At 45.0% G+C, this 115343-nt stretch carries 91 protein-coding genes, 2 tRNA genes and 1 pseudogene (1 of these 94 running past the window's edge); 42 read left to right on the top strand and 52 right to left on the bottom strand.

Going from position 1 to position 115343, the window contains the following annotated elements; genetic code table 11:
- The 3 genes and pseudogenes from DWX84_RS08215 to DWX84_RS08225 form a co-directional block, all read right to left on the bottom strand.
- Nucleotides 1-134, bottom strand: a pseudogene (locus DWX84_RS08215) (DNA-binding protein); the annotation flags it as partial.
- 124 nt (nucleotides 135-258) lie between these two features.
- Nucleotides 259-1167, bottom strand: a complete 909-nt coding sequence (locus DWX84_RS08220) for a hypothetical protein (protein ID WP_007479974.1) — start codon at nucleotides 1165-1167, stop codon at nucleotides 259-261.
- A 236-nt stretch (nucleotides 1168-1403) separates the two neighbouring features.
- Nucleotides 1404-1487: transfer RNA gene (locus DWX84_RS08225), tRNA-Leu, on the bottom strand.
- Nucleotides 1488-1683: 196 nt separating this feature from the next.
- On the opposite strand from DWX84_RS08225, the gene DWX84_RS08230 reads away from it, so the two are divergent.
- The gene (locus DWX84_RS08230; RefSeq protein ID WP_009016577.1) at nucleotides 1684-2766 is read left to right on the top strand and encodes a mannose-1-phosphate guanylyltransferase; all 1083 of its coding nucleotides are present in this window, start codon (nucleotides 1684-1686) and stop codon (nucleotides 2764-2766) included.
- Between the two features lie 44 nt (nucleotides 2767-2810).
- On the opposite strand, the gene DWX84_RS08235 is transcribed toward DWX84_RS08230, so the two are convergent.
- Genes DWX84_RS08235 through aroQ form a run of 5 tightly spaced genes read right to left on the bottom strand, consistent with a single transcriptional unit; the run spans nucleotide 2811 to nucleotide 6975 of the window.
- The gene (locus DWX84_RS08235; RefSeq protein ID WP_008778805.1) at nucleotides 2811-4040 is read right to left on the bottom strand and encodes an FtsX-like permease family protein; all 1230 of its coding nucleotides are present in this window, start codon (nucleotides 4038-4040) and stop codon (nucleotides 2811-2813) included.
- An 11-nt stretch (nucleotides 4041-4051) separates the two neighbouring features.
- Complete coding sequence (gene rbfA / locus DWX84_RS08240) at nucleotides 4052-4387, bottom strand: 30S ribosome-binding factor RbfA (RefSeq protein ID WP_048927049.1); 336 nt, start codon at nucleotides 4385-4387, stop codon at nucleotides 4052-4054.
- Nucleotides 4388-4399: 12 nt separating this feature from the next.
- Nucleotides 4400-5035, bottom strand: a complete 636-nt coding sequence (locus tag DWX84_RS08245; protein WP_005859885.1) for an O-methyltransferase — start codon at nucleotides 5033-5035, stop codon at nucleotides 4400-4402.
- 5 nt (nucleotides 5036-5040) lie between these two features.
- Nucleotides 5041-6498: a pyruvate kinase gene (gene pyk / locus DWX84_RS08250; RefSeq protein WP_005859887.1), complete on the bottom strand. Its 1458-nt coding sequence runs from the start codon at nucleotides 6496-6498 to the stop codon at nucleotides 5041-5043.
- A gap of 60 nt (nucleotides 6499-6558) precedes the next feature.
- The gene (gene aroQ / locus DWX84_RS08255) at nucleotides 6559-6975 is read right to left on the bottom strand and encodes a type II 3-dehydroquinate dehydratase (protein ID WP_048927048.1); all 417 of its coding nucleotides are present in this window, start codon (nucleotides 6973-6975) and stop codon (nucleotides 6559-6561) included.
- 101 nt (nucleotides 6976-7076) lie between these two features.
- Here aroQ and xerD point away from each other — a divergent pair, with 101 nt between their 5' ends.
- Nucleotides 7077-7982, top strand: coding sequence for a site-specific tyrosine recombinase XerD (gene xerD / locus DWX84_RS08260; RefSeq protein WP_005859891.1), 906 nt, complete (start codon nucleotides 7077-7079; stop codon nucleotides 7980-7982).
- Between the two features lie 39 nt (nucleotides 7983-8021).
- On the opposite strand, the gene DWX84_RS08265 is transcribed toward xerD, so the two are convergent.
- The 12 genes from DWX84_RS08265 to hflX form a co-directional block, all read right to left on the bottom strand.
- Complete coding sequence (locus DWX84_RS08265; RefSeq protein WP_048927047.1) at nucleotides 8022-8978, bottom strand: Rpn family recombination-promoting nuclease/putative transposase; 957 nt, start codon at nucleotides 8976-8978, stop codon at nucleotides 8022-8024.
- A gap of 332 nt (nucleotides 8979-9310) precedes the next feature.
- Nucleotides 9311-10816: a RagB/SusD family nutrient uptake outer membrane protein gene (locus tag DWX84_RS08270; protein ID WP_048927046.1), complete on the bottom strand. Its 1506-nt coding sequence runs from the start codon at nucleotides 10814-10816 to the stop codon at nucleotides 9311-9313.
- Between the two features lie 17 nt (nucleotides 10817-10833).
- Nucleotides 10834-14031, bottom strand: coding sequence for a TonB-dependent receptor (locus DWX84_RS08275; RefSeq protein ID WP_048927045.1), 3198 nt, complete (start codon nucleotides 14029-14031; stop codon nucleotides 10834-10836).
- Nucleotides 14032-14183: 152 nt separating this feature from the next.
- Nucleotides 14184-16424, bottom strand: a complete 2241-nt coding sequence (locus tag DWX84_RS08280; protein ID WP_048927044.1) for a glycoside hydrolase family 2 protein — start codon at nucleotides 16422-16424, stop codon at nucleotides 14184-14186.
- Nucleotides 16425-16558: 134 nt separating this feature from the next.
- Complete coding sequence (locus tag DWX84_RS08285) at nucleotides 16559-17818, bottom strand: cellulase-like family protein (protein WP_048927043.1); 1260 nt, start codon at nucleotides 17816-17818, stop codon at nucleotides 16559-16561.
- Between the two features lies 1 nt (nucleotide 17819).
- On the bottom strand, nucleotides 17820-19256 hold the full coding sequence (locus DWX84_RS08290) for a sugar porter family MFS transporter (protein ID WP_009016583.1): 1437 nt from the start codon (nucleotides 19254-19256) through the stop codon (nucleotides 17820-17822).
- A 32-nt stretch (nucleotides 19257-19288) separates the two neighbouring features.
- A complete protein-coding gene (locus tag DWX84_RS08295; protein WP_009016584.1) occupies nucleotides 19289-20077 on the bottom strand; it encodes a glucose-6-phosphate isomerase family protein in 789 nt (262 codons plus the stop codon).
- Complete coding sequence (locus DWX84_RS08300) at nucleotides 20058-21017, bottom strand: ROK family protein (RefSeq protein ID WP_048927042.1); 960 nt, start codon at nucleotides 21015-21017, stop codon at nucleotides 20058-20060. The genes DWX84_RS08295 and DWX84_RS08300 overlap by 20 nt, the downstream gene beginning before the upstream one ends.
- Before the next feature lie 3 nt (nucleotides 21018-21020).
- Complete coding sequence (locus tag DWX84_RS08305; RefSeq protein WP_048927041.1) at nucleotides 21021-21578, bottom strand: glucose-6-phosphate isomerase; 558 nt, start codon at nucleotides 21576-21578, stop codon at nucleotides 21021-21023.
- Nucleotides 21579-21675: 97 nt separating this feature from the next.
- On the bottom strand, nucleotides 21676-22557 hold the full coding sequence (locus DWX84_RS08310; protein WP_005863332.1) for an AraC family transcriptional regulator: 882 nt from the start codon (nucleotides 22555-22557) through the stop codon (nucleotides 21676-21678).
- Nucleotides 22558-22562: 5 nt separating this feature from the next.
- The gene (locus tag DWX84_RS08315) at nucleotides 22563-24551 is read right to left on the bottom strand and encodes a DUF4954 family protein (RefSeq protein ID WP_048927040.1); all 1989 of its coding nucleotides are present in this window, start codon (nucleotides 24549-24551) and stop codon (nucleotides 22563-22565) included.
- 21 nt (nucleotides 24552-24572) lie between these two features.
- Nucleotides 24573-25784 carry a GTPase HflX gene (gene hflX / locus DWX84_RS08320; RefSeq protein WP_005859898.1) on the bottom strand — a complete coding sequence of 404 codons (1212 nt, stop codon included), beginning with the start codon at nucleotides 25782-25784 and terminating at the stop codon, nucleotides 24573-24575.
- Nucleotides 25785-25857: 73 nt separating this feature from the next.
- Here hflX and DWX84_RS08325 point away from each other — a divergent pair, with 73 nt between their 5' ends.
- From DWX84_RS08325 to DWX84_RS08340, 4 genes are all read left to right on the top strand, one after another.
- The gene (locus DWX84_RS08325; RefSeq protein WP_005863337.1) at nucleotides 25858-27660 is read left to right on the top strand and encodes a T9SS type A sorting domain-containing protein; all 1803 of its coding nucleotides are present in this window, start codon (nucleotides 25858-25860) and stop codon (nucleotides 27658-27660) included.
- 49 nt (nucleotides 27661-27709) lie between these two features.
- The gene (locus DWX84_RS08330) at nucleotides 27710-27928 is read left to right on the top strand and encodes a hypothetical protein (protein ID WP_005863339.1); all 219 of its coding nucleotides are present in this window, start codon (nucleotides 27710-27712) and stop codon (nucleotides 27926-27928) included.
- 436 nt (nucleotides 27929-28364) lie between these two features.
- Nucleotides 28365-31553 (top strand): TonB-dependent receptor, encoded by a 3189-nt coding sequence (locus DWX84_RS08335; RefSeq protein WP_048927039.1) that lies wholly within the window; start codon nucleotides 28365-28367, stop codon nucleotides 31551-31553.
- Nucleotides 31554-31578: 25 nt separating this feature from the next.
- The gene (locus DWX84_RS08340) at nucleotides 31579-33210 is read left to right on the top strand and encodes a RagB/SusD family nutrient uptake outer membrane protein (protein ID WP_048927038.1); all 1632 of its coding nucleotides are present in this window, start codon (nucleotides 31579-31581) and stop codon (nucleotides 33208-33210) included.
- 90 nt (nucleotides 33211-33300) lie between these two features.
- Here the strand turns inward: DWX84_RS08340 and uvrA are convergent, their stop codons facing one another.
- Nucleotides 33301-36084 (bottom strand): excinuclease ABC subunit UvrA, encoded by a 2784-nt coding sequence (gene uvrA / locus DWX84_RS08345; RefSeq protein WP_122377483.1) that lies wholly within the window; start codon nucleotides 36082-36084, stop codon nucleotides 33301-33303.
- A 206-nt stretch (nucleotides 36085-36290) separates the two neighbouring features.
- Between uvrA and DWX84_RS08350 the strand changes: the two genes are divergently transcribed.
- The 7 genes from DWX84_RS08350 (at nucleotide 36291) to DWX84_RS08380 (ending at nucleotide 44096) form a co-directional block, all read left to right on the top strand.
- Entirely contained in the window at nucleotides 36291-37820 is a 1530-nt protein-coding gene (locus DWX84_RS08350) for a glycoside hydrolase family 10 protein (RefSeq protein ID WP_121961172.1), read from the top strand.
- Between the two features lie 12 nt (nucleotides 37821-37832).
- Nucleotides 37833-38687, top strand: a complete 855-nt coding sequence (locus tag DWX84_RS08355; protein WP_121961173.1) for a helix-turn-helix transcriptional regulator — start codon at nucleotides 37833-37835, stop codon at nucleotides 38685-38687.
- Between the two features lie 132 nt (nucleotides 38688-38819).
- Entirely contained in the window at nucleotides 38820-39731 is a 912-nt protein-coding gene (locus DWX84_RS08360) for a DUF5119 domain-containing protein (RefSeq protein ID WP_121961174.1), read from the top strand.
- Between the two features lie 44 nt (nucleotides 39732-39775).
- Nucleotides 39776-40756, top strand: a complete 981-nt coding sequence (locus tag DWX84_RS08365) for a fimbrillin family protein (protein ID WP_008779079.1) — start codon at nucleotides 39776-39778, stop codon at nucleotides 40754-40756.
- 129 nt (nucleotides 40757-40885) lie between these two features.
- Nucleotides 40886-41842: a fimbrillin family protein gene (locus tag DWX84_RS08370; RefSeq protein ID WP_229055257.1), complete on the top strand. Its 957-nt coding sequence runs from the start codon at nucleotides 40886-40888 to the stop codon at nucleotides 41840-41842.
- A gap of 27 nt (nucleotides 41843-41869) precedes the next feature.
- Nucleotides 41870-42802, top strand: a complete 933-nt coding sequence (locus tag DWX84_RS08375; RefSeq protein WP_008779077.1) for a fimbrillin family protein — start codon at nucleotides 41870-41872, stop codon at nucleotides 42800-42802.
- A gap of 883 nt (nucleotides 42803-43685) precedes the next feature.
- Nucleotides 43686-44096: a hypothetical protein gene (locus DWX84_RS08380; RefSeq protein WP_008779076.1), complete on the top strand. Its 411-nt coding sequence runs from the start codon at nucleotides 43686-43688 to the stop codon at nucleotides 44094-44096.
- 94 nt (nucleotides 44097-44190) lie between these two features.
- Here DWX84_RS08380 and DWX84_RS08385 read toward each other — a convergent pair whose 3' ends face one another.
- Nucleotides 44191-44919 carry a nitroreductase family protein gene (locus DWX84_RS08385; protein WP_121961176.1) on the bottom strand — a complete coding sequence of 243 codons (729 nt, stop codon included), beginning with the start codon at nucleotides 44917-44919 and terminating at the stop codon, nucleotides 44191-44193.
- A gap of 55 nt (nucleotides 44920-44974) precedes the next feature.
- The gene (locus DWX84_RS08390; protein ID WP_121961177.1) at nucleotides 44975-45664 is read right to left on the bottom strand and encodes a type 1 glutamine amidotransferase domain-containing protein; all 690 of its coding nucleotides are present in this window, start codon (nucleotides 45662-45664) and stop codon (nucleotides 44975-44977) included.
- 162 nt (nucleotides 45665-45826) lie between these two features.
- On the opposite strand from DWX84_RS08390, the gene DWX84_RS08395 reads away from it, so the two are divergent.
- On the top strand, nucleotides 45827-46354 hold the full coding sequence (locus DWX84_RS08395) for an AAA family ATPase (RefSeq protein WP_333559155.1): 528 nt from the start codon (nucleotides 45827-45829) through the stop codon (nucleotides 46352-46354).
- A 103-nt stretch (nucleotides 46355-46457) separates the two neighbouring features.
- Here the strand turns inward: DWX84_RS08395 and DWX84_RS08400 are convergent, their stop codons facing one another.
- Together DWX84_RS08400 and DWX84_RS08405 are read right to left on the bottom strand one after the other, a co-directional pair.
- Nucleotides 46458-46964, bottom strand: coding sequence for a DUF3868 domain-containing protein (locus tag DWX84_RS08400; RefSeq protein WP_121961179.1), 507 nt, complete (start codon nucleotides 46962-46964; stop codon nucleotides 46458-46460).
- Nucleotides 46965-46976: 12 nt separating this feature from the next.
- A complete protein-coding gene (locus DWX84_RS08405) occupies nucleotides 46977-47537 on the bottom strand; it encodes a DUF3575 domain-containing protein (RefSeq protein ID WP_005863367.1) in 561 nt (186 codons plus the stop codon).
- A gap of 268 nt (nucleotides 47538-47805) precedes the next feature.
- Between DWX84_RS08405 and DWX84_RS08410 the strand changes: the two genes are divergently transcribed.
- Nucleotides 47806-48855 (top strand): YhcG family protein, encoded by a 1050-nt coding sequence (locus DWX84_RS08410; RefSeq protein ID WP_197735325.1) that lies wholly within the window; start codon nucleotides 47806-47808, stop codon nucleotides 48853-48855.
- Nucleotides 48856-49084: 229 nt separating this feature from the next.
- Nucleotides 49085-50227 carry a clostripain-related cysteine peptidase gene (locus DWX84_RS08415; protein WP_122377484.1) on the top strand — a complete coding sequence of 381 codons (1143 nt, stop codon included), beginning with the start codon at nucleotides 49085-49087 and terminating at the stop codon, nucleotides 50225-50227.
- A 195-nt stretch (nucleotides 50228-50422) separates the two neighbouring features.
- On the opposite strand, the gene DWX84_RS08420 is transcribed toward DWX84_RS08415, so the two are convergent.
- Nucleotides 50423-50605 carry a hypothetical protein gene (locus tag DWX84_RS08420; protein ID WP_036616268.1) on the bottom strand — a complete coding sequence of 61 codons (183 nt, stop codon included), beginning with the start codon at nucleotides 50603-50605 and terminating at the stop codon, nucleotides 50423-50425.
- 33 nt (nucleotides 50606-50638) lie between these two features.
- Complete coding sequence (locus DWX84_RS08425) at nucleotides 50639-53011, bottom strand: lamin tail domain-containing protein (protein WP_122377485.1); 2373 nt, start codon at nucleotides 53009-53011, stop codon at nucleotides 50639-50641.
- Between the two features lie 154 nt (nucleotides 53012-53165).
- On the opposite strand from DWX84_RS08425, the gene DWX84_RS08430 reads away from it, so the two are divergent.
- On the top strand, nucleotides 53166-54176 hold the full coding sequence (locus DWX84_RS08430; RefSeq protein WP_005859941.1) for an aspartate-semialdehyde dehydrogenase: 1011 nt from the start codon (nucleotides 53166-53168) through the stop codon (nucleotides 54174-54176).
- A 95-nt stretch (nucleotides 54177-54271) separates the two neighbouring features.
- On the opposite strand, the gene DWX84_RS08435 is transcribed toward DWX84_RS08430, so the two are convergent.
- Together DWX84_RS08435 and DWX84_RS08440 are read right to left on the bottom strand one after the other, a co-directional pair.
- On the bottom strand, nucleotides 54272-55492 hold the full coding sequence (locus DWX84_RS08435; RefSeq protein ID WP_034530824.1) for a DcaP family trimeric outer membrane transporter: 1221 nt from the start codon (nucleotides 55490-55492) through the stop codon (nucleotides 54272-54274).
- Nucleotides 55493-55514: 22 nt separating this feature from the next.
- Nucleotides 55515-56744 carry a DcaP family trimeric outer membrane transporter gene (locus tag DWX84_RS08440; RefSeq protein ID WP_057326104.1) on the bottom strand — a complete coding sequence of 410 codons (1230 nt, stop codon included), beginning with the start codon at nucleotides 56742-56744 and terminating at the stop codon, nucleotides 55515-55517.
- Between the two features lie 159 nt (nucleotides 56745-56903).
- Here DWX84_RS08440 and DWX84_RS08445 point away from each other — a divergent pair, with 159 nt between their 5' ends.
- A complete protein-coding gene (locus DWX84_RS08445; RefSeq protein ID WP_005859947.1) occupies nucleotides 56904-58265 on the top strand; it encodes a TrpB-like pyridoxal phosphate-dependent enzyme in 1362 nt (453 codons plus the stop codon).
- A gap of 77 nt (nucleotides 58266-58342) precedes the next feature.
- Here the strand turns inward: DWX84_RS08445 and DWX84_RS08450 are convergent, their stop codons facing one another.
- Nucleotides 58343-58753, bottom strand: coding sequence for a DUF3836 domain-containing protein (locus tag DWX84_RS08450; protein WP_005863376.1), 411 nt, complete (start codon nucleotides 58751-58753; stop codon nucleotides 58343-58345).
- Between the two features lie 344 nt (nucleotides 58754-59097).
- Here DWX84_RS08450 and DWX84_RS08455 point away from each other — a divergent pair, with 344 nt between their 5' ends.
- Nucleotides 59098-60285, top strand: a complete 1188-nt coding sequence (locus DWX84_RS08455) for an LruC domain-containing protein (RefSeq protein ID WP_227154240.1) — start codon at nucleotides 59098-59100, stop codon at nucleotides 60283-60285.
- 21 nt (nucleotides 60286-60306) lie between these two features.
- Entirely contained in the window at nucleotides 60307-61455 is a 1149-nt protein-coding gene (locus DWX84_RS08460) for a BPL-N domain-containing protein (protein WP_122297310.1), read from the top strand.
- An 11-nt stretch (nucleotides 61456-61466) separates the two neighbouring features.
- Here DWX84_RS08460 and DWX84_RS08465 read toward each other — a convergent pair whose 3' ends face one another.
- From DWX84_RS08465 to DWX84_RS08505, 9 genes are all read right to left on the bottom strand, one after another.
- Nucleotides 61467-62138, bottom strand: coding sequence for a DUF2461 domain-containing protein (locus DWX84_RS08465; RefSeq protein WP_057326102.1), 672 nt, complete (start codon nucleotides 62136-62138; stop codon nucleotides 61467-61469).
- A 37-nt stretch (nucleotides 62139-62175) separates the two neighbouring features.
- Nucleotides 62176-64380 (bottom strand): patatin-like phospholipase family protein, encoded by a 2205-nt coding sequence (locus tag DWX84_RS08470; protein ID WP_122297309.1) that lies wholly within the window; start codon nucleotides 64378-64380, stop codon nucleotides 62176-62178.
- 445 nt (nucleotides 64381-64825) lie between these two features.
- Complete coding sequence (locus DWX84_RS08475; RefSeq protein WP_122297308.1) at nucleotides 64826-65983, bottom strand: 6-bladed beta-propeller; 1158 nt, start codon at nucleotides 65981-65983, stop codon at nucleotides 64826-64828.
- Nucleotides 65984-66015: 32 nt separating this feature from the next.
- Nucleotides 66016-67878 (bottom strand): tetratricopeptide repeat protein, encoded by a 1863-nt coding sequence (locus tag DWX84_RS08480; RefSeq protein ID WP_122297307.1) that lies wholly within the window; start codon nucleotides 67876-67878, stop codon nucleotides 66016-66018.
- A gap of 56 nt (nucleotides 67879-67934) precedes the next feature.
- Nucleotides 67935-69758, bottom strand: a complete 1824-nt coding sequence (locus DWX84_RS08485) for a TonB family protein (RefSeq protein ID WP_005863389.1) — start codon at nucleotides 69756-69758, stop codon at nucleotides 67935-67937.
- 17 nt (nucleotides 69759-69775) lie between these two features.
- Nucleotides 69776-70138, bottom strand: coding sequence for a BlaI/MecI/CopY family transcriptional regulator (locus DWX84_RS08490; protein ID WP_122297306.1), 363 nt, complete (start codon nucleotides 70136-70138; stop codon nucleotides 69776-69778).
- Nucleotides 70139-70253: 115 nt separating this feature from the next.
- Nucleotides 70254-70745 (bottom strand): energy transducer TonB, encoded by a 492-nt coding sequence (locus DWX84_RS08495; protein ID WP_005863391.1) that lies wholly within the window; start codon nucleotides 70743-70745, stop codon nucleotides 70254-70256.
- 410 nt (nucleotides 70746-71155) lie between these two features.
- Nucleotides 71156-72379, bottom strand: a complete 1224-nt coding sequence (locus DWX84_RS08500; protein WP_122297324.1) for a 6-bladed beta-propeller — start codon at nucleotides 72377-72379, stop codon at nucleotides 71156-71158.
- Nucleotides 72380-72488: 109 nt separating this feature from the next.
- Nucleotides 72489-73904 (bottom strand): tetratricopeptide repeat protein, encoded by a 1416-nt coding sequence (locus DWX84_RS08505; protein WP_172986705.1) that lies wholly within the window; start codon nucleotides 73902-73904, stop codon nucleotides 72489-72491.
- Between the two features lie 185 nt (nucleotides 73905-74089).
- Between DWX84_RS08505 and DWX84_RS08510 the strand changes: the two genes are divergently transcribed.
- From DWX84_RS08510 to DWX84_RS08530, 5 genes are all read left to right on the top strand, one after another.
- On the top strand, nucleotides 74090-74782 hold the full coding sequence (locus tag DWX84_RS08510) for a succinate dehydrogenase cytochrome b subunit (protein ID WP_009016611.1): 693 nt from the start codon (nucleotides 74090-74092) through the stop codon (nucleotides 74780-74782).
- A gap of 48 nt (nucleotides 74783-74830) precedes the next feature.
- Nucleotides 74831-76774, top strand: coding sequence for a fumarate reductase/succinate dehydrogenase flavoprotein subunit (locus DWX84_RS08515; RefSeq protein ID WP_005859978.1), 1944 nt, complete (start codon nucleotides 74831-74833; stop codon nucleotides 76772-76774).
- Between the two features lie 30 nt (nucleotides 76775-76804).
- Nucleotides 76805-77560: a succinate dehydrogenase/fumarate reductase iron-sulfur subunit gene (locus DWX84_RS08520; protein ID WP_005859980.1), complete on the top strand. Its 756-nt coding sequence runs from the start codon at nucleotides 76805-76807 to the stop codon at nucleotides 77558-77560.
- A 422-nt stretch (nucleotides 77561-77982) separates the two neighbouring features.
- Complete coding sequence (locus tag DWX84_RS08525; protein ID WP_121961183.1) at nucleotides 77983-79194, top strand: radical SAM protein; 1212 nt, start codon at nucleotides 77983-77985, stop codon at nucleotides 79192-79194.
- A gap of 33 nt (nucleotides 79195-79227) precedes the next feature.
- Entirely contained in the window at nucleotides 79228-80460 is a 1233-nt protein-coding gene (locus tag DWX84_RS08530; protein ID WP_036616340.1) for a glycosyltransferase, read from the top strand.
- 205 nt (nucleotides 80461-80665) lie between these two features.
- Here DWX84_RS08530 and DWX84_RS08535 read toward each other — a convergent pair whose 3' ends face one another.
- The gene (locus DWX84_RS08535; protein ID WP_122377486.1) at nucleotides 80666-83803 is read right to left on the bottom strand and encodes an ATP-binding protein; all 3138 of its coding nucleotides are present in this window, start codon (nucleotides 83801-83803) and stop codon (nucleotides 80666-80668) included.
- Nucleotides 83804-84042: 239 nt separating this feature from the next.
- Between DWX84_RS08535 and DWX84_RS08540 the strand changes: the two genes are divergently transcribed.
- Both DWX84_RS08540 and DWX84_RS08545 read left to right on the top strand, forming a co-directional pair.
- Nucleotides 84043-84810 (top strand): LiaI-LiaF-like domain-containing protein, encoded by a 768-nt coding sequence (locus DWX84_RS08540; RefSeq protein ID WP_048927215.1) that lies wholly within the window; start codon nucleotides 84043-84045, stop codon nucleotides 84808-84810.
- A gap of 7 nt (nucleotides 84811-84817) precedes the next feature.
- Nucleotides 84818-85612: a LytTR family DNA-binding domain-containing protein gene (locus tag DWX84_RS08545; protein WP_005863405.1), complete on the top strand. Its 795-nt coding sequence runs from the start codon at nucleotides 84818-84820 to the stop codon at nucleotides 85610-85612.
- A 337-nt stretch (nucleotides 85613-85949) separates the two neighbouring features.
- Here the strand turns inward: DWX84_RS08545 and DWX84_RS08550 are convergent, their stop codons facing one another.
- Both DWX84_RS08550 and DWX84_RS08555 read right to left on the bottom strand, forming a co-directional pair.
- A complete protein-coding gene (locus DWX84_RS08550) occupies nucleotides 85950-86468 on the bottom strand; it encodes an FKBP-type peptidyl-prolyl cis-trans isomerase (RefSeq protein ID WP_005863407.1) in 519 nt (172 codons plus the stop codon).
- 4 nt (nucleotides 86469-86472) lie between these two features.
- Nucleotides 86473-88017, bottom strand: coding sequence for a glycine--tRNA ligase (locus tag DWX84_RS08555; protein ID WP_005863410.1), 1545 nt, complete (start codon nucleotides 88015-88017; stop codon nucleotides 86473-86475).
- A 207-nt stretch (nucleotides 88018-88224) separates the two neighbouring features.
- Here DWX84_RS08555 and DWX84_RS08560 point away from each other — a divergent pair, with 207 nt between their 5' ends.
- Complete coding sequence (locus tag DWX84_RS08560) at nucleotides 88225-89661, top strand: Gfo/Idh/MocA family oxidoreductase (RefSeq protein ID WP_005863413.1); 1437 nt, start codon at nucleotides 88225-88227, stop codon at nucleotides 89659-89661.
- A gap of 707 nt (nucleotides 89662-90368) precedes the next feature.
- Here DWX84_RS08560 and DWX84_RS21830 read toward each other — a convergent pair.
- On the bottom strand, nucleotides 90369-91169 hold the full coding sequence (locus DWX84_RS21830; protein ID WP_227154496.1) for a hypothetical protein: 801 nt from the start codon (nucleotides 91167-91169) through the stop codon (nucleotides 90369-90371).
- Nucleotides 91170-91290: 121 nt separating this feature from the next.
- A complete protein-coding gene (locus DWX84_RS08570; protein ID WP_048927021.1) occupies nucleotides 91291-92058 on the bottom strand; it encodes a porin family protein in 768 nt (255 codons plus the stop codon).
- Nucleotides 92059-92215: 157 nt separating this feature from the next.
- Between DWX84_RS08570 and DWX84_RS08575 the strand changes: the two genes are divergently transcribed.
- The 6 genes from DWX84_RS08575 (at nucleotide 92216) to DWX84_RS08600 (ending at nucleotide 97728) form a co-directional block, all read left to right on the top strand.
- The gene (locus DWX84_RS08575) at nucleotides 92216-92509 is read left to right on the top strand and encodes a nucleotidyltransferase family protein (RefSeq protein WP_048927214.1); all 294 of its coding nucleotides are present in this window, start codon (nucleotides 92216-92218) and stop codon (nucleotides 92507-92509) included.
- Nucleotides 92493-92870, top strand: a complete 378-nt coding sequence (locus tag DWX84_RS08580; protein ID WP_048927020.1) for a DUF86 domain-containing protein — start codon at nucleotides 92493-92495, stop codon at nucleotides 92868-92870. The genes DWX84_RS08575 and DWX84_RS08580 overlap by 17 nt, the downstream gene beginning before the upstream one ends.
- A gap of 67 nt (nucleotides 92871-92937) precedes the next feature.
- Nucleotides 92938-95673 (top strand): DNA gyrase/topoisomerase IV subunit A, encoded by a 2736-nt coding sequence (locus DWX84_RS08585; RefSeq protein ID WP_048927019.1) that lies wholly within the window; start codon nucleotides 92938-92940, stop codon nucleotides 95671-95673.
- A gap of 3 nt (nucleotides 95674-95676) precedes the next feature.
- Entirely contained in the window at nucleotides 95677-96546 is an 870-nt protein-coding gene (locus tag DWX84_RS08590) for a DUF3316 domain-containing protein (protein WP_022192372.1), read from the top strand.
- Between the two features lie 11 nt (nucleotides 96547-96557).
- On the top strand, nucleotides 96558-97574 hold the full coding sequence (locus DWX84_RS08595; RefSeq protein ID WP_048927018.1) for a S41 family peptidase: 1017 nt from the start codon (nucleotides 96558-96560) through the stop codon (nucleotides 97572-97574).
- Nucleotides 97575-97646: 72 nt separating this feature from the next.
- Nucleotides 97647-97728 (top strand) — tRNA-Leu (locus tag DWX84_RS08600).
- A 328-nt stretch (nucleotides 97729-98056) separates the two neighbouring features.
- Here the strand turns inward: DWX84_RS08600 and dprA are convergent.
- Genes dprA through DWX84_RS08615 form a run of 3 tightly spaced genes read right to left on the bottom strand, consistent with a single transcriptional unit; the run spans nucleotide 98057 to nucleotide 100848 of the window.
- Nucleotides 98057-99175, bottom strand: coding sequence for a DNA-processing protein DprA (dprA, locus tag DWX84_RS08605; protein ID WP_048927017.1), 1119 nt, complete (start codon nucleotides 99173-99175; stop codon nucleotides 98057-98059).
- Complete coding sequence (locus DWX84_RS08610; protein WP_048927016.1) at nucleotides 99176-99589, bottom strand: thioesterase family protein; 414 nt, start codon at nucleotides 99587-99589, stop codon at nucleotides 99176-99178.
- On the bottom strand, nucleotides 99589-100848 hold the full coding sequence (locus tag DWX84_RS08615) for a peptidase U32 family protein (protein ID WP_172618166.1): 1260 nt from the start codon (nucleotides 100846-100848) through the stop codon (nucleotides 99589-99591). Before DWX84_RS08615 ends, DWX84_RS08610 begins: the two co-directional genes overlap by 1 nt.
- Nucleotides 100849-101203: 355 nt before the next feature.
- Here DWX84_RS08615 and DWX84_RS08620 point away from each other — a divergent pair, with 355 nt between their 5' ends.
- The gene (locus DWX84_RS08620; RefSeq protein WP_002561011.1) at nucleotides 101204-102439 is read left to right on the top strand and encodes a site-specific integrase; all 1236 of its coding nucleotides are present in this window, start codon (nucleotides 101204-101206) and stop codon (nucleotides 102437-102439) included.
- Between the two features lie 12 nt (nucleotides 102440-102451).
- On the top strand, nucleotides 102452-102814 hold the full coding sequence (locus tag DWX84_RS08625; RefSeq protein ID WP_002561010.1) for a hypothetical protein: 363 nt from the start codon (nucleotides 102452-102454) through the stop codon (nucleotides 102812-102814).
- A 102-nt stretch (nucleotides 102815-102916) separates the two neighbouring features.
- Here DWX84_RS08625 and DWX84_RS08630 read toward each other — a convergent pair whose 3' ends face one another.
- The 5 genes from DWX84_RS08630 to DWX84_RS08650 form a co-directional block, all read right to left on the bottom strand.
- On the bottom strand, nucleotides 102917-105040 hold the full coding sequence (locus tag DWX84_RS08630) for a DEAD/DEAH box helicase (protein ID WP_004355287.1): 2124 nt from the start codon (nucleotides 105038-105040) through the stop codon (nucleotides 102917-102919).
- Nucleotides 105024-105965 (bottom strand): DUF1837 domain-containing protein, encoded by a 942-nt coding sequence (locus DWX84_RS08635; protein WP_002561007.1) that lies wholly within the window; start codon nucleotides 105963-105965, stop codon nucleotides 105024-105026. Before DWX84_RS08635 ends, DWX84_RS08630 begins: the two co-directional genes overlap by 17 nt.
- A gap of 52 nt (nucleotides 105966-106017) precedes the next feature.
- On the bottom strand, nucleotides 106018-106221 hold the full coding sequence (locus DWX84_RS08640) for a helix-turn-helix transcriptional regulator (protein WP_002561006.1): 204 nt from the start codon (nucleotides 106219-106221) through the stop codon (nucleotides 106018-106020).
- A gap of 190 nt (nucleotides 106222-106411) precedes the next feature.
- Nucleotides 106412-106717, bottom strand: a complete 306-nt coding sequence (locus DWX84_RS08645; RefSeq protein WP_002561005.1) for a helix-turn-helix domain-containing protein — start codon at nucleotides 106715-106717, stop codon at nucleotides 106412-106414.
- A gap of 31 nt (nucleotides 106718-106748) precedes the next feature.
- A complete protein-coding gene (locus tag DWX84_RS08650; RefSeq protein ID WP_019131010.1) occupies nucleotides 106749-107048 on the bottom strand; it encodes a helix-turn-helix domain-containing protein in 300 nt (99 codons plus the stop codon).
- A 280-nt stretch (nucleotides 107049-107328) separates the two neighbouring features.
- Here DWX84_RS08650 and DWX84_RS08660 point away from each other — a divergent pair, with 280 nt between their 5' ends.
- The 6 genes from DWX84_RS08660 to DWX84_RS08685 form a co-directional block, all read left to right on the top strand.
- Complete coding sequence (locus DWX84_RS08660; RefSeq protein ID WP_002561004.1) at nucleotides 107329-107685, top strand: helix-turn-helix domain-containing protein; 357 nt, start codon at nucleotides 107329-107331, stop codon at nucleotides 107683-107685.
- 3 nt (nucleotides 107686-107688) lie between these two features.
- The gene (locus DWX84_RS08665) at nucleotides 107689-108039 is read left to right on the top strand and encodes a helix-turn-helix domain-containing protein (protein ID WP_004291454.1); all 351 of its coding nucleotides are present in this window, start codon (nucleotides 107689-107691) and stop codon (nucleotides 108037-108039) included.
- Nucleotides 108040-108059: 20 nt separating this feature from the next.
- Nucleotides 108060-109628 (top strand): DUF3945 domain-containing protein, encoded by a 1569-nt coding sequence (locus tag DWX84_RS08670; RefSeq protein ID WP_002561002.1) that lies wholly within the window; start codon nucleotides 108060-108062, stop codon nucleotides 109626-109628.
- Nucleotides 109629-109689: 61 nt separating this feature from the next.
- Complete coding sequence (gene topB / locus DWX84_RS08675) at nucleotides 109690-111777, top strand: type IA DNA topoisomerase (protein ID WP_002561001.1); 2088 nt, start codon at nucleotides 109690-109692, stop codon at nucleotides 111775-111777.
- A 239-nt stretch (nucleotides 111778-112016) separates the two neighbouring features.
- A complete protein-coding gene (locus tag DWX84_RS08680) occupies nucleotides 112017-112469 on the top strand; it encodes a DUF1896 domain-containing protein (protein ID WP_002561000.1) in 453 nt (150 codons plus the stop codon).
- Nucleotides 112459-115343, top strand: the beginning of a protein-coding gene (locus tag DWX84_RS08685) for an N-6 DNA methylase (protein WP_122377487.1). Its footprint extends 2956 nt past the window's final position; 2885 of the gene's 5841 nt are visible here — the first part of the coding sequence; its start codon is at nucleotides 112459-112461; the stop codon falls past the right edge of the window. Before DWX84_RS08680 ends, DWX84_RS08685 begins: the two co-directional genes overlap by 11 nt.

Here is a 115343-nt window from a genome sequence, read left to right on the forward strand (position 1 = left end):
CCCGAAGTCAGCTTGTACAGGTAACTTTTAGAAAGGTTCAAGAACTTGCTCGCTTCATCGAAGCTAAGCACGTTCTTTGAAAGGAACAACATCTTTTCGAGTTCGGAAACTCTTAACTCTAAATTTTTTTCCATATTGTTTAGGAATTTAGGTGAAACAATATGAAGGTGCGCACCCTCGTTTTTTTGTTAACGGGGGCAAAGTTAAGAGCTTGAAAATGAAGTCTAATTGACCTTTGTTTGAGCGTTCAATCTATGCTCAACCTTTTTGCAGTTGTTTGATGTATTTGTCTATGATTTCATATCCTTTCGGATAGATGTTTTTCGCTTGGTCTGTCGCACTCGACAGGTCAGTACGTGTAAGCGGTTCACCTTTTATCTTCTTCAATATCAGTTTATTGTTTGCTATGACAGACTGCCATTCATAAACGATGTAATTATAACAGCTAAGTTGCATCATAAGATAGGCTAACAGACGGGTATTATTAACTTTCAATACCCCATTCAGTTTGCAGTTGAAAAAATCGGTAAGTATTTTGGCACTGACGGTAGTAGTAAACATATTCGCTTCATTCACACAGTCGGTCAGAAGTTTGATTTCATTAGCTTTCAACGTGGACTTGAAAGGATTGCTTTTGCCCACAATCTTGGTTGGATTAGTATCTGCACTTTCCTCTTTCTCTTTTGGCAAGGCTTGCTCTTGGATGGCAACCGCATCTGTATGGTAATTGCTTTCCTGTTCTTGCAGATAGCGCAAATATTTGGAAAGCACGACAAGATTAACGATAATGGACAAATAAGGAAGCCGCCCATCATAACAGGACGGTTCATGCAAATATGCATCCATATCAAAATCAGAGCAGCGGAAACCGATATACTTTTTTCTTTCATCAGAATTCAAGTCCTCAAAATAACCACTTTCCCACAAAAAATCGGGAATATCCATGTCCAATACAATGTTACGCACGACACGGTATTTTTGTTGGATGGCTACAATATTTTCAGTCACACGGAAAATTTCTTGTCGCAAATAATCCTTTAGCTGGGCTTGCGTCAAATATTCACGTTTTAAAAATAGTGCATCTACTTTAGTTTTATAGTCATGAGCTATACAACTATCTAATATCTTCTGTATTTCTCTGAAATTGGTTTCTATATGATTTTCCATAATCGTGTGCCTTTAAACGTTCTTACTACAAATATAAGGTAAGAATCTCACTTTTCCCGAAAACATCGGCAATAATAAGGAAGAAAAGATAGGATAAGCGTTAAGAAATTATAAAGATATGGGGAAGAAAACTATTAAAGTACACCTTTTCTTTGTATTCGTCATTCAGTACACATTTAGTACGCCCTATAAAAGCAGAAAACCCTGATAATCAGGTGATTATCAGGGTTTATTCGTACCCAGAGCCGGGATCGAACCGGCATGGAAGTGAATCCACTGGTGTTTGAGACCAGCGCGTCTACCAATTCCGCCATCTGGGCATTTTTAATTAACCTTTAGCAGTAGGTTTGTTTCTCAAATGCGTTGCAAAGGTACAGCTTTTTTTTAAACCCGCAAGCGTTTGGGTGAAAATTTTCAAATATTTTTTTCACAGTGGGAATATGTACGGGATTGTTTCGCATAGAAAGATTATTTCGTTACATTTGTAAACGTATAATCATAATAACAGCCAATATCATGAAAGATAATTATTGCGTCATCATGGGAGGCGGAATCGGTAGCCGTTTCTGGCCTTTCAGTAGAGAAAGTTACCCAAAGCAATTCCTTGATTTTTTTGGGAGCGGACGGTCTTTACTGCAAATGACATTTGATCGCTTCGCAAAAATCATCCCTACTGAAAATATATACATCGTTACCAACGAATCTTATGCGGACTTAATCAAGGAGCAGTTGCCGGAATTAGCGGAAGAACAAATCCTTTTGGAACCGGCTCGTCGCAATACAGCTCCTTGTATCGCTTATGCGGCTTATCATATTAAGGCATGCAATCCGGAAGCCAATATTGTCGTAGCCCCTTCCGACCATCTGATCTTAAAAGAGGATGTTTTCTTGAGGGACGTTCAAAAGGCGTTGGATTTCGTGAAGAGAAACCGTGCGTTGGTCACCTTGGGCATCAAGCCTAGCCGCCCGGAAACAGGATACGGATATATCCAAAGCAGTGATACGGTAGTAGATGATTTCACCAAGGTGAAGACCTTTACTGAAAAACCGAACCTCGAGTTGGCAAAGGTATTTATGGAAAGTGGAGAATTCTTCTGGAATTCTGGCTTGTTCGTCTGGAACGTGAATACGATCTTGGAAGCGTTCTCTAAATATCTCCCGGATATCAGCAGCCGTTTCGATCTAGGTAAGGATAAATTTAATACCCCGGAAGAAAAAGCGTTCATCCAAGAGAATTTCCCTTATTGCCTAAATATATCCATCGACTACGGTATCATGGAGAAAGCGCACAACGTATATATGCTATGTGTAGATTTCGGTTGGGCCGACCTCGGTAGCTGGGGATCTTTGTTCGACCTAGCGAATAAAGACGAAAATGAGAACGCAGTATTGAAAAATAACGAGGCAATGCTATACGAATGCTCCGGCAATGTGATCGCATTAAATAACCCGAAACGTCTAGCCGTTATCCAAGGGCTAAAAGATTGCATCGTGGCTGAGTCCGGAAACGTATTATTGATTTGTAAGAAGGATGACGAACAACGTATCAAACAATTCGTAGCCGACGCTAAAATCAAATACGGAAAAGAATACAACTAATTAAGAATTGAGAATTGAGAATTATCGGCAAGCGGTATTCATTCTCAATTCTCAATTTTCAACTTCTTAGCAAGATATCGTACAGGATACCACGCAGCCAAAAAGCCTATCGTTAATACCGTTACAAAGACTGTTATTATATCCACCGTGACTACACGTACTGGATAAGCCTCTATAATAAACGCTCCGGCAGCTTCCCCTAGTTTTATAAAGCCAAACTCTTGTTGTAGCAAGCAAAGTACAACCCCGATCAAGACTCCGATCAAAGCTCCAAAACCGGAGATCATCCAGCCTTCAAACAAGAAAATCCGACGGATCAGACTGTCATCAGCCCCCATATTACGCAGTGTACTCACATCCTCCTGTTTCTCGATCATCAACATGGATAAAGAACCCACCACGTTGAATAAGGCGATCGCCAATATAAAAGTAAGGATCAAGAAGGTCATCCATTTCTCGACTTGCATCATCTTGAAAGAAGCCTCTTGTTGCTCAAAACGGTCTTGCACGATATATTGATCACCTAGGATACGTTGAATCTCTTTCTTTACCGGAGCGATATCTCCGCTATCTTTCACCTTCAATTCCACCGCTGTCACTTCTTTATCATAATTAAATAAAGAACGGGCCAATGACAAAGGCACGATCATATATGAATCATCGTAAACCTGTTGGTCCGTACGAAAGACAGCACCGATATAAGCATATTCCAAATTGAAAGAAGAAGCCGGATTCGCCATGTTCACCTTCTCCTCCCGCTTCGGAGCGTAGATCTCCAGCGGAGAGACAAAGCCTGCGTTTATTCCTAGCGAGAAAGCCAATCCGATCCCCATATTCGCGTAATTCGCTACCTCGTCATTCAGAAGGAACTTTCCATCGATCAAGATACTATCGATCTGCGCCAGTTTCTCATATTGCTCGTCTACACCTTTCAAGGTAGCTACACCCTGACGATCTCGATAACGGACCAAGGCATTGTCCTGCAATACCTCACTAAAACAAACAATGCCGGGCAATTCCCTCACCTTACGTATCTCTTCCGAGGTCGGGTCGAAAACCTTCCCTTTCCGGGGCATGATCTTCAACTCCGGATCAAAATTGCTGAAGAGAGAAGATACCAAATCGTTGAAACCATTATAGACCGACAAGGCGCATACTAAGGCGATCGTGGCGACAACAACCCCGCATACCGATACCATCGATATGATATTTATGGCATTGTGCGACTTCTTCGAAAAGAGATATCGCCGGGCTATATAGAACGGAAGATTCAAGGCTCCTCTGATTACTTATGCAAAAGATTGTCGATATTCTCGATATAATCCAATGAATCGTCTATAAAGAAGCTCAATTCAGGAATCTTACGAACCTGCAAACGAATACGTTGCCCCAAATCAAAACGGATCGCTTTCGTATTGCTCCGTATAGCCTCCAATAGCTTTTGCGATTTATCCGACGGGAAAATGCTTAAATAAGCTCTCGCCACACTTAAATCCGGACTTACACGAACTACGCTGACAGAGACCAATACGCCATGCATTCCTTGCGTCTGCTTCTGAAATATATCACTCAACTCCTTCTGAAGAAGGCGTTCGATCTTTTGTAATCTAGTACTTTCCATACGCTTTATTATTTACTTTTTCCAGATCATCGTCAAGCCGTCACGTAAAGGGAGGATCACCTTCTCTACCCGATCGTCTTGCTTAACCTTTTCATTAAAAACCAGTATTCCCTTCGTTTGTTTATCGGAAGGATGCACTTCTTCTACCACTTTACCGTCCCAAAGCGTATTATCCGCGAGAATCAAGCCGCCCGGACGGACCATCGGGAATACCAAATCATAATACTCGGAATACAGGCGTTTGTCGGCATCGATAAAAACCATATCGAACGTCTCATCCAAACGGGGGATAATCTCCATCGCATCCCCAAAATGGACTTTTATCTTGTCCTTATGTAGCGAGCGGGAAAGATATTTCATGATAAAATCCTCCATCTCGTCATTGATCTCAATCGTATGGATCAACGCCCCCTCTTCCATGCCTTCCGCCATACACAAAGTGGCATAAGACGTATAAGTCCCGATCTCCAAGACTCTTCTCGGACGAATCATCCGGCAAAACATCTTCAATATCCTACCCTGCAAATGCCCGGATAGCATACGCGGACGGAGAAGGTTCACATTGGCGTCGCGATTCAACGCCGACAGCAAATCCCCTTCTTCATCTATATGAGAAAGAATATACGCATCAATCTCGCCCGTAAACATTCCTCTTACTCTTTAAAAGTAGGCAACTGATATTGCGTGCCGGCATCCAGCACCTTTCCTACGTTGTTAATCTCCAAAAAGCTGGTACCGCCACCTTCGCCGAAGCTACCGCTCAAATACGCTACCATATCGTTGCGAGTGATACGTCCGCTATGGATCAGCTGGTTCAACGCATCATAGAAATATCCCCTACGACTGTCGTTGTACGGCTGATGAACCGCCCATACCCCATAAGAAAGACCCAACATACGCATCACACGAGGATTATAGCATATAGCGAACACAGTAGAGGTTCCGCGGAAAGCGGCCAGATAACGTGCCGTACGACCCGTGTAACTATCCGTGATAATCGCCTTTACATGTAATTTAGAAGAAGACTTAACGGCTTGTTTCGCCAAGAAAGAAGTCACGTCTAAATCATTCCCCTCGATCGGCACACGGATATCATTCGCGGAAAGCTTGGTCTTCTCGGCTTCACGAGCCACTTTCGTCATGGTCTGTACCGCCTCGATCGGATATTTTCCATAAGCCGTCTCACCGCTTAACATCAAAGCATCCGTACGATAATAAATAGCGTTGGCGATATCCGTAACCTCGGCACGAGTAGGACGAGGATTATTAATCATGGAATGAAGCATTTGCGTAGCCACGATAACCGGCTTCTTCACCTCCACGCATTTACGGATCAGCATACGCTGGATACCCGGGATCTTCTCGGCCGGAACCTCGATACCCAAGTCACCACGAGCGATCATGACGCCATAAGCCACTTCCAAAATCTCCTCGATATTGTCTACACCCTCTTGATTCTCGATCTTAGCGATAATCTTGATAGGGCTGTTACGCTCGTCCAAGATACGTTGGATATCCAATACGTCCTGTTTGTTGCGAACAAATGAGTGAGCGATAAAATCGAGATCATGATCGATCGCCCAAAGGATATTATTACGGTCTTTCTCAGTCAACGAAGGCAAATTGATACGTACGCCCGGCACATTCACGCTCTTGCGGCTACCTAGCGTAGCGTCATTCTGGATCTCGCAAAGCAAACAATCGCCGGATTTCCCGGTAACCTTCATTTCCAGATCACCATCATCGATAAGGATGTCGCTGCCAATCGCCAAGTCGTTCACGAAATTCTTATATGACACACAAATACAATCATGCGAAGTTTCCTGATCGGGATTACCGATTACCTTCACGATCTCTCCAGTCTTGAAAGGGATCGGTTCCTTGTTTACCGTCGTCGTGGTACGTACTTCCGGCCCCTTCGTATCCATCAAGATACCGATACGGTCGGATACGGTACGGACGTTATTTACCACACGGGTCAACCCCTCTTCCATCATGTGAGCCGTATTCAGGCGCACCACATTCATTCCCGCTTTATATAACGCCTCAACGAACGCAACGTCGCAGCGCTGGTCGGAAACTGTAGCAACAATCTTCGTATGCTTTAACATATACCTTAAATTATTATAACCTAATTATTAATTCTATTTGATAACCTTCTAAACCTTCTATCACATAAACGATTCGATCGCCAACCGATACGAATCCAGCCCAAACCCAAGAATCACTCCCCTGCATGCCGCCGATATCATCGACACATGACGAAACGATTCACGGGCATGCACATTCGAGATATGCACCTCCACGACTGGCGTAGTAACCGCCTTGATAGCATCGTACAACGCAATGGAAGTATGCGTATAAGCGCCGGCGTTCAACACGATACCGTCATATTCAAAACCCACCTCATGGATCTTGTTAATTATCTCTCCTTCCACATTACTTTGATAATAAGATATCTCACACTGAGGAAAGTGGGCACGTAACTCGCTCAAATAGTCCTCGAACGAGGCATTTCCGTATACTGTCGGTTCTCGCTTGCCCAACAGATTCAAATTAGGGCCATTGATGATCTGAATCTTCTTCATTCTTAATTGTAAGTTTATTACCTTTGTACCGCCCGTTGAGGCCGGAATTATCCGGCAAAGGTAAGGATTTTATTTGACACATTCATAACGACATACCGACAATGCGACAAGGAAAAGATATAATAAACCGATATAACACCTATTTACGATTAGAAAAATCGCTCTCAGCCAACTCCATCGACGCCTATTTGACAGATCTTGACAAATTGCTACGTTTCGCAGAGGATGAGAAAAAGGACGTTAAGGAGATCAGCTACGACGACTTGCAACAGTTCATCGCCCAATTACGTGACATCGGTATCCATCCCCGATCGCAAGCACGCATCATCTCGGGTATCAAATCGTTCTATCGTTTCTTATTGCTTGACAATTATATAACAAATGATCCGACCGAATTGTTAGAGTCTCCCAAGATCGGATTGAAGCTGCCGGAAGTATTAACCGTCAACGAGATAAATAGCATTCTCGACACGATAGACCTCACGCTTCCCGAGGGACAGCGGAACCGTGCGATGCTGGAGGTTTTATATAGTTGTGGACTGCGCGTATCGGAGCTTACTGGCCTGCGTTATTCGGATATATATCCCAAGGAAGGTTTCATCCGGGTAGAGGGTAAAGGAAGCAAACAACGGCTTGTTCCTATCTCCGAAGTTGCTTTGCGGGAAATTAAAAACTATCTGTATGACCGGAATTCGGTCGTGGTTAAAAAAGGCTTCGAGGATATTTTATTTCTAAGCCGGCGAGGAACGGCCCTCTCCCGTATCATGGTATTTCATATCATCAAGCAACAGACGGAGGCCGCCGGTATCCATAAAAACGTAAGTCCCCATACCTTCCGTCATTCTTTCGCCACCCACTTGCTGGAAGGAGGCGCCAACTTACGCGCTATCCAAGAGATGCTGGGGCATGAGAAAATCACCACCACCGAGATATATACACATATCGACCGGGAATTCCTTCGCAAAGAGATACTGGAACATCATCCGAGGAGCAGGCCAAGAACTTAAAAGAACCGATCCTACTCCGCTAGCAAAGCCTCAAGGATGTCATAAATTATTTATTTCCTCCTCTGACAAACCAGTATAACGCACGACCATTTCCATCGAAAGCCCATCAGACCGCATACGCCGAGCTGTTTCTAGACGTTCTTCCACACGGCCTTCTTCTCGACCTTCTATTAGTCCTTCTTCTCTGCCTTCTGCTAATCCTTCTGCTAATCCTTCTTCCCGTCCTTCAAACTTAGCAGTGCTCAACACGTCATTCTGGATCATAATCGCATTCAGATGTTCGTCATAAGCATAACGTTCCTCGGGAGACATTGAGTAATAGCGTAATTTCTCTCGTGCCTCTTCCAAGCCAGGGGCTGTCGTTCCGGAAGTTATGATCCCATCTTTCAAGTATCGCACCCATTCCTCCAAGGGGGTCACGGCCACCTTATCAAACTCATTCACCCGGACCAATATATACTCCGGAAAGATCTCCGAGGGAAGACGCTTGACGATCGCACCCCTCTCCTTGGTATTTACCTGTAAATGATCATGGGTATGCACGCCGACAAATTGGTTCTGCCCGTGATACAGATAATCGGTTCCTACGCCTATATCAAAATAAAGGATACTGATAGAATAGACCTTTTTCACCCCGGAATAGTCCTGTCCCAAATGAAGATGTTCGGTGACGGCCTTCGCCACGCCATAAAGCACACGTTCCAAATAATAAAGCTCGCGGGTATTCTGGATCTCGATAAGGATGATATCTCCCTTTGTGTTCTTAGCCTTGATATCCACCCGATTGAATTTTTCATCGGCCATTTGCTGGTATCCCTCACTCTCCAATATCTCCTCAATCTTGATCTGCTCGCCCAAGAACACGGTAAGAAAGCCTTCTAGCACTCCGAAATTCGCTTTTTGCCGGAGTAGGCGTTTGATGGCCCAGTCGAAACGGATATATCGATCTTGTAATTCCTTCATATACTTCTCCTCTTTTTCTGTTTTCTTTTCCATAGTCATATCATGTTTTAGTTACCCCACTATTGGGTGGCTTCAAATGTACATAAAAAGATCTGGAATACAAGCTTATCCCATCTAAAAAGAAATGTCCTTCTTTTTGGATCCGTAAGTGAATAGCCAACGAACGGGATCGTAAGCGGTCGCAAATGGGTATTCGTGTACCGTTATTACTCTATTTTAATCTCATATTTTATCGATTTAAACTATTTACTTAAAGACAAAAAACATGGATGTGGACAAATGATCACACATCCATATCTAATTATCAACAAATTAAAAGCTATCAGGTTCTCCTAAAATGAACAAATGTAAATACAGCTCAATTCTTAGAAATGAGGATTCTGTACCAAATGGCCATCCGACTTATCAATCTCCGACTGAGGAATCGGCAAGTATTTCTTTGTATCATCCCAGCCTTTGATAAAATCTTTTGCTTGGTTCGTACGTACTAAATCCCAATAACGAATACCTTCCATCGCAAACTCATAACGGCGTTCCTTATAGATATTATCCAATGAAACCGCCGGAACCTTATAATCATCCCCCATCGCACGTTTAACGACTCTCGCATAATAATCCTGTGCCTCGCCTACGCTACCTCCACTTCTCAACAAAGCTTCCGATGCCATCAATAATACGTCGGAGAAACGAATTACACGGTAATTGTTCTTATAATTCAGCGCTTCCGTGCCAACCGTAGAAGAATACCCCGCACGAGGATGATATTTGCGTACGCTATATCCTGTATATTGATTCACATCCGAGCTAACCGTCCCGCCTTCCGCTCTAAACTCCTCATGATCTATGATTGTTGTCCACTTTCTAGGATCATTTGGTAAAAACGCATCATTCAATGCTTTTGTTACAGGCGCAAAACCCCAACCTTCCACATATACATTATTAGGATCTTTCAAACCTCTGGCTCCTAGCATTATTATATCGGAGTTACCTTGATTAGCCTTGCCTGCCCAATCATTCGAGTTCCCGATTTCCGTATAATTGACTTCAAAAACAGATTCTTTGCACCATTCATACTCATCATCAAAAAGAACTTTATAATCCGGGATCAAATCATATTGATAGGCAGGATCGGTAATTAGTTCTTTCAATTGGCTGGCGATCTCCTTCATTTTAGTATCATCATTCTGATATAAAACGATACGTGCTTTCATCGCGATAGCGGCACCATTCGTAGCTCGTCCTTTCTCATTAGCCGGGACTATCTTAGGTAACTTCCCAATAACATTATTATCTAAATCCTCGATTAATTTCGCATAGACCTCATCCGGCTGTAACTGAGGGACAGTTGTTATATCATCCAATCCCAAATTCGTCTCGTAATACGGTATGTATCCAAAGAAACGCCACAACTGGAAATAATAAAATACACGCAAGAAATGAGCCTCAGCCACATAACGATCACGAAGCTCCTCCGACATCGTCCCCTCCGGAAGAAGAGGGCATTTCTCTATCACGATATTCGCACGGTTCACACCCTCATACGAACGCCCCCATAAACCCTCGGGTAAGTTTGTCGGTGTCACCCAATTGGTAAAATCATTCACTCGCTGCAACTGCGGTTGATCCGATACCGTCGATCCACCGGTCTCCGCATCATCCGACATGATATTACTTACCAGTTCATAAGAGCTATACGCATTATAAGCGTTCCATTTCAACGGGTCATAGGCAGCGACCAATGCCTCGGTCAAATCCTCCTGTGTCTTGTAATAATCCGTTTCGATAACCTTATTCGTCGGAGACAACTCCAAAAAATCATTGCAGCCACTTAGTCCGAATACAACGGCTAGCAGATAAATATATTTATTCATAACACTAATTTTAATGATTAAAATGTCAAATTCAATCCAAATGTATAAACCCGGGCTTGAGGATATACACCCTTATCTATACCCATTGTCGAACCGATTTCCGGATCCATTCCCTTGTATCCCGTAATAGTCAACAAATTATCGAACGACGCATAAAACCTCAAGCGTTGTATATAAGCTTTTCGGGTCAACTGGGCCGGCAGCGTATAACCTACCTGTAAATTACGTAAGCGCAAGAAAGAAGCATCGTGAACCAACAAAGTAGACGGACGGAAGTTCTTAGGCGTATCACCCAAGACAATCCTTGGCATCGAATTGGAGGTGCCCGGTCCTGTCCATCTTTCCAAAGCATCCGACGTATAATTGACCGCCGCCAACTCATAACGGCGTAACGCATCGAAAACATCCGCCCCGAAAGAACCTTGGAAAAAGGCACTTAAATCAAAGCCATTCCAATCAGCCGCAACAGTAAGTCCAACCATCCAATCCGGATTAGGTTTGCCTATCATCGTACGGTCCTCGTTATCATCGCTGATCACGCCGTCTCCATTCAAATCCTCAAATTTCGTATCACCGGGTACCGCATTCGGTTGTATAGGCTTACCGGTAGCAGGACTGATATAGTTATCGATCTCCTCTTGTGTCTGGAAAACCCCAATCGCCTTATATCCGAAGAAATAACCGATCGGATAACCATTTTGGTTCCTTGATACCGTACCTAAAGTCGGTAAACTCTCCTTATCGATATATCCTGTTTGATTTCCCAGATTCTTGATCTCATTCTTCACATAAGAAGCATTCGCCAAGAAAGATAGATTCACTTTATCTACACTTAATTTATAACCGACTTCAAGCTCGATACCTTGGTTGGTCAATGTCCCGACATTCGACAAAGGCGAGCCACTTCCCACATATAGGGGTATCGGACGCTCCATCAACATGTCTTTTGTATCTTTCTTGAACCAATCAAAACTAAAAGAAAGGGAGTTATTAAAGAAGCGGGAATCAAATCCAAAGTCCAATTGCTCCGAGGTTTCCCAACGCAAATCAGGATTGGCCAAAGAAGTAGGTTTTGTTCCGCTATGGATGACACCGTTCGAGCCAGCCCCGAAACTATAGTTATTTCCTCCGGTCATTGTCGTAGTATATCCAAACGATCCGATTTTTTCATTTCCGTTCTGGCCCCAGCTCCCGCGCACTTTCAGAAAGTCGAGCCATCCCGGTTTATTTTCCATGAAAGGCTCGTTAGTCAACGTCCAGCCTGCGGAGACGGAAGGGAAATAAGCATATTGATTATTCCGGCCGAAGTTAGAGGAACCGTCCCGACGAAGGGTTAACTCTAGCATATACCTTTCGTCATAATTATAGTTTAATCGTCCGAAAACGGACGCCATCCGATGCTCTGTCGCACCACCTTCCGAATGCTGATCGCCGGGAGAGGCACTATTGGTAAAATCGATCCATGCTTTATGATCATCTTCCGCTCGTAAATTCAATGCTGTTCCCTTTACCTTTTTACTATCATACCGTTCCATAGAGGTTCCCAGTAAAACGGCGAAATTATGTTTATCGATCGAACGTTTATAACTCAACGTATTCTCCCAAAGAAGCTTCATGCCACGATTCATCGTTTGCTCCACCCTCGATTTCTCAGTCTTGACCATATAACACAAATAGCTAACTGGGAACCAATTCCTTTCGCCCCAAAAAGCCATATCCGTGGAGAGAGAGGTCTTAAACGTAAGATTCTCGAATACTTCCAATTCACCCCAAACAGAACCTACAAATTTATCCCAGTCCTTGTTATTGTTTAAGGTCTGCATCATAGCGACCGGATTCACGATCTCTTGATTCTCGATCACGTTATAGATGCGGCCTTCATCATCCTTGACATAGCCGGGATAATTTTTCTCGTAATAAGCGAGATCTTCCGCCGAAGGATTCTCCAGATAGACCGATTCGTTCGGTGGAGTCATCACCGCACTTGCTAACGGGCCGGAGAAGTTGTCATTCTCCGAAATACCTTTGGATATGATCCGTGTATATCCTAGGTTCGTACCGACCTTGAAACTACGGAAAAATTTATTCGCCTTATTCTCAAACACATTATAGGTATTGTTGAAACGTAAGCTATATCGTTTATAATCCGACTTATCTTTTCCTCCAACAATTCCTTCTTGATCTAAATAACCAAAAGAGAGGAAATAGCTTCCCTTATCACCACCCCCACTGATGCTCGCTTGATGATTCATGATCGGGGCATTCTCGTTATAAATCTCATTCTGCCAGTTCGTCCCTACACCTGCTTTCGAAGGATCATCGTAAATAGGGTCCATCCCGGCATTCACGTAAGCCTCATTCATTATTGTCTCATATTCGGTGGCATTCAAGACCGACATTTTTCGCCAAGGATTTTGCCAACCGATAGAGAAATCATAATTGACAACCGCTTTTCCTTTTTTCCCGCTCTTTGTCGTAACCAGAATAACACCATTAGCCGCACGCGAACCGTAGATAGCGGCAGAAGCGGCATCTTTTAAGACCTCGATAGATTGTATATCCTGCGGATTCAGATAATCGACACCTCCTTCAAGTGGCATTCCGTCCACAATATACAGAGGGTTACTATCATTGATAGTTCCTGTACCACGGATACGGACTCTCGACTCGGCTCCCGGTTGTCCGGAATTCTGCATAATGCTTACTCCCGAGACTTTTCCTCGTAACACATCCTCTACCCGGGTCGGCGTCAGCTTCTCCAAATCATCGGAGGTGACACGACTGATGGCCGCTGTCATCACGCTCTTCTTCTGAACGCCATAACCAACCACTACCACCTCATCCAAGGCTTGCGTGTCCTCTTTCAAGACAATCTGTAAATCAGTCTGCGTACCGACCTTAACCGTATGGGAGAGATAGCCTATAAACGAGATTTCTAATACATCGCCATTTTTCACATCTAGCGTAAATACGCCATTCATGTCAGAGATCGTACCGGTAGTAGTTCCTTTTACGGAAATACTCGCACCGATAACCGGAGTTCCATTTGTATCCAAGATCGTTCCTCGCAATTTTCTTGTCGCTTGAGAAACTTCCACCGGATTTACATTAGGATGGGAAAGGCCGCTTGCCTCCAGATTGCCATTTAAGGAAGCGAGCAATAATGACCCGACACATATCCAACGCCATCGCTGATCCTTACTTTTCTTTTTCATAAACTATTCGAATTTAAAGGTTTAAACAATATTCCTAACATTACTTTTTGGTTAGTCGGACTCTGAGTATTTTCAAAAAAGGGGTAGCATTCCCCTCGACAGCACTCACGAGGAGTGCCGCCGTAGGAAATTGGATATAAAAGCTAACCTAACTAATTTAATGTATACTCAAAGTAATCCTTGAAAGAGGTTACCGCATCGCCTACTTTTAGATAACGGCGACTAAGTACTGGTTTCGCCCTCCCCTTCTCATGATACTCGGCTATCAGAAGATAGCCTCCTGATTTTGAGGGCAATTTCAGAAGGCAAGGTTGAAGCCGCTTGCCAAAAGGTTCAATCACAATAGACTCTTCTTGTGTCGAAATAATAGTTCCTTTCTCGTCTAGTAGTTTCAAGAGAACTTTTCCAGACGACTCCTTATTCAAGTCGTTCACCCCTACCAAGTTGAATACTAAATCACTACCCGGTTTCAAGGGCTCGAGATGTTTGGTATAACGACGATCCGCTAAATCGATAAAGACTGCCGAGGGGGCGAAACAATGCTTGAACCAGCGGAAAGCCGGTGAAGGTTCCAAATCCTTGATATCATTGATGAACCAATCTCCCGTGAAACCATAATTATTGGTCAAATGACAAAAAGCCAAGATTCCGCCTACCGAACGTTCCGAACGCAGCCATTCCGTCTCAAGTTCCAACCAATATGCCTGCAATTCACGACATTGTTCCGGAGTGGCATTCTCGCCAAGATAGTAATTGTAATTGTTAAGTGTCAATTTCGAGGGCCGTCCATCACGCCATAACCAAATCCATCCGTACTCATTCACCAACTGAGGAACGCCCGCATCTAGTATAGAAGAGAAACCTACCCAATTCTCATGCAATGCACCTAAGTTATAGGGATTGTTTTTGAAATAGTCGTTCAGTTCGCTGGAATGCATCAACGTAAGCGCACGATAAGGGTGTGGCTCATCCATCTCATCGTTCGTCCCCATCTGATCTGATGTCATGTAACCGGCATCCCAGATCCGGGTCGGGTCTAATTCCTTTAGTTTGGGAATCAGCGTATTTCCTATATAACTGTCCCAGTTCTCATTGATCGCATCCCAGATCACGATACTGGGATGATTCCCATCGCTCCATACCCAATTCGTATACTCCTTACGTACCTGTTCATCCCATCCATGATTTTGCCAATATAGCCACTCATTCTGTAATACGATACCATACTCGTCGCAAAGGTCATACCAGAAGTCAGGTACAATTCCTACACATATTCGCATAGCGTTCCAATCGATTGACTTTGGCAGGTCTACCATCAGCTTCTTCACCCATTCCCGGTCCCAAGCCAACGCTTGACAATCCGGGTCCTCAAAGAAACGTTGAAGCGTGATATTGGAGCCTCGTAAGTAGAATTTATCCCCATTAAGCGTAAAGAATTTACCTTTTCTCGAAAAATCACGCATACCGAAGTTCACGGAATAACGATCTACAAGCTCATCTTGGTCATACACCGAGACCTCACCTTCGTACAAGAAAGGGGAATCAGGAGTCCAAGCCTTCGGATTATCCAAAGAGATACTCGTTTCGAAATAAGTCCTATTATCCCGCTTAGCCTCACCTTCAATCATTTTCTTTCCTACTATCCTCCCTGTAGTCTTCTCCTTGACACAGTACTCAATCTTACAAGAATCCTTCATTTTATCCCCATACAACATTTGGGGTGGATACAAACTTCTCACCAAGGTCTTAACTGTCACCAATCCTTTAGCCAGAGAAGGCAGGAATAAAACTTTATCGACCCGCATCTTACCAGTAGCCGTAATGAACACGTCATCCCAGATTCCGGGTAGGTAATGGACTTTCTCCTTATCCGTTCCGCCGGCGGCCTCGCTAGGCAACCACGCCCGGTCGCCCACCTGAATCAATATCTCATTGTCCGAACCATATTTTACGGCACTCGTAATATTAAAATCCATTGGAGTATAGCATTCCATAGAAGCCCCCACTTCATGCCTATTCACGAAGACTCGTGTAACATATTGGCTTTTCTTTATCGTAAGGAATAATTGCTCATCCTTAAATTTCTCATCGATAAATACTTTCCGCTTATACCAATTATACATCGGCGTATAATCTCTCTCTAAGAAATTAAACTGTTCCACCAGCTCCACGCCGTCAGGTTTCTTAAAGAATTTCTCGTATTGAGAGATTTTAGGCCTCGCTAAATGCACCAATCCCGGAACCGGTATCTTACGGGTATATTTCCGTGGAGGAAAAGCCAGTTCCGTTTGATCGAAATCCCATTCCCCATTTAATGAGATCGTTGTCCTCCCATCATCGGCCCAAGCGAATACAGATAGGAAACAACACATAATTAAAATTATTCTTTTCATGACATCCGATTTATTTAACTCTTTCACGAAGGCAAGTTACAATTATTAAAGACATAAACTTTATAGAAATTTACCTCCTGCTTTTAGAATCTTATCAAAATATAAGAATGATCGTAATACATACCATCCCAAGATTAAAGTCGTTTCAACAATTTGGCCGCTACCTCATTATTCTTCATGAGAGACGCATCAATCGGAGAAGAACGGATGATGGAAGTCAAGCGTTTATGCCATTCCACATCCCGCCACATCCCAACAAACTGAGGTCCGCAAAAATTACTGGTCGCTACACCGACCCACATACCCGTACGGGCAGCCGTAATAGCTCCTAACTCGCAAAGATCCTTTATCCAATCCCATTTCAATAAAGGCCAATCCTTATAATCCACCAATCCCCAACATTCTGTCGTAACGAGAGGACGGCGATTCTTCCGGGCCACGGAAGCCATAAGCTCGATCTTATCAGTCAACAATTTCTGCCAATATTCAGGTCTTTCCCGATAAACCCGTTCCGCATTTTTCACCACATTCTTATAATCATCCGGTGAAAAACGATTGTAGCCATATCCCACCAGCTTATAAAATTCTCCACCATTCTGTTGGGCCATCCAAATATGATGCTCATACAAATCAAGAAAAGAGCAATCCACCTCTTCATATTTCTTGACATCCCCATGATCAAAAGAATATAAGAATGGCATATCCGGATATACTTGTCGCATCTTCCCCAACGAGGTTTTCATCCATCGTAAGGATTCCTCCTTATACCAATTCCCCCAACCGACATTCGGATATGTCTTAGCGAAAAAAGGAGCCCATGAATCACCGGGCCATTCATTGCAAAGATCCACATAAAGGATCGTATCCAATAGCCCCTCTTCTTCGATCGAACGAAGGGTTGTCAGCCAGCAATCCGCCAATTTCTCCGGTGTATCCAATTTCAGGCAAACCTCATCCACATCGAGACGATACCAAGAAGAAAGCCCGACCTTAATATCCCGCTCCTTACATTTCGACAAGAACAAGTTCAAATTCGGTTGAACTTGTACCTCATTCATATCCGGACTTCCCCAATCTTGCTGATTCCAAACTTCTTTAAGTAACCATTTCTTCATTGGATTCTCCGCTATTAAATGAGGATAAGCATCAATACGTATCGCATTATACCCCCGTTCCGAGAGCTCGTCCAATACTTGGTCCCAGTCCTCATAACCGGCTCCGGGCCAACGCCTCTCCAACCAAGAAAAATCCCACATGGTGATTGCCCGGGGCGAGATTTCTCCTTTCCCGGCAAAAGCCATTTCACTTTTAGCTGATGCCTTTGATAAATCAAAAGCCACTAAGCCGCCTAATGCCGCAACTGCTGTTTGTCTAATAAATACTCTTCTATCCATATTATATTATTTTATCTTTCGGGTGTCCTCCTTTTCTCCAAAAAGCCTCGATCTTCTCCAATGAAACTCCTTTCGTTTCCGGTACATAGAAATATCCCCAAATAATCGCCACAATTCCAATGAACGCATAAAATAAGAACGCTCCCGCCGGATTCCCTTGGCTTTCGCCATTGATCGTTAATTCGGTTCCCGATATTGAAAACACCTTCAATATCTTGAAGAAAGTAAACGATACGATCGCATTGAAAAACCATACGGACAACGAGCCGAGAGAAGTCCCCAACCCTCTTAGCTTTTGTGGAAACACTTCCGACACAATCAACCAACCTAACGGCCCGATGCTGATAGCGAAAAATCCCACATATAAGAAAATAAGGACGATGGAAAGCCATTTCCCAGAATCCCCTAATTGAGCGGCGAATATAAAAGAGGTAGCGAGTAGCAACAAGGAAATCACGATACCGCTCAACCCCAGAAAATAAAGTTTACGCCTTCCCAGCCGATCTACAAAGTAGACAGACAACAACGTGAATAATAAATTGACAACACCTACCCCGACAGAGGCCCCAATCGCAGAGACCGCACCATCGAAACCGGCCATCAAAAAGATTTTAGGGCTATAATAAATCACGGTATTGATACCTACAAATTGCTGGAAAAACATAATACCGATAGCGATAACTAACGCATTCCGTAACCAAGGCTGGGCCAGATCCTTAAAACATCCTTGTCGCTCATCATTCTTTCGCATCTCATTCCGCATCTGCTCAAACGAGGCATTTACCAAATCCGGATGCTCGACCATCTTTAAGACGGATAGGCTCTCTTCCTCCCGGCCAACAGACATCAACCACCTTGGAGATGGTGGAACCAGCAACATACCCACGAACAAAATAATAGCGGGAATCACCCCCACATAAAACATTGGCCTCCAACATGAAACAGACGTCTCATCCGCAAAATACAAATCCGAAAGATAAGATACCAGAAGCCCGATCGTAATCATCAATTGGAACATGGCGACAAACATCCCCCGTGACTTCGCCGGGGAAACTTCCGCAATATAAAGAGGTACAGCAAAAGAAGAGATCCCGATAGCCACTCCCAAGAATAAACGGGCGGCAATCAAGTGGTAAATGTCCGGAGCCCAACCCGATCCTAACGCACCGAAAGCGAAAATAACAGCCGAAGTCAAAATGACTTTCCTACGTCCTATGCGATCCGTCAATTTACCACAACACAGCGCTCCCAGAATAGCTCCCAGCAAACCGGAGGAAGTAACTACCTCCACCATACTATCGTCTATACCAAAATCTTTCTGGAAAAAAGGAATCGCCCCGGAAATCACGCCGGTATCAAAGCCAAACAATAGTCCTCCCATAGCGGCGACAATCGCTATTACATAAATCATCCAATATCTATAGCTCGTGTTTTTCATGTTTTTCTTGTGTATTTAATCCATCTATAAACTCAAGGCTCGAAATCACGCCATACCTCCGCCTTCAACGCCGGATTAGGCACATATAAGAAAATCTCCGGATTTTCCTCGAATTGTCTGTAAATAGATACCCCTTTCCGAATATCTAAAGAAATATAATCCGAAGGAGATTTACAAATCAAATGAGAGGAATCGTACATCGAATTTGCGATCCATTCTAATTCATCGCTTCCATTAAATACAGGAAACCAAGCGATTCCCCTGTGTTTACGAACCCCCTCATACACAAAACCATAATCTCTATCGCACCACGCTCCGAAAGTCAAAGGCAATCTCGGATTCGCGCTAATCGTCGCATGTACCCAATAGGGAGGAACGATCACTACATCCCCCGGAAAGGCATGTACCGCATAACATCGACCGGGCTGATCCTCCGCATACTCCTGCATATAAATAATCGCCTCTCCCGACCAAATCTCATAGATCTCCGGCGTAGACCAACCGCTATAAGGAGATATCTTATGAATATGCCCTTGACTTCTGACTGGCTCCTGCCCCAATTTACCAGCACTATATGTCACTACCCCGAATAACAAATGTAACTTATTCAGCAACGCACGATGTTCTTCTTTGCCGACATCCATAGCGATCGAGTAAACCTGCTCCGGTCCCTTGCATTGAGGATCACGCAAACTAGCCCGTATATCTTCCAGCCGGCGAATCTCGACCTCCGGACCAAATACACCCGCCCCATAGGTAAACCCCATAGGCGATTGAACCGGTGTTATATCAATTCCTTTATCAAATACAAATCCGTTCATTTTGCTGTTGTTTTACCATGAAATACTCCAAACCGAATAAAGCGGCGTCATCGCCCAAGATTGCCGGCACAATCGGGACTTTCCCGGAAGGACACCAAGCCAACTCATCCACTCGTTTGCTGATATAAGGGATAATCACCTCTTGGCTTTTTAAAATCCCCCCACCTAGAATCACGACTTCCGGATCATAAGCATGTATATAGGTTATTATCGCCGACGCCCAGATATCCATACATTCATTCCTAATTAATAAAGCATCTTCATCCCCCTCCTGCGCTAACCTAAAAATGCGCTTGAAATCATAGACATCCGCATCTCGTTTAAACGATTCCGATAAAAGGGCATGCTCCCTGACAATGGTCGGTAAGAAGAAAGAGGAAGACAGAGCTTCTACACAGCCGTTATTCCCGCATGAACACCGACGGCCCTTATAATCCAGCACAAAATGCCCACCCAAAGAACCCGCTTGAAAATGCTGTCCATACAGGAGCCGTCCATCAATCACGACTCCCGTACCGATACCGGTTCCGATTGTCATCATGACTACATTGTTCTTTCCCCGGGCCGCACCCTGCCACCATTCTCCGGCTACGGCCAAACGAGCGTCATTATCCATGCAGAAAGGAACTTCCCAATTCTCCCATGCCCATTTATCCAGACTGATCGAACAGGCATCATCATACTTCTCATTCGTAGAGATTACCCGGTTATGAATTGGATCTACCAGCCCGGGAAAAGCCAGGCCGATACAACGAAGCGCAGCCACATCAATACGCCAAGCGGCCAACAACCGATCAATCGCCTCCTTTATCTTAGGTAAGTTCGGAGCTAATCCCAGAGCCAGACGGGAAGGTAATCTCACACAGTCTACGATCTCACCATCAGACAATAGTCCGATCTTTACGACCGTCCCCCCTAAATCTATCGCTATCGTATACATAAGCTATCGCAATTTAGGGGTACCGTCCACTTCTACCAATCGGGCCGAGAAGCCCTTATTCGCGATCTCTTCATAATTATGCCCGGCATCCGAAGGCCAGCACGCAGCAAATGACAAGACGCTATTTCCAGTATTAGCTACCCGGTGCGCTACACCGCCCGGTATATAATGCAGGCTACCCGGCATCATCCTTTCCGCCCACGTATTCCGTTCTCGGTCCATCAAGATCAACATACCTTCGCCTTCCAATCCCCAATAATACTCCGAACGATCCTCTTGTTGATGAAAATGGCCTTTCGTCATGAAATACTCATCTCCCACCTTTCCCGGATATAATTGAGTAATACCAAAATAAAGCCCTCCCGGAGTGCCTTCCCGCTCCGGTAAATAACTATATACCTCGTATGCTAATTGATCTAATGGTAATTGGGAATAAGCATCTTGATTCTCAAAAATTCCGGCAAGCTCGCCTAAAGTTCTCCGGCTCTTTACCACACCTTCCCCCTTTAGCTCATCTTGAAAAAATGACAAGGATGGGATTACAATCTTTTTATGTTCCATGATATTCTATTTTACGATACAACTTATATCGCAAAAATAGATCGAATACCTTGGGCTTTATTTTAGTATTTTTCCAAACAACTATGAAATCCTGCCCTTATTCTCCATCCAGGCGCTCCTTATATTTTTTCTGGTACTCGGATGGAAGCATATTCGTGGTTTTCTTAAATTGGCCGATGAAGTTGGATAGATTATTGAATCCGGCCTCGGAGCTAATCGTGGATATCTTCAGATTTCCCTCTATCAATAGTTTTTTCGCGTGTCCTATGCGCATGTCATTCAAGTACTCCACGAAAGTCTTCTTGGTCCGTTTCTTGAAATAACGACAAAAAGCGGTCGGAGTCAAGCCTACCAAAGCGGCGACTTCCTCCAGCTTCACTGGAGACGTGAAGTTCTTCACCAGATATTTATAGACCTTATTGAAACGCTCGAAATCGTCCGAGTTGACCGTTTCCGTAAACCCCGTACTGGCTAATATCTCATATTCTTCGGAAGTCGCCATTAATTCCAGTAAAGCAATCAATTTGATCACCCTACTCGCTCCCGTCTCATTGGCGGATTGGCTGATCAGCTCGGCAATCTTCTTCCGGGACTTACCCACAAACTTAATCCCTCTACGGGAACGCTCTATCAATTCCCGGATATTATTCATCTCCGGAAGACGGATTAAATTAGGTTCAAAAATCTGACGCTTGAAGAACAAGCAAATACAAGTAGCCCGCAAGCCAGAGCTCTTATCGAAATAAACAGGGTCGTTTCTCCACTCATGTGGCAGTTGAGGGCCGATCATACAAACATCGCCCTCGAAATATCCTTCCACATGATCCCCGACAAAGCGAGTACCCGTACCACTTGTGATATACATTATCTCAATAGCCGGATGGTAGTGCCAAGGCACTATAAAATGCGGTAGATCCTCCACATAGAAATGAATGTGACTATCTATCGGGAATGGCAGTTCTTGAAATAATGGTTTCATAAGCTTTATACTAAAGGTTTCAACCTCTCGATCAGTTCATCCCCAAGCGCCCGTTTATTCACGATATGTTCCTGCACGGCGGTAACAAACGGATTATTCACGAAATCTCCTCGAACACCCTCGAAATCCTGTTGTTTTTCCTTGTTGGAACCATCCACTCCGAAACCGATCATAGAAGTCAAAGAGAATTCCTTACGGGCATCCTCATAAAGCATCTCATCCAAGCGGATCACACATTCTTGCCAACGACGAACCAGATCAATAATCTCCGCGGCGGAAATCGAACGGAGATCCACCCCATAATAACGTTCGATCATCTCGTAGGCCCATGTCCATTCCAAGGAATAATAACGTCCGTGAACCAAACGGAAAAAGCATTCCACATCCTCTAAGGAAGCGATTTCCCCCTGTTCGATATCTTGCAACAAGGCATCTAGCGGTTCCCTCGGGAGGATCAAGCCCGCCAAGTCCAGCCATTCTCCGGAGCCTTTGGATTCCGTAGGACGCAATTGCTCCCAGACCTCTTCCATAGAATAATAGGTCGTACCTTCCAAACGCTTGATTAACGAGTTACCAAAGAACTTATTAATTGCCATGCCATAAAAGTTCAACGCATTCCGGAGTGAGGAACCTTTTATACGAGTATTCTGATAATAATAAATCTCGGAAGTCTCTCCAACCAATGCCTGCAGGTTTTTCAAGATATCCACCGCTTTCAGCATCTTCTGGATCGTATAGGGACTCAATAGATTATAGTTAATCATATCCAAGCGATCCGGGTCCGTACGTTTATCACGCTTCGGCCATTTCTGGGCATCACGGATCGTACCTACGCTGCGAAGATTAATTCCCGGGACTAAGTAAGTCTCATCATCCTTCTCTATTAAATAGGAGAAGGGAATATCGGAAGTATCGCTATGGTGATGATGGCGACCCATTACCAAAGAGAAAGCGCCAATACGGGCCGGCCAAAGGATATACGAGTCGCTGGTCGTCTTGGAACCACGTTCCACGATCCCTTGATGAATCGGTCCCAGCTTATACATATGATTACTCTGGTTGGAGCCACTTCCCGCGTTCAAGAACGAATACATTCCCGCTATCAGCAAACTGCTCTTATGCATAGACACCGTAAACGGACCGGCGAAAATAGCGCAAGCCTCCCCATTCTCGAAAGCGCAGTTGCTGAACAACAAGGAATCATGGGCCGAGAAGTTATGCGTCACTTGGCAAGCCTGTCCGATAAAGCAACGGATAATCTTAGCGGCATCCGCGATCTTGGCTCCCGAAGAGACAATGAAATCTTGCGCGATCACACTATCCCCGATAAATACCGGGGCCTCTCTCTTACTATTTACGGAACCATTTTCCAGACGTGCGCTATTCTCTATGGTCGCGTAATCACCAATCTTCACGTTACGGATCGTACCGGTATTGACAATCTTGACCTTATCGCCAACCGTTCCCTCCGTAGAGGCGATACCCTCCGTATAAGCGGTAATCATATCCCGCAAGCGTTCGATCAAGGCCGGACGATGGCGGTACAAAGCGATAATATAAGCCAATGAAGCCGACAGGCCATCGTAAATCGGAACCTCACGCCCGCCGGTCTCATTCAAGACCGACACCTCGACATTATTCCCGAACGTAGCCTTGCCTTCCACCAACATAACATTTATATTCTGGATAAAGCAGTCATCACCGATCCGGTAATTAGCGATATAATTCTGTACGTTCTCGATCAGCACATTATCCCCCAACGTACAATTATGCAGGGTAACATGACGAAGCCCGCTATGCTTTACCAATCCTCCCGGCAGGGTAAACACCTTACGAAAGGCTCCTAACTTAACCACTCCTGAAAAACGTACATGGTTCACATATTCAATATCAAACACCTCTGGAACCCAAACTTGATTCCAATCATCGGCCCGGCAAGCCTGAGATCGCAAGGTGGCGATCTCATCCGGCCGCAAATTTCTCAAATGATTCATTGGTACTAATTTTGTAAGACTCTACTCTTCATCGTATTGCTGAAAGAGGAAGTCATTGTAAGGGAAACGGGTGATATGGATTTGTTTGACCCGTTCATACAACATCTCTTTCAACGCCTCTATATTCGTACGTTCCTTGGCGGAGATAAAGATGCAATTATCTTGCAATTTTCCCATCCACGTACGTTTCAGTTCATCCAGATCGATATTCTCACGACCACGAGGGGTCAAATCATCTTCCTCTTTCGGGACAAAGGTAAATGCGTCCACCTTATTGAAAACCATGATCATCGGTTTCTCGGTCTTATCGATCTCCGCCAACGTACGGTTCACGACCTCTATTTGCTCCTCAAAAGTCGGGTGTGAGATATCCACGATATGTACCAGCAAATCCGCCTCCCGTACCTCATCCAAGGTAGATTTAAAAGATTCCACCAACTCGGTCGGTAACTTACGGATAAATCCGACCGTATCAGACAGCAAGAACGGCAAGTTCTCGATAATTACCTTGCGTACGGTCGTATCTAGCGTAGCGAACAACTTATTCTCGGCAAAGACCTCACTCTTGCTCAATAAGTTCATCAAGGTAGATTTACCTACGTTCGTATATCCGACCAACGCTACACGTACCATCTTACCCCGGTTTTTCCGTTGTACGCTTTTTTGCTTGTCAATATCCACCAGCTCTTTCTTCAATCGTGCGATCTTATCCAAGATAATACGTTTATCAGTCTCCAACTGTGTCTCACCCGGACCACGCATACCTACGCCGCCTCGCTGACGCTCCAAGTGTGTCCACAGACGAGTCAAGCGGGGTAACATATATTTATATTGTGCAAGCTCCACCTGTGTCTTCGCATGGGCGGTCTGTGCACGGCTAGCGAAGATATCCAAGATCAAGCTCGTACGATCCAAGATTTTCACCTGCAATTCTTTCTCTATATTACGGAGTTGCTTCGGACTCAGCTCATCATCAAAGATCACCAAACCGATCTCATTCTCTACCACATACTCCTTAATTTCCTGCAATTTACCGGTCCCGACAAAAGTGACGGAATTCGGGTAATCCATTTTCTGGGTAAAACGCTTTACCGCATCCACCCCTGCCGTATCGGCCAAGAAAGCCAATTCGTCCAGATATTCCTTAACTTTTTGCTCATTTTGCTCAGGGGTAACCAAACCCACCAAAACGGCCTTCTCGGTCTGTGCCTCAGATATGATAAATTCTTTCATGCCACAAAGATATATTATTTCAATTATTTACGTATATTCGCGAACATATTTACAAATATAAATCAACTTAGCTATGAAAAAGAGAATTTGGCATCTATCCAGACGCGTTGTCGTTTGTACGGTATTCCTATTCGTACAACAATTTATCCAGTCACAAGTTTCAAATCCGTCTACATGGGAAAGCTTTGTGCAAAGTAACGCAAATATATCTATTCGAGATACGTTTCGGATGCAGACATTTGAGGGACTTGCTTCTGATAATTGGGATTATGCCATTACAGGTGAAGCCCTTATTGAAGATATCTCCGGCGTGAAAGATATTCCTAACAGCCACGGAAACTACGGGTTACGAATGCCAATGAATACGCAAGCGGCTTTCGAGCATTTCACGTTAACAGATCATCAAGATATAAAAATCAGTATACGGAAAGGGGGCATCCATTTAATGCTCGGAGAAAAGATGCAAGTTAAGACTTACCGCCCTAACAAACCAGAATATGTGTCGATCATAACTTTAAATAAAGACGATGCTACTGCTTCATTCGAAAAGACGGATATAGGCAGCAATCCCCCGGGATTGGATATTATCGTCCCCACACAGGCCGCCAATACCAAAAACGGCTATTATTATGTAGACAGCGTTTACGCACACGGCATGATTCCTACCTATTCCCTATTTACCGGAAACAGCGATTGGAACCATGAGGATCGCTGGAGCCACCTACCCGCCTACCGTCACCGCAACGCCTTGATTAACGGCAATATCTCCATAAATACAAATATCAGCTGTAAAGATATCTTTATTGGCAATGGAAATATCCATATTTTACCAACCGGAAATCTATCCGCAAATAACCTTACCATCTATCCTAATGATGGTATCTTGGCGTCTTCCTCCACCTTGCGATCGTCTGGAACTATTAACATCTCCGGCAAAATAACAATCGAGAAGACCTTCGCTCAAAAAGGCAAATGGTATTTTATCTCCTTCCCCTTCGATGTATTCGCTTCCGGCATAGACCCGGATTTCCAACTGGGTGATGACAAAAGCGATACAAACGGTAATTACTTTTACGTACAAACCTATAACGGAGAAAAGCGAGCTAATTCACAAAGCCCTTCCAACAACTGGGAAGTCATACCACAAACAATAATCAATACATCCCAGCCCATCTTCAAGAAGAACAAGGGATACCTAATCGCTATTGACGCTTCCGCCGATCGTCAGAACCTTCGTTTCTCCTCGAAAGCAGGAGATATCCCTATAGATTTCGGAAAAAACGGTCAAGCCTCTATTCCGGTAAGCATTAACAACCAAAGCCAGAACCAGAATCATAACGGCTGGTATCTATGCGGTAATCCTCTGCCGGCTCCTTTATCTCTTAGTCAAATAGAATCAAACTCGGCCTTAGACGGATACATTTATATATATGACGGCTCCACCTACCAACCCTACGTGATCGGTAGCGATTTCGCCATCCCTCCATTCTCCGCTTTCTTTGTCAAAGCGAATAAAAGTACCAGCCTATCTGTATATAATACATCCGAACCAGCCAATTATAAATTATTATCAACGAACGCACCCATATCTTTCCCGACATCGGAACCTCAAGCCCGACAAGATTCCCCTGTTTCCAATCAAGTATTTTCATTTCCGGAATTAAGCTATCAGCTAGAGAACAAGACTTTATTCATTACTAATCTTCCATCCCCCGGTAAAGTCGAACTGTTTACTCCGGCAGGCATATTAGTATTCACGCAAGCGGTACAGGCAGGGAACCCTATCCTCCCGATTCCCCTCCCACAAGGTTTATATATCTTAATTATTCAAACAGAACATTATCGGGCACAGTACAAATGCGTTTTAACCTCCTAAAGCCCGAAACAATCTTATATCTTTGCCCTGTTTTTAGAATAAAACGAATATGAAGAAGATCAATATCACAACAATTGCCTTACTTGTTTACTTAATCGTAATGAGTATCATCGGCTGGCCGGGAAACAATCCCGGAAACAATTATACCGAATATTTCTTGATGATCGGCGCTACGCTCGTCATCATCATCCTTCTACGCTATCTGCAAGTCAAACGTCTGAGAATGCGAGATAAGTGGAATAAAGACGATGATCCTGCCAAGCAATAAAAACACAGCCTGTTTTTCTTCACAGAAGAACAGGCTGAATGAACTTTATTTTATTACACTAGTATTAATATTACTGCTTTTTCGCCCTCACAGGCTACTTGAATGTCTCATAAAGACTACGCACAGTATAAATTATTCGATTATAAATAAGTACAATCTTAACAGGACACACACACCACTTGTTTCGCTTACTTTCTTAAAATGAGTTACTTTCATAATTCTTACATTTTATTCACTAGTACTAAAACGTCATTAACCAATACGCAAAAGACAGCCAATATCATTTTTGTAATCGTAGCCTAATCGTCATATCCCTGAAAGGCAATACAATCGTGAACATATTTTTAATAACATAGACATATCATCGTAATATAATCACACGTCCTTTGCGTTCTGAAAAAATAGATTAATTCTAATATATTTTAAGGACAAAAGGATGGACAACAGAAATTACTTTACGATGGCGATTCCCGCTCTTTTGCTAGGCGTAGCATACTTACAGCCAATCAATGCGGCATCGGCGGAGGATCTGCCAAACGTTACTGGACGAATGACGATCACTCAACAGACATTCACGGTAAGTGGCGTAGTCACCGATACGAACGGAGAACCAATTATCGGGGCTAACGTGATTGAGAAAGGGACTACAAATGGAGCCGTAACCGATTTTGACGGCAAATTTTCTCTCTCGCTGCAAAACAAGCAAAGCATATTGGTCGTTACTTATATCGGTTATAACACCAAGGAGATTCCAGCCGGGAATGGTTCTCCCCTCACGATCCAATTGCAGGATGACACCCAGAACCTAGACGAGGTTATCGTGGTAGGTTATAGTGTACAGAAGAAAAAAGACCTTACCGGTGCTGTTTCCGTACTGGAGGTAGGCGATCTGAAAGATACCCCGGTATCCAGTGTAGATCAAATGATGCAAGGTAAATTGTCCGGCGTAAACGTAATCCCGGATAATATGCCCGGCGGAGGCGTAGCGGTACGTGTACGCGGTTTCAGCACGATCCGTAACAATGATCCGCTTTATATCATCGATGGCGTACCAGTAGAGGGCGGCATCAATTTTCTCAACCCGAATGATATCGAAAGTATGCAGGTATTGAAAGATGCTTCTTCCGCTTCCATCTATGGCGCACGTGCGGCAAACGGCGTGGTTATCATCAGTACAAAAAAAGGGAAGGAAGGTACTTTCCGGGTAAACCTAGACGCTTACGTGGGAGTACAAACCTCGGCAAAACAGATGCGTATGCTAAACGCCCAAGAATATGGTGACTTATTATGGCAGGCACAGCGTAACGACGGGAAATCACCAGTAAGCGACGTGTATGGCTCCGGCGAGACCGCCGTAATTCCGGAATTCCTTGACGCAGATCACCGCCTTCCCTCGGGAGACGTGGATTGGGTTGACGAGATCATGCAAAAAGCCATGGTCCAGTCCTATAACCTCTCTCTGGCGAAAGCAGATAAAGTTAGCAGCCACTTGTTCTCCCTAGGCTATTTCAACCAAGACGGTCTTATGAAATATACTGGTTTCGAACGTATATCCGGACGTTTCAACAATGAGTTCAAGCTCTTCAACGATCGTTTGAAAATCGGTGAGAACGCCACATTATCACATGCGTGGGGAACCTCGGTCACCAATAACGCCGCACTGGGAGGTATGTTATACAACGCCTATAAGACCGTATCCATTACCCCTGTTTACGATCTGGACGGGAATTTCGGCAGCAACCCGATCGCCGACATCTCCAACCCGTTAGGCGAATTATACCGTAATAAGGATAATAAAGATCGTACCACCCGTCTATTCGGTAATCTATTCGCCGAACTGAATATCCTAGAGGGACTTTATTTCAAGACCAACTTCGGAGCGGATTACAAAAACCTGTATAAACGAAGCTTCAAGGCCAAATACAACGAATTGAACACCCAGCAACCCTTGAGTACGTTGAGCACGCAAAACCGTTGGAACTTCAATTGGGTATTCACGAACACGTTAAACTATTTACGGACATTCGATAAACATACGATCGGAGCCTTATTAGGTATCGAGACAAACCGTTATCAAGAGGAATACTTCTCCGCCTCCCGTGAAGGCTTTGCCTCGGATGACGATAACTTCCATTTCCTCGATGCGGGCGATAGTGGCTCCCAGAAGAACGCAGGTTCTGCCTTTACTTCCAAGATGATGTCTTATTTCGGTAAAATTGATTATAATTTCGACAACCGCTACTTATTCGCAGCCACGTTCCGACGTGACGGATCTTCTAAACTTGGTAACAATAAATGGGGTAATTTCCCGGCTGTCTCCGCAGGCTGGCGTATCAGTAGCGAACCGTTTTATGATATTCCGGCTATCAGCAACATGAAAGTCCGCATAGGTTGGGGACAAAACGGCAACTCTGATATCCCGGCTTATTCTACGATCGATTCTTACATGAGTAATCCGAACCACTCCAACTATCCGATCGACGGTAGCCAAAGTTCCGTGACAACCGGATACACCCAAACCCGTTACGGTAACGCAAACCTGAAATGGGAGACCACCACGCAAACTAATGTCGGGCTGGATCTAGGCTTCCTAGATAACAGCCTAACCGTTGTGCTGGATTGGTTTAACAAAGATACCAAGGACTTATTATGGGAGCGTCCCTTGATCGGTACCGTGGGGGGTACGAACCAAACGGTATGGGACAATGTCGGGAAAATGCGTAACCGGGGTTTCGAAGCTGAGGTCAGCTACAATAAGAGCATCAATAAAGATTTCGGGTTCAATGTCGCCTTCAATATGTCCGCTATCAAAAACAAGATGACTGAATTAGACGGTGATGTCTCCTATATCGGACTGCCTACCAGCGTGATTCACTCCCTCAACTTCGATCAAGAGGTTTCTCGTTCCGCCATCGGACAACCAATCGGCTCTTTCTACGCTTATAAAGAAGACGGTTTATTCCAGAGCGAGGCGGAGATCAAATCATATACCAATAATAAAGGCGAACTGCTCCAACCTAACGCAAAACCGGGTGATATCAAGTTCGTAGACGTAAACGGAGATGGCGTAATAGACGGTAACGACCGTGACTATATCGGTAACCCGCTCCCCGATGTCACGGCAGGCCTTACATTAGGAGTCAACTTCCATAATTTTGACCTCAGTCTATTCTTTCAGGGAATGTTCGGAAACGATGTATACGACTTGACCCGTTATGTGGGTGATTTCTACAATCAATCGCAATACAACAAAAACAGCCGTGTCGTTAATGCATGGACACCAACCAACACGAATACGGACATACCCCGTGTCACCATGGACGATCCGAACAATAACATCCGGCCCTCGTCTTACTATGTGCAAGACGCTTCTTTCGTTCGCTTAAAGAACATGAAAATCGGTTATTCCGTACCTCAGTCCATCCTATCCAAGATTAAGTTCAATAGCTTGTATATCTATGCGCAAGCAACCAACTTATTCACGATCACCGGATACGACGGTATCGATCCGGAAGTGGGATTGCAAAGTTACTCCAGTGACTACCGTAACCTAGATATGGGTGTGGACCGCGGCATCTATCCGTTATCCCGCACCTTCACCTTTGGAGTAAACGTAAGTTTTTAATCATCAAACAACAACAAACAAGAATATGAAGAAAATGATTATAGCGGCCTGTGCCGTATTCGCATTGACATCATGCAGCGATTTTCTGGAAGAGACACCTGTAGGCGAACTGACTCCCGAACAAGCACAAGATCCCAATAACATTGAGGGATTGATTATCTCCGCCTATTCCATCCTAGACGGCCAGATGGACGATGCCAGCTCCGGCTTGAATTCAGGATGCTCCAACTGGCAATTTGGCGATGTGATCTCAGACGATACCTACAAAGGCGGAGGTGGTACGGGAGACCAGAACCCGGTTCACTTGATGGAAATCTTCCATATCGACCCGACTATCCAAGATTACAATCGGAAATGGCTAGCCTTATACGAGGGCGTGAACCGCTGTAACCAAGCGATCCGTATCCTCAAAGGCAGCGATTATGATAAAAAGGAGACCCGTATCGCCGAGATGCGTTTCCTGCGTGCCCATTTCTATTTCAACTTAAAGATCATCTATAACCAGATCCCATATTTCGACGAGAGTGTCAGCGATCCTTCCGCGTTCGCCTCTATCTCGAATAAGGAGTATACATCCGATCAATTATGGGAGAAGATACTGAATGATTTTAAGGCCGCCTACGAAGGTCTCCCGGATTCCCAGCCGGATGTGGCACGTCCATGCAAGATGACGGCCCGGGCTTATATGGCTAAAGTTTACTTGTTCCAAGGCAAATGGCAGGAATGCGCTACAGCGACGGATGAGGTGATCAATTCCGGCAAATACCAGCTACTCCCCGACTTCCGGAATATCTTCTTGCCGGAAAATGACAACTGCCCTGAAATTTTATTTTCAGTCCAAGCCTCTATCAACGATGGCTCCCCGAACAACTACAACGGAAATCCGGGCGACCGTTTGTTACCTCCGGGAGGCCCTTATCCCAACTATGGTTTCCTTCGTCCTTCCCAAAACCTAGTAAACGCTTATAAGACCGACTCCAACGGCTTGCCTTTGGAAGACGGCATAGACGTTTCGGAAAATGATTATGTAGACACCCGCCTAGACCACACGGTAGCCCGCCCCGGAATCATGTTCCTAGATGTCCAACTCTATGACTGGACTCCTCGTGAGGCTACGGTTTACGGTCCGTATAGCCCGAAAAAACGTATTGTCTCCAAGAACTCAAGTTACTATTTGGCTATCTGGCCATACGTAAACGCATTGAATGTTTATATTATTCGATATGCGGACGTGTTATTGTGGCGTGCCGAAGCTGCTATCGAACTAGGCGATTTGGCTACCGGATTGAAATACATCAACCAAGTTCGCGAGCGTGCCATGAACAGCCAGACCGTAAAAACCGCTGACGGGACAGCGGATGCCGCCAAATACCGGATCGGATTATATCCGTCATTTTCCGACAAAGAGGAGGCGATCCGAGCCTTACGTACCGAACGACGTCTGGAATTCGCCTTAGAAGGTGAACGTTTCTTTGATCTAGTCCGTTGGGGAATCGCCTCAGACGTGATGAACACTTATTTCGAGCATGAGAAGACATTCCGCTCTCATCTCCAAAATGCCCGTTTCATCAAAGGGACTCACGAATACGGCCCGATACCGCAAGCGGTTATAGACCTTGCGAAAAATGGAATCATCGAGCAAAACCCAGGATATTAATGGGAATGCTCCCATTCCTCTTAAAAGAAATAGCTCCTATCCGAATATTCGGGCAGGAGCTATTTACATTTGTCTTTTTATATCGTCTCTTTATAACTTATCCCTTAAAAACCTTCCGGTATAGGATGCCTCGCAAGCCGCGATCTCCTCCGGTGTACCGGCACAAACCAACTGCCCGCCGGCCTTTCCGCCTTCCGGTCCTAAATCGATCACATAATCCGCGCATTTGATCACATCCATATTATGCTCGATAATTACCACGGAGTGACCTTTCTCGATCAAGGCATTGAAAGCTTTCAACAAAGTCTTGATATCATGAAAATGTAAACCGGTCGTAGGCTCGTCGAAAACGAACAAGGTAGGTTGCTGCTTCTCTTGGCCTAAGTAATAAGCCAGTTTCACACGTTGATTCTCACCACCGGATAAAGTGGAGGAAGTCTGTCCCAGCTTGATATAGCCCAAACCTACGTCTTGCAGCGGTTTCAAGCGTTTCACAATCTTCTTCTCTTGGGAGCCGGAACCTTTCTCGAAGAACTCGATCGCTTGATTCACGGTCATTTCCAATACATCGTATATGTTAGCGCCTTGATACTCTACATCCAATACATCCTGCTTGAAGCGTTTACCGTGGCAAGCCTCGCATTCCAAGGTGATATCCGCCATAAACTGCATCTCTACCGTGATCTTGCCCTCGCCCTTACATTCCTCGCAGCGACCTCCTTCTTTATTAAAGGAGAAATAGGCGGCGTTATATCCCATCTGTTTCGCTAGGGGCTGCTCGCCGAATAGTTTACGGATCTCGTCGTAAGCACCGATATACGTCACGGGGTTCGAGCGAGAACTCTTTCCGATCGAGTTCTGGTCTACGAACTCGATCGCCTGAATCATATTCAAATCTCCACTGATACCGGAGCAATCCACGGTCAGGCGGGCGGCATCATCCAAATGACGTTTCACGCCCTCGTAGAAGATATCACGAACCAAGGAGCTTTTACCCGAACCGCTCACACCGGTAACCACCGTCATCACGTTCAAAGGAAACTTCACGTCCACACCCTTTAAGTTATTCTTCCGAGCCCCTGTCACTTCTATATAATTATTCCACGGACGCCGATAAGGCGGGATCTCGATCTGATCCTCTCCCGTCAAATAACGTACCGTGTGGCTATCGGTACATTTCCGGAGGTTATTCACATCGCCTTGATAAACGACCTCGCCCCCCAAACGCCCTGCTTTCGGACCGATATCGATGATATAATCCGCCGCACGGATAATCTCCTCATCATGCTCCACCACGACCACGGTATTCCTCAAGGCTTGCAACTGTCGCAATACCTTGATCAACAAATCCGTATCCCGGGAATGCAGACCGATACTCGGCTCATCCAAAATATACAACGAACCCACCAAGCTACTACCCAACGAGGTAGCCAGATTGATACGTTGGCTCTCTCCTCCGGATAAAGAGGCCGAGAGGCGATCTAAAGCCAGATAACCCAACCCCACATCCAACAGGAATTGCAAGCGATTATTGATTTCCGTGAGCAAACGTTTAGCGATCGCCGCATCCGTCTCGTCCAGTTCCAGTTGATCAAAGAAAGCCTTTGCCTCCGAAACCGGCATCGTCACCAGCTCGGCGATATTCTTACCGCCCACTTGCACATACAGCGCTTCCGGTCTCAAGCGGCTCCCCTTACAAACCGGGCAAGTCGTCTTTCCCCGATAGCGGGCTTGCATCACCCGGTATTGTATCTTATAAAGATTCTCTTCCACGAACTTAAAGAAATCGTCGATACCGTGTAAGCCTCTCGCCCCATGCCACAACAGATCCTTCTCTTTCTGTGTCAGGTCGTAATACGGACGGTGGATCGGGAAGTTATATTTCTCGCTCTTCACGATAAAGTCTTTCAGCCATTCCCCCATCACCTCACCTTTCCAGCAAACCACGGCTCCTTGGTAGACAGACAAGCTTTTATCAGGCACCACCAGATTCTCATCGATACCCAGCACCTTACCGAACCCCTCACAAGTCGGACAAGCGCCCAACGGATTATTAAAGCTAAACATCATATCGGTAGGCTCCTCGAATATCATGCCATCCGCCTCGAACCTCTTCGAGAATTCCTTCACGACTACCCCTTCCTCCGTATAAATACGGATCAAACAGGTACCATGGCCCTCAAAGAAAGCGGTCTCGGCCGAGTCTGCCAAACGGCTTTTCAAGGTCTTATCGTCCGATACCGTCAGGCGGTCCACCAACAACTCGATCGGGTAAGACAGCAACTCCTCGCTCGCCAGTACCTCCGAGATACGATATACCGTATCATTCACCGACAGACGGGCATATCCTTCTTTCCGCAAGATCTCCAGCTGCTCCTTCATATCCCGGCCTTCCGGCAAGACAACCGGGGCGAATACGGCAAAACGAGTCCCCTCTGGGTATCGCATGACCTCCTTGATAATATCGCTCACCTGATGTTTTTTCACCTCGGTGCCGGAAACCGGCGATATCGTCTTCCCGACGCGAGCATATAACAAGCGTAAATACTCATAAATCTCGGTGGATGTACCGACTGTGGAACGCGGATTACGGGTATTCACCTTCTGCTCGATAGCGATAGCGGGCGGTATTCCCTTAATATAGTCGCATTCCGGCTTACTCATCCTTCCCAAGAACTGGCGGGCGTAAGCGGATAAACTCTCTACATACCGGCGCTGTCCCTCCGCATAAAGGGTATCGAACGCCAACGATGATTTTCCACTCCCCGACAGCCCGGTTATCACCACCAGCTTGTCCCTCGGAATCTCTACATCTATATTTTTCAAGTTGTTGACACGTGCCCCCTTGATGAAAATCGAATTGCTCTCAGACATATTACCTTTATCTTTTTCTTTAACGCAAAGATAGCCAAAACTAACCGATTCTGCCCTATCTTCATCGAACTAATTCACACAGTTAGACAGGGTGTGCCTCGTCTCTACTGCCAAGTAAATAAAATAACAAGGGTGAAATATTTCATATTTACAGGGAATCTTCTACATTTGTTGAAAATTTCATAGACAAACACAGCAAGGCACCCATGTACATTAAATATTTTCGCTTCTTAATAGCGATTCTCTTTTGTGCGATAACCTCATGTTCTACGGTTCGCGAGAAGCCTCGTCCGGCTACGAGTACGGGCAAGGAGGCCAAGCGAGAGTTTAGGGGAGCATGGATACAGACCGCTTTTCAAGGCGAATACAAGGATATGACTCCCGCCCGGATGAAAAAAGACTTCATCCGCAAGCTTAATTACCTGCAAGCATGCGGCATCAACGCCATCATCTTTCAGGTGCGCCCCGAGGCGGACGCTTTCTATAAATCCGATATCGAGCCGTGGAGCCGCTTCTTCACCGGAGAGCAGGGCGTAGCCCCAGCAGGTGAGTTCGACCCGATGGCCTTCCTAATCCAAGAATGCCATAAACGGAACATGGAGTTTCACGCTTGGTTGAATCCTTACCGGGCGAGCACGGCGGGAAACACCCGTTTCGCCGATTCCCACATCTATCACAAGCATCCCGAGTGGTTTGTCACTTATAATAAACAAATCCTTTTCGACCCGGGATTGCCGGAAAGCCGTCAGTTTATTTGCCGGGTAGTGCGTGATATCGTCGGCCGTTACGACGTGGACGCTATCCATATGGACGATTATTTCTATCCCTATCCCGTAGCGGGTATGCCTTTCCCAGATGATAACAGCTTCCGCAAATACGGCTTGCGAAAAGGATACAGCGAGGCGCAAAGGAACGATTGGCGCCGGGAGAACGTGAATACCCTGATCCGGGAATTGAAACGTACCATCTTGCTCACCAAGCCTTGGGTACGCTTCGGTATCAGTCCCTTCGGCATCTACCGCAACAAGAAAAGCACCGCAGACGGATCGGGTAGCAATACCAACGGCCTGCAAAACTACGACGACCTCTACGCCGATATCACCTATTGGGTACAGCAAGGTTGGATCGATTATAACATCCCCCAGATCTATTGGGAGATCGGACACCCGGCGGCGGATTACATCACGCTTATCAAATGGTGGGACAAAAACGCCAACGGAGGTCATTTATATATCGGGCAAGACGTGGCCCGCACCATGAAAGCGGACCAATTAACCCGCAAGATGCGTTACGAGCGTGCCTTGCCTCACGTGAGTGGCAATTGTTTCTGGCCCGCCAATGAGATTCTATGGAACAACAAGGGCGTAGCCGACAGCCTGAAACGGAACTACCACCGTTACCCGGCCCTTATCCCGGCCTATACCCATATGCATAACCGTCCGCCAAAAGACGTAAGCAAGCTAAAGACCGAATGGACACCTAAAGGCTTCTTGTTACATTGGCAAGCGGAGCAAAGCCCCACGAATCCGGAGCTAGCCTCCTATTTCGTGGTCTATCGCTTTAACGACAAGGAGCCGATAGACACGAGCGATCCCTCGAAGATCGTGGCTATCACCCGGGAAACCGGCTACTTGATGCCTTACGAGAAAGGTAAGGTAAAATACCGCTATGTAGTGACCGCCGTAGATCGCTTTCACAACGAGAGCGAGGGCAAGACAAAGAAAGTAAAATTATAAAGACAACAATATATGTTAACCGACCATCGCTGCACCAAATATACCGACTGTTCCTCTTGTAGTTTCTACCAGAGGGACATATTCAAGTATCGTCTTTATCCGAAAGGGTACGTGATCCCTCAGACAAGATGCATGCAGAACATGGTCTTTTTCCTAGTCAAGGGAGAGATCTGGCTGAACAGCGAGGAGCACCCGGACACTACGTTCCGGGGCGGACAGTTCGTATTGCAACCGATCGGCTCGAAAGTGGAGTGCAAGGTACTCGACTACACCGAATGTATCATCTATCTCTTCGAGCGTCCGCAAAACATATGCGACAACCGTTTCAATAAAGGCATCTCCATCGTGGAGAACGAACGCCAGCAGCCCATCGTCATGACGATGATCCCGCCGATACAACTCTTCATCGAGGGCATGAAGCTCTACCTCAACGATGATTTAAGATGCTCCGGACTGATGCAAGCCAAACGATCGGAGATGGTCTACTTGCTGAACTGCTACTACCCCATCAAGGAGCTAGCCGCCTTTTACGCCCCGATTTACCGGTATAGCCACAGTTTCCAGTATTTCGTGATGCAGAACTACCAAAAGGCGAAAGACGTGGAGACCTTCGCTCAATTGGGAGGCTACAGTGTACCCACCTTCCGCCGTATCTTCAAGGATACGTTCGGAGAGCCCGCTTATCAATGGATGCTGAAGCGCAAATGCCAAGACATCCACAACGACCTTATCATGACCGAGCTTTCCATATCCGAGATTTGTTACAAGTATGGTTTTGAATCGCTTTCTAACTTCTCGCACTTCTGCAGGGCTAATTTCGGCCAATCTCCCCGCTCTATTCGTTCTCTAAAAGATGAAAATACATAATATTCAATGATTTTTTTAAAACTTCTCAACTTTTGCAACTCTTTGGACAAAAATAACAATTCTCCCCTTTAGCATTACCTATACATTTGCGTCCAGAAGGTCAATCATAATTGATTTTCAAAGAAAAATAAAATGTATAGGTACAATAAGACAAGTATTATCTTAAAGATCACGATCGCCATTCTATTTATTACGAGTTTAGTGATAGAATGCAGTTGCGAGAGATCTGACGAACCGAAAAAAGAGAGTACCGGTTTCATCACCTACACCCTTCGTTGGGATAGCGTGATACCCGGCTTTCCGGCTCCCGAGAAACTTCGATATTGTATTTACCCTTCGGAGGGAGGGCCTATGATACAGACGGATGGGGACGCAAATAGCATGATGTTGTTCTTACCGCCGGCCACCTATAAAATACTGGTTTTTAATTACGACGCGAAGAATATCGACTTTCGTAATATGTCAAGGTTCGACGAAGCGGAGGCTTATATCCTCCAGACGAAGGCCACCGGACAGGCATCGCAAGGCATAACCCCGTTGTATGGGTTTGTCGTCGATTCATTGGAGATCACACCGGGGCAAGACAAGTCGGGCACTTTGGTACTGACTCCGTTGGTCCGCCACGTAACCTTTACGGTACAGGTAGACAAACCGGAGGAGATAAAGACTTGCAAAGGTTCATTATCGGGCGTATCCACCTCATTAAACTTGAGTAAACGCAAGGTAGTGACCGAGGCATCCACAAATGTAGAGTTCGATATGGAAACCTCCGATAAAGGAGTAAACGGCGATCTGATCATATTAGGTACCGCCCTCCCTAAGGAAGAAGAACAAAAACCTGTCACGAATCAAGTGACAATAAATTTTACCCTAAGCGACGGTAGCATGGTTTCCGCTACCGCCGACTTAGAGGACAAATTAAATGAAATAGACACTCCTCATGTCAACGTGACTATAAATGCCACGGTTGAGAAGAGCCCGAAATTCACGATCCGCCTCACGAACTGGGAAGTAGGTCCCGGCGAAGAGACCACAATCGAATAAGATTAAAATGATATACAAATAGTAACAACTTAAATTAGGGTAAAATGAAAAAGTTAATGATTAGTATGTTGGCCATGGCAGCCATGGTTAGCTGTACAAATGAGATTGAGAATCCGGATCAACCACAAGTGAACCAGAATGAACCTACTCCTATTGAATTTGGGAGTTCAATATTGGGGGTACAGACAAAAGCTGCACCAGGAGAAACAGCTGAAGCTTTTGACGTAGGTGAGATAATGGGGATAACAATGTATTTAGGAGAAGTACCGACAGGAGCAAGTTTAGGTACGCCAAGTAAAGATAATGTATCTTTTACTGTTGGCTCAGATAATAAACTTTCCGAAACAGCTACTGAAAATAAAACGATGTTTTGGAAACGTGGTTCAAAACATCAATTTTATGCATATTATCCAAGAATAGCTGACGATACTAATGCAAATTACAAAAGGACAGCTGCTTCTGGTAGTAATGCAGAAAAGATCACCGTTACTGTTCCGACTACTGGAGAAACAACAGACCTATTGATGGGAAAGCTTGAACTAACTAGTGAGTATGAAGGTACTGCACCTTCTCCTGCTAACATTGGTTTTAAACATATGCTTTCAAAAATCAAATTTGTATTCAAAAAAGACGCATCTTACACTGGAGAGGCTAAGTTAACGAATATATCAGTAAGCCTAGATAAAGGCTCAAAAGTTTTTGATATGGTAGCCCAAACAGGAGATGCGACAAGTGCAAGCCCAGTCACAATAACTAAAGCAAGCACATATACAATTATTGAAAATGCAGATGGAGATATTTATACAGATTGGTCTCCTATTGTTATCCCAGAAGCCTCAATAACAAATTTGTCATTGACGATTGACGGTCAAACTCTTTCTACTACTTCTTTTGGTTCACTAAGCTTCAAGGAAAGTAAAATGACTACTTTGACAATTACATTAACAAGTTCTAATATTGAATTAACATCATCAATTACAGCTTGGGCAGATGGCGGTACAAACGGCAATGCTACAGTAAAATAATAAAACTTATAGCGAAAGAGGCTTGAACCTCTTTCGCTAAAAAACATTTATATAATGAGAACTATTTATTCATACATTGTATACATCATTTTATTATTACAACTGAATAGTTGTAATAATGAAGGATTAATGTATGAATATGAACATTCTACACCTATCAAATTCTCATCATCATGTATAAATGTATCCACAAAAAGCCAAGGAATCATAGAGAATAACAAATTACCTAAAGGATCTAATATCAGCATATTCTCAATACAACATCCAGAAAACACGACAATAAATCTATGGGAACCAATTTTATTTGACAATATTAAAGGTATTTCTAATTTCAATGGTGATATTGAATATAATAATACATATTATTTCCCAGATAAAGAACAACTTGACTTTTTTGCAATCTATCCTTTTCTATCATTTCCTACAATAGGTTCTGATTATGGAAATACCCAATATACCACCGTCACCCTCAAAGACAACACCGTCGATCAATACGACCTCATGTACGCCTCTTTACTGAATCAGTCAAAGAAGTCCTCCGTATTAGTATTTGAGTTCCACCACTTACTTACCCAAATAACAATAAACATCATAAAAAATACAGGAGTCACTATAGACCTCCCTCTAACCAAAGTACAAATTGTCGCCCCACAAAGCGCCACCCTAGATATATGGCACGGTCAATTAAGCGACATCGCAGGACAAACAACCTATACTTTAGACACCAACACGACATTAAGCAACGGAGATAATTCAATCCCCGGCCAATTCCTCCTGTTCCCCCAAAAAGCGAACGAAATGATATTAACTTTCGGAAACGATGAAAGCAACGTGTTCCACGTCGCCCTTTCCGATGAACCGCGGACTTGGGAAGCCGGGGTTAATTATCAATACGATATAACGATCAACCGGAATATACCGGAAATAACCTCTCCCGAAGTTCCCGTAGATGATAACGCTACACCGAACGAAGAGGTAAACAACGGAGGCGAGATCCCGGAGACTCCTACGGACTCTACCGCTACCGCCTCCCAAACCAAGGCATCGGGCCCAAACCCGTACCATATCCATCTATCAATCGACTAAATCAAACGAAAAGATATAACACAAAATATGCGATACACAAAACAACTGATCACCGTATCCCTCCTTATGGGACTCTCGCTAAATAGCTGCACTAACGATGATAATTCCGTGCCTTCCCAACAGACACCCACCGTTATCCTTTTCAGCGCCTCCCCCTACAGGTTGGAATCGAAAGCGATACATACCGAGTCTACCATGCCGACCGACCTGCCGATTGGGATATACGGATGGGGCCATAAGCTAGGCCAAACCGCCCCCCTCACCCCACGTCCCGACCTAACCAACCAAGCCTATACCACGACAGACGGTACGGCCTATACCTCCGATATGGACGCTCATTTCCCGGTAGCCTCCGATACGGTCATCGATTTCTACGCTTACTATCCGTATCAAGCCTCGCTGAGTAATTCCGAAGCTAGCTACGACCTAAAAGACCAGATCGATATCATGTATGCTACCCCGATCCTAAACAAGGGAAAGATGGACGTAGAGACCGACACCAACAGCTCAACCGCCACCGCCACCGTCGCCCTCACCTTCAACCACCAATTATCCGCCATCACGATCGTCATAAAGAAAGCCGATGATATCAAGGAACCCCTAATCTTGCAAAAAGTGGAGTTAGTAAATTACCCGTCATCCATCCACATGAATATCCAGACCGGCCGGTTAACCGCCTCGAATACGGTGGCGGACTATCCAATTCCGCTCGCCGCACCGATTACCATCACTCCCGCCGAGGCTACCGTATCGACAAACTACCTGCTCTGGCCCGGCGAGGCTCCCACGTTCCGTTTCTCCATCAGCGACCATACCTACGAGGTTCATCCCTCCCAAGCATTCATCGCCGGCAAGAAGCAGAAATATACCTTCACCATACAAGCCGAAGACATCAACGTAGGTGCCTCCATCAATCCTTGGACAGAAGGCCCGGAAGGTTCTGGTGAGATTGGTATTTAAGAACGTACGTATTTAGCGCCCTATGGCGAAAAATACATTCTGTTAGCGAAACAGGTGTTATTCTGTTTTTTTGAGCAATATAAGCCATATATCGTGACATCCCCTTCTCGCAAGAACCACAAAACAACGAGAAGGAGATAGCCATTAGTGCCCTTTTTCTCCTCGAAAGCCCCCCTTTTCACACACAATAGGTCGCGAAAGCCAACGCGAAAGGCCGCGTTAGGCGACACATATGGTCACGTTGGGCATCGTAAGCAGCTAAGAATAGGGTTATAACCTAATGAGAAAGGCGTTATAACCTTATTATAACCCTATCGTAACCTTATGGAATAGCCCAAACACCCGGCAAACCATGAGTTACGATGAATTAATTTCGCTAGAATAAAAGGCCATTTTCCAACATCTGTCTGTCTACTAAACAATTGCTATTTTTTTCTTGCGTATTTGGAAGCGAGACGTACATCCGCCCGAAATAATCGACTCTCACGGACTTCCGTTTACATTTTGTCAAAATGTCAATCTGCGAGGAAACTTCTCCCCACATAGCATACGGATATCAATTATTCTTCCTATATTTGCGATAATCCCTCATATCTAAGCGTAGGTCACTGAAGGAGGGCATAAGTTAACGAAGAGCGTTTAAAGATATTATCCCGTATTGAAATCTGGACAATTTCATATCCATGGATAATAGACAATAAACGCTCACGTCGGTGGTATATTTACCAGTAATTGCTCTGGACGATATAACAGCATGGCGTGGGCTATTGTTTATTACATGGATAGGGCCGTCCAGAGCCTCAATACGGTAATATCAATAGTTTCCACGCTTCTGTATTTTTAGCCCGGCAACCGATGGAGACAGGTTGCCCTTATCCATTAAATGAAGACGATCCTCCTGTTACCCGTCTTGTCGCTATGGCTCCTGCTTGCCACGCAAGCCCATGCCCAAGTCTATCACCTACATTTATCCGACAACACTTGCCGGATAACAGAATGCGTTGATACTCCACAAGGCATCAAGCCCTTGGGTCAGACATGGAAAGGAAACACCTTCCATGATCGTTTCACGCTAGATTTCGATCGCGCTATCTTCACGTGGGAAAAGGAAGGAAAAGAGACGTATGCCAACAAGATCATCAACCACACTGCCAAATACGCTCACCACTCATTCACCACGGAGCAGATTACCGCCAACCTCACCATCAACAGCCATCGAGCCGTCCTTCAACTTATCCACTTTCAGAATGGCCAATGGATACAAGTCACTTATTTTTGCGAGATAGGGAATTAACGGCTCATGCGAACATCTACAACATCTACCACTTATACTTGATATTTGTACTTTTTATTTGTGAGTGAAAATTCCAGCCTTAAAAAAGGAGGCCTTAAAGTTTACGATAAACATCTTCAAAAGGTACTCTGCAACGTTCTCCCCAAATGCCTTTATTTCCATCCCGTATCCCACAAGGAATAGCCATGTTTATTTCAGCACCATGAGGTAGTTTCAATGTCCTTTTTAGCCGACGGCTGTCCAGCCCTTCTAAGGGGCACGTGTCATAGCCTTCGTTTGCCATCGCAATCATAAACGTTTGTGCGGCAAGCGCACAAGATTTATGGGCTGTCACACGTATGTCATTCTCGGAAACTTCAAGCATCATAGGACGGAAAATACTGATTATATTAGCCAACAATTTCCTGAGCAATCCGAGAATACCGAAGAACCGGGCATAAACAAAGGGCATCAATATACCGTAATATATTTCCCGATCCTTAATACGTTTGGCCTGACGTTCTTTAGGACTGTAATGACGAATGTTCTCCCGTTCAAAATTGAGTACGAATCGCGCATGTTTCTTGTACCAGTCACGCCGAACCACAAAAATGACAATTTGTGAAGCGGTAGAAGCCGCTTTCTGACCAAGGCTGTCCCTTGAAATTTTTGCCAATAATTCAGGTTCTGTAATATGGTAAAATTCCCATAATTGCATATCAGAACTGTTAGGAGCCAATGTAGCCAGTTCCAAACAATGTTTTACCTTTTCCGTATCTATTGGTTTTTCTTTATCATACACCCGTACAGAACGACGATGATGAAGGACTTCATCTAAATTCATAATGATACTGATTTGAATTAAACATTTATTCCCAGCTGATTACTTCAGCCATTTATTATCGTGCTTTATTTAATTGCCGCATAACGACCTTCGCCATTTCTTTAGAACTGAACGGGTCCTGCCCAGTAATCAGATTATTATCTACAACTACTTTTGAAGTCATAGGTATCAATGCTTTTTCATAATCCGCTCCTCTCTCTTTCAACAACGCTTCAAGATCAAAAGGCACGTCTTCTTTTCTTCTGGCAAGACTTTCCTCAAACCAACTGAATCCCGTCAGCTTTTTGCCTTTAATCATATATTCGCCATTGGATAGTTTGACATTCAACAACCCACTGACCCCGTGGCAGATGGCCGACACTATCCTCCCACTTTCATCCTGTTTCCTTACGATAGTCTTTAAAGCTTCATTATCAGGAAAGTCATACATCGCACCGTGTCCGCCGGCTAAATAGACACAATCAAACTGTTGTTCCAACAGGTTATCCAAACTGTTTGCATGATCCAACAGCTTTTTGAATTCTGGCTTTTCCCAATACTTTTCGGACATTTCATCTAAAAAAATTGGTTTTAAACTTTCGGGATCAATGGGAATATAACCTCCTTTCGGATTGGCTACCGTTATGTCATAGCCGCTTTCTTTTGCACTATGATAGATATGAGTAAACTCACTAAGCCATAATCCGGTCGCGAGTTTCCCATTGGCAAAAGTCCCTGTGCTAGTAACTATTATTAAAATCTTCATGATAATCAAATTATTGATTCATATTCTTTAAAAGAAAACATACACATGGATAGATTGTTTTTCAGAATATGGAATCTTTAACATAATCCGAAAATATGAAAACCTGCAAATCCTTTCAAATGCTATCTCTATCCACCAGCATTCGATAAGGAGAAATTACCGATCCCTTTCCTATTACCTCCGGGAGGAAGCAATTTGATGAATATTGTTTCCATGATGCCCAAGTTGAAAGAAGAATTAAGAACTATTTTCAACGACTATGGCTTGAAATATGTCTTCGATACCAATAGCCAGGAGATTAAAGTAATAAAAGAAAAGAAACCGGGAGAGATATTTTTAATTCCATTTCATTCCATAGCCGATACCCTGCAGCGTATGATTTTCTACAAAGCGGCTATTGAAAGTAACAGTGAGTCCGCATTAGTTTTTGAAGAACCGGAAGCCCACTCATACCCTCCTTTCATATCAAAGGTAACGCAGGATATTATCCAATCGGACAGAAACCAGTTTTTTATAACGACACACAGTCCTTATGTGGTTAACGACTTTCTGGAATTACCGAGTGACAAACTTGCCATTTACCTAGTTGACTTCAGGAATGGGGAAACTTTCGTGAAAAGAGCCAGTGACACAGAAGTACAAGAAATGTACGAATATGGCATCGACCTATTTTTCAACACTGAAACATAGCGAAAGATACAGAACACATTGCAGGCACAAGCCCATACCCAAGTCTACCGCCTACGCTTATTCGACAGTACTTGCAAGATAACGGAATGCGTTAAAAACTATTTTACGGAATGTCCAAATGTTCTGTCAATACGTTTACGAATGTTCGTAATGGCGCACCTTCATAATTATCCAACTCCCCAACCAAGATCAGAGCGGCGTTCTTCATCCATGGGTGGTATGGAATGGATAGTTCATAGGGGATTTCCCGGATCAGTTCCGGGGTGTTCTTGATTACCGTATAAGTGTCGCCATCGGCGGCTTTCTTGCCTTCGAAAACTAAGGTACGGTCGTACATTTTTTGCTTGTTTGCCCCGTTTAGTACTACCGGGGCCATGACTACGGAATCTCTGTCGCTACGCAACATCGGCATCAAGGACAGGGTTTGATATCGTCCCACGGAGAGTCCGCAGACACTGATCGTTAGGTCTAGACGCAAGGAGTTGCCCTCCCGCTCGATGCGGTTTTGCTTCAAGGAGACTTGCCCCCGGTAAGATTGTATAGGTACCTGCGCTCCTGCCGGAAGAACAAGGCCGATCACAAGCAAGCATATATAAATGAATGTCTTCATAGATTTATCTCTTTATTTGATGATGTAAACGATACTGATACCCGCCTTTGTTAATCCCCAATACTCGTTGCGGAACTTGCCGATAGGCGCATCTCCTCTAGGAAAAGCGTACTTATCATATTCGAAATGCAAGTATCCGAAACCCGCCGTGAACTCCACGTTCCAACGGGGCGACACGTATAACTGATAACCATAAGAGATACCGCCGCCATAAGCATTACCGTTATAACTATTCTTTTTCTCCATCCCATACAGGAGCTTCAAACCGGCGAAATCGTAATCCATATACTGGGCATGAACCCCGAAGAAATGTCCGTTGAAACGCTCGTGTATCCAGTAACGCGCCTCTGGTTGTATCATCCAATGCTTAAAGGACTTATCGCTCGAAAATGTCCAACCGTTATAATACCCCGATGCCTCAACCGACCAATGCTTGTTGAACGCGACCTCCGCCCCTACGTTCGGCGTAGTGATCGCGTCATAAAGCACATTGGTCTTCACGGCCACGACCTGTCCTTGAATATCCATAAAGGTTGACAAAAGAAATACTAACAGTAAATATAGTTTATTCATATCTCCCGGTTCATTAGGTTTGTTTATTTAAGAGGCAAAACCGTACAAATATAAATATTATTTATCAGTTCATTTGTACGTTAACTTATATAATATCCATGATTTCAAATGAAAAACGTTATCTTTGTCTACAGAAGTCACTAAATGTTCTTGTAGTAATTAAAAGTAAACGAGTTAGCTTCATCGCAGTTGGCTTTGATGATTGGCAACCTCACGGTTAGCGAGTTTGACTTGCAGGCATTAAACGAATTTAAATCGGTTCTTTGCAATGGATGATATGAAGAATGAAATGGTAAATTCCTTAGACGGGTTCGTGGGCGAAATAAAACAGATAATAGATAGCGCACGTGCCAATGCCGTGCGGAGTGTGGACCTCTGTCGGGTGCAAATGTATTGGAACATCGGCAAGCGCATTTTCGAGAAAGAGCAGCAGGGCAAAGAGCGTGCCGACTATGGCTCTTACCTTATCAAGAACCTCTCGAAGCGCATCACGCCCGACTATGGTAGCGGATTTTCGGTGCGTCAGCTCGAAATGTGCCGTCAGTTTTACCGTACTTACCCGATTGCGAATACAGTGTGTTCGCAATTGAACTGGTCGCAATACAAGTTGCTAATAGCCATACCCGACACAGATAAACGCAAATACTACCAATTGGAGGCGGTGAACAACGGCTGGACTAAACGTGAGCTGGAACGGCAAATCAATTCCCTGCTCTACGAGCGTCTGTTGCTTAGTAACGACAAGGAGGCGGTGCTTGCCGTGGCGCAAAACCAACGAATTCCCGAATCGCCCACGGAGATTATCAAAGATCCAATGGTATTGGAGTTCCTCGGATTGGAACGCCGTGCTTCTTATTATGAGCGAGATTTGGAGAGTGCTATTATCTCGCACATTGCAGATTTTCTGCTTGAAATGGGCAAGGGCTTCTCTTTCGTGGCAAGGCAGAAGCGACTACTTGTGGAAGATGACGAATACTTCGCCGACCTTGTGTTCTACAACCGCCTGCTGCGCTCGTTTGTGGTGATTGAACTGAAAACGCAGAAACTCACGCACCAAGACCTTGGACAGTTGCAGATGTATGTCAATTACTACGACCGCTATGTGAAGACGGAGGATGAGAACCCTACTATCGGTATTCTTCTCTGCACCGACAAAAACGATACGGCGGTGAAGTTGGCTTTGCCCGAAAACAATCAGACTATTCTCGCAAGCAAATACCAACTCTACCTGCCTACTACCGAACAGCTCATCAATGAAATCAATGAAGTGAAACGCACTGCGGAGAAATCTCAAAACGATTACAAAATTAATCAATAGAACAGCTCCGATTGATTCCATAGCTCCTATAATAATGATGATAACTGCCGCAAATGGTTTTGTTGAACAAAGCACGAGATATTCAACAGATAATACCGGAAGTAGCTTAGCAAATTACACTCTCATATATAAAATAGTAGAGTGGAAAGTAAGGATAAATCATCTTCCTCATTCTTCCGTATATCAAGAAATTGTAATACCTTTGTAAAATAAATCCAGAATATGACTCATGAAGGCTAAATATATCGTGATTTTTTTCCTGTCACTCCTTTCGTTTGTCGCTTGCGATAAAGAGGAGGTCGTTATCCCTACTACCGCCCCTCGTACGGTTCTTATCTATTTCGCGGGGGATAATAGCTTGAGTGGATACGTGAGCCAAAACCTGAGGGCGATAAAGGAAGGGATTGAGCGAGATGGATTGAACAACGGCAATTTGTTGATCTATACGGATAAGCAGAACGAGGCTCCCCAGCTTTTTCAATTAAAGCTGGAAGCGGATACCATCCGGCAGATCGTGCTCGAGACCTACGACTCGAACCAGAACTCGGCCTCTACCGAGACGCTGACGCAAATAATCGACAAGGTACAAAAGGAATATCCGGCGGATAGTTACGGGTTGGTGCTGTGGAGTCACGGAACGGGATGGCTACCTTCGGATATCTATAGCTATCTGCGTTCTTTCGGGCAGGATGGGAAGAATAATTTCATGGAGATCAATGATTTGGCCTCCGCTTTATCGAAGTATCATTTTGATTTTATTTTGTTCGACGCTTGTTATATGTCGTGTGCCGAGGTAGCTTACGCTTTCCGGGGATGCGCGGATTATATTATCGGCTCGCCAACGGAGATATTGGCGAACGGCTTCCCTTATCAATCGATAATGGGGGATATGTTCAAGAAAGATGCGGACGTGGTGGGGATAGCCACCCAATTTTATGAACATTATAAGAATGGCATATATCCATACGCCACAATCTCCGTCATAAAAAGCTCAGCGTTAGATGAACTTGCCACTATCAGTCGTGCGATATTCAAAGATAAGACGGAAACGGATCTTTTCGCCGTGCCCGTGAAAGACTTGCAGATAATGGAATATTTAACCCATAATTATCATGCCTTATATGATTTTGACGATTATATAAGTCGGCTGGCTACGGCAGAACAATATGCCAAATTCAAGCAAGCCCTAGATAAGGTTATTACGTATAAAGCGGCCACTCCAAAGAGTTTTTACTCCTACCCTTATCCGTCAGGAACTCCTTTATCAATCAACAAATTCAGCGGTTTATCCATTTACGTCCCCCAAGAAGCCTTGCCCAAACTAAATGAGTGGTACAAGGATCTTGAGTGGTATAAAGATGTATATCAATGATTAAAACTCATCTCTTAGCCAGCGTTTACCACGAGGGGTATACAGGAATATCAAGAAACCTGCCGCCATTATAGAAATAACCGTAAAGAATACTGCTAATAACATATTTCTCTATTTTAATAATTTATACCCAATCAAAGCAAATACTGTAGCGATAAACATTCCAGTAAATAAAGAATACCAGAATATAGGAGGTCACAGCATGATATCTCTCGTATCCTCCCAGCGGTTTAATAATGCGCTTCCTACTCCCAATACAAGAGCGGCAAAAGTTAATTTTGACAAATCGAAGAAATACTTTGAAGTATTTTCTCTTCTGTTCTTCATTAAATCCTGAGCCGCTTTTCTTTTTTCAATGTTACCGTTATAGTTACTCATAGCAAAAATACTAATATTATTTCACAAATGAACTTATTTCACTAAAAACACTTCCTTATATCGTTTTATCTGTCCTTGAGGATGAACAAGTTCCGCATAGAAAATATAAACGCCGGTTCTCACCTTGGAACCATTCACCGCAAGGCCGTTCCAAGCCAATTCACCTTCTATCCCTAATAAGTCATGATTTACCACCTCACTGATATGCCTTCCGGAGATATCAAATATCCAGGCTCGACAGGTATAGCCGGATTCATCAAGATGGTAGGAGATCGTATATTCCTTCGTTGCCTCAGAATAAACGGGAGACTCTATGCCCGTGACCTCGCCTTCATCTTGCTTTCCATATTGGGAATTCCGATAGCCGGGCGTACCGTATCCCGCCGTGGCCGAAGCCGAGGTCCAATTCATCTCATCCTGCGTATCGCTATCAGGATTAATCCGCTCCAAGGCAATCCCCTTCTCGTTTTTCACGGATGGGGCATGCCATTTAGAGGAATAACGAATCTCATCGATCATAACCTCATCTTCTGTACGAAACAGGACTAGCGTAGCGGAGGTATTTGCCAAGACCGGAAGTTTTAATTCATGCAAAGCATCCGGCGAAGATATCAGATAAAAATCGCTCACTCCTTCTATACTTTTAGTCAGCAACGCATAATCTTGTGGTTCTACCAGAGAGACTATAGAAGATAAAGGATAATGCGTACTCAATGTACCATCGGATTTGCGGGTAGCAACAGACAGTCCAGCCAAAGACAATGTCCGGTCCGAACGATTATAAAGCTCGATATACTCACTCCCTTCCGGGTAAGGATTCGACAACAACTCATTAAAAACGATCTCATTGGGTAAGACTATAATGTCCGTGGGGATACCCGGTTTATGGGGAGTGTCCGGACGATCTGGATCTTCTGGTTCATCGTCAGGAGAAGAGTTTGCGGAACCCGGCGTGCCTCCTCGCTCATCCGTTGATAAATAAAAACCGATTTCAGAACGTTCCCAAGCGATACCGGCTTTCGCTTTCTCATAGGCAATCCGGTCGATCTCCTTACCGGAAGGATCGAATAACGCAAGCTCCTTCCCCGTGTTCGCCAAGGACGCCGGGAATTTATCCAAGGGCATATCTTGTCCCGAATCGTCAATATGTATATCCCTACCAGACCGATAAAGCACGATATATCCATCCGCATCCAAAAGCAAAGCTGTCAATACCGTTGGCTTACTACCATATAAGAATGACCAACCATTTAACTCTATAGCCTTATCCGTCGTATTATAAAGTTCCACATACTCCGTTTCCGGAAAAGCCTTTTGTCCTTTCGGATCAGCCATCACCTCATTAATACGGATACTACCGGCGGGGAAAGAAGGAGCATCCGGCACTTCTGGTTCCTCCGGAGCGTCGGGCTCTTCTTCATATTCTAACCGAATCTCGGTAGAACTCTCCGGAATCTTATTTCCCTCAAGATCCATTAACCCCGAGCACAACAAATCATAACCCATACCAACCTTCAACTCCTTATCAAAGCTGATATTCACATGGATCCGCATATCATCCGCATAGGTCATACGAGAGGCATTACCGATACCCGATATAGAGAATATCGCCTCACGGATATCCACCGGAAGATTATATTGTAATTGGAAAACAGACTCGGTGATCGGTTGGATAGCAAGAAGCCGCGGAAAAACCAACGGCTCATCGGGCTCATTGGGTTCTTCTGGCTCTTCGGGAGTATCCGGCTTCTCTGGTTCTATCGAGATATTATCGGATATAATGATGTAGTTACACGCAAAATCATTTACTCGAGTTTTAGAATAGCGGCATTCAAAACGTAGTTGTCCCCCTTTACATGAAGAAGAAACTTCAGACTCACAACTACCTATCAAGACAAACCTACCCTTCTCTAGCACATATAAGTTCCATATCTTATGATTTTCTAATGTAAGTTTCACTTTCAAATCCACGGCTCCCAACAAGACATCGAGCGCTTTCTCTATTAAGATCTTTGGATTCTTCTCCGTTGCGGTATGTTTCCGAAAAGTTATCGTTTTCTTATTACTGCCGATTTGGACATAATAATCGTTTTTTAATCCAAGCATCCTCTGATCATCTAAATAAACATGTAGCCGGATATGGTTTTGATCGCTTGGTTTGAAATCCATCCGAATCTCAAATTCCCATTCCATTGTAGCGGAATAAACGAGAGGAGTTTCTATGGAAACACTTTTCCGGGTAGGATCCGCACGTGAGACCAGCCATCCGTTCTCAATCACAAAGCAATCTAAATCACCCGTCCAAGGGTTATCCGATGTAATCTCCGGTCCATTAAACGGTTCTTTTAACTGGGGATAAGCGCAAAGCGGAAGTAAAAACGCAAGAATTAATAATAATTGTTTCATAGCTATATCGTTTTAGTTATAAATTTCTCTATCTTTGCACCCTAATAAGTTACAACTGTAAATAATAGGGCGCAAAAGGCAAAAATATGAAAGCCCTTTACAGACAGCAAAGTTATAACTATTTTACATTATTCAAATTAAATCAGTGCTCAAAATGAAAGTAGCAATTGTTGGTGTAAGTGGAGCCGTAGGACAGGAGTTCCTGCGTGTACTCGACCAGAGAAACTTCCCGATGGATGAGCTGGTACTTTTTGGCTCATCTCGTAGTGCCGGACGTGTTTATACCTTCCGTGGTAAACAGTATACCGTTAAGGAACTGAAGCATAACGACGACTTTAAGGGAATCGATGTTGCTTTTGTTTCAGCCGGAGGTGGTACTTCCAAGGAATTTGAGAAGACGATCACGAAACATGGTACGGTGATGATCGATAACTCCAGCGCGTTCCGTATGGACGAGGATGTTCCATTGGTCGTACCGGAAGTAAACCCGGAGGATGCCTTGAATCGTCCTCGTGGAGTGATCGCTAACCCGAATTGTACCACGATCCAGATGGTTGTAGCGTTGAAGGCGATCGAGAACTTATCTCATATCAAGCGTGTTCACGTATCTACTTATCAAGCTGCCAGTGGAGCAGGCGCTACCGCTATGGCTGAGTTGGTAAAACAATATGAGCAATTATTAAAGGGCGAGGAGCCTACAGTGGAGAAATTCGCTTATCAATTGGCATATAACGTAATCCCTCACGTAGACGTATTCACGGAAAATGGCTATACGAAAGAGGAGATGAAGATGTATAACGAGACCCGTAAGATCATGCACTCGGATATCGAGGTGAGCGCTACTTGTGTTCGCGTACCGGTTATGCGCGCGCATAGCGAATCTACTTGGGTAGAGACAGAGCGTCCGATCAGCGTGGAAGAGGCTCGCAAGGCTTTCGCCGAGGCTGAGGGTGTGGTATTGCAGGATGAACCGGCAAACAAGGATTATCCGATGCCGTTGTTCGTAGCGGATCACGATCCGGTTTACGTAGGCCGTATCCGTAAGGATATCAGCAACCCGAATGGTTTGACATTCTGGACCGTGAGCGACCAGATCAAGAAAGGCGCCGCTTTGAACGCCGTGCAGATCGCCGAATACTTGCTAAAGGTGGGTAATATCAAGTAACAGACAACTTTGTAAATTCTATATACGTGGAAGCGGGATCAAGAGAATACTCTTATCCCGCTTTTTTATGCTTAGCGTAATTCCTCCATGCCTTCTCAAAACGTATAAATCAATACGCCCAATACCCGATGGTTGGTTATCGAATGTGTGTCATGAATCCGTCCGCCATCCTGCAAATCCACATTACCATACCATGCGATGGAAGGGCTATATTCAACACCTAATTTCCAGTGCGGAAGATTATACGAAAGTTGCAGGTTGGTCGTAAATACCTGATCTACGTCCAGACCTACGCCATAGGTTTTGCCTACCAGTGCCTCATTCGCTCCCAAGTTCTTCAAATAGCCTAAGAACAAACCCGGTTTCCATTTCTTTCCGTACACGATATTCAACCAAGAAGTAGAGAAAAGATACGGTGAATATTCCTGTTCGCCGGTACGTGGGTCGATAGAGGTGACGCCGTAACCACCCAACATACAAGTTTGCGTCAAGTTAGAAGCCAGCAATGTTTTCGCCATCACCAACCAATTCGCGTCTTGATATTTCACGTGCGCCTCGCCGGATACGGAAGTAACCCGCTCGCTGACTTTATAAATCTTGCCATCCACCTCGTTCTGCGTTCTCGGCACTAACGACAAGATTTCCATACCGGCTCCTACCTGCCAACCGGGTTTCTTATAATCCACCCCGAGATAGACTTCCGGTACGCAACTATTCTTGATATATTCCTCACTCTTTCCATTCGGTCCGGCCGATAGATATTGCAACTGCCATAGAACCGACCCGGTCAATTGCCACCCATTGTCCGTATAACGATAACGAATTTGCGGGCTGCGGTTAAAGGGCTGGAACGGAGCGCCGGTAGAAAGATTCAACATCTGTGGAAAGACCTCGCCAAATAGCGGATGCCATGTCTGTCCGATCAAGACAGCGGACTTGCCCCAATCCAGATTCACATAGGCATGACGGATACGGAGCACCGCCCAATTGCTACCCGAACCCCGGAAATCGGCCTCCAGTTTCAAGGAAGTCTTGGCCGAACCAACCTTCGGTCCTTGTACATCGATTCCCAAACGGGAGTAAAGCAGGTAAAAACTACCGTTCGGACTAGCGTTCAAGTCCTTGCCATCCGCATCCAACGCCACGTCCTTCGGATATAGGTGGAACAAACCATCCACGATCTCGGCGTTCGCACGGGAATTATAGAACAAGTCTCCACGTACCTGTCCGTAAAATTTGTAAGAGAAGTTTTTCTTTTGCGCCTGTACGCATACCGCCATACATAGGCCGATCAAAAGAAGCAAGTTGCGTTTCATTTCCATTCCGGTCAATCTATCTTTAAAAATAATACATCATCAAACCTAATATACGATGATTCGTTATCGCATGTGTTTGCTCGATACGTCCGCTCTCTAAGTCGGTCGTGCCATAATAAGCTGTCGCCGGACAATACTCGAAACCGAACTTCCAATGCGGTAAATTATACGATACGTTTAAGCTGACGGTTATTAATTGATCGATATCCAATCCCATACCATACACCTTATCCGCTGAGACCAAGGACTTCCCGGTTCCCAAATTCTTCGTATATCCGACGAAAACTCCCGGTCTCCATTTCGTTCCGTAGGCGAAATTCACCCATGTCGTAGAATGGCGAAAAGGCGTATATCCCTGCTCGCCCGTACGGGAGTCCACCGAGCTCACCCCGTAACCGCCCAATAAAGCGGTATGATCCAAGGCTGAGGCCATCAAGGTTTTCGCCGCAAAGGTATAGTTTCTTCCGCTATACTTCAAATGTGCCTCGTAAGAGAATGCGGTCATTCGCTCGTTCACCTTAAAAGTTTGCTCCTTCCATTCTGTGGAAGTACGGGGTTTCAAGGAGATCATATGAGCGCCGAGCCCCATCAACCAACCATCCGCAGGGGTAAAATCCGCCCCCACGAACATCTCCGGAATGCAACTATTCTTGATATAATCCTCGCTCATGCCTTTCGGTCCGCTGGAAAGGTATTGTAATTGCCACAACACGGAAGCCGTCAATTGTACCCGGCTATTCGCCTTATACTGGTAACGGATCTGAGGGCTACGGTTGAAAGGCTGGAACGGCGCTCCGGTGGAAAGATTCAAGACATCCGGCATCACGGCGCCAAACAAGGGATGCCACGTGATCCCTACTAATACCGCCGATTTTCCCCAATCCAAGTTTACGTATGCCTGCCGGATACGTAACATCGTATTACTACTGGAAAAACCGCCAAAGTCCGTCTCTATCTTAGCGGAGGAACGAGCCTTGCCGATATCGGGACCCGTCACGTCCAAGCCCAAGCGGGAAGTGAACGTATAGAAACTGCCATTCGGCGTGGCGTTCAAATCCTTGCCATCCGCATCAAAACTCTTATCCAAAGGATAGAGATAAAAGTTCCCATCGATCGGAGCCATATTAGCCCGGGAATTGTAGAAAAGATCTCCACGGACGAAGCCGTAGAATTTGTAAGTGAAGTTTTTTCTTTGCGCTGTCGTAGAAAATAAGGCTAGCATCCCCACGAGCAACAGGGTAATCCGTCTCATTATAATTCAGTTTGTTATTTTTCTTACCTTATAAGCCGCGAATGTATATATTTTTATGGATTCAATTTGAAGAAACGAAATATTATTTGTTCCTTTGCTTCCAAGTTGTAAGCCTTAAAGGTCAAATTAGATTAATATTGTAAACACCAGATAAAGAAAATGAGTACTAAAAAGTTTTTGCTAGAAGAAAAAGATATACCTACGGCATGGTATAATATCGTAGCGGATATGAAGAACAAACCGCTGCCGATCTTAAATCCACAAACTAAACAGCCCTTAAAGGAGGAAGATTTATATCCTCTATTCTCGAAAGGCGTCTCTCATCAAGAAATGAACACGACAGACACATGGATCGAGATCCCCGATGAAGTACGCGAGCTTTATAAGGTATGGCGACCGACTCCGTTGGTTCGTGCCACTGGATTGGAAAAAGCGCTGGATACGCCCGCCCATATCTATTTCAAGAACGAGAGTGTAAGCCCGATCGGTTCACATAAGTTGAATTCGGCCTTGGCTCAGGCTTATTATTGTAAACAAGAGGGTACGACAAATATCACGACCGAGACAGGCGCTGGACAATGGGGTGCCGCTCTTTCTTACGCGGCAAAAGCTTTCGGCTTGGAACTTGCCGTTTATATGGTAAAGGTTAGTTACCACCAGAAGCCCTACCGTCGTTCGATCATGCAGACTTTCGGAGCACAAGTTGTTGCCTCCCCAAGTATGAGTACGAAAGCCGGACGCAAGATCTTGACAGACCATCCTAATTATCAAGGTAGCCTAGGTACCGCTATCTCCGAGGCGGTAGAGTTGGCCATGCAGACACCGAACTGTAAATATACATTAGGTAGCGTATTAAACCACGTTATGCTGCATCAGACCGTTATCGGACTGGAAGCTGAGAAACAAATGGAAATGGCTGGCGAGTACCCTGATGTCGTTATCGGTTGTTTCGGGGGTGGTTCCAACTTCTCCGGTATCACATTCCCATTCCTGCGCCATAAACTAACGGAAGGTAAGGATATCCGGGTTATAGCAGCGGAACCGGCATCTTGCCCGAAACTTACAAGAGGGCAATTCCAATATGACTTCGGAGATGAGGCTGGCTATACCCCGCTAATCCCGATGTTTACGTTGGGACATAATTTCTCTCCAGCGAATATCCATGCGGGAGGTTTGCGTTATCATGGCGCCGGCTCCATCGTCAGCCAGTTGATGAAAGACGAATTGATGAGCGCCGTGGATATCAAGCAATTGGATACCTTCAAGGCCGCTACTTTATTCGCGCAAGCGGAAGGAATCATACCGGCCCCGGAATCATCCCACGCTATCGCCGCGGCTATCCATGAGGCAGAGCAAGCCAAGATCGAAGGTAAACCTCGTACGATCTTGTTCAACTTATCGGGCCACGGCTTGATCGATATGGCCGCTTACGACCAATATCTATCCGGTGATCTAACAAACTATGAGGTAACGGATGAGGAAGTAGCTAACAATTTGAAAGATTTGGAGAAAATCATCTGATAAAAACAAGAAAAGGGGCGATACCAAATCGCCCCTTTCCCTTATTTGTCTATGAAAGTCTTAATTTAAAGTATGTATTATGAGAAAATTTCTTCGTAATTAGTACTCGGGATAATCATGTTCTGGACATTTAAGCTAAAGTTTTTCTTCTTCTTATCCCACATACCGTAATTTGTCTTTATCTCTCCACTTCGATCATCATATTGATAAGTGATCTGATAGAATGGAACCCATTCGTCGTTTGTCCGATCCCAACGAAACGCTTTCTTCTCGGAAACCTTGCCGTTCTCGTTGTACTGGAACTCATATCTTACCTGTTTGTTCAACAGTCCGTTTTCCTGTAAGAATACCACTTTAGAGATAATCTTACCATTCTCCTCTTTTGTATCATATAGATAATCTTTAGGAGACGCTGCGCTTATCGCTAAACTACACATGAAAGTAAAAACTAGCGCAAGAATACTTTTACCCCAAACTGATGTCTTCATACTATTTTAATTTATAAGGTTACTATCATTTTGTACCGCGAAGTAAGGAAGTTTCCCGACAATCACCAAAAGCAAAGTGACAAATCGTTAGCAATATCACAATATTTAACACATTCAAGACCTTCATTCCCTTCGATTCCCCCATGTTTACTGACATATTGTAAACCAAATCGTAAGTTCCCCCGATTTTTAAATATCTATTATTTACCACCAGCCGGATGTAACTTTCAAAAGAAAACTTTAGACACCGCTTTTTTAATAAATTAAAAATCTATTGATTAATAAATATATTCTTACCTTTGCAAAGGCAGAATGCAAATTGATTTCTTGACATGCGACAAATAATGAAACTATTTATCACATCCTTTCTTTTTATCCTATTCTCAGGATGTACAAAGGATGTATATGATCCTTCCGATAAAATTCCGGGAGAAGGTACTAATCCATTCTCAAAGGTAACAATTTCCTCTAATTTCGATTGGTCGATGATACAAATATCCCACCTTACCGTACAATCTTTCGACCCCTATGATGGCACCTATAATTATCTGGTAGAAGTATTTGATAAAAGTCCGGAAGATCAAGATGCGAATCTTCTCGCTACCGGGGTTTGCTCAAAGAAAACGCTTTTCGATAAGAAAATTATCTATCCAAAGGGAGAGTCGGATCAAGTTTACATACAATTGACGACCCCTACCGGATATCAAGTTACCGCTCCTGTCACCTTAACACCGGGTAATGATAATGTCTGTGCTTTCGATTCGTTAGCCGTATCGCAGGAAACAACCGCTACTCCGGTTAGCCGTACCCCGACCCGAAGCGTGTCTTCCACCTATACATTTATAATAGAAGACTCTTTCCCTAATTATGGAGATTATGATTTTAATGATGCCGTGATAAAAGTCCAGATGAAAACTTCCATGAAAGACGATTATGTACAATTCGCCAATATAAAACTGACTTTCCGTGCATTAGGTGGAACTAAGCGGGCCGGAGCTTTCATCCATCTCCCCTGCATAAAGTCCAAAGACATCCAAAAAGCCGAGTTAAATGGCTGGACCACGACTCCAGAATCGGAAACCGAGACTCCGGTTTATGCCCTATCGGATGATATACATGGATTATTCTCTTTTCATGAAATGATTAATACAGATAATGACCTTCCATATAGGGGAAAGCAAGAACGTTTGATCACCTTTTCGTTCGCAGCCGGTGCCTTAAAAGATTTGACCATTGATGACATCGATCTTTTCACGACCGTATTAAAGCGGGAAGGAGAGGTCTTACGCACGGAAATCCACCAACGTAATTATAGCTATACCCCCAAAGGGGTCAGATACCGTTATTACTCAAATGATAATTGCATATGGGCCTTAATGATACCGGATGATTTCAAATACCCTGTGGAACATGCTTTTATTGGTGATGCCTATCCGGATCTATTGAAATGGGTAAGTGGAGATAGCAAACATGTACAATGGTATAAAAGTAAGAATACGGTTGATAAGTGGATTTATACCCGAGAACAATAACAACCTAAAATCCTCCGTAAAATGAAAACGACCGCCATCTTATTTCTTGCCTATCTGGCTTTATGCGTTCAGTGCTCAGTGCCGGAAAACAAGAGCACGAAAAAAGAGATTAGTACTCAGCCGATAAAGGTGGGTGTATTCGATGGGCATGGAGGAGCACAGACCTGTATTTGGGAAACTGTCGCCGCTATCCGGCTGGACCCGGAAATGGAGGTATGTACCATTACTACAGCAGATATAGCTAATAATGTGCTCGATTCGATCGACGCTATTATTATCCCGGGAGGAAGTGGCAAAAGTCAGTACTTAAACCTAGGGACCTTAAATCAACAACGTATCAAGGACTTCATCGCTAAAGGTAAAGGGGCTGTCGGGATCTGTGCCGGAGCCTATCTATTCTCGAATACTCCCGATTACACCTGTATACAGCTAAATGGACAGCAAGCGATCGACATCGAGCATGACAACCGAGGGCATGGATTAGCGAAATTCACCTTATGTGAGGAGGGTAAGAAGATATTCCCCGAATTAGCCAACCGCGATACGAGTTTCGTCATTTACTATGAGGGACCGGTATTTATAAACAATCCGGCTGATACGATCCAAAGCAACACGCTTGCCATCATGGAAAGCGATGTGCATGAGGAAGGAAACGCCCCGGCTAATATGACAAACGGTAAGCCATTCTTCGTAGCCAATAACTACGGGAAAGGGCGTGTTTTTAGTTCCATCGCCCACCCCGAAGGTACTCCCGGCATGATGTGGATGATCCCCCGGATGGTACGTTGGACCTTGAATAAGCCTTTTATCCCTTATCAATCCTCCGCCGTACGTCCAGACCTGTTCAATCATGAATCATTAATGGCTACCGATGATTTAAAGCAGGAAGAAAAAGCCTTTCAAATCCTTTTAAGCGGAGAAAGCGAGCAAAAGGTTGCCGCCTTGGATTGGCTGGAAGCACATCATTCATGGGATGCCAAACGATGGGTACAAGGATTGCTTTATGACGCTTCACCCGCCGTCCGTATCCGGGCAGCCCGGTATATAGCGGATACCCATTACTTACCTTTCTTACCCAACTTACAGGCGGCCTACCGGACAGAAACCGATAAGGCGACCCAAGAAGAGTTAAAGACGCAGCTGGAGAAACTAACAGCCCTACTTCCTTAGGCTAGGGAGATTTAAACTCTCCCTAGATATTCATCTACCGTATAGTTTAAGAAACGATTGAATGGTAATAACAATTTAAAGTCATCCACCGCCTTATCCATCCAATCCGTAGCGTAAAAGAAATTATCCGGCTTATAAGACACCACGCTGAAATCCTTATGCTTCATGATATAACCATAAGGGGAATCCATTGGATAGCCGGCAGGCATGCGTTTCAGCATCTCCCCCTCTAACACCGGGAATGTTTTCTTAAATGTAGGTTCCTCGATAATAGCCGTAAATTCCTCGATATGATCGTATATATCCTGACGAAGTTTCTTTAATAGCGCAGGTGGCGGGCACCATACACCACCGGAAAGCAAGCAACCTCCCGGCTCCAGATGGATATAATAACCACCCCGTTCGCTGGCACGACCACCTTGGGAGATGTAAGCGGCGAAATGACATTTATAAGGAGTCTTATCTGGAGAGAAACGGATATCCCTGTATATCCGGAACAAACAATCTTTCGCCTCCAACCCGGCTACCTCGGGATCGAATAAGGAGATACGACCGATTAAATCCTGTACCTCATCAATAAAAACCTTACGTAGCGCATCGTAACGACTTTTATTGTCTTGGAACCATTCCCGATTGTTATGGCTCCTCAACTCTGTCAAGAACTCTATGATCTGTTCATTCATAACTTTCTATTTTTAATCCTTACAAATGTAAGAAATATTAGAAACTGTAACCCAGATTCAGATAAAATTGCAGGTTATTATTCCGGTTCGACAATCCGAAGTTCGTATTCATCGGACCGAACATACTATTATAGGCATAACCGATGCTGCCTCCCCATACACTTTCTCCCTTGAGCAGGTCGAAGAAATTATCCTCATGGATCGCATAGTTGGCTATCAATGAGATATAGTGCCGCTGCCCGATACGCTGACGTAAGTTCAAACGGACGATCGCCACGGAATTATCGAATATCTCCATCCGATTGATCCCCGCGAACGGTAACTGCTGGGGAAGGTACCTTTCCGGCATATCGCCTCCCACCACATTCAAAAAGGGATAAGCCGGATCTTTCCCGATCAACACGCGACCATCGATAGACGGCAACAGACTCAAATGGGAAGTCAGCGGCAATACTGAAAGGAAACTGAGTTTCAAAGCGGAGAAGAAGGTATGTCCCTTATAAGTCACGAAGTTATCCGTATAAATGGAATAATCCGCTTGCAGAGAAACGCCTTTACTCGGGAAGTAACGGCGGTCCAAGGTTTCCAGATGGGCCTGAGCGAAGTAACTGATAAAGCCTTCCGGTTTTACTTGATACTTTTGGTTTTCCGCCGTATAAAGGAATGAGTTATAATCAAAATACTCATAACGGGCTCCTAGCTTCAACTTGAAATTCAGCCAGTTCATGTCCGAATATCCAAGTTCCACGAAATGGTGGCGATACGTCGTATTTACGATTTTATCCCCCCGGTTATAGACGTCGAGATCATGGTACGTGAACATGTAAGACAGATTGATGTTACGCAAGGAATTACGCTCTATCGCATAGTCCACTCGCCCATACATACGTTTCCCGATCCTTCCCGTTACGGAGAACTTCGAATGGTAACGAGCCCGATTGTCAAAAGTAGCATTCAGCAACAGGGCGACGATATCCTCACTATTAAAATTCAAGCCCACATTAATCGCACTATTTGATTTTTCCTGTACCGTAAGCACCAAATCCTCCTGCCTCTCACCGACCAATTTATAGCTCACATTCGAGTAAAGATTTGTACCGATCACGATAGACATGGCTTCCTGCAATTTCTTCACGGTAAGCAAGCTATTCTCTTTCAAGCCGCTGATTTGCGTCAACCATTTCTCATCACGAGGATCTATACCTTCAAACAAGACACGCCGGATATGAAACGTATCGGTAGGGGCTACCGGATAGGAATGTACTAATCTCTTTCGGTGCATATCCGAACTATCGGATAAAACAATCTTCTTCTTTAAGGCAAGAATCTCATCCCATTGCTTGCGGGCGACTTGCTCACCCCGGTCAATCAAGGTATCCAGGGCCGTCTCCCCAAAACTAGCGGAATTATAAGGGTCTGTATTCGGGCGGAACAACAGATCGGTCTGTTCCTTATTCGGTCCGTATTTCTCATAACCATGCAAGGCGATGATCTGCCCTACGATATCCCAAGGGGTATTTATCCGCTCCAACTGTTTCAAGTCGCTAGTACCCAGATCTACGCCAATAATGATATCCGCCCCCATATCCCGTGCGACATCCGCCGGATAGTTATTCTTGATCCCACCATCTACCAACACCATGCTATCCAAACGTACCGGCGCAAACACGGCAGGAATCGCCATACTGGCACGCATAGCCAACGGAAGACTTCCATGATGGAAAACATATTCTTGCCCGTCCACCACATTCAACGCCACACAAGCGAAAGGTATATTCAATTGATTGAAGTCCACGGAATCATGATAACCGATCGTTAAATCAGAGAAAAGGTTCTGGAGATTTTGACCTTTTATCATCCCTTGGATCGTTATCTCTTTTTTACTCCGGCCAAAAGGAAGGGAAAAGACATATCGCTCGGAATTCTCTTTCTCCGGAAAAGTAAGGTTACTACGTTTCACACGGTCACTTAGCAACATGCTCCAATCCTGCCAACGTACCATGCTATCGATCTCAGCGGCAGTATAGCCAACGGAATACAAGCCACCAACGATAGCTCCCATACTGGTTCCGGCAATATAATCAATCGGGATACCGGCCTCCTCCAATACCTTCAACACCCCGATATGAGCGACACCTTTCGCCCCACCGCCTCCCAGCACCAAGCCAACCTTTTTCCGCTCAGCCATCACAGAAGGCACCAACATCAACCCAACCAACCACAATAAAAGGAACTTCCTCATCTAGATATTCTTTCCGGCAAATGTAGCTGGTTTACTCGAAAACGCAAACGGATTCATCTAGAATAAAACGTATGTTTACCTATATATAAAGTTTATCGCTATCTCATCTATTCTATAAACCATGCCGTGAACTGTATAAACCAAGGCGTGGTCTGCACATTCCACGGCGTGGTTTATACAGTTCACGGCGCTGATTTAAGAATAAATACTTATTCGCTATGGAATGTATAGGTTATCGGAGAACTATTTCAACAGGAGAGGAACATTTTATTTCCGGAACATAAGTGGGCAATAGATAGTATTTGATACAGTCTCCCTAGAATTAATAGGCATTTCTCTCTAAAATCGATTTACGTATTATGAATCAGGTATGTACGTGTTTATCAAAAAATAATATAGCCATCAACTTACTTTTTTCCAGCAAGGTAGCAGCCGGAGCAATATATTACTTTTTCTTTTTCAGCAGCATGACCACAGGATTCGACTCTTCATCCAAGTTTGCGGCGATCTCCTTCAACTTTCCTTTTAGCTGGCCTTTCTCGTAAGCCTCAACTAAGTCCGGGGCATCTAGAGTTTGGCAGATAGCTATTTCGGGGTTTCTTGGCTCTGATGTTAGAGAGACTTCTTCCTTATTGATGAAATCATCATTGTATAGAATATAGCTGAATAAGGCATTTTCTTGTTTATCATACACCAGATCTTCACCAAGGAAACCTTTAAACGTCGTAAAGTCAACCTCTTTTCTCATGGTTCTCATGAAACAGTAGCGATCGGTGATGACGGTTGGAAAAAGAAATACTTTAGTATCCATGGAGGATATGGAAGGGCTTCTTACGATAAAAGGACTCAGATTACCATCCGGCAAGTAATGGAATATGGTATCAGACGATGTATTGACAAGTATCCATTTATCCCGATCCGGAAACGTAAGATAAAATTCCGGCGTAATGATAAACTCCCCTTCTGTTACAACCGGAGTCTCAGTCCCCTTAGAGGGAATTTGGATCTCATGAATGATACGGCCATCTTGTTTGGAAATAATCAAATGACACTCCCGCTTGCCTTTTTCCGATGGATAACTCTTATAGCAAATCAAATGATCACGATCATAATTAAATATATAATTATAATAACTGGTATCCGTGAACTTAAAACTCCTTTTATAGTTTCCTAATAAGTCATAGACACCTATTTTTCTCGCTGGATTATCCTTGACGAATATCTCATCGTTACCCTCATCCAAGACAAGCCCTGTAAGCTGCGTGTATTCCTCACCGCTTTGCCCTAAACGGTTTATCTTCCTTAGTCCCTTTCCGTTTCTATCGAAAACAAGAATATCCCCATCACTGCCCCGATTCGTCACCAGCATGATATCCTTTCCGATCGCTTTCACGGCACCTTTAGTTATAAAATCATCCGTGGTTTCCAACGCGATGTATTCCACGTCCACAAGATCTTGAAGTATCAGTTCCTTTTCCGGATAATCGGCCATGACATCAACCCTTATAAGGTTATCGACAGAGGAAGCGGACCGATTGCCACATCCCATACATCCGACTAAAGCGAGTAGCATAGCCACTGCGTTCGTAGTTAATTTTCTCATTTTTTATGATGTTTAAAGTCTTTCGTTCGATGTCATTTCTTGCTCTTTAGCGCTTTCTCTTTGTTCATCATCCGTATCATCTCTTTTACCTCATCGGATGTCTCCGGCAGTTGTTGGATCAGAGATTGGAGTTCATTTATAGAAAGCTGGCTTTTCCGGTTATCTGGAGCCAGCATGGTTTGCTCCGTGATACCCCGTTTGGACATATCCGAATTTAATGACTCCAAGAAAGGCCGGGTAAAAGTCAAGTTACTCAGATCCGACTCGTTTTTCAACAGTTCCTTCGCGTAAGTCACTTGAGCGAATACACCTCTCTGTAGCTCCTCCGCATTCTTGAATCCGGAGATATCCGGATGGCTATATAGGTTCGCAATCTCACGAAGCAATTCTACACGAGTACCCTTCACCTCCCACGCCCGATAAAGCAGACGAGCCGCCTCCTCTATCTTACCCGAGCTTCTGGCGCTCATGGCACAAATCTCCATGACCATCTCCGATTCCTCCGGCAATTGATTGATCAGGTTACGCAAATCCACGATAGATATCTTGCTCTTTTTCCCATCCGGGTCTATCATAGTCTCCTCCGCCACATTACGGAAAAACATATCCTCATAGAAGGATTGCAGAAGCGCCCGGCTAAACACCATCGTCCTCTCGTCCGCTTTTTTCTTTAAGCTCTCATTCATATAAAGTACCAAGATAAAAAGACCTCGCTGACGATCCTCTTCACTCTGGAATTTAGACACGTCAATCTCACTATACATATGCGAGATCGCCGCTAGGAAATCCAGTCGTTCCGGATTCTTCTTCCATGCCTCATAGTAGAGACGGGACGCTTCCTTGTATCTCCCGTCTTTTTGGTAAGTCTCCGCACGGAAGGCCAATAATTGATTTACCAAGAAACGATTGGGTTCCAATCCCTTTTCCGCCCGGTCAAATAAGTCGTAAGCCCGCTTCCGGTCATACGTCTTACCCAAGGCGGAACCCAATAAGAGGCATACCTCGACAGAGGTCGTATCCTGCTCATATGCCATATCCAAGATATCTACCGAGGGCATATACAGACCGGCATAATACTTCGAGGCTCCCCCATATTTCAAGGTAAGGTAGGTGGAATCACCATCAGCCAACAAACTGGAATAGACAGAATCCGCCTGAACAAATTGTTTCACGATATATAGCCCCAATCCTTTACTACGCAATAATTGACGATTCCCGGGATTATAAAACAAGGCGGTATCGCAAATCGCTATTCCTTCCGATATATAATCCGGGCTACTAGCCCCCATCCGATACAATGAATTCACTAACGCAACCGCCAACCCCGCATTCTCACGATTCAAGTTATACGCCTGAAAATAAGCGGTCGTAGCAGAAGGATATTGTTCCATTCGAGTATAGCAATCGCCAATCGCACGGTATAAGACAGTATTATCCTCATTCTGAGCTTGCAATTTCTCATAGGCATCAACTGCTTTCTCATACTCCCCCAATTGGAAATACAGACGTGCCAACTGATAATTAGCGTAGAAGTTCGAGCTATCGGCGGATAATACCTGATGAAAATATCGCTCGGCATCCTCCGCACGGCCTAAGTTCGTCGCCGTCCGAGCCAAGATGTTTAAGATATCCAAGTTCGTCGTATCCATAGAAAAGCAAAGACGGTAATAGTCATAAGCCTTCTGATACCGAAGCATACCCTCATAAGCCTGCCCGATAGCGTTCATAATCTCATAATTCGAAGAATCAGCTAGTGTAAGGCTATCAGCATGAGCGATCACAGCCGCATATTGCTTACGGTTCACCAAGTCTTGCCAATTAAACTCTTGAGCATTTCCGGGAAAAATAAGGCAACAAAGTAACAGAACTGTAACTAAATTACATTTCGCATTCATATCTGTATATTTTTAAGATTACTGATTAAGCGACCAACATAGCCTCTATTCTTATTTCACTGTAACCGGAAAGTAATAGGCACCGTATATAAGACGCGGACCGCCTTTCCGTCCTGACGACCGGGAGTCCACCGGGGCATCATTCCGATGACTCGCAAAGCTTCCGCATCCAAGGAGGGATCTATTCCCCGTATGATTTTAGGTTCCACGATATTTCCTTTCTTATCTACCACAAACGAACAGATCACACGACCTTGCACTCCCGCTTCCTGCGCATCCGTCGGATACTTTATGCTTTGAGCGATAAACTTTAATAATTCACGATCCCCTCCGGGATATTGCGGCATCACGTCCACTACCGTCAAAGTCTCTTCCTTCATTTCTTCTACCGGACTTTTCAAACGGAACGTAATCGGGACCGTATATTTCACGGCGACCGCCTTTCCACGTTGCATTCCCGGATTCCAGCGAGGCATAGTGTTTATTACCCTTACGGCCTCCTCATTCAATAAAGGAGTCACTCCCCGAAGCACCTCCGGATTATTGACAGAACCATCACGCCCGACGATAAACGAGCAGATTACACGCCCTTGCTCCCCGTTATCCTGGCTCTCTTTCGGATACTTTATATTCGTGGCTATGTATTTCAACAACTCCGCATCCCCACCCGGAAAACTAGGCATCTTCTCTACCACGGTAAATACTTGCTCGTTCATCTCACGGGATTTGGAAGATAAGGACAAATGGGTATTATTTGTCATATCAGCAGCCAAGACCTCTTGGGACTCCCTTCCTTGATAGCTGCATCGCAAAATCGCATTCGCAGGGACCTCCAAAGAGAAAGCCCCTTTCCTATCCGTGATAGTCCCCTCTTTACCGCCCTTCACCACAACTGATGCCCCGATCAAAGGCTGCCCAGTCTCATCAACCAGAATGCCCGTAGCCGTCACCACAGCGTTCGAGACCGTAGCCTCATTCGCCAGACGGACAGTCAAACGGGCTACCGCCTCGATATTACTTAACAGCATCAAGATCCCTACCAATGGAATAAATATCAGATATTTCGTACGTACGATACCCGGGCTCCGCTTCTTGTTCATCATCATAATCCGGTTCTTCAGATGCAGCACATTGAAACTATTATACAAAGTAGTAACGGACTGATGATGAGCCAATCCCAATAAATGGTATTGATAGCTCTTACTATCGTAACCAGACTGGATCACCGTGTTATCCGCCAGATACTCCAGATTATGCCTAACCTCACGCTTCAATAACCATACAAAAGGATTAAACCAGCAAGCCATACACATCATCTCGCTCAAGATCACGTCAATCGAGTGCCATTGGGATACGTGCGTACATTCATGTGTCAATATCTCATCCGTTTCCTTATCCGAATGACTCTCCGGATGCAAGAAGACCATACGGAAAAAGGAGAATGGCCCGGCGGCCTTCCGCAACGCATAAACCGGAGTTTCATGAATAACAACACGCTCACTGGTATGAGCCAACCATAAGATACTGCTTAATTGCACGAGAAAACGTCCGCATAAGAACGCTACGATCCCCCAATAAATAAACCCCAAAGATCCCAACAACCATCCATACCAATCCACGGACGCCGCGGCATCCGCTTTCGCCGTCGCCTCAGGCAACATAGCGGAATACATATAAATCACGTCCGCTATAGGCTCTTGTTGCCTTACCCAATCTTGGATGTTCAGCAAAGGATAAAACAGAGCCAAGCCAAAGAACGCCAGCAAGATCGCACGACGTAGCTTGAAGAACGTGTCCTTATAGAAGAACAACCGGTAGAAGGCGTAAAAGAGTACAAAGGCTACATTTACCTTCAATAAGTAGGCAAATTCCGGTGTCATGGTATGTGGGATTTAGGTTATTCTTTTCCTTTCTCAATCAAATCGATGATATCCTTTAAATCATCCGTAGAGATTTTCTGATCTTTCGCAAAGAAAGAAACCATTTCTTTATACGAGTTAGCGAAATAATTCGTTACCACGCCCCCAAGGAACGTACGTTTATATTCCGTTTCCTCTATCAAAGGACGGTATTCATACGTATTTCCATAACGTTTCGCCTTCACGTACTTCTTTCGCTCCAGATTCTTGATCACGGAAGCGAGCGTCGTATAAGGAGGTTTCGAGTCCTCGTATTTGGCCAGCACATCTTTCACAAAACAAGGACCGATCCGCCAAATCCAGCGCATCGCCTCTTCTTCCTGCATCGTTAGCTTCTCCATAAATCTTATCCTTTTATTTAATGTATATCCACAAAGCTACGAAATAGTCGTAAACGGCATGCGGAAGGCACGTTAATTAACATTAAATAAGAATCACAAGACCTGCAATCGTGAATTATTGCAACTTAAACGTGATCGGCACCGTATATTTCACGGCTACCGGCTCGCCTCTTTGCGTGCCCGGTGTCCAACGAGGCATCATTTGCAAAACTCGAACCGCCTCTTGGTCTAATGCCGGGGAGATTCCTCTAAGGACCTTGTAATTCGTAAGCGTTCCATCCTTCGTTACCACAAACGAACAAATCACACGCCCTTGCTCTCCTTTGTCTTGGCTCTCTTGTGGATACTTTACATTCTTGGCTATAAATTTCAAAAGCTCCGCATCACCGCCGGGAAACTTCGGCATCACCTCTACTACCCTAAATACCTGCTCTCCATTTTCCAGCGTATCTTCGTCCTCCGCTTCCACCTGTACTTGCTCTTGTTTTTCTGCCTTTGTTACATCTGTCGGAACACTTTCTTCTTTTTGTTCCGAAGACTGTCCGCATCCTACGCACATCGCCAAAGCGAACAGGATGATCATTGTGTTCATAATCGCCTTTTTCATTTTCAATCCGTTTTAATGTTATTTATACCGTTATTACACATACTTACCAACCTCTAAGCATATCCGGATATTACGTTGGTTTCGCAAACATACGAAATGCTCGTAATATAAATATAAACAATACATTAATTAACACTAATAGCCATCAAAGGCATAGAAAAGATAAAAGAACACGATTATTTACCGAACAGTTAAAATACACAATATGCCCACTTTGCACGTAAATATTAGTATATGGCTGATATCTAAGCAGTTATACATACACGCCTATTACCGATCCAATTACTATCTATAATAAATCAGATTACTATCAATAGTAAATCAGATTTTCTATAGATAGTAACCATGAATACTATAGCTTCTATCGCTAGATTATTACAAGAAGTACAACCGAGCGATACATATCGAAGTCAGATAAGCGAATAAAACACAAAAACCGGATTGCCCTCCTCTCCTTTTAAGTCCAACTCCTGCGGAATCGTGATCGAGCGAAGCGATTTATATAAGTTTAGCTCATACGGGGTCACTACTTGTACCAGCTCATCTTTTATGACCCTCCCCCAGACCGGGAAATTCCGATAACTTCTCGTACCCTGCATGCCATGTTGAAGGTTCGCATCCGCCAGTTCATAGATAGAACCCGGCATCACACATTTTTCCACAAGTGTCTTTCCCGTCTTTTTATCTACAGAGGCTATATAATAGCCTTGGTTATACAATAAACGGAAATAATAATGTCCCGGAAACTCAATCATATCTTGCACAAAGATATCCTTGGGGTCCTTTTTTTCAATTCGCAAATTACTCATGTCCGTAACATCCAACGAACGAATCACTTCCGCATCCGAGTTTTTCAGATCAAGGACACAAGCCGCACTTATTCGATCCGCCGAGATACAGAAGACCGTATCATTACTACCGGTCTTAAACAACACAGAGTTTTGCGCATCAGAATAAGCGGGGGCGATACTTGTCGTGAACCCGCTCTTCTCATGGGGTAATAAAAAGGAATAAAAATCATTCTTGATCGCTATCGTATCCCCTTTCCTCGAAAATAGGCCTAATCCGAATCCTCCTCCGTTGAAAGGCTGAAAAGGGAATGATATGGCGGCGAAACGATCCTTTCCGATATGACGCATATAGATTACCGAATACTCATGGGTGGATTGTCCGATAAATTCACCTTCCAACGTATATTCCCAAACTCGATTATTACTAAATAAAAAAAGGCGATCATTACGTTCGTCCACTTGGATACATGGCAGAATACCTCTAAATTCACCCGGCCCCTGCCCTTCTTTTACCAACGTCCGGATAAAACGCCCTTGCCGATCGAACAGGACGATACGGGGCTCTTTTACGGGAAGCACATAGATATATCGATCTGTCACGGCATAATCATAAACTCCGTCTATCAACGAGGCATCATCCGTGGTCACCTCTAAAGGGACAAAAGTAACCCCCTTGATCTCATCGCCTAATCCCAATAGCCCCGGTTTATCCATCCCCCCTCTTATATCTGCGGTTAAAAGAGAGGACGCTTCCGTTGGCGAAGAACCGCATGACGCGAAACAAGAAACGACAAAAACACTATTTAAATAAAACAAGATAGAGGCTAACTTTACACTTTTCATAACCATGCTTTTTTGCCTCCAAAAATATCCCGCATATCTCACAAATCACATGATAAATGAGAACAAAAATGAGAACAAACCTGCCAAAACAGCTATAAATACATAATAATCAAAAACTTGAGATAAACTCCACAAATGTCTCCGTAGAACCTTCTTTCTTAAAAATCTTCCGGAATAGACGAGGACGAAGTACCGAACTATTATATTTCAATACCCGTGTGATCTGGTTGGCGGGAACGCCGATCTTCGTAAGCATACAGACCTTCAACTCCGTATCGGAAATAGCAGGATATAGTTTTTTCAGCCGTAAGGTAAAGTCATCATAAGCCTTATTCAACAAAACCTCCAAAAGCTCCCAATCCTCAGAGATAATCTTGCCGGCATCCCGATCGTGAAACTTCTCATAGACCTCCGATTTCCGCAAGATCGCGACAGATAATAAATGCTTACTCTCCTTATTATGAATCGACTCGTTACAAATCTCCAGCCGTTGTTTTTCCAATTGTAAGGAAACCAACATCAACTCTTGATCCTTTTCTTCCTTTATTTTCGTAATTCTCTTTTCCAAAAGGGCGATTTGCCGTTCATTCCCTTCTTTTTCTTCTCGCATACGTTGTTGCTGGCTAGCAATCGAGCGTCGCAAGGCTTCTTCCCTTCGAAGAGCGTTTTCCTGCGTATTTCTCCATCGCCGATAAAGGAGGAAGCAAATAAATAGGATTATGCCGATAATAAATGCGTACAGATAACGCTCCTGTCCCCTTTGCGATAGCATCAATTCTTTCCTATATAAGTCCTCACGAACCGGCCTTACATCATACCGGGAAGTGATCTGATAAATCGATTCTCTCGCTGACAGCGATCCGATAGAATCCCGTAACGCCTCGTATTTCTTGACTTCCTCCAGTATCCGGCCTTGTCCGGCCGTATCATTCAAGAGCTGATATTGGGCACTCGCTTTTCTCAAAAAAGACATAGCCTTGCCATATAATTCCTGCTCGGCGTACAGCCTCCCTATCTGGTTATATAACCGTCCCCAAAATTCGTAATCCCAATTCCCTCCCTCATATTCCAACGCACGTAAATAGCATTCCAAAGCTAGGGACGGTTGATCCATATCCTCATAGACCTTCCCCCGGTAAAACCAAGCTTTGGGTGGCCAGTAACAGCCTCGTGTCGTCCTATAATAATCCGTAGCGATAGAGATTATGGAATCCGATGTATGCCTCAATCCCGCCTCATCCCGTGATTCGGTCCATAACAGACAATAACGGGCTTTCTCTCGAAGCGATAATCCATTGATATCCCTCACTTTCTCTAATAACACCAAAGCACTGTCCGGATGATGCGGAATCAATTTCTCTACCTGCCAGAACAGGTTGCCATGCTTGTCACTCCTATATGAAAAAAGCACAAGAACCAAGATCACGATCGTAAATAATAAGATCGTAAACTTGATCCCTATGGAAAAATGCCGTGGCCCATTCAAATCCTTACGCATATAGGCAAATGTATATAAATTATTCATAAGGAAAGCCTTTTCCTTCCGCATTATTCCATGTGTCGGGACACATGCCCTGACCTCTCCCATTAATGCAGAAATATTTCTTTAATCGTTTGCGCAATATATGGATTTAGCATACCTTTGCGTGATAATTACATAGTTTAAGTAGAAATTTCTAAATACAATTAAATAACTTAAATTATTATCTTATGTGGTTACTTAATTCTTCTATCGGGAAGAAGCTGATAATGAGTATATCAGGCCTCTTTCTTGTTCTGTTCTTATTGTTCCACCTGTCGATGAACGTGACGGCCGTTTTCTCCGGAGAGGCTTATAACATGGTTTGTTCGCTGTTGGGCTCTAATTGGTACGCTGTGGCAGCTACTCTCGTATTGGCCGCAGGCGTTGTGATCCACTTCGTGTACGCTATCATTCTTACCTTGCAAAACCGTAAGGCACGTGGTAACGACCGTTACGCTATCAACGCTCGTCCGAAAGGCGTGGAATGGGCATCTCAGAACATGTTCGTTTTGGGTTTGATCGTTATCCTGTTCATGCTGTTGCACTTCAGCCAGTTCTGGTATAAGATGATGTTCGCCGAATTGATCGGTCATCACGAAGTTGCATTGGGGTCAGCTATGGTATCTCCACAAGACGGAGCCGCTTTTATCAACTATTACTTCCAAGGTAATGCCGTGATCACTGTTCTTTATTTGATCTGGTACGTGGCTTTGTGGTTCCACTTGACTCACGGGTTCTGGAGCGCTATCCAAACAATTGGTTGGAATAATACGATCTGGATGAACCGTTGGGAATGTATCTCTAAGATCGTAGCTACGGTTATTTGCGGACTTTTCGCGATCATTACTATCATCTTCTTCCTAAACGGAGTAGGTGCTTAATTGCAAGCTACAGGTTTTATAATTAAGAACTTTTGAAATTAAATCATTATGTCTGAAATAAATTCTAAAATACCTCAAGGCCCGTTGGCTGAGAAGTGGACTAATTATAAAAATCACCAGAAATTGGTGAACCCCGCTAACAAGCGTCGTTTGGATGTTATCGTAGTCGGTACAGGTTTGGCCGGAGCTTCCGCTGCCGCATCTTTGGCAGAGATGGGATTCAACGTATTGAACTTCTGTATCCAAGATTCTCCCCGCCGTGCGCACTCTATCGCCGCTCAAGGTGGTATCAACGCCGCTAAGAACTACCAGAATGATGGTGACTCTGTTTACCGTTTGTTCTACGATACGATCAAAGGTGGTGACTACCGTGCTCGTGAGGCTAACGTTTATCGTTTGGCTGAGGTTTCTAACTCAATCATCGACCAGTGCGTGGCTCAAGGCGTTCCTTTCGCTCGCGAATATGGTGGTTTGTTGGATAACCGTTCATTCGGTGGCGCTCAGGTATCACGTACGTTCTACGCCCGTGGCCAGACGGGTCAGCAGCTTTTGTTAGGCGCTTATTCAGCGTTGAGCCGTCAGATCGGTTTGGGTAAGGTTAAGATGTACACTCGTCATGAGATGTTGGATGTAGTTAAGGTAGACGGTCGTGCTCGTGGTATCATCGCCCGCAACTTGATTACAGGTAAGATCGAGCGTTACGCCGCTCACGCTGTAGTTGTAGCTACGGGTGGTTACGTTAATACGTTCTTCTTGTCAACCAACGCTATGGCATCTAACGGTTCCGCCGCATGGCAATGCTACAAGAAAGGCGCTTACTTCGCTAATCCTTGTATGGTTCAGATCCACCCGACTTGCGTACCGGTGAAAGGAGACTTCCAATCTAAATTGACTTTGATGTCCGAATCCTTGCGTAACGACGGCCGTATCTGGGTTCCGAAGAAACTGGAAGACGCTAAAGCTCTACAGGCCGGAACGAAGAAAGGTAAAGATATTCCCGAGGCAGACCGTGATTATTATTTGGAGCGTCGTTATCCGGCATTCGGAAACTTGGTTCCTCGCGACGTGGCTTCTCGTGCCGCTAAAGAGCGTTGCGACGCAGGTTTCGGCGTGAACAGCACGGGCTTGGCCGTATTCTTGGATTTCTCCGACGCGATCAATCGCTTGGGTAAAGAGGTCGTTAAGCAGAAATACGGTAACTTGTTCGATATGTACGAAGAGATCACGAACGATAATCCATACGAGACTCCGATGATGATCTACCCGGCATTGCACTACTCAATGGGTGGATTGTGGGTTGACTATGAGTTGATGACCTCCATTCCGGGTCTGTTCGCTATCGGTGAGGCAAACTTCTCCGATCACGGAGCGAACCGTTTAGGTGCTTCCGCTTTGATGCAGGGATTGGCCGATGGTTATTTCGTATTACCATACACGATCCAGAACTATTTGTCCGACCAAATCCAAGTTCCTCGCTTCAGCACGGATCTGCCGGAGTTCGTCGAGGCAGAAAAGGCCATCAAGGATCGTATCCAAAAATTGATGAACGTCAAGGGTAAAGAAACCGTAGACACTATCCACCGCAAACTAGGTCATATCATGTGGGAACATATCGGTATGGCACGCGACGCAAAAGGTTTGCAAGAAGCTATCCAGATGCTGAAAGACTTGAAGAAAGAGTTCTGGAGCAACGTATTCATCCCAGGCAACGCAGACAACTTGAATACCGAGTTAGAGAAAGCATTACGTGTAGCCGACTTTATCGAGATCGGTACATTGATGGCACACGATGCTTTGGACCGCGCTGAGTCTTGTGGTGGTCACTTCCGTACGGAGCACCAGACAGAAGAAGGTGAGGCCTTGCGTCATGACGATAAGTTCATGTACGTATCTTGCTGGGAGTACCAAGGCGAGGACAAAGATCCTGTCATGTTGAAAGAGGATTTGAACTATGAGTTCGTTGTTCCTCAAACACGTAACTACAAGAAGTAATAATCATCAATCTCAGAAAAAATTAGAATCATGGATAAAGATATAAGTGTAACACTTAAGGTTTGGCGTCAGAGAGGTCCGAAGGAGAAAGGACAGTTCGAGACATACAAAATTGAGAAGATCAATCAGAGTGTCTCTTTCTTGGAAATGTTGGATATCTTGAACGAGCAGTTGGTCAACGAGGGTAAGGAACCGATCGTATTCGATCACGACTGCCGCGAGGGTATCTGTGGCATGTGTTCATTGTATGTAAACGGACACCCGCACGGACCGGCAACTGGAGCTACGACTTGCCAGTTATATATGCGTCGTTTCCACGATGGAGAGACGATCACGATCGAACCGTGGCGTTCCGCAGGTTTCCCTGTTATCCGCGACTTGATGGTAGACCGCTACGCTTACGACAAAATCATCCAAGCGGGTGGTTTCACATCTGTCAACACAGGTGGTGTACCCGACGCTAATGCGATACCTATCCCAAAGAAGGACGCAGACTTAGCCATGGACGCTGCCGCTTGTATCGGTTGTGGCGCTTGTGCCGCCGCTTGTAAGAACGGTTCAGCTATGTTGTTCGTATCCGCTAAAGTTAGCCAGTTGGCTTTATTACCTCAAGGTAAGGTAGAGGCTGCCCGCCGTGCGAAAGCAATGGTCGCTAAAATGGATGAACTTGGCTTCGGTAACTGTACGAACACACGCGCTTGCGAGATGGAGTGTCCGAAGAACATCTCCGTTAGTAACATCGCTCGTTTGAACCGTGAGTTCATTTGCGCTAAGCTACAAGACTAATATTTGATTAGTATATCATGGAAAAGGCGTCTTTCTCTAAAAGAAAGGCGCCTTTTTATTTTTGTTATATGTTGAAAAACATAATTTAGCACTACAGATCTTGACAGGAATTGAAAAGTCCGTATATTTGCATCGTGGTTTTTTCATAATAGTATTAGATTTAAGGTTAACAAAGTTTGGTTAGGGCTTGTCGTGAGACAGGCTTTAATTGTTTATAGACCTACCTTTTAAACATGGACCACAAAATACTGCAAATAGAGATTGTTTAGCGTCATTTTATCGTCGATCTTTGCCTTTAAAGATCATATAGTATATGCTAATAAGTATTTTATTTGGCTTCTTATGTTATTTTCTCCGGGTGTTGATCAAACACAAGGAAAAAATCATGCGCCAGATAAGACAAATGGTAAAACAAAAATAAAATGGACAAAAAACGAACCACCAGTTCTTTCAGGGCAATGAGCACGGAAAGAAAACTCGAGTCGATCTTCCTTTTCGTAACAGGCCGATGCAACGCCAAATGCGCGATGTGCTTCTATGCCCAAGAAATGGATAAGAAGCAACCCGACCTCACTTTCGATGAAATCAAGAAAATATCAGAAACCGTTGGGCAATTCAACCGATTATGGATATCCGGGGGTGAGCCTACCCTGCGTGAGGATCTACCGGAAATATTGGAGTTATTCTACAAAAACAACCATATCAAAGATGTGAACATCCCTACGAACGGCTTAAAACCAGACCGGATCGTCGAATGGGTAAAACGGTTCCGCCAGAACTGCCCGGATTGTAATATTAACGTAAGCCTTTCCTTGGATGGTTTCGGTACGACCCACGATACACAGAGAGGCGTACAGGGAAACTTCTATAAGGCACTGGAAACCCTGCGTAAGATACAGGAGAATTTCGGAGACGACGGCAAGGTCCTGAAAAATATAGCAACCGTTATCACGAAATACAATATAGACCAGGTAGAAGACTTCATGACTTGGGTATACGGACGTTTCCGTACCTCCACACATACGATTGAGGCCGCCAGAGGCATGACCCGTGACGATGGCGTGAAAATCCTAACCGAGTCAACGCTACGCAAAATACAAGATGACATATCCCCTATCTATTCAGCTTATGCGGATCGGATGGTAGCGGATACCACCGGCTTAAGGAGACCGATCACACGCTTCTTCTATCTCGGCCTTATACGTACCTTATATAATGTGCGTGCCAGCAACATAGATCACCCGACCCCTTGGGGGATGGATTGTACGGCCGGAGAGACTACCTTGGTAATCGACTACGACGGACGTTTTCGTGCCTGCGAGTTACGGGAACCGCTCGGAAATATAAAAGAGTATGGTTGCGATATAAGTAAAGTGATGAATAGCGAAGCGATGAAACTGGAAATAGCCGCTATCGGACATGGGTATAAAGCCAACTGTTGGTGTACGCACGGCTGCTGGATCACCTCATCCGTCATTTTCAATCCACGTAAGATGATTCGCTCCGTATATAAAGGATACCGGGAAACGAAACGATTGAATCATCCCTTAGCCATCAATGAGCAGAAACTACAAACGATGGAAGCCAAATACCATCTGGACATCGAGCGTTTGCGTCAACTGAATATCCGGTAAACAAGACCCTCATAGCCCATAAATAAACGTAGCATGAAAATACTATTAGTAACCAGAGGCTCACAAGGCGACGTCCTTCCTTATTTGGCCATAGCGGCCGAATTGGAAAGACGCGGTCATGAGGTGACCATCAATCTCCCTCAAATATTCGAGGAGACCGTTAAACCCTACGGATTTAAATACGTATTGCAACAGTTTGACGATATCGGCGGCATGATCGATAGCGCAGCGCAAAACTCACATAAATTCCGGCCATTCCTTAAATGGATGCGGAACGTGATCGATAAACAGTTCGATCAATTGATTCCCCTACTAAAAGAGCATGATATTTTAGTATCGACCAACTCGGAATTTGCTGTCGCAAGTATCGCCGAGTATTGCAAGAAACCCTTGATACGTACCGCCTACGCCCCGTTCTTGCCGGGTAAGAAGATTCCCCCGGCCGTATTGCCATTTCCCAAACCCAACCCGATCATCACTCCCGCTATCCTATGGAAGTTGATGAACCGGATGACCAATTTCATGGTCAAAGACACGATCAATAAGAACCGGGCTAAATACGGACTCGCTCCGATCCGCAATTTTGGCTATCACGCGGGAGAGCGTTCATATAATTACTTGCTTTTCAGCCAGCACCTAGGAAACGTAGATCCGGACTGGACGTTCGAATGGTCGATCGGAGGCTATTGCTTCAATGACACTTTTCAATATGATGAGAAGGCTTACGAGGAAATGATATCATTCGTCGACAGCGCTCAAAGCCCTATTATCTTTTTTACCCTCGGGAGTTGTAGTTCCAAGGATGGTAACCGTTTCAGCAAAGCCTTGGTCGATATTTGCAAGAAACATGATTATCGGCTCATCATCGGTTCCGGTTGGGCAAAGACAGGAATCACCTTACAAGCGGATAAACATTTATTCTTAATGAAGCAGCCGGTTCCGCATAATTTGATATTTCCGCACTGCGACGGCGTTATCCATCATGGAGGTTGCGGCACGACCCATAGCGTAGGAAGGGCGGGAAAGCCCCAATTAATCACTCCGTTGATTATCGATCAACCCTATTGGTCCTATCGAATCCACCAATTAGGGTTAGGGCCGGAAGGGGTTAAGATAGCGAAAGCGAGCGAGCAGGAGATCGAACGCAAGGTTTGTGATCTGGTCACCAATCCGCTTTATAAGAAAAATGCCGCTCATATAGGCGAGATGATCCAAAAAGAGGGAGGTATAAAGAATATATGCGACTCTATCGAAAGATTTCAATGAGGCATAAGTTCCTATTAGATTTTATTACATGTTACAAAACACAATTTAGCACTTAAACTATTGACAAATAGCGGTAACTCCGTATATTTGCATAGTGGTTTTTTCATAATAGTATTAGATTTAAGGTTAACAAAGTTTGGTTAGGGCTTGTCGTGAGACAGGCTTTAATTGTTTTATAAGGTCTGCTTCCCGCAAAGCCCTTCGATTACATCAGAATAATCCGATGCGTCAATAAAGTTGATATCTTGTCTTTTAAGATCTTCCCATTAATCGGTTTCGCCGTATAGGCATCAAATCCACTATTAATGATCCGTTGCTCATCTTGGGCGAAAGCATAAGCCGTCACCGCAATAATAGGCACGCTAGCAGAAACCTTACGAATCTCTGCGGTAGCCTCGTATCCATCCATGACCGGCATCTTTATATCCATCAAGATCAACTGCGGTTTGTGCTGATGAAATAGCTCCACAGCCTCCTTTCCATTCCATGCATGAATCAATTTATATTCAGGCTTCAATATAGACTCAAACAGGCGATAATTACTGGAATTGTCCTCAGCGATCAAGATCGTAACCTCACTTCGGGCGATCTTCTCCAAAGTAACAGGCTTCTGCTCTTCACTAGAAAATAATTCTTTCTTCGGCTGAAAAGGCAATGTAAACCAGAACTTAGAGCCTTTCCCTTCCATAGAATCAACCCCGATCGTTCCTTTCATCTGGGTAACAATCATCTCGCAGATGCTTAAACCCAGTCCTGTTCCTTGAGCGAAAGTATTCAGTTTTACAAAACGTCCGAAAATATCTTTCCGCTTATTCTCCGGGATTCCGCAGCCCGTATCCTCTACATAGAACCACAACGTATTATCATCCTTCAACTTATAGCCAAATAAAATCGATCCTGCCAGCGTAAATTTCATGGCATTGTTCAACAGATTGATCATCAGTTGAGACAGACGATTTCGATCCGTATAAATCACGCAAGGCTCCAGATAATCCTTAAATGAGATCTGTACATCCGGATTCTTATTCTTCAAATGAGCCGATTGCTCCAAATCCCTCAATACAGCGTTAATATCCACATAGTCATAAGTAAACTCCAAGGTACCCGCCTCGATCTTTGACAAATCCAAGATATCGTTTATCAACTGCAACAATAGGGAATTATTATTCTCGATAATATCAGCGAATTCCTTCTTATCCTCAAGGTCATCGGTCGAGGCAAGGATATTAGAGAAACCTACGATCGCATTTAACGGTGTACGTATCTCATGGCTCATATTTGCTAAAAACGCTGATTTCAATTTATTCGACTCTTCCGCCTTATCCCTAGCCATTCGAAGGTCATGTTCCAATTGCTTACGCTCGGTAATAGATATCGTAGAACCGATCAACGCTTTCGGTTCACCGGAAGCATCATATTCAGCCATTACCTGTATCTCCTCCCACTCATGGCGATCTTCTCCCGGAATCAACCGCTCCAGACAATATTCTTTTCGTACTTTCTTTATTTTCCCATTACACAAATCATCGAAAGCCTTTTCCACGCAAGCCCTGAAAGACGGGTGTATCTTGCTGAAATATTCCTTCAACGAAACCTCATGGGTATGTATCTCGGCAGTCTCTATATTATCTTCCGGATGTACTTTCGACTCATAGATAATCTTCCCTTCAGCCAGATTATATCGCCACGGTAAAAGATCTGCCGCCTCTAACGCCATAGCCAGCTTATGATTCATGGCTTTCAAATGCGTCTGGAATTTATGGATATCCGTAATATCAATAAAAAACGCGTCAACTACATTCTCTTCCGAGGTAGGCATGATGATAATCGTATAGTAAAGCCCTGTCGGCTCAAAATAATACTCACAAGTAAAGGATTTCCCACTCTCCAGAACTGTAGGCACAGCCGATAGAAGCAAAGGATAACTTCCCCCAATTAAATTAGCGATCTCTTTTCCATGCTTATTTACCACGAAATCTTTAGGAGCGATTTTTTCCTCGAAAGCATGGTTTACATCCAAAACCTGCACATCGATTTGCGTACCTTCCCGAATCAGCCGCTGCCGTATATAAGGCAATGGCATATTATTAAATAAATCACGGTAACGGGATAATAGCCTCAACTCCACTTCCTTCATCTTTTGCTTAGAACGATACACGTAATGCCACGCTAAAAACACGACTACCAGAAAGAAAATCAGAAAGCCTAATAGCGGCATCCAATATTTTTCTAAAAAAGAGGGAGGCGCATTCAAATAGATCGCATCATGTGGGAAATTATCTTCATTAGACATCGCGCTCATCAGCGAAACATAATTCAAGTATTTATGAGGATCATCCACCGTTGAAACCGGGATCTTGCCCATATCTTCACCGTTATAAACTTGCTGTAGCAAGGGAATTAGAGCTGTCTCAATCGTTTTAGAGCTATTATAATATCCACCAATCGTATATCCTTCTTCCACGCCCATATCATATAAAGAAAAAACAGGATGCCTAGAAATGCCGTTTATACCTTGATACAAAGTACTATATAATAACGAGTGATTCAAGAAAGGTTTCTCGGTAATCCACGAGTAATACATCACGGCCGTCGCTCGATGTGGGTCTTTCTCCGACAGAACCGCCATTAAACTATCCATGGAGCAAGAACCCTCCGTATAAAAATCCACTTTCCCCTCAGGGAAAGAAGTTTCCATATGTTTCTCCATCTCATCCCGAAGCCATGTGGAGACATAACGTCTGTCGGATATGAAAATCAGACGTTTCAAACCCGGGATTAATTCCTTCACCAAGTCGATCGAACCTTTAACATAATAAGGGATAACCAAGCCCGTAGCGTTATACCCCTTAACCGCCTCTTGTAAAGGAATCACCCTATCAGAGGAATGCCTCTGATTAAAATAACATTCATTTTCTGCCATTTCCCCCGTCTCCGAACAGACCAGAGTGGGAATATCCCCCCATTTCTCCCGGATCTTATCCCGCATAAAAGCCCATCCATTTACGCCTAAGTAGATAATTCCATCCGGCTTCTTCTTGTTAGCTTCAAAGAAGACCTCTTGTTTCTCTTTTAATTTCTCTGGCGTATCAACCAACATCACGCTTATATGATCTATCCGGAGAGTGTACTCCTCCGGGGTAGCGAACTTCGAGATCATGTTTAATAAATTACCAGACCAACGTTCGCCATCCACATATGAATTTATCACCAATACATACGATTCCTCCTTGACCGGATATGAAGAACTCCCATAAGCCGGAGTCGGCATACCGGCTATCAAGCATAAAATCAATCCAAAATAAAGTATTATTGCCTTTAAATTTATAATATTTCGTATCATTCCCTACATTCCTCTATTGCAGTTGTAAAGACAAAGATATTCCTTAATTATCAACTAATCTTATCAAACTAGTTTTTTTATCAAGTTTTGGTGTCAAATTCACGTTTCTTACAAACTAAAGGCTTTTTTAATCGGGATTATTCGGTTATTTACCGATACTCGTATAGAAATCAGCGGTATTTACTTGTGTATAGAATGACGAACCCGTACATTTGATAAAAAACAAAAAAATGGAACTTATGGATATGAAAGATTATGACATCGATTTTAAAGAGAAGAGGACAAGCGGGTATCTGATCGCTACCTTATTTATCATTGTCGGTATATTATTTTTACTGCGGAATCTAGGAATGATAGATCCATCCTTATTTGACTTGCTTGTATCTTGGCCGATGCTGCTTGTCGTGTCGGGCATCTTTACGATTTTCCACCGTAATCCGGTAGGAGGTATGCTCCTCGTAGGCGTGGGAGTCTATTTCCTTTTCCCGCAGTTAAATTGGATCACGAACGATTTTTTACGTGTATATTGGCCGTTAGGATTAATCCTGTTAGGATTGGTCATCATGCTGAAGCGGAAAGATTCTATCCGCACGAAAAAGCATAAACGTCCCTTTAACCATCCCCCTTTCGGGCACAGAAAGCCTAACGATGAGATCAACTACGAGACAGATAACGGTTTCGTATCGGTTGACACCACTTTCAACTCGGTAAGGCACATCGTACTGGACCCCGTATTCAAGGGGGCGGACATAGACGTATCTTTCGGCAATGTGATCCTCGATCTTAAAAAAACAACATTAGAGGCTGATGAAACCATCATAAACATAGATAGCTCCTTCAGCGGCGTAGTAATATATGTCCCTAAAGGATGGCTGGTTCGTCTAAAGGTTGATTCCTTCTTGGCTGGATGCCAAGATATGAGGGACCTGACAGAAACAACCGACATGACGCACACGTTGTATATATGTGGAGACTTGTCGTTCAGCGGCCTTGAACTAAGAGACTAAACTCATCATGCAAGAACATCCTATTACAACATCCATATTACATAAAGGGCTGGGAAGCCTATTATTACTTTTAGCCATAGCGATCCAATGCGCATTATTAACTCTTTATGGCGATCTTCCGTTGAGCATCACTTTGATCGATAGCTTACTTTCCATCGCATTGTTCGCCGTAGCGGGATATTATCTTTGGTATGTACAATGTACGTTACATATCATGCAAGCACGAGTGGCTTTCGCCGTACTCGTACAAATCGCTTGCATAGCCGGATGCTCGATCTTGCTACAAATATTCGGATTGGAAGATTGGGAGGAATTCTCGATCACGATTCCTTTTCGATTCCTGTTCGGCCTAATGGCATGGATCATTCTATCCCAATGGTATGCCAGTCGGGAAAGAAAGAGTGAGGCGGAACCTATCGTGAGACAAATGGAGGAAAAGACGGCACCTCCCCCGACTACCGTTCCGGAGGAGATTCTAGATCGTATATCCGTAAAAGACGGGGCACGTATTCATATCATCCCGATAAAAGAGATATTCTATTTGCAAGCATGTGGCGACTATGTGACCTTATTCACCACTTCCGGTCAGCACGTAAAGGAGCAAACCATGAAGTATTTCGAGCGAAGCCTTCCTTCTCCGGAGTTCGTTCGTATACACCGCTCTTATATCGTTAATACGGAACAGATATTGCGAGTAGAACTATTCGGAAAAGAAACCTATCAAGTACGATTAAAGGATGGAACATATCTTCGTGCCAGTAGCGCTGGCTATAAGCTACTCAAAGAACGTCTTTCCCTTTAGCAGTCCTATAAAAGGGACCTAATCATCGTTAAAATTAGAAGATTTTGATTGTAATATATAGAGTTTTGTGTTGTGTAACACTTTTTGGCAAGCATAGATATGTTACTTAACATATATTAGTTGCAAAAGACTTGACAAATGGTCTTGACGAACGTATCTTTGCATCGTGGTTTTTTCATAATAGTATTAGATTTAAGGTTAACAAAGTTTGGTTAGGGCTTGTCGTGAGACAGGCTTTAATTGTTTATAGAGGTTTGCTTCCCTAGATTTACATATAACTATAAAAAAACGGCCACCCCTAAAAAGAGGCGGCCGTAATTATTCTTAATGAAAGAACCTACTCTTTGACAATCCTTGTAACTTCCAAATCAAAGATCAAAGTCGTATAAGGCTTTATTATGACACTTCCCGAAGCACTCCTTCCAGCCGAACCGTATCCCATCTGTTGAGGAATCCAAATCTCCCAACGATCTCCTGGGTGCATATTCTGTAACGCTGTAGCAAAACCATCTACCATCTCAGAAACAGTAAGTTCGGCAGGGGCACCTGCCTCAAACGATTTATCATCAAAAACCGTTCCATCAATAAACGTCCCTTTATAATAACATTCCACCTTGCTCGTATAATAAATCGGCTCCTTACTCTCTCCTGTCTTCAAGACCTTGTAAAGGATAAATCCGGCATTACTTTGAGAACTCAATTGCTCGAAACCCGGAACCAGCATCTGGGCTTGAAAAGCCTCCTCATTCTGGACCTTCCAAACCTCATCCACCTCTAGTGCCTCATCATCATCCCCACAAGAGGTGATCATGAACACGCAAAACAACATCAACGCGATATGCCAGTACTTCTTCATTCGTTTACTCTATTACCTTTTTCAATAAATTCTTCATGCTCACCTTCTCCGTGATAATATCGTGAAGCTTATCGATGCTTACGCGCTCTTGCTCCATCGTGTCACGGAAACGGATCGTTACGCAATTATCCTTCAAGGTGTCATGGTCTACCGTAATACAATACGGGGTACCGATCGCATCCTGACGGCGATAACGCTTACCAATAGAATCCTTCTCGTCGTATTGGCAACGGAAGTCGAAACGCAACATATTTATAATCTCCTCAGCTTTCTCGGGCAGGCCATCTTTCTTCACCAATGGCAATACGGCCAACTTGATCGGAGCCAAGGCTGCGGGCAACTTCAATACCACACGGCTCTCGCCATTCGCCAATGTCTCCTCGCAGTAAGAACCCGCCATGATGCTCAAGAACACACGGTCTACACCGATCGAGGTCTCGATTACATACGGAGTGTAACTCTGGTTCAACTCCGGATCGAAATATTGGATCTTTTTACCGGAAAACTTCTCATGCTGACTCAAGTCGAAATTCGTACGGCTATGTATACCCTCCACTTCCTTGAATCCGAACGGCATCTCGAACTCGATATCCGTAGCGGCGTTAGCGTAGTGAGCCAACTTCTCATGATCGTGATAACGATACTTCTGATCTCCCAAGCCAAGAGCTTGATGCCATTTTAAGCGAGTAGACTTCCATTTCTTGAACCACTCGATCTCCTCACCCGGACGAACGAAGAATTGCATCTCCATTTGCTCGAACTCGCGCATACGGAAGATAAACTGACGAGCCACGATCTCATTACGGAACGCCTTACCGATCTGGGCGATACCGAACGGGATCTTCATACGGCCAGTCTTCTGCACATTCAAGAAGTTCACGAAAATACCTTGAGCCGTCTCCGGACGAAGATAAATCTTAGTCGCTCCATCAGCGGTAGAACCCATATCCGTAGAGAACATCAAGTTAAACTGGCGAACCTCCGTCCAGTTACGAGTTCCGGAAATCGGGCAAACGATCTCGCAATCCAAGATCAATTGGCGAAGATCCTCGAAGTTAGACTCGTTCATCGCCTTACTATAACGCTCATGAATCTCATTCCATTTCGCTTGATGCTCCAATACACGAGGATTCGTCTCACGGAATTTAGCCTCATCGAAAGCGTCACCGAATTTCTTTGCGGCTTTCGCCACTTCCTTATTCATTTTCTCCTCGATCTTGCCCAAATGGTCTTCGATCAAAACGTCCGCACGGTAACGTTTCTTCGAGTCCTTGTTATCGATCAACGGATCATTAAAAGCGTCAACATGGCCGGAAGCTTTCCAGATAGTAGGGTGCATAAAAATAGCGGAATCAATACCCACCACATTCTCATGCAGCAAAGTCATGCTATCCCACCAATATTTCTTTATATTGTTCTTTAACTCAACACCATACTGGCCATAATCGTATACCGCTCCCAAACCGTCATAAATCTCTGAGGAGGGAAATACGAAACCATACTCCTTACAGTGTGAAACTAATTTCTTAAATACATCTTCTTGTGCCATAATCTAATAATTTGCCAATTTTGTTAATATGCCAATGTGCCAATGATAAGTCCATCGGAGACCCGCCTGAGTGGCACATTAGCACATGGTCTCCTTTATGAGGTTACAAAGTAAATGATTTTTTCCGTAACTATAGAAAGTTTTGTATATTTACGACGTAAATCATTAGTGTTTGCGCAAACAGTATAATTTAAACAAGATAATACCATGAAATCAGAAGAAATCTCACGCCGCTCGTTCCTTAAGCGAGCGCTAGCCTTATCGGCAGTATCGGCCATCCCGTCGTTCTGGACACCCGCCCACGGACGTGTTCTACCTACTTCCCCGCTAATCAGCGCTAATGACCGGGTAAACATTGCGTTCATCGGCATCGGACAACGAGGGGGCGAGATCGCCAAGGAATTGTATAACACAGGTCTGTGTAACGTAGTAGCTCTCTGCGACGTGGACATGGGAGCCCCTCACACGCAAGAGATTATCAACATGTTCCCGAAAGCGGCCCGTTTTCAAGACTTCCGCACGATGTTCGACCGGATGGCGGACAAGATCGATGCCGTAAGCGTAGGTGTGCCGGATCATTCCCACTTCCCGATCACGATCGAGGCGATGGCGCACGGCAAACATGTATATGTAGAGAAACCGATGGCCCGCACGTTCCAAGAAATAGAGATCATGATGCGTGGAGCGAAGAAATACGGCGTTGTCACCCAAATGGGTAACCAAGGACATTCCGAGGCGAACTATTTCCAATTCAAGGCATGGAAAGAGGCCGGTATTATCAAGGATGTTACCGCCATTACCGCCCATATGAATAATCCGCGTCGCTGGCACGGATGGAACCCGAATATTAGGCATATGCCTATGGGAGAACCGGTTCCCGAGACGATGGATTGGGACACATGGATCGGCGTAGCTCAATATCATGATTACAACCATGACTACCATTTGGGACAATGGCGTTGTTGGTACGACTTCGGAATGGGTGTCTTAGGAGACTGGGGAGCGCATATTTTGGATACGGCACATGAATTCCTAGATTTAGGATTGCCTACAGAAATAAATCCGCTTTATTTGAAAGACCATAACCCGTTCTTCTTCCCGATGTCATCCACCCTTTTGTTTAAATTCCCGGAAAGAGGGAATATGCCGGCCGTGGATATCACTTGGTACGATGGACTGGACAATATCCCCTCCGTCCCGGAAGGTTACGGTGTTTCCGAGCTCGACCCGAATATCCCGACCGTAGCCGGCGGCAAGATACAACCGGCGAAGTTGAACCCGGGCAAGGAAATCTACTCGAAAGAATTAACCTTCAAGGGTGGTTCTCATGGAAGTACCTTATCTATCATCCCGGATGAGAAAGCGAAAGAGATGGAATCCCGCTTACCGGAAGTGCCGAAAAGCCCGTCTAACCATTTCGCGAACTTCCTGCTAAGTTGTATGGGAAAGGAGAAAACCCGCTCACCGTTCTCTATCGCCGGCCCATTAAGTCAGGTATTCTGTCTCGGCGTATTAAGCCAGCGCTTGAACCGCAAGCTCGTCTTCGATCGTGACACGAAACAGATCACGAACGATCCGGAGGCGAATAAGATGCTATGTGGAGTACCGCCTCGCAAAGGATGGGAACAATATTATACCATTTAATTGAAACATGGAGAATTGAAAGTTATTCGCTCATCGCTTTAACTTTCAATTCTCTCATATAGTTTATAAGCCTATTTGCTACAACATCTACAACTATCCCTGCATTCATCTGGTCTTAGGATGATTAACTAATGGTGGTAGATAAAAAACATCTACAATTATCTAGCTCTATCTACCACTATTTACCGCTATTTACCACTATTTACCACTTTTCCATCACCTAACACAACGCTCCTCCACACTCACCATATAGCATTATCCGATCTCCTTTCAACACGGATAAAATATTAACATCTAGCCATTTGTAGTTTTTTAACCTAAAAAACAAAAGTTTTCCCATATGAAAACAAAAGTTTAATAAGCGGAAAACTTTTGTTTCTCTATAGGGAAACTAAAGTTTCCTCAGTATGAAACTTTTGTTACCTCTAAGAGAAACCCACTTTTGCTTTTAATCCCTACGCTACGCTCTGCATTTTTTGTTATATTTATGGCAAATATAGAAAACCATAAGAACTAAAAGAATTTTCAAATTACCGGAGGAAAAGTACAAGGAGTGAGAACAACTACGGAAGGGGTCTTATTGTATAAGGGTATTTCATGAAGACCGGAAATCCGAACGAACAAGGATTGGACGAATAGGCACCCTATACGAAGGAAAAAACATTCGTGATGACATTCTATATCGAATAAAGTCATCACGAACGCCTTCAAATATACTCATAGGACTCCGAGAAACTCGACTGGGAGCTAGAAGAAGCCAATTCTTCAGAGACTAATTGAAGCAGATTGCCATTCTGATCATAGGACTTCGTGATCCGACGAAGCTCTATGGATTCTTTTTCTGTCGGAAGGTCGGCATAAACCATGATCTCCATGTTCAATCCGTTCTCATTGCGATACTCGCTATATCGGAGAACCTCGGACGTTTCGGGATCACGAATCGTTTCTTTTGTCAACAACCCTGCCTCATCGTACTCATAGTCCGTATAAGTAAGCTTCCGACCGAGTTCGTCGTACTCAACTTTCCGTTCCAGAAGATTATTCTTATAAGAAAAGACTGTCACCTTGCTCTTGCCAATAACCGGATATTCAGTAATCTCCTTTATTTTCCGGCCTTGTTCATCATACTTATAATGAAGCGTAGACAAATTATGATACGTCTGATCTAGGTTTCTGTTGAAGTAAACTTCTTTAGACAAAAAACCCCACTCGTCATAAACATATTCAACGTAGCCAATCAAGTATCCTTCTCCATCCTCCGTATTCAATGGATGTAATACCTTGGAGATACGTCCCGACTCATCGTACACATATTCCTTCGCTAGACTCAGAGGAGAGGAAATACCCGCACCGTACCAAACTCGTGCCAATTTAGCTCCCTCCGGATAAACAACACTAGGACAAATCACCGGCTTAGCCTCATCTTGAAATGAGTCCTCGCTACACCCCAGAGTGCCCAGCAAGACAAAAAGCAGGATGATCCCACCTATCGGATTGATGATTCTCATAATATCTTATTTATTTAAGTTTCTATAAGTTATAGATGATCAAACAATCTCAAAAGCTGCGTATCTATTAAAAAAAGACACCGAATATTCGTCAGATTCGTATCCTATGAGTGATTTGCCGTTAAAGCTTGAACTTATACCCAACCGTCAGACTCATCGTATTGTAATTGGCACCGACACTTCTTACCTCATACAGAGAGAAATTATCGCCATCGATCTTATAGTTACCGCCCTCATCACCTAGAGAGAGATCATACCCCAGATTCATCACCCAGTTATTCACCTCTATACCAAAAGAAGTTGTCAATCCCCAATCAAAAGAATTCACGTCTCGAAATGGATGATCGGCGCTTTCAGCCTCATCATATCCCGAATGGCCATAACCATAACTATACCCTAGGCCAGTAGATTTGACATATTTACCAAGCGCCTGCGGCTCCTTCGAATACCCCATCGTAAACGAAGATCCCCAATTCGTATCATTCTTGACAGATACACCGGCATACATACCGACCGCAAAATGCATACGTACCTCTTTCGACACTTTCCATGAGAAATCAGCCATCACGGGCAATTGCAAAAAATGTTGCGTGATACCACCGGTCATCATCTCTTTCAAGACATACGTAGCAGACTCCGTCGTTCTCGGATAATCTCCCAACGAATACCCTCTATTCGCATAATATAAACCGGATTTCAATCCAATCCATCCCGGTTCAAACTGGTAAGATACACCAACGCCTACCTTAACCCCCGCACGCCAGCTAGATCCCATTCCAACACGATTAACCGCAGCAAATCCACCCTCCGGAGTAATCCCCCAGCGTGATTGAGCGCTCACCACCAAGCCGCTCAAAGCGCATAACACAAATAAAATCAGCTTCTTCATATCATTATTCTTTTATATGTAAATATCAATTGTTATTGATAAGACAAAAGATTCTGAAAAACCCCTACTCCAACACCTAATTTTATAGTTACCTTATACCTAAAATAGCATATATCAATTTTTTTACTATATTTGTTACTCAATAAATTACATGGTCATGAAAACATTAAATGAAATCATAAGTATTCTCAAAGAATACAAAAAGACTATGTCTTCCCAATATGGTATAAAGCGATTGGGAGTATTTGGTTCCGTTGCCAGAGGAGAACAAACAGAATCAAGCGATTTGGATATCTGTGTCGAGATAGAAACTCCTAATTTCTATATTCTATGTGATATTCAAGAAGATTTGGAAAAATTGACCGGATATAAAATCGATCTACTACGTTTAAGACAAAACTTGAATGAATTGTTAATGAATAATATACGACGCGATGGAATATTTGCTTAACCAAGAAATACTGCAAATCCTTCATAGAGTTCAATCTACAATTGAAACGGTCTTACGCAGAAATAAACCGATCTTTTCCGTAAATGACTATCTGCTGAGTGAGTCCGGCATGGAAAAGCTAGATGCCGCTTGTATGTTAATACAGACCATCGGTGAAAACCTAAAATCCATTGATAATAAGACCCATGGAACACTATTTTCTAAATACCCACAAATACCTTGGCGAAATATTTTTAGAATGCGCGATTATATCTCTCATCATTATGATGGTGTCGATGCCGAAATCGTTTTTGATGTCATTAAAGATAAACTACCCCCATTATTAGTTACAGTCAGCCAAATTATCAAAGAAATAGAATAGAATTTGCTATATTTACACCCTGTTAGCAATTTGGCGTAATAGCGTTGTGTAGAAAGAACTGGATTTTATGAGACCGGAAGATAAAGAAGACGATTATATCGAGGATAAGGAAAACGAGGAAATTGAGGATATAAATAGTGATACCCAAGATAACGAGACTACGGAGGAAGAGGCGAATACCCATTCCGACTATAAAGTCCCGGGGAAAGGGGATACACGTGTCACGACCTATCATTTGTCTGGGATGTACCAAAACTGGTTCCTAGACTACGCTTCTTATGTGATCTTGGAACGGGCCGTTCCGCATATCAACGATGGACTGAAACCCGTACAACGACGTATCCTGCACTCCATGAGGAGGTTGGATGACGGGCGGTATAACAAGGTCGCGAATATCGTAGGTCATACGATGCAGTTCCACCCTCACGGAGACGCCTCTATCGGAGATGCCTTGGTGCAATTGGGACAAAAAGATCTGTTGATCGATTGCCAAGGAAACTGGGGTAATATCCTGACGGGAGACGGAGCCGCCGCTCCTCGTTATATAGAGGCTCGCCTTTCCAAGTTTGCCTTGGAGACCGTATTCAATCCCAAGACAACCCTTTGGCAGCTTTCTTACGACGGACGTAATAAGGAACCGGTTACCTTACCGGTAAAATTCCCTTTATTGCTGGCACAGGGCGTGGAAGGTATCGCCGTAGGCCTGTCTTCCAAGATACTCCCTCATAATTTCAATGAGTTATTAGATGCTTCCATCGCCTATCTACGGGGAGAGGAATTCGCGTTATACCCGGATTTCCAGACAGGAGGCTCTATCGACATAGCCAAATATAATGATGGAGAACGGGGTGGATCGGTGAAAGTCCGTGCAAAAATCGGCAAGCTCGATAATAAGACATTGGTGATCTCGGAGATCCCGTATGGAAAAACAACCTCTACCGTGATCGAGTCCATCCTAAAAGCGAACGATAAAGGAAAGATCAAGATCAAGAAGGTAGACGATAATACCGCCAAGGATGTAGAGATCTTGGTGCATCTCGCTCCGGGGGTCTCTTCAGACAAGACCATCGATGCTTTATACGCCTTTACGGATTGTGAGATCAGTATCTCCCCGAACTGTTGCGTGATCAAGGAGGACAAGCCGCATTTCCTTACGGTCAGCGATGTGCTTCGCCACTCTACGGATCGTACGCTGGAGCTTTTACGGGAAGAGCTCAAGATCCAGAAACAAGAGCAAGAGGAGGCCCTGTTCTTCGCCTCCCTTGAAAAGATATTTATCGAGGAGCGCATCTATAAAGATCCGGAGTTCGAGAACGCCAAGAACATGGACGAGGCGATATCCCATATCGACCTTCGTTTAGAGCCGTTCAAGCCCCGATTTATCCGTAAGGTTACCCGGGACGATATCCTGAAGCTCATGGAGATCAAAATGGGACGTATCCTAAAGTTCAACTCCGACAAGAGTAACGAGTTCATCGCCCAGACCTTGGAACAAATCGCCAAGATCAACGATAAGCTGGAACATATCGTCGACTATACCATCGATTGGTTTACCATGCTGAAAGAGAAATACGGCAAGGCTTACCCTCGCCATACCGTGATACGCAATTTCGACACGATCGAGGCGACCAAGGTCGTAGAGGCGAACGAGAAATTGTATATCAACCGTCAAGAAGGTTTCATCGGCATGGGACTGAAAAAGGACGAGTTCATATGTAACTGCTCGGATATAGACGATGTCATCATCTTCTATCGCAACGGTACTTATAAGATCGTCAAGGTAGCGGATAAGATCTTTATCGGTAAGGATATTCTATATGTCAACGTATTTAAGCGTAACGACAACCGGACGATTTACAACGTCATATACCGGGACGGTAAATTCGGATATAATTACATCAAACGCTTCGCCGTCACAGGCGCTACACGCGATCGGGAATACGACCTGACCAAAGGTACGGAAAACTCCCGTGTCCTTTACTTCAGCGCAAACCCGAACGGAGAGGCGGAGACCGTCAAGGTAATCCTGAAACCCAAACCCCGGCAGAAACTACTCGTCTTCGAAAAGAACTTCAGCGAGATAGCCATTAAGGGACGGGGTTCTCAAGGTAATATCCTGACGAAAGCGGAAGTGCACAAGATCAGCCTCAAGCAGAAAGGCTCTTCCACCTTGGGAGGCCGGGAAGTATGGTTCGACTGGGACGTACTCCGGTTAAATTACGATGGGCGGGGAGAAGAGCTAGGCGAGTTCCATAGCAACGATCAGATATTGGTGATCCTGCCGAACGGCGATTTCTACGTCACGAATTTTGACCTTAGCAATCACTACGAGTCCAATATCATGGTCATCGAGAAATACCAGCCGAGCAAGATATGGACTGCCGTATTATACGATGCGGATCAGAAATATTATTATATCAAACGATTCCTGCTGGAGGTAAACACCCGGAAGCAGAATTTCCTAGGAGAGAATCCGAAGAACCGCTTGATGTTGCTTACGGATGAGGTCTATCCTCGTATCGAGGTGATCTTCGGAGGCCATGACGCCTTCCGGGAGGCTCTCGTCCTCGATGCCGACGAATTTATCGCGGTGAAAGGCTTCAAAGCCAAAGGTAAACGAATCTCTACATTTGAGGTCGAGACAATCAATGAGCTGGAACCGAATCGCTTCGTCCCTTCCGAAAACGCATCGGAATCAGACGATACCGAAGGCAATGAGGAGGGAAACGACACTGACGACGGGCAGAGTACCACGGATATTATCGATGAAATTACGGGACAGATGAAATTGTTTGACGAATAACCTATGAAAGCTATCACCTGTTTGATTGGTTTGTTCCTGCTGTTTCTCGCGTCACCGGCCAAGGCCCAGTCCGATGGAGACGAGATCCCTTGGTCTATCAACAGCGGAACCATGGTCGGTATAGGAAGCTACAACCTAATGGACACCTATTTATCTCCCAGCATGGAAGATAAGAAATATACAGGCCCCGGATTACGGGTAATGAATGAACGGATGAAGAGGGTCCGGCTGGCAAACTATCGGGTATCCAGACAGCAAATCATAAGCGTCGATCTGGCTACCACGGATAATGCCGCCTCTACCGCTACGGATTTCGCGGGCTTTATCGATTATACGTTGGGTTACCATTATCATTTGCCCACGCTATTGCCGGATCTAAAGCTTCTGGCGGGTGGTGCCGTGCATGGCATGGGTGGTTTTATATACAATACCCGTAACGGAAATAACCCGGCCTCGGCGAAAGCGGATATCGATTTGAACATCTCTGCCATGGCGATCTATAAGTTACGCGTCAAGGAATATCCCATGACGCTACGCTACCAGTTCACGATCCCCTTCGCCGGTGTTTTATTCTCCCCCCATTACGGGCAATCGTATTACGAGATCTTCAACCTAGGGAATGCCTCGGGAGTGGTGCAATTCAATTCCTTCCATAATAAATTCGCCATGAAGAACTTTTTCACGGTAGATTTCCCGGTTTGTAATTTTACGATACGGGCAGGTTACCTAAACAGCTCTTACCGTACAGATGTCAATGGGATACAGTCTCATATAATCTCTCACTCTTTTATGATCGGCCTCGTGAAAGAATTTATCTCTTTCGGAGGAAAACGCCTAAAGAATACCCAGCGGTTCAGAAGCGCTTATTATTAAAAGGAAATCAAATGAAACGATACCTTATATATATATGTATATCTCTCGGATTCCTGTTTACCGGATGTGAGAAATCGGACGAATACGTGGCCTCCCCACAGGAGAACTTTGAGGCGCTTTGGAAAATATTGGATGAGAATTACTGCTTCTTCGAATACAAGGACATTGATTGGAACGAGGTTCACGACCGTTATAAGACGCAGATAAGCGATACGATGAACCAATACGTCCTATTTGACGTATTAGGCGATATGCTAAACGAGCTGAAAGACGGGCATACCAATTTGATATCCACCTTCAATATGTCCCGCTATTGGGATTGGTATCTCGATTATCCGGATAATTTCGACTCGGACATACAAGAGAATTATCTCGGAAGGAACTACTCGATCGCCGGAGGACTTAAATACACGACATTGAGTGACGGGCAGATCGGGTATATTTACTACGGTAGCTTTTCCAGTTCGGCCGGCGAAAGCGGTTTGGATCACATATTCTATCAATTCAAGGATTGCAAAGGTTTGATCTTCGATATCCGGGATAATGGCGGTGGCATGTTATCAAACGCCGATCGCATCGCTTCCCGTTTCTTGGAGGAAAAGATACTGACCGGCTATATCCAACATAAGACGGGTAAAGGGCACGATGACTTTTCCGAACCTTATCCCCTTTATCTCTCACCTTCCGAGCGTATCCGCTGGTTACGCCCTGTTGTGGTCTTAACGAATCGTCATTGCTACAGCGCCGCCAACGATTTCGTGCAGAAAGTACGCATGATACCTTATGTAACGACGATGGGAGATCGCACCGGAGGCGGTAGTGGCTTCCCCTTTAACTCCGAGTTGCCCAACGGCTGGGGTGTCCGTTTCTCCGCGTCTCCCATGCTAGATGTAAACAAACAGCATACGGAATTCGGTATCGATCCTACATATAAGGTTTCTATGACCCAAGAAGATATCGAGAAAGGTAAAGATACGATTATCGAGGCGGCGATCACCCACCTCTTGTCCGAGACCGAGAAGAAATAAGGTTTCGCTAAAAAAACAACGCAAATATTTGCAAGTTTATAAAAAAGCATTACCTTTGCACACGATTCCAATGCGGCTGTGGTGTAATTGGTAGCCACGTCAGACTTAGGATCTGATGCTTCACGGCGTGGGGGTTCGAGTCCCTTCAGCCGCACAAATCCAGAAATCCTTGTAAGTTCGCTTACAAGGATTTTTTAGTATGGATAAACCTCCTCCATATATACAAGCACTGTGAAGATCAAGGATTACAAACAACATCCAAACTGTTAATTTTAGAAGATTTTATGCCTATTCTGTATAGTTTCAAATTCAAAAACATTTTTTATACCGGGCAGACATGTTGTTTAACACAAGTTATACTCAAAACCCTTGACAAAGGGGCTTTACAAGCTTATCTTTGCATTGTGGTTTTTTCATAATAGTATTAGATTTAAGGTTAACAAAGTTTGGTTAGGGCTTGTCGTGAGACAGGCTTTAATTATTTATAGGGGTTTCATTCGTTTATAGATGCTTCCCGGCATCGATTTTATCTTTCCATCCAATTCCAACTCAAAGAGCAGAGAAGATAATTGATGTACCGGAAGATTCAAGGCTACGGACAATTCATTGATATGAGATTCCTTTCGCATTTCCAAGAACGACAAGATCCGTTCACTCTCCTCGTTCTCAGGAAATAATAATTGGGTTTGGACCGGTAACGCGTCTGTCTTTTGAGCGACATCCCAACGCATCGCCATGATTAAATCGTCAGCGCAAGTGATCAAGCCTCCTTTATTCTGCCGGATTAAGCCATTACATCCTTTAGAGTTGATATCCGTTACCCGGCCCGGAAAGGCATAGACATCCCGGCCATACGAGAAAGCGATATCCGCCGTGATCAAAGAGCCTCCTTTCTCCGCCGATTCAATAACGATCGTGGCATCCGCCAGACCGGCTACGATCCGGTTTCGCCGGATAAAGTTCTGCCGATCCGGATTCGTCCCGCTAGGGAAGTCGGTCAATAAACCTCCCCGCTCCAACATCTCGACCGCCGTAGAGCGATGCACGGGAGGATAGATACGATCCAAACCATGCGCCAATACGCCCACCGTGGGCAATTGGTTCTTCAACGCATTCCGATGGGCGCAAATATCGATGCCATACGCAAGTCCGCTAACGACCAATAGATTCGGGAAAATCACGGACAAATCCCGCAATAAACGCTCGGTCACTTCCTGTCCATAAGCGGAGGCCCTACGAGTACCCACAACGCTGATGATATGGGCGGCGTTTAAATCCGCGTTCCCCTTGAAATAAAATAAAACCGGAGCGTCCGGGCATTCCCGCAGACGTTCCGGATAATTCATATCTTTCAAGAAATAGATAGAGATACCATTCTTTTGGGCAAAAGCCAATTCTTTCTCTGCCCGTAAGAGCACATCCGCCCGCTTAATCTCGGCGATAATCGAATCGCCGATACCCGGTATCTTCTCTAGCGACTGGCGCTTTTCCGTAAACACGGCCTCCGCATCCCCCAACGCTTCCAGAAGATGGCGGGCTAGGATATCTCCCACCCCATTAATCATAGTAAGGCCAATTTGGTAAATCTGTTTGTCTGTCATTTATGCTTGTTTTGATTCTATTCGCTTTAGCATCTCATCGAAATATTCTCCTCTGGTTAATTTTCCATTCTCTACGACAACGGATTCCACGACTCCTTTAGTAGCCAGCGCCCCATCGGATTCCCGGTAAATATCTTGCTCGAACACCAGTTTCACCCCTTTCTTATATACATTCAGGCAAGAAGTATACCGATCGCCGCTCCGCAAGGAGTTCTTGAACTGGATATCCACACGGGCCACAAAAGCATCGATGCCCTTCTCATGCATGGCGCCGAAGTTCTCACCCAACAACTCCAGAAACTCATGCCGGGTATGCTCCATATAATGCTGGTAATTGGAGTTATTCACCACGCCTTGCAAATCGCACTCGTAATCGCGAACCTTGTCTGTCAGTTTAAAAATATATTCCTTCATTATCGTAGTTCTTTTTCGATTTGTACTTTCTCCATTTTATAAAGACGATCGGACGGGCGGATCTTCTCGGACATCTTTATCGAGAAGCGTTCCCCTTTCACGGTCTCCTCCACTGGTTTCAGGTCTACCCGGATCTCATCGACGGTCTGCATAACGGCTCCGGTCGTGGGACCTGTTACCAAGATCTCATCGCCTACTCTCAAGGAACCGGACTCCATCTCAAACTCGGCGACACCGATTCCGCTGAAGTATTTGATACCCCGTGCCACGTACACTTTCTTACGGGTAGCACCGGAGCCATATTTACTGCTCCATTCACCCAATCGTTGTCCCAGATAGTAGCCATCCCAGAAACCACGATTAAAGACCCTGCGCAGACGCTCGTCCCAAACCGCTACCTTCTCCTCATCGAAGGTACCTTCGCAATAGGCCTTGACCGCCTCTTTATAACATTCGGTCACGAGACGCACATACTCCGGCCCGCGGGCACGCCCCTCCAGCTTGAACACACGTACGCCGGCATCCATCATCTTATTCATGAAATGAATCGTCTTCAAGTCTTTCGGCGACATGATATACTGATTCTCCACATCCAGCTCGATCTGGCTATCCTTGTCATGCACCGTATAGGCACGACGACAAATTTGCATGCAAGCCCCCCGATTGGCGGAAGCGTTCATCTCATGCAAACTCAAATAGCATTTACCGGACACGGCCATGCACAAAGCCCCGTGAGCGAACATCTCTATGCGGATCAATTCCCCTTTCGGGCCTTTGATCTGCTGCTTCACGATCTCCTGATAAATCTCATGCACCTGCTTTAAGTTCAACTCGCGAGCCAATACGACCACATCGGCGAAGCGGGCGTAAAACTTCAACGCCTCCACGTTCGAGATATTCAACTGCGTGGATAAGTGCACCTCTTGCCCGATGCTATTCGCGTAACTCATAGCGGCCACATCGGCGGCGATAATGGCGGAGACACCCGCATCCTTAGCGGCGTCTATGATCTCCCTCATCAACGGAAGATCCTCACCATAAATAACCGTATTAACCGTGAGATAACTCTTGATACCATGTTCCCCGCAAATAGCGACGATCTTACGCAAATCCTCCGTCGTGAAATTATTCGACGAGCGAGAACGCATATTCAATCCCTCGATACCGAAATAAATGGAGTCGGCCCCTCCTTGTATAGCAGCCATCAACGATTCATAGGAACCGACAGGCGCCATTATTTCAAAATCCTTCTCTTTCAAGGTTATATATTTTAATATTACGGTAGCAAAGTTACTACAAAAAAGTGAAATGCGGAAAGATATAGTGATAGAATTGAGTTACAAGGGTTTTAGTTAAAGTGGCGATAATTCGTGAAGCCATTACAATCCTTGCCGAAGCCAAATCTTGACGCCGCAACGTTACTTGTTCGTAACCATGTCCGAAAATGCGACAAACGGGTACGAATGGCGAAACAAGACACTATGTTATAGTGAGTTACCCACAACTCACGTAACAAATACGGTTACGGAAAAAAGATTGCGCCGTTCCTCCCCGTTTTGCGTACCGACACCGGACTCTTCACCAACTAATTTTGAAATCCAAAAATTAAGAACGATGAAGAGTACATTTTCAGTAATCTACTACCTCAAGCGTCAGGTAGTGAAAAAGGACGGGACGGTTCCCGTCATGGGACGCATCACGGTGGACGGCAGCCAGACGCAGTTCAGTTGCAAGTTGAGTGTCGATCCGAAGCTGTGGGACACCAAAGGGGGACGTGTCACGGGCAGAAGCGCGGCGGCACTCGAAACGAACCGTATGCTTGACAAGATGCGGGTGCGCATCAACAGACACTATCAGGAAATCATGGAGCGTGACAACTTCGTCACGGCGGAGAAGGTAAAGAACGCCTTTCTCGGACTGGAACACCGCTACCACACGCTGATGCAGGTGTTCCGTCGGCACAACGAGAACTATGAGAAACAGGTGGAAGCAGGCATGAAAGCAAAAGGTACACTGGAAAAGTACCGTGTCGTTTACAAGCACCTGCAAGAGTTCCTCGACATCCGCTACCATGTGAAGGACATCGCCCTAAAAGAGCTTACTCCCGCTTTCATCTCCGACTTCGAGATGTTCCTGCGCACGGACAAGCACTGCTGCACCAATACCGTGTGGCTGTACGTCTGCCCGCTACGGACAATGGTGTTCATAGCCATCAACAACGAGTGGCTGACACGCGACCCGTTCCGCGAGTATGAAATCAAGAAGGAGGAAACGACACGCAGTTTCCTGACCAAAGACGAAATACGCCTGCTGATGGAGGGGAAACTGAAAAACGCCAAACAGGAACTGTACCGCGACCTCTACCTGTTCTGTGCGTTCACCGGATTGTCGTTCGCGGATATGCGCAACCTCACGGAAGAGAATATCCGTACCTATTTCGACGAACACGAGTGGATAAACATCAACCGCAAGAAAACGGGCGTGGTGTCCAACATCCGCCTGCTTGACATCGCCAACCGCATAATCGGCAAATACCGTGGGCTATGCGAGAACGGCAGGATATTCCCCGTTCCGCATTATAACACGTGCCTTGCCGGTATCCGTGCCGTCGCCAAGCGTTGCGGCATCACCAAGCATATCACGTGGCATCAAAGCCGCCACACGGCAGCCACGACAGTTTTCCTTTCCAACGGCGTACCCATCGAAACGGTCAGCTCCATGCTTGGACACAAGAGCATAAAGACGACGCAGATTTACGCGAAGATAACCAAAGAAAAACTCAATCAGGATATGGAAAACCTTGCCGCAAGGTTAAACAACGTCGAGGAATTTGCAGGTTGCACCATCTAAAAAAGAGGAGCCATGAAACGTGACATAATCATCATAGAGGACAAGGCGGTCAGCGTAACCGGTAACGATGTGTGGATGACCGCCACCGAAATAGCCGGACTGTTCCATACGACCGTCCCGGCAGTGAACGCCGTCATCAAAGCCGTCCGCAAGTCTGACGTGCTGAACGACTACAAGGTGTGCCGCTACATGCAGCTTGAAAACGGGCTGTACGCGGACGTGTACGCGCCTGAAATCATTATTCTGATTGCTTTTCGGCTGAACACCTACAACACCTACCTGTTCCGCATGTGGCTGGTAGGAAAGGTTCTCTCACAAGAGAAGCGGCAAACATACGTGATGTTTATACAGAACGGAAAAACTGCGTACTGTTGAAGATATCAAATGAAAATTATACGAAAGAATTTCTATATGGATCCTTATCTAAATAGCCATATCATATCTCAAAAAATATAGAGGTAATAATATGGCTATTATTTAATTCTTTTGATTTGTCGTTATGCAACGAATTCCGTTCATAAAATGTTTTAATATATATTTGTCAAATGAATGGAGATTAGGTATTTTTTGTTCAAGGTATTCAATTCCTATCGTGTTAAATTCCTGTATAACGATTGTAATCTCTTTAGAATCGTCTTCAAGATTTATAAGACCTGCATTTTGTATCTTTTTACTAATCATCCTCGGTAATCCGTATTCTTCAAGTTGAAATACAATTTTAGGTAAAAAGGCATTTGATGCTTTATATACAAAATTGGCGATATTTGAGGAATTAGGATAAAGTTCTTGACGTATAATATTAATTACCGCAATAATAGATGAGAGATTAAAGGATACATATCTTTCAAATGTAAATATATCCTCATATGTAATACCATAATCTTTTACTGTGTTATATAGCTCTTTTATAGTCATTTTCCATCCATTACTACATGCACATGCATAATACCGTAAATGTCCTTTTCGATGATATTCCAAAATTTCTATGATATCTCCTAAAGCATCCCTCCATTCCCATGTATTATTGTTTTGTAAAGCATCGCAATTTGTTGGCCAATTGGAATCAGTTTTCAATTTTTCCGCAATTATCTTTAACATTGATGGTTTACAACTTCTGATTTGTGGTATTCTTTCAATTCTATGCCAAATATCCGTTCCAAGAAGTTCTATCATTTCATCTTGATATCGTTGAATTTTTACATATTGTTCATTATTCAATTTTATACCGGGGTCATTTCCATCAAGTTTTTTTACTACATCATCAGGAAACTCTAATCTCAATTTAGTATTTTCTTGACTTGGTGGCTCTTCAAGCATATAGACACGACCTACAAAATAACGAAACATTCTGCCTGCGCGTCCAATGATGTTGCGAAAGGTAAAATAATCAATCTTATGAGCCCCGTTCTTATTTGACCATAAAACGACACTCTCTGCTTGAGTATTTACTCCTTCAATTATAGACGAGGTCGATACCAAATAATCTAACCCATTCTGTTCTTCAAATAGTTTTATTTGAATTTGACTAAGAGAACGATGTAGCTGACCATTATGAATACCAATACCATGTTTGACTAAATCTTTAAGAATATACTTTTCTCCATAATTGCATTCCAGCCAATCAGAAAAATTAGCAAGCAGTTCAGAGTCTTTATTATATAAATTTCTGTTAAGAATTGTTGTTACTTCTTCAATTCCCTTATATGTGCCGGTATATATCAAAGCTTTACCTATACCTGTATTTATTAATTCAATAAGTTTACGTGTCTTAAAACTCTGTTTATCTTCATTCTTTGGTCTGCTTTTATATAACCGCCATGCATGCGTTACAACGGTCTTAAAATCCATACGCAGAAATGTCATCCCTTCAGTGAATACATTTTCTTCTATTTCATGGATATTTGGGGCAAGATAATATCTTTGTTTAGCTTTCTTTCCGAGTTCTACCATTGAACTGAGTAAAGTGGAGCTTCTTTCAAGATCAAAATTTGTACTTGCCTTATAAAACTCATCAACGATTAGAATATCAATTGAAGGAAGTTTATCTATATAGGCAAAAGCTCTTTCTTGCGGAAATACCAATATGTTTTTCTCCGCAAGTTCTACATCTGTTGTTGTAATTATTTTATATTGATGAGAGAATTTTCGGCAAATTCGTCTTCTTGTTTCATCTGCAAGAGCAACCGTAGGTACTAATATTACAACATTAATTGGTTGTTTAATCGCAATAAATGCATCAATAACAAAACTTTTACCAAAACTTGTAGGAGCACTCACCGCAACGCTTTTCCCTTCTAATAACTTCTTTAATACCTGTGATTGAGCAGTATGTAAGACACAAGGTTTTCTTTCTCCAATATTAACTTTAAAAACTTCACATACAAACCGATCTTCCCAAGATGCAGTATATGTATCAATATACGGTAAAAGCCCCACTTCACGAATAAGATGGTTGACTAATTCCATATATGAATTATTGTTAGTACCATTAATCTCATGAAGTAATGTAATTACTTTGGATCTTGCATTACTTATATCACCAGCATTTAGAACATTACTTATATCTAAACATGTATTATATATATCATTCGTCTGCATCATTTTTGAGATTTTTTGCTTGTGAAATAAACCAGTTTACTATTTTTGTTTTATCAGGAACAGGAAAAAGAATCAAATGAAAGTTTATTTCCGAATACTTATGAACAGAACTAAGCTTGTTGATCTGCTTCTTAAAAAACGAATGAGCACGATCTCTATGAAAAGAAATAATACTATTTTTATACTCATCACTCATTTCAGTAGTACTTGCTGTTATCTGGCATTCATGTAATAAAAGAATAGGTATATGTAGTTTGGGTTTTATTTCGTCAATGGAAGTATTCTCATCGAAACATTCTTTTATCTTTTTAAGTAATGTTTGGTTTTCAATTTGTTTATCAAGTTCATTGAGATTGGTCATTATTCCGCATTCCTTTTTCATAATAGGTTTGCGCAACATTTGTTCAACAGAATTTATTGGTTCGTATAATCGCGCATCCTCAAGAGAATTATAAAATTTAGCTTCTCCTAACCAAAGTTGAAAGCCTCCATTTGGGTCAATTACAATGTGTACAGAATCAGAGCCCTTTGCATTATCATTATCATTCTGTTTATAAAAAATTTTAGGTATTGCAGATAAGGCTTTATAATGGTTCTTCATTATGCCATATAGAATAATTTCCGCTATTTCACTTCCCTTTCCATTCTGCTCTTTGTCAACAAGTCGTAAATGTTTGGCAGCCTCAATAAGCCTACCGTAATCATTATCTATTAATTTCTCTCGTTCTTGTGCAGACAAAGCTGTTTCTGCAATATTACTGAAAACAAATTCTTTGAATTGACGATATCTCCAACTGCCATCTTCAAAGCCATTAGCAACTGATAATAACCTGTCATTATGATCTGGATTTATTTCTTGCTTTTTTGTATTAAAATTAACAAAACAATCATCAACTAATATATCAAAATTCCAAATTTTATTGCTCATACACTTTATTTACATGCTTAAAAATGGTGAAACATCTATATTCCTTTAGATACTATTTTTTTGTATGACAAATAAGTTCATGAACATCAACATCAAGCAAATTTGCAATACGAACAAATGTGTACAAATCAGGTTGAGAATGATTATTACACCATTTAGATACTGTTGCAGGATCTTTCTGTAATTGTTTTGCCAACCATTTGCTCATAACTCCTTTTTCTGATAGTACATTTTTAATGTTGTTTAAAATTGCCATTACAATTAATTTTTAGATTGCGTTAAATGCAAAGTTACAACTTTTTATTAACTATATGAATTTCTAACGATAGAAATTGGTTGGATCAATCAAAAAACTGGTTTTAAGGTCATTAAAACACCCAAGTATATAAAAAGTAAACGGGCAGCACCACAAAATGTCGCCCGTTTCCTTTTTCATGTTGGCCGCCTCACTCCAGCGGCTTGCGGTAGTTCGCTTCCAGCACCTCGCGCAGCCCCGTTTCCGGGTAAAGCACCTTCCCTCCCAAAAGTATGAAGGACAACACGCGGTTGTTGCGGTATTCCTGCAAGGTGCGTCGGCTGACACGGAGCAGTTCCGCCACCTCACCGTCAGTCAGGTAACGTTCCCCGTCCAGCGGAGGGCGGTAACTTTCCAGAAATACAGACAGCCATTTCGAGCCTTTGCGCATATCCTGCATCACAGAGGCTATCGGCTCGTCTTCCATCGTAAAAACATCGTTGGTCTCGTTCATCATAACTTCGGATTCAGTGGGTGAATAAATCAAATCATCTGCCGTGCGAATAGAGCGTGCCGATAAGCGGTATCAACCTCTTAACCTCCTCCGGCTTGTAATAGAACCTGCGGTTTATCTGCGAGTAGCCGATAAGCCGCCTGTCGCGCAGCGTCTGCAACGTGCGCGGGCTTATTCTCAACTGCCCGCAGACCTCCTCGCCCGTGAGCCATCTTTCCATGCGCCCCGTGTCGCTTTTGCGCCTTAGGGCGGCGACCTTCTCCGAGAGTGCGCCGAATGCCGCCACCATCATCTCGAAAGTCTTTTTCTCGATAGATACTATTTCCATATTCATGCAATTATCGGTTTGCCCGCAAAGGTAACGATGCAGCCCTTAACACGTACCGTTTTCCGCTGAAAGGCTGCCTGTTGCACCGTTTGACCGGGTTACGGAGCCATCTTCCGTAAAAATCTTACGTGAGTCACGTAGTGAGTTGTTAAAGCCCCTTTTGTTTATTGCCGAATTTTGTCGCAGAAACATAGAGCAAGCCGAGTGTAGAGCGTCAAACTTGCTTGAACGGTATGCCGAGGCGCAGCCTATGTTCATGAAAATAAACAAAAATAAAGGACTGAATATGAAAGTGATAACGATGGAAAGTTCTGCCTTCCGGTCATTGACGGAACAGATAGCGGAGATTGCGGCACACGTCCGTGCCGCCTCCGGCGACAAGAAAGCGGCATCGCCCGACAGGTTGCTCACCACACGCGAGGCGGCGCACCTGCTTAACGTGAGTACCCGCACCCTCCAGCGTATGCGCAGCGAGCAACGCATCGGTTATGTCGTGCTTCGCGGTAAATGCCGCTACCGGCAGTCGGAAATAGACCGCCTGCTTGAAGCGTGTGCCGTCAACGAGGACGCGGCGACACCGCAGGAATTGAAACGCAACCACACGCTGCGCACTGGCGGCAAACCAAAAGGAAGGAGGACATAGGTCATGGAACTGCTCACACGAAACAACTTCGAGGGCTGGATGCAGAAGCTGATGGAACGGCTCGACCGTCAGGACGAACTGCTGCTGGCGATGAAGGCTGAGGGGAAACAGCCTACTATCACGGAAAGCATCCGCCTTTTCGACAATCAGGATTTGTGCATGCTGCTCCAGATAAGCAAGCGCACACTGCAACGCTACCGCAGTGTCGGCGCATTGCCCTACAAGACACTGGGCAAGAAAACCTATTACAGCGAGGAGGATGTGCTGACATTCCTTTCCAACCATATCAAGGACTTCAAAAAAGAAGATATAGCCTTCTACAAGGCTCGTATCCATAATTTCTTTCATAAATAACCCATTAAAACATTTTTCAAATGGCAAAGAAAAAAGACGAAAAGGACGTGCTGGTAGTCCGTGACGAGAAGACGGGCGAGATCAGCGTGGTAGCCGGGCTGAATGCAGACGACACACCCAAGCGTACCCCTGCGAAAGCTGAGAACGCGCAGAGTTTCCTGCAATTCGACCGACACGGCGACGTGCTGGACAACTTCTTCAAGAACTTCTTCCGGCAGTGCAAGGAACCCAGCCGCTTCGGTTTCTACCGCATCGCGGCAGACCAAGTGGATTCCATGCTTGGCGTGATGAAAGACCTGCTTCAGCATCCGTACCAGAACAAACAAATCCTTGCACCGCACAAAATCGACACCTTCCCTTATCAACAGCAGGTGCAGGAAGAGATGGCGGCACAAAAGACAGAGAAACAAGAACCTCAAAAACAGGAAAACATGGAACAACAGAAAGAACAGCAGGAAAGCCCGCAACAGACGCAGGGCAGACAGGGCTACCAACCCATCAACGAGAGCAAAATCAACTGGCAGGAGCTGGAGGACAGATGGGGCGTGAAGCGTGACGACCTTGAAAAGTCCGGAGACCTTACGAAGATGCTCCACTACGGCAAGTCCGACTTGGTAAAGGTCAAGCCCACCTTCGGCGGCGAATCATTCGAGCTGGACGCCCGCCTCTCCTTCAAGAAGGACGGCGAGGGAAATGTCAGCCTCGTGCCGCACTTCATCCGCAAGGAGCAGAAGTTAGATGAGTACAAGGAACACAAATTCTCCGACGATGACCGGAAGAACCTGCGCGAAACGGGCAACCTCGGCAGGGTCGTGGACATTGTGGACAGGGAAACGGGCGAAATCATCCCCTCCTACATCAGCATCGACCGCAAGACGAATGAAATCACGGACATTCCGGCAAACAAGGTGCGCATCCCGGAGCGCATCGGCAAGACGGAAATCACCAAACAGGAGCAGGACATGCTCCGCGCCGGACTGCCCGTGCGCGACAAGCTCATCGAGCGCAACGACGGCAGGAAGTTCGTCACCACCCTTCAAGTGAACGTGGAGCAGCGCGGCGTGGAGTTCGTGCCGGGAACCGGAAGGTCGCCCCGTACCGCACAGACGCAGGAAGCCAAAGGTGACACCTCGAAAAGTCAGGCGCAAGGCGGGGAAAATGCCGCACAGACCAAGAAGGAGCAACGCCGCAACACGTGGATGAACGAGGACGGCAGCATCCGCCCCATCAGCAAATGGAGCGGCGTGAACTTCACCGACAAGCAGAAAGCCGACTACGTGGCGGGTAAAGCCGTGAAACTGGAGAACGTGACCGACAAGCAGGGCTTCCATGCCACGATGTATATCAAGTTCAACCCGGAGAAGGGCCGCCCGTACCGCTACGAAACGAACCCCGACAACGCCCAGCAGGTCGCCCCGTCCAACGAGAGCCGCACACAGGTGGCGGTGAACAACGAGGGCAAAACCAACGAGGCGACAAAGAACCTGAAAGAGCCTTTGCAGAAAGGTCAGACCGCCCCAAAGGACGACCGCCAGCAACAGCAGCAGGAGAAGCCGAAAAAGAAGAACAACAAAGGCATGAAAATGTAATCCCGTGTCCGCCACTGAATCCAAAATAAAATCCAAAGTATCAACAAAAAAGCAAGAAAACATGAAGACAATCATTGCAGAAAAGCCCTCCGTGGCACGTGAAATCGCCCGCATCGTGGGCGCGACAAAGAGAGAGGAAGGATATTTCGAAGGAGGCGGCTATGCCGTGACATGGGCATTCGGACACCTCGTTCAGCTTGCCATGCCCGACGGCTACGGCGTGCGCGGATTTGTCCGTGACAACCTCCCGATTATTCCCGACACATTCACGCTCGTCCCCCGTCAGGTCAGGACGGAGAAAGGTTACAAGCCCGACAGCGGCGTGGTGTCGCAGATAAAAGTCATCAAAAGACTGTTCGACACAAGCGAACAAATCATCGTGGCGACCGATGCCGGACGCGAGGGAGAGCTTATCTTCCGCTACCTCTACCACTATACGGGTTGCACCACTCCTTTCGTGCGTCTGTGGATCAGCTCGCTCACCGACAAGGCTATCCGTGAGGGACTGCGCAACCTCGAAGACGGCAGCAGGTACGACAACCTATACCTCGCCGCCAAAGCGCGGAGCGAATCCGACTGGCTCGTGGGCATCAACGGCACTCAGGCGTTATCCATAGCCGCCGGACATGGCACGTATTCGGTGGGGCGTGTGCAGACACCCACGCTGGCGATGGTGTGTGAACGCTATTGGGAGAACCGCCGTTTTACGTCCGAAGCATTCTGGCAGCTCCATATCGCAACAGACGGTTGCGACGGCGAGGTCGTGAAACTCTCATCCTCCGAGAAATGGAAGTCGAAAGAACCGGCAACGGAGCTATATAATAAGGTAAAGGCGGCAGGCAGCGCAACGGTAACGAAAGCAGAGCGTAAGGAGAAGACGGAGGAAACTCCCTTGCTGTACGACCTGACCACGCTCCAAAAAGAAGCCAACGCCAAGCACGGCTTCACGGCGGAACAGACGCTTGAAATCGCGCAGAAGCTCTACGAGAAGAAGTTGATAACCTATCCGAGAACGGGAAGCCGCTACATCCCCGAAGACGTGTTCGCTGAAATCCCCAAGCTACTCGCCTTTATCGGCACGCAGCCCGAATGGAAAGACAAGGTGCGGGCAAAAGCCATCCCGACACGCCGTAGCGTGGATGACGGCAAGGTAACAGACCACCATGCCCTGCTCGTCACGGGAGAGAAACCGCTCTTCCTCTCCAAAGAGGACAGCACCATTTATCAGATGATTGCCGGACGAATGATAGAGGCATTCTCCGAAAAATGCGTCAAGGACGTGACTGCTGTCACGGCAGAATGTGCCGGAGTGGAGTTCACCGTGAAAGGCAGTGTCGTGAAGCAAGCCGGATGGCGTGCCGTCTATGGCGAGGAAAAGGAGGAAACTACCATCCCCGGCTGGCAGGATGGCGACACGCTCACGCTGAAAGCCACCTCCATCACCGAAGGAAAGACCAAACCCAAGCCGCTGCATACCGAAGCCACCCTGCTCTCGGCAATGGAAACAGCGGGCAAGGAAATTGAGGACGACGCGCTGCGGCAGGCGATGAAGGACTGCGGCATCGGCACTCCCGCCACACGAGCGTCCATCATCGAAACGCTTTTCAAGCGCGGTTACATGGAACGCTGCAAGAAGTCGCTTGTTCCCACCGAAAAGGGACTCGCCCTCAATTCCGTGGTGAAGACGATGCGCATCGCCGATGTAGCCATGACGGGCGAATGGGAAAAGGAACTGGCACGTATCGAGCGCGGGGAACTGCCCGCCGACACTTTCCGCAAGGAGATAGAGGCGTACACACGGGAAATCACCTCCGAACTGCTCTCGTGCGACAAGCTCTTCGGCAGCCGTGATTCCGGCTGCGCGTGTCCCAAGTGCGGCACGGGCAGGATGCGGTTCTACGGCAAGGTGGTACGTTGCGACAACACGGAGTGCGGACTGCCCGTGTTCCGGCAGAAAGCGGGACGCACCCTGTCCGACGACGAAATCAAAGACCTGCTCACCGACGGGCACACCAAGCCGCTCAAAGGCTTCAAGAGCAAGCAGGGCAAGAACTTCGATGCCATAGTCGCCTTTGACGGGGAATATAACACGACGTTCGTGTTCCCGGAAAAGAAATGCAAGTCTTCCTATCCGAAAAAAAGGAAATAATCACTAACTTTTGATAAGTTAGGCTGCATCTCAACAATAGAAACAAACAAGTTTTTTTCGTATTGTCTTCGATTTGCACTAACTTTGCCACTTGTTCAGAGTAATGAATTGTTCTTCGATACCGGATTACACTCATACTTTGGATTTAGTGGTGGCACTCGGAGGGATACCGAGTGCCTTTTTCTTCCTTTTTCCAATCAATTATCCCGTTAAATATCAATCCACTAAACTCCAAAGTAATGAACAACAAGAAGAAAAACGAGGGTCAGACCGACTTTTCCTATTACGGTCTGTACCTGCTGGACTACCTCCGCACGAACAAGTTTGAACAGGCGACTGACACCGCTTTCATACGGGAACGGGCCGACCGTGCCGCCGAAACGTATGAAAAGGCGCGGCTCGAAGGCTATCCCGCCGATGGCGCGCAAGAGCAGGCGATGGACACGCTGCTGCGCGGGCTGCGCTATTCCCGGTACGCCATTCTCCGTGAAGTCGTGGAGAGCGAGTTTTTCGACGAAGTGCCGGAAGAGAAACAAGAAGCCTTTATTCTGAAACTCATGCCGCTTGTCGGCAACGTGTTCTCCGTCTATGACCTTTCGGACGACAACTTCGCCCTGTCTTCCGATTACGACCTGCTCTACACGGAGCTGACGGGGGCAACCGTCCTTTACATCGGGGAATATGGCGTTTAACCGCAAACAGAAACTGCGGGACAACATCGAGGCGATACGGACGGCATTCATCCTTGACAGGGAAAACAGGACAGCGACAACCGAAGAGCGTGCCATACTTCAAAGGTACTGCGGTTTCGGCGGTCTGAAATGTATCCTCAACCCTGCAAAGGAACTGACGGATGCCGTCCGGTGGGCGAAATCCGACCTCGAACTGTTCGCCCCGACAGTGGAGTTGCACAGGCTTATCCGTGAGAACAGCAAGGACGAAACAGAGTACAAGCGGTTTGTGGATTCGCTGAAAGCGTCCGTGCTGACCGCTTTCTACACCCCCAAAGAGATAACCGACACCATCGCGGACGTGCTGGCAGATTACAGCGTCCGCCCCGCCCGTATGCTCGAACCGTCGGCGGGGGTTGGCGTGTTCGTGGATTCCATGCTGCGGCACAACCCCAATGCGGATGTGATGGCTTTCGAGAAGGATCTGCTCACGGGTACAATCCTGAGGCATCTCTATCCCGGCAAGAAAACGCGCACCTGCGGTTTTGAGAAAATCGAAAGACCGTTCAACAATTATTTCGACTTGGCGGTGTCCAACATTCCGTTCGGAGACATAGCCGTGTTCGACCCTGAGTTTCAGCGGAGCGACTCATTCGGCAGACGCTCCGCCCAGAAAGCCATCCACAACTATTTCTTTCTCAAAGGACTGGATGCCGTGCGTGACGGCGGTATCGTGGCGTTCATCACCTCGCAAGGGGTATTGAACAGCACCAAGACCTCCGTGCGTAACGAGCTGTTCAGTAAGGCTGATCTGGTATCCGCGATACGCCTGCCCAACAACCTGTTCACGGACAACGCGGGGACAGAAGTGGGCAGTGACCTGATTGTCCTGCAAAAGAACCTCAGCAAGAAGGAAATGTCGCAGGACGAGCGGCTGATGACCGTAATACAGACGGACACGAAAACCGACCTGACCGACAACGCCTATTTCATCCACCACCCGGAACGCATCGTGCATACGACGGCGAAACTTGACACCGACCCATACGGGAAGCCCGCTATGGTCTATCTGCACGAGGGCAAGGCAGCAGGCATCGCCGGGGATTTGCACCGTATGCTCGACGAGGATTTCCATTACAGGCTCGCCATGCGTCTGTATTCGGGTTCAATCCGGCAGTCGGGAACGGAAGAAAAAGTTACCGTTCAAAAGGAGGTGGAGCGTACTGCCATAAAGATGGAAACAACATCTTCGATGCAGGCGGTGGAAACTCCGACGGAGAAACCGCAACCCACAGAGGAAAAGCCGGAGATAGAGCCACGTCCGAAATATTCTGACGGTGTGCAGCTATCCTTGCTCGATCTCTGGGGGATGACGGAAGAAGTCAGCCAACAACCGAAAACCGCCAAAAAGAAAAAGGAGGCGAAAAAGGAAAGCTCGGCAAGGCGCGTTCTACCCAAGCCACAGGTGCATGTCACACAAAATGTTACGGCTGTGCCGACGGCTACCACCCCTAAGACTGTAACAGAGAACAAGGAGGCTAAAACGGAGAACACCGCCAAGCCTGCCGACCCGGACGACATCTATGCCACGTTGGACTGGGATACCAATCCTCCCATCAACGGCTTCTACGAGATGATGATGGATTTGACGCCGGAACGCAGGAAGGAACTTCGGGAACTGGCAAGGCAGCATAACGAGAAACAAGCGGCGGCGGAAAAGATGGAAGTGAAAGCCGTGCCGGACACTCCCCGTGAGCAACCACGGCAGGAGGAAACACAGCCGGAAGCAGTCACCGCACCTGCCGTTACAGATACCCCACCGGAAGCGGTGGCGACCTCCCTTTTCCCCGACATCGAAGCGGAGAAGCCGAAGGAAGAAGTCGTGGACCTTTCGCCGCGTGCCTACCACCGCACGCCGGAGATGCACCTGCGCGAAGGGTCGCTGGTGGCTGACAGGGGGCGTCATAACATCGGCTACCTGAAGGACATCACGCCATACGGGGCGACATTCCAGCCGCTCGACCTGAAAGGCTACCAGAAGGAGAAGGCGTTACAGTATGTTTTACTCCGTGACGCCTACGAGCGGCTGTACCGCTATGAATCGAACCTGCATGAAGCAAATGTCCCGTGGCGAGAGCATCTAAACACCTGTTACGATGAGTTTGTCATGCGCTACGGCAACCTCAACGCCAAGCAGAACGTGAAGTTAGTGATGATGGACGCGGGCGGGCGTGACATCCTTTCGCTGGAACGGGCGGAGAACGGGAAGTTTGTCAAGGCGGACATCTTCGAGCGTCCCGTTTCCTTCTCCGTGGAGAGCCATGCCAACGTCGGCTCACCCGAAGAAGCACTGTCCGCGTCGCTCAACAAGTTCGGCACTGTCGATCTCGACTATATGCGGGAGATAACCGACAGTACGGCGGAGGATTTGCTCACAGCCCTGCAAGGGCGCATCTATTACAATCCGCTCGTAACCGGTTACGAGATTAAGGACCGCTTTATTGCCGGAAACGTGATAGAGAAAGCGGAACGCATAGAGGCTTGGATGGGCGAAAACCCCGAAAGTGAACGTATGCCGGAGGTGAAGCAGGCGTTGGAGGCTCTGAAAGATGCCGAACCGCCGCGCATCGCTTTTGAAGACCTTGATTTCAATTTCGGGGAACGCTGGATTCCGACGGGTGTCTATGCCGCCTACATGAGCCGGCTGTTCGACACGGAGGTGAAAATCGCCTACTCTGCAAGCATGGACGAGTTTTCGGTGGCGTGCGGCTACCGCACCATGAAAATCACGGACGAGTTTCTGGTGAAGGGGTATTACCGTAACTATGACGGCATGCACCTTCTGAAACACGCCCTGCACAACACCTGTCCCGACATGATGAAGTCCATCGGCAG

It is taken from the genome of Parabacteroides sp. AF21-43, from assembly GCF_003635435.1.
Classification (GTDB): domain Bacteria; phylum Bacteroidota; class Bacteroidia; order Bacteroidales; family Tannerellaceae; genus Parabacteroides; species Parabacteroides distasonis.

Excerpts from the sequence above, each read along its gene's own strand:
- DWX84_RS08220 (WP_007479974.1), bottom strand. The coding sequence starts at position 1,167 with ATGGAAAATCATATAGAAACCAATTTCAGAGAAATACAGAAGATATTA.
- DWX84_RS08230 (WP_009016577.1), top strand. The coding sequence starts at position 1,684 with ATGAAAGATAATTATTGCGTCATCATGGGAGGCGGAATCGGTAGCCGT.
- rbfA (WP_048927049.1), bottom strand. The coding sequence starts at position 4,387 with ATGGAAAGTACTAGATTACAAAAGATCGAACGCCTTCTTCAGAAGGAG.
- DWX84_RS08245 (WP_005859885.1), bottom strand. The coding sequence starts at position 5,035 with ATGTTTACGGGCGAGATTGATGCGTATATTCTTTCTCATATAGATGAA.
- pyk (WP_005859887.1), bottom strand. The coding sequence starts at position 6,498 with ATGTTAAAGCATACGAAGATTGTTGCTACAGTTTCCGACCAGCGCTGC.
- aroQ (WP_048927048.1), bottom strand. The coding sequence starts at position 6,975 with ATGAAGAAGATTCAGATCATCAATGGCCCTAATTTGAATCTGTTGGGC.
- xerD (WP_005859891.1), top strand. The coding sequence starts at position 7,077 with ATGCGACAAGGAAAAGATATAATAAACCGATATAACACCTATTTACGA.
- DWX84_RS08265 (WP_048927047.1), bottom strand. The coding sequence starts at position 8,978 with ATGGAAAAGAAAACAGAAAAAGAGGAGAAGTATATGAAGGAATTACAA.
- DWX84_RS08270 (WP_048927046.1), bottom strand. The coding sequence starts at position 10,816 with ATGAATAAATATATTTATCTGCTAGCCGTTGTATTCGGACTAAGTGGC.
- DWX84_RS08275 (WP_048927045.1), bottom strand. The coding sequence starts at position 14,031 with ATGAAAAAGAAAAGTAAGGATCAGCGATGGCGTTGGATATGTGTCGGG.
- DWX84_RS08280 (WP_048927044.1), bottom strand. The coding sequence starts at position 16,424 with ATGAAAAGAATAATTTTAATTATGTGTTGTTTCCTATCTGTATTCGCT.
- DWX84_RS08285 (WP_048927043.1), bottom strand. The coding sequence starts at position 17,818 with ATGGATAGAAGAGTATTTATTAGACAAACAGCAGTTGCGGCATTAGGC.
- DWX84_RS08290 (WP_009016583.1), bottom strand. The coding sequence starts at position 19,256 with ATGAAAAACACGAGCTATAGATATTGGATGATTTATGTAATAGCGATT.
- DWX84_RS08295 (WP_009016584.1), bottom strand. The coding sequence starts at position 20,077 with ATGAACGGATTTGTATTTGATAAAGGAATTGATATAACACCGGTTCAA.
- DWX84_RS08300 (WP_048927042.1), bottom strand. The coding sequence starts at position 21,017 with ATGTATACGATAGCGATAGATTTAGGGGGGACGGTCGTAAAGATCGGA.
- DWX84_RS08305 (WP_048927041.1), bottom strand. The coding sequence starts at position 21,578 with ATGGAACATAAAAAGATTGTAATCCCATCCTTGTCATTTTTTCAAGAT.
- DWX84_RS08310 (WP_005863332.1), bottom strand. The coding sequence starts at position 22,557 with ATGAAACCATTATTTCAAGAACTGCCATTCCCGATAGATAGTCACATT.
- DWX84_RS08315 (WP_048927040.1), bottom strand. The coding sequence starts at position 24,551 with ATGAATCATTTGAGAAATTTGCGGCCGGATGAGATCGCCACCTTGCGA.
- hflX (WP_005859898.1), bottom strand. The coding sequence starts at position 25,784 with ATGAAAGAATTTATCATATCTGAGGCACAGACCGAGAAGGCCGTTTTG.
- DWX84_RS08325 (WP_005863337.1), top strand. The coding sequence starts at position 25,858 with ATGAAAAAGAGAATTTGGCATCTATCCAGACGCGTTGTCGTTTGTACG.
- DWX84_RS08330 (WP_005863339.1), top strand. The coding sequence starts at position 27,710 with ATGAAGAAGATCAATATCACAACAATTGCCTTACTTGTTTACTTAATC.
- DWX84_RS08335 (WP_048927039.1), top strand. The coding sequence starts at position 28,365 with ATGGACAACAGAAATTACTTTACGATGGCGATTCCCGCTCTTTTGCTA.
- DWX84_RS08340 (WP_048927038.1), top strand. The coding sequence starts at position 31,579 with ATGAAGAAAATGATTATAGCGGCCTGTGCCGTATTCGCATTGACATCA.
- uvrA (WP_122377483.1), bottom strand. The coding sequence starts at position 36,084 with ATGTCTGAGAGCAATTCGATTTTCATCAAGGGGGCACGTGTCAACAAC.
- DWX84_RS08350 (WP_121961172.1), top strand. The coding sequence starts at position 36,291 with ATGTACATTAAATATTTTCGCTTCTTAATAGCGATTCTCTTTTGTGCG.
- DWX84_RS08355 (WP_121961173.1), top strand. The coding sequence starts at position 37,833 with ATGTTAACCGACCATCGCTGCACCAAATATACCGACTGTTCCTCTTGT.
- DWX84_RS08360 (WP_121961174.1), top strand. The coding sequence starts at position 38,820 with ATGTATAGGTACAATAAGACAAGTATTATCTTAAAGATCACGATCGCC.
- DWX84_RS08365 (WP_008779079.1), top strand. The coding sequence starts at position 39,776 with ATGAAAAAGTTAATGATTAGTATGTTGGCCATGGCAGCCATGGTTAGC.
- DWX84_RS08370 (WP_229055257.1), top strand. The coding sequence starts at position 40,886 with ATGTATGAATATGAACATTCTACACCTATCAAATTCTCATCATCATGT.
- DWX84_RS08375 (WP_008779077.1), top strand. The coding sequence starts at position 41,870 with ATGCGATACACAAAACAACTGATCACCGTATCCCTCCTTATGGGACTC.
- DWX84_RS08380 (WP_008779076.1), top strand. The coding sequence starts at position 43,686 with ATGAAGACGATCCTCCTGTTACCCGTCTTGTCGCTATGGCTCCTGCTT.
- DWX84_RS08385 (WP_121961176.1), bottom strand. The coding sequence starts at position 44,919 with ATGAATTTAGATGAAGTCCTTCATCATCGTCGTTCTGTACGGGTGTAT.
- DWX84_RS08390 (WP_121961177.1), bottom strand. The coding sequence starts at position 45,664 with ATGAAGATTTTAATAATAGTTACTAGCACAGGGACTTTTGCCAATGGG.
- DWX84_RS08400 (WP_121961179.1), bottom strand. The coding sequence starts at position 46,964 with ATGAAGACATTCATTTATATATGCTTGCTTGTGATCGGCCTTGTTCTT.
- DWX84_RS08405 (WP_005863367.1), bottom strand. The coding sequence starts at position 47,537 with ATGAATAAACTATATTTACTGTTAGTATTTCTTTTGTCAACCTTTATG.
- DWX84_RS08410 (WP_197735325.1), top strand. The coding sequence starts at position 47,806 with ATGGATGATATGAAGAATGAAATGGTAAATTCCTTAGACGGGTTCGTG.
- DWX84_RS08415 (WP_122377484.1), top strand. The coding sequence starts at position 49,085 with ATGAAGGCTAAATATATCGTGATTTTTTTCCTGTCACTCCTTTCGTTT.
- DWX84_RS08420 (WP_036616268.1), bottom strand. The coding sequence starts at position 50,605 with ATGAGTAACTATAACGGTAACATTGAAAAAAGAAAAGCGGCTCAGGAT.
- DWX84_RS08425 (WP_122377485.1), bottom strand. The coding sequence starts at position 53,011 with ATGAAACAATTATTATTAATTCTTGCGTTTTTACTTCCGCTTTGCGCT.
- DWX84_RS08430 (WP_005859941.1), top strand. The coding sequence starts at position 53,166 with ATGAAAGTAGCAATTGTTGGTGTAAGTGGAGCCGTAGGACAGGAGTTC.
- DWX84_RS08435 (WP_034530824.1), bottom strand. The coding sequence starts at position 55,492 with ATGAAACGCAACTTGCTTCTTTTGATCGGCCTATGTATGGCGGTATGC.
- DWX84_RS08440 (WP_057326104.1), bottom strand. The coding sequence starts at position 56,744 with ATGAGACGGATTACCCTGTTGCTCGTGGGGATGCTAGCCTTATTTTCT.
- DWX84_RS08445 (WP_005859947.1), top strand. The coding sequence starts at position 56,904 with ATGAGTACTAAAAAGTTTTTGCTAGAAGAAAAAGATATACCTACGGCA.
- DWX84_RS08450 (WP_005863376.1), bottom strand. The coding sequence starts at position 58,753 with ATGAAGACATCAGTTTGGGGTAAAAGTATTCTTGCGCTAGTTTTTACT.
- DWX84_RS08455 (WP_227154240.1), top strand. The coding sequence starts at position 59,098 with ATGAAACTATTTATCACATCCTTTCTTTTTATCCTATTCTCAGGATGT.
- DWX84_RS08460 (WP_122297310.1), top strand. The coding sequence starts at position 60,307 with ATGAAAACGACCGCCATCTTATTTCTTGCCTATCTGGCTTTATGCGTT.
- DWX84_RS08465 (WP_057326102.1), bottom strand. The coding sequence starts at position 62,138 with ATGAATGAACAGATCATAGAGTTCTTGACAGAGTTGAGGAGCCATAAC.
- DWX84_RS08470 (WP_122297309.1), bottom strand. The coding sequence starts at position 64,380 with ATGAGGAAGTTCCTTTTATTGTGGTTGGTTGGGTTGATGTTGGTGCCT.
- DWX84_RS08475 (WP_122297308.1), bottom strand. The coding sequence starts at position 65,983 with ATGAGAAAATTAACTACGAACGCAGTGGCTATGCTACTCGCTTTAGTC.
- DWX84_RS08480 (WP_122297307.1), bottom strand. The coding sequence starts at position 67,878 with ATGAATGCGAAATGTAATTTAGTTACAGTTCTGTTACTTTGTTGCCTT.
- DWX84_RS08485 (WP_005863389.1), bottom strand. The coding sequence starts at position 69,758 with ATGACACCGGAATTTGCCTACTTATTGAAGGTAAATGTAGCCTTTGTA.
- DWX84_RS08490 (WP_122297306.1), bottom strand. The coding sequence starts at position 70,138 with ATGGAGAAGCTAACGATGCAGGAAGAAGAGGCGATGCGCTGGATTTGG.
- DWX84_RS08495 (WP_005863391.1), bottom strand. The coding sequence starts at position 70,745 with ATGAAAAAGGCGATTATGAACACAATGATCATCCTGTTCGCTTTGGCG.
- DWX84_RS08500 (WP_122297324.1), bottom strand. The coding sequence starts at position 72,379 with ATGAAAAGTGTAAAGTTAGCCTCTATCTTGTTTTATTTAAATAGTGTT.
- DWX84_RS08505 (WP_172986705.1), bottom strand. The coding sequence starts at position 73,904 with ATGAATAATTTATATACATTTGCCTATATGCGTAAGGATTTGAATGGG.
- DWX84_RS08510 (WP_009016611.1), top strand. The coding sequence starts at position 74,090 with ATGTGGTTACTTAATTCTTCTATCGGGAAGAAGCTGATAATGAGTATA.
- DWX84_RS08515 (WP_005859978.1), top strand. The coding sequence starts at position 74,831 with ATGTCTGAAATAAATTCTAAAATACCTCAAGGCCCGTTGGCTGAGAAG.
- DWX84_RS08520 (WP_005859980.1), top strand. The coding sequence starts at position 76,805 with ATGGATAAAGATATAAGTGTAACACTTAAGGTTTGGCGTCAGAGAGGT.
- DWX84_RS08525 (WP_121961183.1), top strand. The coding sequence starts at position 77,983 with ATGGACAAAAAACGAACCACCAGTTCTTTCAGGGCAATGAGCACGGAA.
- DWX84_RS08530 (WP_036616340.1), top strand. The coding sequence starts at position 79,228 with ATGAAAATACTATTAGTAACCAGAGGCTCACAAGGCGACGTCCTTCCT.
- DWX84_RS08535 (WP_122377486.1), bottom strand. The coding sequence starts at position 83,803 with ATGATACGAAATATTATAAATTTAAAGGCAATAATACTTTATTTTGGA.
- DWX84_RS08540 (WP_048927215.1), top strand. The coding sequence starts at position 84,043 with ATGGATATGAAAGATTATGACATCGATTTTAAAGAGAAGAGGACAAGC.
- DWX84_RS08545 (WP_005863405.1), top strand. The coding sequence starts at position 84,818 with ATGCAAGAACATCCTATTACAACATCCATATTACATAAAGGGCTGGGA.
- DWX84_RS08550 (WP_005863407.1), bottom strand. The coding sequence starts at position 86,468 with ATGAAGAAGTACTGGCATATCGCGTTGATGTTGTTTTGCGTGTTCATG.
- DWX84_RS08555 (WP_005863410.1), bottom strand. The coding sequence starts at position 88,017 with ATGGCACAAGAAGATGTATTTAAGAAATTAGTTTCACACTGTAAGGAG.
- DWX84_RS08560 (WP_005863413.1), top strand. The coding sequence starts at position 88,225 with ATGAAATCAGAAGAAATCTCACGCCGCTCGTTCCTTAAGCGAGCGCTA.
- DWX84_RS21830 (WP_227154496.1), bottom strand. The coding sequence starts at position 91,169 with ATGAGAATCATCAATCCGATAGGTGGGATCATCCTGCTTTTTGTCTTG.
- DWX84_RS08570 (WP_048927021.1), bottom strand. The coding sequence starts at position 92,058 with ATGAAGAAGCTGATTTTATTTGTGTTATGCGCTTTGAGCGGCTTGGTG.
- DWX84_RS08575 (WP_048927214.1), top strand. The coding sequence starts at position 92,216 with ATGAAAACATTAAATGAAATCATAAGTATTCTCAAAGAATACAAAAAG.
- DWX84_RS08580 (WP_048927020.1), top strand. The coding sequence starts at position 92,493 with ATGGAATATTTGCTTAACCAAGAAATACTGCAAATCCTTCATAGAGTT.
- DWX84_RS08585 (WP_048927019.1), top strand. The coding sequence starts at position 92,938 with ATGAGACCGGAAGATAAAGAAGACGATTATATCGAGGATAAGGAAAAC.
- DWX84_RS08590 (WP_022192372.1), top strand. The coding sequence starts at position 95,677 with ATGAAAGCTATCACCTGTTTGATTGGTTTGTTCCTGCTGTTTCTCGCG.
- DWX84_RS08595 (WP_048927018.1), top strand. The coding sequence starts at position 96,558 with ATGAAACGATACCTTATATATATATGTATATCTCTCGGATTCCTGTTT.
- dprA (WP_048927017.1), bottom strand. The coding sequence starts at position 99,175 with ATGACAGACAAACAGATTTACCAAATTGGCCTTACTATGATTAATGGG.
- DWX84_RS08610 (WP_048927016.1), bottom strand. The coding sequence starts at position 99,589 with ATGAAGGAATATATTTTTAAACTGACAGACAAGGTTCGCGATTACGAG.
- DWX84_RS08620 (WP_002561011.1), top strand. The coding sequence starts at position 101,204 with ATGAAGAGTACATTTTCAGTAATCTACTACCTCAAGCGTCAGGTAGTG.
- DWX84_RS08625 (WP_002561010.1), top strand. The coding sequence starts at position 102,452 with ATGAAACGTGACATAATCATCATAGAGGACAAGGCGGTCAGCGTAACC.
- DWX84_RS08630 (WP_004355287.1), bottom strand. The coding sequence starts at position 105,040 with ATGATGCAGACGAATGATATATATAATACATGTTTAGATATAAGTAAT.
- DWX84_RS08635 (WP_002561007.1), bottom strand. The coding sequence starts at position 105,965 with ATGAGCAATAAAATTTGGAATTTTGATATATTAGTTGATGATTGTTTT.
- DWX84_RS08640 (WP_002561006.1), bottom strand. The coding sequence starts at position 106,221 with ATGGCAATTTTAAACAACATTAAAAATGTACTATCAGAAAAAGGAGTT.
- DWX84_RS08645 (WP_002561005.1), bottom strand. The coding sequence starts at position 106,717 with ATGATGAACGAGACCAACGATGTTTTTACGATGGAAGACGAGCCGATA.
- DWX84_RS08650 (WP_019131010.1), bottom strand. The coding sequence starts at position 107,048 with ATGAATATGGAAATAGTATCTATCGAGAAAAAGACTTTCGAGATGATG.
- DWX84_RS08660 (WP_002561004.1), top strand. The coding sequence starts at position 107,329 with ATGAAAGTGATAACGATGGAAAGTTCTGCCTTCCGGTCATTGACGGAA.
- DWX84_RS08665 (WP_004291454.1), top strand. The coding sequence starts at position 107,689 with ATGGAACTGCTCACACGAAACAACTTCGAGGGCTGGATGCAGAAGCTG.
- DWX84_RS08670 (WP_002561002.1), top strand. The coding sequence starts at position 108,060 with ATGGCAAAGAAAAAAGACGAAAAGGACGTGCTGGTAGTCCGTGACGAG.
- topB (WP_002561001.1), top strand. The coding sequence starts at position 109,690 with ATGAAGACAATCATTGCAGAAAAGCCCTCCGTGGCACGTGAAATCGCC.
- DWX84_RS08680 (WP_002561000.1), top strand. The coding sequence starts at position 112,017 with ATGAACAACAAGAAGAAAAACGAGGGTCAGACCGACTTTTCCTATTAC.